This is a genomic window from Streptomyces poriticola, from assembly GCF_036689765.1.
GTDB classification, from domain to species: domain Bacteria; phylum Actinomycetota; class Actinomycetes; order Streptomycetales; family Streptomycetaceae; genus Streptomyces; species Streptomyces poriticola.
The window spans coordinates 287190-400438 of sequence record NZ_JBAGKH010000002.1 but is presented as its reverse complement, the minus strand read 5'-3'; the positions used below and the strand labels follow the sequence as shown (position 1 = coordinate 400438).

Sequence of the window (113249 nt, the reverse complement as noted above, 5' to 3'; positions counted from 1 at the left end):
GCGGGCGGCAGGTACCAGAAGCTGAACCCGGTCACGTTCCGGGAGTCGCCCGAGTACCTGCCCAACCGCGTGCTGCGCGGCGCCGACGACCCGCGTCCCGGCTTCGCCCGTCAGCGCATCGGACGGGTCGTCAACGACATCACCGACGCCCCGATCGGCGCCGACCACGAGGCGTTCGCAGGCCGTATCGCCGAGCAGGTCGACCACCCCCGGCGCCGCGGACCCGGCCTCGGGCTGGATCAGCCGCACCACCCGCAAACTCACGGCGACCGAACTGGCGCGCCGCGCACTCGGCGACGGCCATGGTGCCCACGCGTCCGCGACGCCATCGCCGCCACCATCTCCACCCTGCCGGACCAGTTGCGGCTCACCCTGACCTGGGACCAGGGCGCGGAGATGGCCCCGCACGCCCAACTACGTTTCGACAGCGGGTTGGAGATCTACCTTGCCGATCCGCACAGACCCTGGCAGCGAGGCACCAACGAGAACACCGACGGACTGCTGCGGCAGTACCTCCGACTTGTATGGGGGCTAGCGGTGTTCGTGATCGGGTTGGCCGCCGTAGCGTGCCGCAGGACGCCGGGCAGGCTGACTCGAGTACTTCCTGCCGCCCTCGCGGGCCGGCTCTCTTTGGGTGTGACGACCTGCCCGGTGTCCGTTCGCGGCTTGACTCGACAGAGGCATGAGCATCGGCCACCCCGCGCCTCTTGAAGTCGGGATGTCAACTGCGGATCCCAGTGACCCGACGACCGAGAACGGGAGACGCCGATGAACGCTACGAGCGCTTCGACGGCCGGTCGAGCTCGGCCACGGAGAAAGCCGAGGCCGCCTTGAGAACCTCGTTGGCCCGCCGCAGTTCAGCATTCTCGGCCTTGAGGCGCTCGATCTCCGCAGACTCCTCCGACGACCGCCTTCATCGCAGCCCACTCCGTTGGGTGGTTGGGGCGGATCTCGGCGACCGTGCGCACCGCGCGCTCACGAAGCTCGGGCGGGTAGGGGGACGGACGTGCCATGACTCGATCCCCTCAGGGAATCGAGCCTCCATCAGATCCGGAGCGGTTCGGGAGGCTGAGGAGCATCCAGGTCAGATCGTGCGCCAACCCCTCGGCGGCCCCAGTCAGCTCTGTGCGCATCGTCGGACAGTGCCCCACGCCGCACGGCGTGGGGCACTGCGTCATCTACTGCCGGTCCGCGGCCGGTGGCTCGCCCCGGCCGATGGTCATGGACCAGTGCACCCCGGACGGGGCGGTCACGCTCACCGTGCCCCGCTTCTCCACTCCGGAGACGCCGACCTGGTTATAGGTGGTCGTCGTCTCACCTGCCAGGCACTCCAACGGGAACGACACATTGACCGCCTTCACCGCGACCTTCATCGTCCCGGCCCCTCGGCAGCGCACCGCCACGATCAGCACATCGCCGGCCGCGCCCTTGGCGTAGGAGAAGCTGGCATTGCCCCTGGTCTCGGGCTGCCGGCCCGCCATGCGCTCGCTGCCGTCCAGCTCCGGCGGCTCAGCCACCGGTACCTGGCCCTCCTCCGGCTGCCCGGACGACGCCGGTGCAGAAGACGACGGGGCCGGCTTCCCGCTCGACGCATCGCCAGGCGCCGAGGAATCCGTACACCCGGCCACCACCAGCGTCACCGCGACGCCAGCGACCGGCAACAGGCGGCGCACCTCAGTTCTCCCAGATGTACCAGCCGACACGACGCGGCGTGTAGATCGTCACGTTGTTCTTCACACCGTTCGTGCAGTTCGCGTACTTGTACTGGCTGTAGCCGTAGCTCTTCAGCCGGTACACCCCGTACTTGGCGTTGGTGGTCTTCTTCGGCGGCGTGTCCACCGCGATCCTGTTGCCTGTCGACACGCTCATCTCAGCGGAGACGTTGACGTCGAACTCCGACTCGATGTCGATGATCGCCACCGACACCTTCACACCCAGCTTCCCGCTGTAGGAGACGCCGACCTTCCCCGCCACCTCGGACGTGAACGTCGACCTCGCCGTACGCGACGTGCCGTTGTAGTTGGACTGTGTGACCCCGACCCCCTTGTGGTAGTCCTTGCTCTTCGACGTCGCGAAGTACCGGTAGCCCGGCTCACAGGCCCGGCCGTCCGGCTGGTCAACCGGCGGCTTGACGGGCACCGACGGCAGATCATCCACCTGCTCCGGCTCAGCATGGACCAGATTGCTCTCCTCCGGCTCAGCCGGCGGTGCAGTCTGAACCGGTTCGGTCGGCTCCGGTCCGGCCGCGAACGTGGGAGAGGCGCTCCCCAGGGCCAGCAGCAGCGCGGTCACAGCGATGATCGGTCGTGTTCTGCGCATCACAGAGTTCCCCCTCTGTCAGGTCCCCATCAGCAGAGACCAAGGGTGGAAATCAACCATGATCACGACACGCCGGCCCAGAAAACGATCAAAAACTGAGGAAGATCTGAGCTATGCGTCGCCCGCCGAGGTTCACTCGTGGTCGGCCTCGTCCAGGAAGAAGTCCCGATCCAGATCCGTCCGCGAAGGCACCCCGTCGGAGGCCCCATACCCGGGCCGCCTGATCATCCGTAAGGAACACGACCGCTACCACAACACTCCGAAGGTCGACAACAGCGACCCGCGAAGGCTCTGACGAGCAATCGCCTCAGGGGTAGCGCCTCGCAGGAGCACGAACAGCCCTGTCAGCGATCCGACCGGGGGTGCACGGTGAACAGGCCCACGAGTGACGCGGACGGCATGCGGCCCGGGAAACTGTACGACGCGGCAACGGGGCTGGCCGGCCCCTCGCCTACTTCCCTGGACCACCCCGGACGGGAACCCCTGCTGTCTCAGCAGCGACGGCAGGGGCTGCCGGTCGATGCTCGCCGACGGCATCGAAGCCGTCCAACTCGACATGGGCGAAGAGTTGCTGGAACACGCCCGCGAAGTCCTGGCGCCCGGTGCGCGATCGCTGTCGGCCACCGAGTACCGCTGGCTCGCCTCACGGCTGGCCGAGGCCCTTACCGACGCTCTCCGGGCGGCCGAATCGCGCGGACAGCGCATTCCGGGGACCCGCAGGAAGAGGCGGCCGAGCACGCGTGAAACCGGCACGCCGGTCCGGAAGCGCTACCGCTTCCGCGAGTACCACGTGCCGCCGTCGTGGACCCGATGACCCTGCCCACCTTCGAGGCCGTCTGCGCCATCGGCGAAGACCACGACTGCGGTGCCACCTCCGGCGAAGTGCACACCGAGGACGAACTGACCCGCTGGATCGCCGAACACTGCGCCCAGACCGGCCTCGACTTCTACCACCGCACCACCCGCGCCACCCTCCGCGCCGAACCCGGAGCATGGCAGCAGCAGGGCCTCCCGCCGCGCCCGCTGCCCGCGCCCTCTGACGGCAGTAGCGACGGCAACAACCACGGATTTCCCCGCACAGTCACGGACACCAGCGGAACGCAAAACTCGCTCTGGAGCGCCGCCGGGGATGCACGTCGCCGTGCCCCACCCGGACGCCCCCGCCGCTCTGCCGACCGAGGCGACAGTAGACGGTTTGCCGCCGGCCCGCCCGGCCGGATAGGAAGCTTGCATGCTCAGAGGCGGCAAGGTCGGGCTCAGGGCCCGGCACGAGGACGACATCCCGGTCCTGCGGACCGAGCTCTACGACGACGTGGTCAACGCATCGCGGGCCGAGGGCGGGCCGTGGCGGCCGATCACGCCCGGCTCGAAGGATCCGCGGCTCGTGGTGGACGACAAGGAACAGGGAAGCGTCCAGTTCTCCGTGGTGGAGCTGGACGGCGGCTCGCTGATCGGCACCGCGACGCTGTGGGGCATCGACAACCACAACCGGTCCGCGCACATCGGCCTCGGCCTGCTGCCGTCCACCCGCGGCAAGGGCTACGGCACCGATGTGGTCGCGGTGCTGTGTCACTACGGTTTCGTCGTGCGCGGCCTGCAGCGGCTGCAGATCGAGACGCTGGCGGACAACGCCGCGATGCTGCGCTCCGCCGAGCGCAACGGCTTCGTCCGCGAGGGCGTGCTGCGCTCCTCGGCCTGGGTCATGGGCGAGTTCCTGGACGAGGTGCTGCTCGGGCTCCTCGTCCAGGACTGGAGGCAGGGCTCGACGGTCTAGGTCCCCGTGGCCGTCCGACCCGTCGAGGGCGGCGGCCCCTCGAGCAGGGGCCCGGCGGGGGCACATGTCCGGTCGCCCGCCTGCCGCGACCGCGAGAAGACGCAGTGGGCACAGTCGAGGTGCACGGGGGTACCCGTGCTCACAGGACCTTCCGCTGTACCAGCGCCGACAGCACCAGGGCCCCCGGCAGCAGGGGCACCCACACCGTGAGCACGCGGTAGCCGATGACGGCGGCCGTGGCCAGGTGCAGCGGGGCGCCGTAGGCGGCCATCGCGAACACCACGGCCGCGTCGACCGGACCGATGCCGCCGGGGGCGGGCACCGCGCCCACCGCCGCACCGGCGGCCAGGAAGGCGAACACCACCTGGGTCCAGGTCAGCGGCAGTCCGAGCGCGGCGCCGACCGAGTAGAGCACGCTCGCCTGGAACACCGGGGCGACGGCCGACCCGCCCCACAGGGCGAGCACCCGGCCGGGGCGGGCGTGCACGGCCCGTACGTCGGTCAGCGCGGTGCGCAGCAACTCCCGGGCGGGCCGGCGCAGCGGGCGGATCAACGCCATGGCCAGGGCCGCGAGGGCAGGGAGCAGCAGTACGCACGTGACGGCCACCAGCAGGGTGCGCCGGTCCGGCACCAGGTCACCGATCGCCAGCACGCCCGGGAAGGCCAGCAGGAAGAAGAGCAGCACCGGCATCTTCGCCAGCGGTTTCACCAGGGAGTAGAGCGCGATCGAGGCGGTGGCCCGGGGCAGCGGCACGCCCTGGCCCTGCAGGAAGCGCACGGTCACGGCGTGGGCGCCGATGCTCGCCGGAAGCACATGGTTCGCGGCACCCGCGGCGAACTGCGAGGCCAGCAGCAGGCCCGGGGGCAGCCGTTCCGGCAGAGCGCCCTGCCGGATGCAGGCGGCCACCACCCAGCCCAGGCAGGTGAAGAACAGCCCGGCCAGCAGCCACCACGGGTCGGCGGCGGCGAGCCGGGCGGCTCCGTCGCGCACGGAACGCCAGTCGACCGCCGCCCAGACGGCGATCAGCAGCAGCGGCAGCAGGCTGAGCGCATGCCGGGCGAGCCGCCCCGCGATGGGGGACCGGAGGCGGGCGGAGAGCGGCGGAGAGGCGGCGTCGAGCGGCAGCAGGGACACGGGGCACGTCGTCCTTCCGCGTCGCGCCCCCGGGGACCGGGGCGGACGGATACCAGGCGCGTCAGGGGTCAGTGGTAACCTTCCCGCCCGGCGTGACGTCATGGTGTCCGGCAGCCGACGCAGCGCGGGCCGGGTGACGACGACGTCGCCGGGACTCCGCCGCCCGGCACCGGGAGCACGTGGCCGCCGGGGTTCCGAGCGGCCGCCGGGCCACCGCACCGCTCAGCACATCGGTCCCCGCACCGGTCAGCGCACCGGCCACCGCACCGGTCAGCGCACCGGCCACCGCACCGGCCACCGACGGCTCACCAGCCGGTGACCACCAGGTGGTTGACCAGCAGCGCCGGCACGGCCTGGGCGGTGAGCCAGGCCCGCGGCCCGGGCAGCCACGCGCAGGCCGCCAGCAGCCAGACCGCGAACGGCAGCCAGATCCGCTCCGTCTCCGCCTTGCTCATACCGGACAGGTCGGCGATCAGCAGCGCGAGGAACGCGGCGGCGATCAGCAGGGCGAGCCGCTGGTCGGGGATCCGCGGAGGTCCGAACGGCCCCATGGCCCGGCCGGGCCGTCCGGTGGGCGGGCCGGGGCGCCACCGCAGCCGGCCCAGCCGCACGGCGCACCGGCGCAGCCCGGCGACCGTCGCCGGCCCCACCACCAGCACCGTGCAGGCCAGATTGGCCCACACCCAGTACTGGTACGGGCGGATGCCGCCCGCCCCCTGGTAGTAGCGGGTGACCAGGGTGCGGTACGCCTCCCACCAGTCGAAGCCGAGCGACGTGAACACCACCGGCAGTACCGCGAACCCGGCCAGCAGCCAGGGCAGCGGGCGCAGCCGCTCCCGGCCCAGGAACAGCACGGCCGCGGCGATCACCGCGAACAGCGTCAGGCCGTACGACAGATACAGCGTCAGGCCGAACAGCAGTCCCGAGGCCAGTCCCGTCCAGCGGGGCCGGTGGCCGGTCACCGCCAGCGCCAGGAACGCGACCGCCCACGCGGTGACCGCCGCGAAGTACCCGTCGGCCGACGCGCCCACCCACACCGCCGCCGGGGCCAGCACCAGGAACGGGGCGGCCCGGCGGGCGAGGCTCTCGTCGGCGAGGGTGCGGACGGTGACCAGGATCGCCGCTGCGGCCGTCGTACCCACGGTGATGCAGAACGCGCCCGCCCAGCCCCCACCGCCCAGCCCGACCCGGTCCAGCAGCACGAAGGTGAGGGTGGCCGCCGGAGGATGCCCGGCGACATGCGCGGGCCAGTTGTCCGGCGACTGAAGCAGGATGTGCCCGGTGAAGCCGGCAAGCGCGGCCGGGATGTCCGCGAACCGGTCGATGACCTGGAGGTACTCGTGCCGGGTGGTGAGCCGCCCGACGACGCCCCGCTCCCAGCCGTCGATCAGCGCCAGCGACCAGGTCCAGGCCTGTCCCACCACCCAGGTCGCCAGCAGCAGCGGACGCCAGCGCAGCCGGGCCGCGAGCACCGGGCCGTACGCCACCACCGCGACCGCGACGGCGAGTGCCGCCGGGGTGCCGGGGCCGACATGCGGGATCCAGTGGCCCACCAGCGGCGGCGCGTCGACACGGAGGGTGCCGTCCCGGCGCTGGACGGCACTGCCGATCAGCACGGCGGCCAGTACGAGCAGGGCGGCGCCGGCTACGGCGTACAGGTCACGGAGGAGTGCGCGGTTCACACCGGCACGCTAGGGCGCGGGAACCCGCACGGGGCCCCGACGTGCACGGACGTCAGCGTTTCGTCATCGTTCGCTGCCCCGAACCGGGCCGTCGCCCGCCTACCGTCGGTACATGGCACGGTCTCCCTTCTCGCCCGCCTTCTGGCGCAGCCCGCTGCGCGGCCCCCGGTTCACGGGGGTCCTCGGAGTGGTTCTGCTCGGCGGGATCACTCTGCTCTTCGTCACGGGTCTGCTGTCGTACGCGGCCTACAACCCCGACCTGTCGCCGGTGAACGACCAGACGCCGGACAAGGGCCTCCTCGGCTTCTACCTGTTCTCCTGGCCGACGAATCCGTCCTGGCTGTACCGGCTCACCCAGGGCGTCCATGTGACGCTCGGCGTCACGCTCGTCCCGGTGCTGCTGGCCAAGCTGTGGTCGGTGGTGCCACGGCTGTTCACCCTTCCGCCGGCCCGCTCGCTCGCCCACGCCCTGGAGCGGCTGTCGCTCGTCCTCCTGGTCGGCGGCGCGCTGTTCCAGTTCACGACGGGGATCCTCAACATCCAGCTCGACTACGTCTTCCCCGGCTCCTTCTACCCCCTGCACTTCTACGGCGCCTGGGTGTTCTTCGCCGCCTTCGTGGCCCACGCCGTGCTGAAGACCCCGACGGCGCTGCGCAATCTGCGCCGGATGCGGGCGGGGGAGGAGCGGGAGCGGCCCGAGGAGCGCACCGACCTGGTCGCCCCCGAGCCCGACCCGCCCACCGTCTCCAGGCGCGGCGCGTTCGGGCTGGTCGGGGGCGCCTCGCTGCTGCTGTTCGGCACCACCGTGGGGCGCAGCTTCGACGGTCCGCTGCGGCGCACCGCGCTGCTCGCCCCGCACGGCTGGACCGATCCGGGCGGCGGACCCGGCGGCTTCCAGATCAACAAGACCGCCGCGTATGCCGGGATCGACCGCGGCGAGACGACCGCGGACGCCTGGCGGCTGGTCGTCACCGGCCCCGCCGGGACCGTCCGCCTCAGCCGCGCCCGGCTGATGGAACTGCCGCAGCACAGCGCGGCGCTGCCCATCGCCTGTGTGGAGGGCTGGTCGACCGGGGACCAGTGGTGGCGGGGCGTACGGCTGCGCGATCTCGCGGCGCTGGTCGGGTACGAGGAGGACCCGCCCGATGTGTTCGTGGAGTCGCTGCAGCGCCGTGGCGCGTTCCGGCGGGCGGCGCTGCGCGCCAACCAGGTCGCCGACCCGCGCTCGCTGCTCGCCCTGGCCGTCAACGGCGAGGATCTGACGCTGGACCACGGCTACCCGGCACGGACCATCGTGCCGGCGGCGCCCGGTGTGCTGAACACCAAGTGGGTGACCCGGATGGAGTTCGGAGACCTGTGATGCGCGACCTGCGATGCGGAGACCTGTGATGCGCCGACCCGTGCTGCGCCGACCCGCGCTGCGACTGCCCGCTCCCCGGTGGCCGGCCGGGCGGCCGGGGTTCGTCCTGGGCAGCCCCCTGCAACTGCTTCTGCTCGCCTGTTCCTTCGCCCTCGCCGGCTATGCGGGCGTGCGGCTGCTCGCCGGGGACTGGTTCGGAGTGCTGCTGTGGTTCGTGGGCGCTGCCCTGGTGCACGACCTGGTACTGGTTCCGCTGTACGGCGCGGCCGACCGGGCCCTGGTGCGGGGCGCGGGGCGACGCCGGGACCTGGTCGCGTACGTCCGGGTCCCGGCGGTGCTGTCGGGGCTGCTGCTCCTGGTGTGGTTCCCGCTGATCAGCGGGCGGGTGGCGGAGCGCTACGAGGGAGCCGCGGGACTGTCCACCGACGGGTTCCTGGCCCGCTGGCTGCTGGTCAGCGCCGCGCTGTTCGGCGGCTCGGCGCTGCTGCTGGTGCTGCGGCTGCGCAGGGCGACGAAACAGCGCCCCCCGGCGGACCACTGACCCTCCGCCAGCCAGCCTGCGCGGTCCGCGTACCGCAGCAGGGCGGGGGTGCCCAGCCGCGCCCACGGGAACGGGCTGCCGACCGTGCCGTGCGCGTCGGTGACATGCACCAGCACCCGCTCGTCCACGTCCCGCTGCGGGACCGTCTCGGCGATCAGGAGCCCGCCGGAGGTCAGCAGCAGTGCCATCCGGGCGAACAGGGCGTCCGGGTCGCCGCCGATGCCCACGTTGCCGTCCATCAGCAGCGCGGTGTCCCACGTCCCCTCACCGGGCAGCCGCTCGAACACCGAGCGCCGCAGGGCCCGGCCGCCGAGCCGTACGGTGCGGGCCACCGCCTCCTCGCTCACATCGATGCCGAGCGCCCGCCGACCCCGTGTGCACAGGGCCGCCACCAGCCGTCCCGGCCCGCAGCCGACGTCCAGCACGGATCCTTCGCAGCGCCGCAGCACCGTCAGGTCGGCCGGGTCGGCGTCCGCGCACCAGCGCTCCACGTCCAGCGGCAGCAGCCAGCCGTCCGTCCGGCGCAGGAACAGCGGACCGCGCCCGGCGCGCACGGCCCGGTCGTAGGGCCCGGCGGCCCAGGCACGCTCCACGCCGACCGGCCGCAGTTTCCCGGGCCACCCGAACTCCGGCGCCCACCGGCCGAGCCCTGCCGAGCTTCCTGATGCCCGCTCGCCGGGTCCGGGTGCGGTCTCGGGTGCCCGCTCGCCGAGTCCGGGTGCGGGTCCTGACGCCTGCTCGCCGAGTTCTGTGGCGCTCACGGGCGCCCGCGAACCGAGCGCTGCGGTGGTCCGTGGTGCCTGATCACCGAAGTCGGCCGCGCTTCCTGGCGGCTGCGGACCGAAGTCCGCCGCGCTTCCCGATGCCCCCGGAGCGAGCGCTGCTGTGGTTCCTGAGGCGTGCTCGCCGAGTCCGGCCGCGGACTCCGGGGCTCGGGGACCGAGCGCTGCAGTGGTTCCCGGCGCTCGCTCGCCGGGCCCCACCGTGGTCCCCGGTGCCCGCTCGCCGAACACTGCCGCGCCTCCCTGGGGCTGCTCGCCGGGCCCTTCAGTGGTTCCTTGGACCCGCTCGCCGAAGCCCGTCGCGTTCCCTGGCGCTTGCGAACCGCGCGCTGCCGTGGCCCCTGGTGCCCGCTCTCCGGGCTCTGCCGGGCTCCCCGGTGTCCGGTCGCCGGGCTCTGCCGCGCCGCCCGGTGCGTGCAGCGCCGGATGCCGCGTCTCCGACCGCTCCTCCGGTCCCGGAGAGCCCGGTGCCGGGTTCCGGGTATCGGTCCGGGGCTCCTGGAGCCGTGCGGTCTCGTCCCCGCCCCCGGTCCGGGGTTGCCGGCGGTGTGCTGTCCGGTCCCGGTCCCGGTCCCGGTTCGGGTTCGGGTTCGGGTTCGGGTCCTGGGCCCCGGTCCCGGACCCGGACCCGGACTGCCGGAGTCGTTCGGTCCCGTCCCTGGGCCCGGACCGGGACTCCGGGGGACGGGTTGCCGACTGCGGTCGCCCGGACCGGGCGTCCTGGACACGAGGGCCCGCCGTCTGCCGTATCCAGGCCGTCGTCCGGTCCCCCGGGCCGCTCATCGGCGCACCGCCGTGATGCCGGCCAGGCGACCGGCGAAGCGGCCGTCGGGGGTCTGCGCGGCGACCAGGCGGGCATCGGCCGCCGTGTCCACGTCCCGCAGCCGGGGCAGGTCGCGGACGCGCAGGCCCGCGAGACGGGCCCGCTGCACGGCGCCGGTGTGCGGGACCGACATCGGCACCCCTCGCACCCGCGCGGGGTCCGGCTCGGCCAGCCCCAGGGCCCAGAAGCCGCCGTCCTCGGCCGGCCCGAAGTACGCGTCGCAGTCCGTGAAGTCCACGGTCAGCAGCTCGGGTGTGACCTGCGGGGTGTCCATGCCGATGAGCAGCGCCGGGCCGTCACACCCGGCGAAGGCCGCGGCCAGCCGCTCGTCCAGGCCACCCGGGCACTGCGGTACGACGTCGAAGCCCGGCGGCAGCCAGGGACCTGGCGTCCCCTCCAGGACCAGCACCCGGCGCCGCGCCGGCGCGCCGGCGACGGCGGCCAGCGTGTCGGCGAGCGCCGCCTCCGCCAGCGCGGCTGCCTCCTCGGGCGTGAACGGCGGCGTCAGCCGGGTCTTCACCCGGCCCGGTAGCGGCTCCTTGGCGATCACGAGGAGCGTCGGCCGCACCGGGCTCACTGGCCGGCCCCTTCCCGTACCGCCGCGGCGGGCGGCTCGGCCAGCACCCGGCGCATGTCCCGCACCGCGTGCCAGGTCCCGCGCCAGGTCCCGGTCACCTTGGAGGTCCCGGCCCGCGGCAGATACGGCACCTCGTGCTCGGCGACGCGCCAGCCCGCGTCAGCGGCGCGCACCACCATCTGCAGCGGGTAGCCGCTGCGCCGGTCGGTCAGCTCCAGGGCGAGCAGCGCCTCGCGCCGGGCGGCGCGCAGCGGGCCGAGGTCGTGCAGCCGGAACCCGGTGCGGCGGCGCAGCATGCGGGCCAGCACCAGGTTGCCGGCCCGCGCATGCGCGGGCCATGCTCCCCTGGCCGTGGGCCGGCGCCGGCCGAGCACCAGGTCGGCGGTGCCCGAGTCCACCTCGCGGACGAAGGGCACCAGGTCGGCCGGGTCCAGCGAGGCGTCGCAGTCGCAGAAGCAGACGATGTCGGCCGTGGCGGCGGTCAGCCCCGCGTGGCAGGCGGCGCCGAAGCCGCGCCGCTCCTCGCGCACCACCGTCGCACCGAGCGAGCGGGCCAGCTCCGCCGAGCCGTCCGTGGAGCCGTTGTCCACGACGACGGCCCGCCAGCCGTCCGGAATGCGCTCCAGCACCCAGGGCAGCGCCTCGGCCTCGTCGAGACAGGGGAGTACGACGTCCACGGACGGTGCACCGGGGAGCCGGCCGGCTCTGGTGGGTCCGGAGGGTTCGGGGGAAGAGGTGGTCACGGTCTCACCCTACGAACATGAAACGGACATTTCAGTCATCGGCTCCTTACGAAACACGGACGTCCCGCCCCGGCCGCGCCACAACCGCGCGCGTGGTGCGAGGCTTGCGGCATGGAGCAGCAGCAGTCGCCGCCGCAGGCCGGCGCACGGGTCCTCGTCGTCGACGACGACCCCACCGTCGCCGAGATCGTCACCGGCTATCTGGACCGGGCCGGATACGTCGTGGACCGGGCCGGCGACGGGCCCGCCGCCCTGGCCCGGGCCGCCGCCAACCGGCCCGACCTCGTCGTCCTGGACCTGATGCTGCCCGGCATGGACGGGCTGGAGGTCTGCCGCCGGATGCGCGGCGCCGGACCCGTGCCGGTGATCATGCTCACCGCCCGCGGCGACGAGGACGACCGCATCCTCGGCCTGGAGGTCGGTGCGGACGATTACGTCACCAAGCCCTTCAGCCCCCGGGAGCTGGTGCTGCGCGTCGAGTCCGTGCTGCGCCGCACCCGCCCGCCCGGCGCCGCCGCACCCACTCTGCGTGCGGCCGGGCTCCGGCTCGACACCGCGGCCCGCCGCGCCACCAAGAACGGCACCGAACTGGCCCTCACCATCCGCGAGTTCGACCTGCTCGCCTTCTTCCTGCGGCACCCCGGCCGGGCATTCAGCCGCGAGGAGCTGATGCGCGAGGTGTGGGGCTGGGACTTCGGCGACCTGTCCACCGTCACCGTCCATGTCCGCCGGCTGCGCGGCAAGGTCGAGGACGACCCGGCCCGGCCCCGCCTCATCCAGACGGTGTGGGGCGTGGGCTACCGCTTCGAGCCCTCCCACGACGGGGAGTGACCGTGCGCGACACCCTGCTCATCGCCCTGTTCGCCTTCCTCGGCGCAGCAGCTGCCGGGCTGCTCGGCGCCGGAGTGCTGCTGCTGATCAGGCGGCGCTCGCTGACCGCGCACCTCACCGTGGTCGCCGCCGTCGCCGTCACCGCGATGCTGGCCGGCACCCTCGCGGTCGCCCAGGCGATGTTCCTGTCCCCGCACGACCTCACCGTGGTCACCACCGTGGTCGCCATGGCCGCCGTCGTCTCCCTGGTCACCGCCCTGCTGCTGGGCCGCTGGGTCGTCGCCCGCAGCCGCGCCCTGACACTGGCCGCCCGTTCCTTCGGCGACGGCGGCGACTTCGCCGCCCCGGACGGCCCCGCCACCGCCGAGCTCGCCGCGCTCAGCCGCGAGCTGGAGGCGACCAGCGCCCGGCTCGCCGAGTCCCGCGACCGGGAACGCGCCCTGGAGACCTCCCGGCGCGAACTCGTCGCCTGGATCTCGCACGACCTGCGCACCCCGCTGGCCGGGCTGCGCGCCATGGCCGAGGCACTGGAGGACGGGGTCGCCGCCGACCCGGACCGGTATCTGAAGCAGATCCGCACCGAGGTGGAGCGCCTCAACGACATGGTCGGCGACCTGTTCGAACTCTCCCGCATCCACGCCGGCACCCTCAGCCTCTCGCTGACCCGGATGTCCCTGTACGACCTGGTCGGCGACGCCCTCGCGGGCGCCGACCCGCTCGCGCGCGAACTGGGCGTACGGCTGGTCGGGGACGGGGTGGACGCGGTGCCGGTGGAGGTGGACGGCAAGGAGATGAGCCGGGTGCTGGGCAATCTGCTGGTCAACGCCATCCGGCGGACACCCGCGGACGGCACGGTCGCCATCGCCGCCGAGCAGTCCGCCGACGGTGTGGTGCTGTCCGTCACCGACGGTTGCGGCGGCATCCCCGACGAGGACCTGCCCCGTGTGTTCGACACCGGCTGGCGCGGCACCCACGCCCGCACCCCTCCCGCCGGCGCCGGGCTGGGCCTGGCCATCGTCCGCGGCATCGTCGAGGCCCACCGGGGCAGCGCCTCCGTGCGCAACGTCTCCGGCGGCTGCCGCTTCGAGGTCACCCTGCCCACCGCCCGCGGCTGATCCCGGCCCACGGCAGCGCACCGGCGCGCCCCCCGGTCTCCGGGCCCACCGCCCCCACCGCCGGCCCGGGGCCCGGCTCGGCGACCGCCGGGAACCCCCCGGGGCGAGTGCCGGGCGAGCCCCGCCGTCCCCGGGGCGGACGTGCACCGGTGGTGGGTCCTCCGGCGGGGCCGGTGCCGGGTGGCCGGCGGTGGTGCCTGCAGATCGGGTACCGGGCGGCCGGGTGCTGTCCGGCCGGACGCGCGCCGGGTCGATGGCTGCCGCTTCTGGCGGTCGGGGACGAAGGCGTGGGCCGCCGCTGGTGCCGGTCGGGTGTGGGGCGTGGGTGCTTCTGCGGGGCCGGTGCCGGGTGGCCGGCGGTGGTGCCTGCTGGTCCGGTGGCGGGCGGCGGGGGTTGCCGGGCGGGGTGTGCGCGGGGTGGCCGGCCGTTGCTCCTGGCGGTGAGGAGCGGGCCGCCCGCCGTCCCCCGAGGAGCGGGCCGCCCGCCGTCCCCCCGGACGGTGCTCCCGCCACCGGCGCGCGTCGTACGGCGCTCGCCGGGCCGGGCGCGTCCTCCGGCCGCCCCTCCCGCGCCGCCGCTCACGAGCGTGCGAACTCCGCCATGCCCTGCGCGAAGCCCACCTCCGGCCGCCAGCCCAACTCCTCGCGCAGCCGGGCCGAGTCGGCGGTGATGTGCCGTACGTCGCCGAGCCGGTACTCGCCGGTCACCACCGGCTCGGGCCCGCCGTGGGCGGCGGCGAGCGCCCGTGCCATCTCGCCGACGGTGTGCGGCTCACCGCTGCCGGTGTTGTACGCCGTCAGCGCCCCCGCCGCCGGATCCGCCTCCAGGGCCGCCGCGTTGGCCGCCGCGACATCCCGTACGTGGACGAAGTCCCGCCGCTGCCGCCCGTCCTCGAACACCCGCGGCGCCTCGCCCCGGGCCAGCGCTGAGCGGAAGAAGGAGGCGACGCCCGCGTACGGGGTGTCGCGGGGCATCCGCGGGCCGTACACGTTGTGATAGCGCAGGGACACCGCCGAGGAACCGGTCGCGCGGGCCCAGGCCGCCGTCAGATGCTCCTGGGTCAGTTTGGTCGTCGCATAGACGTTCCGCGGATCGGCCGGCGCGTCCTCGGACACCAGCTCCGGCGACAGATCCGCCCCGCACACCGGGCACGCCGGTTCGAAGCGCCCCGCCGCCAGTTCAGCGACCGCGCGCGGCCCCGGCCGTACCGCGCCGTGCCGGGCGCAGGCGTACCGGCCCTCCCCGTACACCACCATCGACCCGGCCAGCACCAGGTGCCGCACCCCCGTCTCCGCCATGGCGGTCAGCAGTACCGCCGTGCCCAGGTCGTTGCGGGAGACGTACTCCGCCGCGTCCGCGAAGCCGGTGCCCAGGCCGACCATCGCCGCCTGGTGGCTCACCGCGTCCACACCGGCCAGCGCACGGCGCACCGCGGCCGGGTCCCGCACATCCGCCGCCGGGTCGGCGCGGACGTCGTACACCACGGCCTCGTGGCCGCGCGCCCGCAGCGCCTCGACGACATGGGACCCGATGAACCCGGCACCGCCGGTGACCAGTACGCGCATGCGCTCACGCTAGAACCGGGAGGCCCTCCGGGCGGCGGGCCGCGCCCGGGACGTCACCGCTCCGTAAGAGACCCGGCGACGGAACCCGCACGGGCGTCCGCACCGCGCCGTGCGTCCGCACCGGGGAACGGGCCTCCGCCGGCCCGAACGCGACCACCTGCACGCCGAGCCGCGTCGGGGCGCCCGGCCCGTGCGAGGAGCACCAGGCCGTGGACCGCACCTGTGCGCGGTGGTGAAGGGCCGGTCGGTGCGGCGCGCGGCCGGACTGCGGCGTGCGGCCGGGGCACGGCGGTTCTGCCTCGACAGGGCGGCTACGTGGTCGCCGCCGGTGGACCGTGGTGGGCGAGGGCACGGCACCCCGAGCGTGGCGACCACGTCGGTGACGGGCGTACCGGGCGTCCGGCGGCCAGGTCGGTGTCGGCGTCACCGTCGTCGCCCCATTCCTGGCCGCGCCACCCCTGGCCGCCCCTCACCGCGGCGGGCCCGGTGGCCACAGCCGCCTTCGCGCCCGGTCCGGAGGGCGTCGCCCGGGTCGCCGCCCGCGAGGGCTGCTCGGTGTCCGCCGGGACGCGTGGGCGCCGCGGACACGGCGGGCACGGCGGGCACGGCGGACACCGAGCGCCGCGTGCTGCGCACCGCCAGTCCTCCCGCCAGGCCTCCGCCGGCCGCCTGGACGTCGGTGCCGCAGGACCCGGCGTCTAGACTCTCCCGGCAAACTGCCCGTACGCACCTGGCCAGTACGACCGGTACGTACACAGATGTCCGCCCACCCGGAGGGTATTCGGCGCCTTGATACGGATGGAATCAGTCACCAAGCGGTACCCGGACGGCACCGTGGCGGTCGACCGGCTGTCGCTGGAGATGCCCGACCGCTCGATCACGGTCCTCGTCGGACCCTCGGGCTGCGGCAAGACCACGACCCTGCGGATGATCAACCGGATGGTCGAGCCCAGCGAGGGCACCATCCTCCTGGACGGCGCGGACATCCAGCAGCAGCCGGTCACCGCCCTGCGCCGGTCCATGGGATACGTGATCCAGAACGCCGGGCTGTTCCAGCACCGGACGATCATCGACAACATCGCCACCGTGCCCCGCATGCTCGGCTGGGGCAAGCACAAGGCGCGCGCCCGGGCGGCCGAACTGATGGAGCGCGTCGGCCTGGACACCGCCCTCGGCAAGCGGTACCCGTACCAGCTCTCCGGCGGTCAGCAGCAGCGGGTCGGCGTCGCCCGGGCACTTGCCGCGGACCCGCCGGTGCTGCTCATGGACGAGCCGTTCTCGGCCGTCGACCCCGTGGTCCGCAAGGGCCTGCAGGACGAACTGCTGCGCCTGCAGGAGGAACTGGGCAAGACCATCGTCTTCGTCACCCACGACATCGACGAGGCAGTCAAGATCGGCACCATGGTCGCCGTGCTGCGCGAGGGCGGCCGGCTCGCCCAGTGCGCGCCGCCCGCCGAACTGCTCTCCGACCCCGCCGACGCCTTCGTCGAGGACTTCCTGGGCGCCGACCGCGGCATCCGCCGACTGTCCTTCTTCCCGTCCGCCGCCCTGGAGCCGACGACCGGTCCGGTGGTCCCGGCCGACGCCACCGCCGAACGCATCGCCGCCGCCGACGCCGTCCCCCACCTGCTGGTCACCGACCCGGACGGCAGGCCGCTCGGCTGGAGCGAGCCCCGGCACCTCACCGCCGGCGACATCCGCACCGAGCGGCTGCTGCCCTACGGGCGCCCGTTCACGCCCGGCACCGACTCACTGCGCGCCGCCCTGGACTGCGCCGTGCTGTCGCCCACCGGCTGGGCCGTCGCGGTGGACGCCGACGGCCGGGTCACCGGCGTGGTCTCGCAGGCCGCCATCGGCGAGGCCATCCGCACCGCCCACACCGGGGACCGCCCGGACGCGAAGGTCGCCGGATGAGCGGCTACTTCGACATCCCCAGTGATCTGCAGAACACCTGGCTCGGGCTGATCGGACTGCACCTGCGCGAGGCGCTGCTCCCGGTGCTGGCCGGGCTGCTGCTCGCACTGCCGCTGGCGCAGCTGTGCGTGCGGCTGCGCTGGCTGTACCCGCCCGTGCTCGGGGTGACCACCGTGCTGTACGCCATCCCGTCGTTGGCGTTCTTCGTCGTACTGATCGACTACACCGGCCAGACCGAGCTGACCGTGATGATCCCGCTGGCCGTGTACAGCCTGGTGGTGCTGGTGCCGGCGATCGTCGACGGCGTCCGCTCGGTGCCCGAGGAGACCCTGGCCGCGGCCACGGCCATGGGCTTCGGACCGGTACGCCGCTACGCCCAGGTGCAGTTGCCGATCGCCGCGCCCGCGATCATCGCCGGCCTGCGGGTGGCCACCGTGTCCAGCATCTCCCTGGTCAGCGTCGGCGCCCTGATCGGCAACCAGGGCGCCCTGGGCAACCTGCTCGCCGCCGCGCAGAAGTACGACCGGCCCGAACTGGCGGTCAACTCGGTGGTCACCACCGCGGTGCTGGCGATCCTCTGCGACGCCCTGCTGGTGGGCGCCCGCATCCTGCTGACCCCGTGGATGCCGCGCGGCACCTACAGGCGCGCGCGGCCCGAGGGGCAGGCGCTGCCCGAACCGGAGGACCTGAGCCGGTGAACGTACTGAACTTCGTCGCCGCCTTCTTCGGCGACGCCGCCCACTGGCAGGGCTACGACGGCATCCCGCACCGGATCCTGGAACACGTCCAGTACTCGCTGCTCGCCCTCGCCCTCGCCGCCGCGATCGGCCTGCCCGCCGGGCTGCTGACCGGCCACACCGGGCGCGGCGGCAACGCGCTGGCGTTCGTCGCCACCGCCGCCCGCGCCCTGCCCAGCTTCGGCCTGCTGGTCCTGATGGCCGTGCTGCTCGGCATCGGCCTGCTGCCCGTGATGATCCCGCTGGTGGTGCTCGCCGTGCCGCCGATCCTGGTCACCACCTACGAGGCGGTGCGCTCGGTCGACCCCTCCCCGGTCGACGCCGCCCGGGGCATGGGCATGACCGAGACGCGCATCCTGTTCCAGGTGGAGATGCCCGTCGCCCTGCCGCTGATCCTGAGCGGGCTGCGCTCGGCGGCCATCCAGATCGTCTCCACGGCCACCATCGCCGCCTACGTCAGCCTCGGCGGCATCGGCCGGTACATCATCGACGGCCTGTACCAGCGGGACTACGAGAAGGTGGTCGGCGGCGCCACCCTGGTCGCCGCCCTGGCGCTGGCCACCCTGGCGGCGTTCTGGGCGGCTGGCCGGCTGGCCGTGTCCCCGGGCGTGCGCAGACGCTGACCACACCCGGTCCGGCCGCCGCTCCTGTCCGGTGCCGGCCGGTCCTGTCCGGCAGGAAAACGTAACCAGGCCGTTGTTGACTGACCGACAAGCGGCTGGATTGGATCGACGAATGACTTCAACGGCGCAGAGCAGCAGGTCCAGGACGAGGCACACCGGCGCGGCGGCCGTCGCGCTCACCGCCGCCGCGGCCCTGCTCGCGGGCTGCTCGTCCGGCGACACCTCCGACAACCCGCTCGCCGGGGAGAAGGCCGGGGCCGGCACCGTCGTCGTCGGATCCAACAACTTCGCCGAGAGCACCCTGCTCGCGGACATCTACGGCGAGGCCCTGCGGGCCAAGGGTCTCAAGGTCGCCTACAAGCACAACATCGGCAGCCGTGAGACCACCTACGGCCTGATGAAGAACGGCTCCGTCACCGTGCTCCCGGAGTACAACGGCGCCCTGCTCGCCTACCTCGACTCCGAGGCCACCCCCGCCACCGTCGAGGAGACCACGGCCGCGATCGAGAAGAAGCTGGACGGAAAGCTGACGCTGCTTCAGCCCTCCGCCGCGCAGAACAAGGACTCGATCAGCGTCAACGCCGAAACCGCGAAGAAGTACGGGCTCACCGCCGAGTCCTCGATAGCCGACCTGGAGGACATCGCGGACGAGCTGGTCATCGGCGGCTCCCCGGAGTTCCAGACCCGGCACCAGGGCCTGGCGGGCCTGAAGTCCGTCTACGGCGTGGAGTTCAAATCCTTCAAGGCGCTGGACGCGGGCGGCCCGCTGACCCAGACCGCGCTGAAGGACAACACCGTCCAGGCGGCCGACATCTTCACCACGGACCCGACCATCACCCGGGAGAAGTTCGTCGTCCTGAGGGACCCGGAGAACCTCTTCGGCTTCCAGAACGTGCAGCCGCTGGTCCGTGAGGGCGACCTCTCCCAGGAGGGCGCCGACGCGCTCGACGCCGTGTCCGCCGCGCTCGACACCGAGACGCTGATGGACCTGGACGCCCAGGTCCAGTTGGACAAGAAGGACCCGCTGGACGTGGCCAAGGCCTGGCTGAAGTCGGTGGGGCTGGACTGACGCACGAGCCCGGGGCCAGGTGAGATATCGTGAAGGCGGGGCTGCCGGGGGGGTGAGACGGGGGGCCTGCCCTGTTCCTTCCAGCGCAGGAGTGTTCCGCCAATGGCGAGGCAGCTACGCGCCGAGCAGACGCGCGCGACGATCATCAGGGCCGCCGCCGACCTGTTCGACCGTCACGGCTACGAATCGACCAGCCTGAGCGACATCGTGGCGCACGCGCGCGTCACGAAGGGCGCCCTCTACTTCCACTTCGCGGCGAAGGACGACCTCGCCCACGCCATCATGGAGCTGCAGTCCAGAACTTCCCGCCGGCTGGCGGCGGAGCTGGACAGCAGGGGCTACTCCTCGCTGGAGTCGCTGATGCGGCTGACGTTCGGCATCGCCCGGCTCTCCGTCGAGGGGCCGATACTCCGCGCCGGACTGCGGCTCGCCACCGAGGGCCACCAGGTGCGGCCCCCGCTGCGGCATCCGTACACGGAGTGGATGGAGCTCGCCTCCACCCGGCTCGCCGGCGCCGTCGAGGCCGCCGACGTGCACCCGGACGTCGACGTCGACGCCGTCGCACACGCCCTGGTCGCCTCCTTCGTCGGCAGCGACGTCGTCGGCCGCACCCTGGACCCCGCCTCCCGCCGGCCCCGCAGGGTCGCCGAGATGTGGCGCCTGATGATCCGGGCCCTGGTCCCGGTGACCCGCCGCGCCCGCTACGTCACCCTTGCCGCCCGGCTGGAACGGGAGGTGGGCAGGACCTGACACCCGCGGGCGCCGGCAGACCGGCAGACCGGTTGACCGACAGCCGGGCGGACGGGCGGACGGGCGGACCATCAGGGCGGAAGCGGGCGGCGCCGCGGGCGGACGAATTCCCGCTGATTCACGCGATGGTGTGATCATGTGCCGCCCCGCGGATGCCGGCTCGGGGCCTTGGGTAGGGCCCCGGCCATGACGCAGCAGCCCTTCGAACTCCCCCACTTCTACATGCCGTACCCCGCGCGGCTCAATCCCCATCTCGACGAGGCCCGGGCCCACTCGACGGTGTGGGCGCGCGACATGGGCATGCTGGAGGGCTCCGGAGTCTGGGAGCAGGCCGACCTGGAAGCGCACGACTACGGCCTGCTCTGCGCCTATACCCACCCCGACTGCGACGGGCCCGCCCTGTCCCTGATCACCGACTGGTACGTGTGGGTCTTCTTCTTCGACGACCACTTCCTGGAGAAGTACAAGCGTACCCAGGACCGTGACGCGGGCAAGGCCCACCTGGACCGGCTGTCCCTGTTCATGCCGCTCGACCTCACCGCCGAGGTCCCCGAGCCGGAGAACCCGGTGGAGGCCGGCCTCGCCGACCTGTGGGCGCGCACCGTCCCGGCGATGACGGCCGAATGGCGCCACCGCTTCGCCGTCGCCACCGAGCACCTGCTCAACGAGTCCCTGTGGGAGCTGTCCAACATCAACGAGGGGCGGATCGCCAACCCCGTCGAGTACATCGAGATGCGCCGCAAGGTGGGCGGCGCCCCCTGGTCGGCCGGACTCGTCGAGTACGCCACCGCCGAAGTGCCCACCGCCGTCGCCGGGGCCAGGCCGCTGCGGGTGCTGATGGAGACCTTCTCCGACGCCGTCCACCTGCGCAACGACCTGTTCTCCTACCAGCGCGAGGTCCAGGACGAGGGCGAACTCAGCAACGGCGTCCTGGTGCTGGAGACCTTCTTCGGCTGCACCACCCAGCAGGCCGCCGAGACCGTCAACGACGTCCTCACCTCCCGACTGCACCAGTTCGAGCACACCGCGTTCACCGAAGTCCCCGCCCTCGCCGTGGAGAAGGGGCTCACCCCCGCCGAGGCCGCCGCCGTCGGCGCCTATGCGAAGGGGCTGCAGGACTGGCAGTCCGGTGGCCACGAATGGCACATGCGCTCCAGCCGGTACATGAACGAACGGGCCCGTCCCGTCGCCCCCTGGCAGTTCCCGTCCGGCCCCGGCACGTCCGCCGCCGACATCGGCGCGCTGCTCGCCTCCGCCGGTGCGGAGCGGCTGCGCGCCTACACGCATGTGCCGTTCCAGAAGGTCGGCCCGGCCCGGATCCCCGAGATCTACATGCCGTTCCCGCTCGAGCTGAGCCCCGCCCTCGACGGCTCCCGCAGGCATCTGTCCCGGTGGGCGGCACAGATGGGCATCCTCAGCGAGGGCGTGTGGGACCAGGACAAGCTCGAGAGCTGCGACCTGGCCCTGTGCGCGGCCGGACTGGACCCGGACGCCACCCAGGAGCAGCTCGACCTGGCCTCCGACTGGCTGGCCTTCGGCACCTACGGCGACGACTACTACCCGCTCGTCTACGGCCACCGCCGAGATCTCGCCGCCGCCCGGCTGACCACCGCCCGGCTGACGGCGTGCATGCCGCTGAACGGCGAGCCGGTGCCGCCGCCGGCCAACGCCATGGAGCGTTCCCTGATCGACCTGTGGGCCCGCACCACCGCGGACATGACGCCGGAGGAGCGGCGCCCGCTGAAGACGGCCGTGGACGCGATGACCGAGTCCTGGGTGTGGGAGGTGTCCAACCAGCTCCAGAACCGCGTCCCCGACCCCGTCGACTACCTGGAGATGCGCCGCGCCACCTTCGGCTCCGACCTCACCCTCGGCCTGTGCCGCGCCGGCCACGGCCCCGCCGTCCCGCCCGAGGTCTACCGCAGCGGACCCGTCCGCTCCCTGGAGAACGCGGCGATCGACTACGCCTGCCTCCTCAACGACGTGTTCTCGTACCAGAAGGAGATCGAGTACGAGGGGGAGATCCACAACGCCATCCTCGTCGTGCAGAACTTCTTCGGCATCGACTACCCGACCGCCCTGCACATCGTGCACGACCTGATGACCCAGCGCATGCACCAGTTCGAGCATGTCGTCGCCCACGAACTCCCCGTCGTCTACGACGACTTCCAGCTGTCCGACGAGGCCCGCGCCGTGATGCGCGGCTATGTCGAGGACCTGCAGAACTGGATGGCGGGCATCCTCAACTGGCACCGTGAGGTCCCCCGCTACCGGGCGGAGTACCTGGCCGGCCGCACCCACGGCTTCCTCCCCGACCGCGCCCCCGCCGTGCCCGTCCCCCGCGCGGCCCAGCCCGCACTCGGCTGACCCGCACCCACGGCCCGCGCGCCGGCACCCCGACCAGGGAGTGCCGGCGCGTACTCCTGCCGGTCGCCGCCGGGTCAGTCTCACTCGTTCGTGGCTCGTCGGCCGCCGGTGCGCCGGGTAGAGCTCCTGCCGGAGGCGAACCATGGAACAGACCGCGCTGCGTCCCAAGCCGATGCCCGGCCGGGAACGCGCCCAGGGCACCGCGCCCGGCCCGGCCCGGCGGACGCACGGCGGGCGCCGGCGCCGGCGCCGGCTCACCACCGTGCTGTCCGGACTGTTCGTCGGCACGGTCCTGGTCCTGACCGGCGTCGGGCTGGGGACGGTGGGCGCCGGAGTGATCGGCATGAGCAAGCTGGCCGAGCTGCGGCACCAGACGCAGGAGCCCGGCGCCGGGAAGCCGCCCGCCGCCCTTGCCGCCCCGTCCGGCGCCCCGCCCGCCCCGCCGTCCCCGGCGCCCGCCCGCGCCACGCTCGGTGTGGAGGCCGTGGACGACGAGCGGCCCGGCGCCCTGGTGGTCGGTATCCACGTGCCCGGCCCCGGCCACTCGGCGGGTCTGGTCCGCGGTGACGTCCTGCTGGCGTTCGGCAGCGCCCGTGTCGACTCCGCCGCCGACCTGGCCCGGGCCGTCGCCCGGGCCCGCCCCGGGGAGCGGGTCGAGCTGACGGTGCGCCACGAGAGCGGCGGATACCAGCAGCTCACAGTGGTCCCCGGGGTCGTCACCTGACGGCGGTACCGTCGCTTCCCCGCATGCCACCTCGCATTCCGTCCCGCACGGCGACCGGACGAAGATCCCCCCGCCGGGAACCGATCACGGCGCCACGCCTGCGATCGGCTCGCGTCGGCCCTGGGGTCCGGGCAGGATGCTGCCGTGGCCCCTTCACCCGCACCGGAGGTCCGATGACCGGCCCTGCGCCCGCCCCGTTCACCGCCGACGACCACCGGGCCCGCATGACGCGCGCAGCGGGAGCCGCGGCGGACGCCGGGCTGGCCGGACTGCTCGTGGCTCCGGGACCGGACCTGGTCTGGCTCACCGGCTACGCACCCCCGGCCACCGAGCGGCTCACCCTCCTGGTGCTCGCCCCGGGCCGGGACCCCGTCCTCGTCGTCCCCGCCCTGGAGGCCCCCGACGCCGCGAAGGCCGCCGGCGGGCCCGTCCTGGACCTGCGCGACTGGCGGGACGGCACCGACCCCTACGCCGCCACCGCCGGCCTGCTCGACGGCACCGGGCGGTTCGGCGTCAGCGACAACGCCTGGGCCATGCACCTGCTGGGCCTGCAGCGCGCCCTGCCCGGCACCGCGTACGCCTCGCTCACCGAGGCGCTGCCGATGCTGCGCGCGGTCAAGGACACCGCCGAGCTGGAGCTGCTGGCGGCGGCGGGCGCCGCGGCCGACGCCACCTTCGAGGAGATCCGCAGGACCCCCTTCGGCGGGCGCCGCGAGTCCGATGTCGCCGCCGGCCTGGCCGAGCTGCTGCGCGGCTTCGGGCACTCCCAGGTCGACTTCACCATCGTCGCCTCCGGTCCCAACGGAGCCAACCCGCACCACGAGGCCGGCGACCGCGTCATCCGGCGCGGCGACATGGTCGTCCTCGACTTCGGCGGCCTCCGCGACGGCTACGGCTCCGACACCTCCCGCACCGTCCACGTCGGCGAGCCCACCGACGAGGAGCGCCGGGTGCACGACCTGGTCCGCGAGGCGCAGGAGGCGGGATTCCGGGCGGTGCGGCCCGGCGCCGCCTGCCAGGACGTCGACCGGGCCGCCCGCGCCGTCATCGCCGACGCCGGATACGGCGAGTACTTCATCCACCGCACCGGCCACGGTATCGGCGTCACCACCCACGAGCCGCCCTACATGATCGAGGGCGAGGAACAGCCCCTGGTGCCCGGCATGTGTTTCTCCGTGGAGCCCGGGGTCTATCTCCCCGGGCGGTTCGGGGTACGCATCGAGGACATCGTCACCGTCACCGAGGACGGCGGCCGGCGCCTCAACGACACCACCCGGGAGCTGGTCCTCGTGGACTGACCGGCTGCCCCGCCCCCGCCCCGCACGCCTCCGGAAGACGGCGCGACCATGACCCAGGCACCGACACCGACCGCGGACACCGTCCGCCGACTGGTCCGATCCCTGCTCAAGGAGGGCCCGGCCGACGCCGGGGGGCCCGATGTGCGGCCCGTGGCCGAGGGCGCCGTGCCCGCGGGTGCCGTACCCGCCACCTGGTGGGTCGGTACCCGCCATGTGCTGCGGCTGGCCCCGGACCGGGACGGCACCCTGCGGCAGCGCCGCGAACTGCGGCTGCGCGACCTGGTCCGCCCGCACCTGCCCGTCGCCGTGCCGGCCAGTGCGGCGCACGGCGAGTGGGCGCCCGGACTAACCTACACGCTCGACGCCAAGGTGCCCGGCGGCTCGGGCGAGGTGCACGACGTGTCCGCCGTCGGGGAGGCCGATCTGGCCGGAGTGCTCACGGGTCTGCGGGAGGTGCCGCTGCGTCAGGCCGAGGCGCTCGGCGTGCCGCGGACCGGTCCGCGTTCCCTGGAGGAGCTGCGCAGGGCCGCCGAGCGCGCCGCCCGGGCCCTGGCCGCCGCCGACGAGTTCGACCGGGCCAGGCTGGCGCAGCTCACCCCGGCGGCCACCGGCCAGCTCGCCGCGCAGCCCGGCGCGCCGGTCCTGGTCCACCACGGGCTCGCCGCGGAACACCTCGTCGTCAGCGCCGACGGCCGGGTGCGCGGCGTCCTCGGCTGGGCCGACGCCGTGGTCGGCGACCCCGCCGAGGACATCGCCGGGCTCGCCACCGCCGTCGGGTCCCCGGCCGCGGTCCGGGCCGCCACCCTCGCCGGGTACGGCGCCCGGCCCTGCCTGCGCGGCCTGTGGCTGGCCCGCTGCGACACCGTGACCGGACTCGCCGAGGCGCTGGCCGGCCGGCCCGCCGGGGCCGCGGCACCGGTGCTGCGCACCCGGCTGCGGCACGCCTGGGAACCGATCCTGCTGGAGCGGGTGACCGAACTGCGTGAGGACGGCGAGGACGGCGACGACGACCTCCTCTGAGCGGCCCGGCGTCGGGCCGCCGCGCACCCCGGATCACTCCTGGAGGAGCACCACCCCGGTCTGACCGGGCACCCGCAGCACCCCGTCCGCGCCCGGCGCCTCGACCGGCTCCCACGCGGCCAGTACGCGCGCGGGGCGGCTGCCCAGCGGGATCCCGGTCGGCTCCGTGCCCAGGTTGACGGCCACCTTCAGGTCGCCGCGCCGGAGCGCGAGCCAGCGGTGCCCGTCGCGGTCGTGGGCCACCTTGGTGTCGGCGAGGTCGGGGTCGGTGAGATCGGGCCACGCGTGCCGCAGGGCGATCAGGGTGCGGTACCAGGCCAGCACGCGCGCGTGGGGCTCGCGTTCCGGTTCGGACCAGTCCAGGCAGGAGCGCTCACGGGTGGCCGGGTCCTGGGGGTCGGGCACGTCCTCCTCCCGCCAGCCGTGCGCAGCGAACTCCCGCCGTCTGCCCCGCCGTACCGCCTCGGCCAGCTCCGGATCGGTGTGGTCGGTGAAGAACTGCCACGGCGTGGAAGCCGCCCACTCCTCTCCCATGAACAGCATCGGGGTGAACGGGGAGGTGAGCACCAGCGTCGCCGCGCAGGCCAGCAGCCCCGGGGGGACCAGCGCGGAGAGCCGGTCGCCCTGGGCGCGGTTGCCGACCTGGTCGTGCGTCTGCGTGTAGCCCAGCAGCCGGTGCCCGGCCACCCGGCTGCGGTCCAGCGGACGGCCGTGACTGCGGCCCCGGAAACCGGAGTACCCGCCGTCGTGGAACCAGCCCCGGGTCAGCGTCCTGGCGAGCGCCGCGAGGGGATCGCGCGCGAAGTCGGCGTAGTAGCCCTGCGACTCCCCGGTCAGCGCGGTGTGCAGGGCGTGGTGGAAGTCGTCGTTCCACTGCGCGTGCACGCCCAGGCCGCCCTGTCCGCGCGGGGTGACGATCCGCGGGTCGTTCAGATCGGACTCGGCGATCAGGAACAGCGGCCGTCCGGCCTCGGCGGCCAGCTCGTCCACCGCCGCCGACAGCTCCTCCAGGAAGTGCCGCGCCCGGGTGTCGGCCAGGGCGTGCACGGCGTCAAGGCGCAGCCCGTCGATCCGGTAGTCGCGCAGCCACGCCAGCGCGCTGCCGACGAGGAAGGCCCGCACCTCGTCCGAGCCGGGCGCGTCCAGGTTGACGGCCGAGCCCCAGGGCGTGTGGTGGGTCTCGGTGAAGTACGGTCCGAACTCGGGCAGACAGTTGCCGGACGGGCCGAGGTGGTTGTGCACCACGTCCAGGACCACGCCCAGGCCGAGGGCGTGCGCCCGGTCGACGAACCGTTTCAGCGCCTCGGGTCCGCCGTACGGCTCGTGCACCGCCCACAGCGACACCCCCTCGTACCCCCAGCCGTGCCGCCCGGGGAAGGGGCACACCGGCATCAGCTCCACGTGCGTCACGCCCAGCCCGGCCAGATGCTCCAGCCGCCCGGCCGCCGCGTCCAGGGTGCCCTCACGGGTGAACGTGCCCACGTGCAGCTCGTACAGCACCGCCCCGTACAGCGGGCGCCCGGCCCACCGGGCGCGCCAGACGTACCGGCCCTGGTCGACGACGGCGCTCAGGCCGTCCGGGCCGTCCGGCTGCCGGCGCGAGCGCGGATCTGGCCGGACCGGCCCGTCGTCCACGGCGAACCCGTAGCGTGAGCCCTCCCGCGCCTCGGCCTCCCCCGTCCACCAGCCCGCCCGCTCGGGATCGCGTCGCAAGGGGCCGGCGGCCCCGTCGCAGTGGAGCGTGACTCGGTCGGCCTCGGGTGCCCACACCTCGAACTGCACGGACGGTTCCCCTTCGTCTGCTCACGGTGACGTAGCCCGTCCATGGTCCAGCAAAAGAGATCGGTCCGCCGGTGAACACCGCCATTCCCGGCGGGTCCCGCCGGGCACGCGGGACGGCCCCGCACCCGTTTTCTGGACACCCCGGCCGCGCTGACCGACAATCACCAGCGTGACGTCGTCCTTCGAGTTCCCCACACACCCCGCGCGGCTGTCCGACGCGGAGCGCGACAAGGCGCTGAAGGTGCTCCGGGACGGGGTCGCCCTGGGCCGGCTGTCGCACGACACCTTCATCCGCCGGATGGAGCTGGCGCTCGCCGCCCGCCGCCGCGACGAACTGGCCGCGCTCACCGCCGACCTGCCCCGCGAGAGCCGGATGTCCCGGCTGGTGTTCGGCACCGTCGGGGCGGTCTCCGGCTTCGGGGTACGGCTGCGCACCGCCTGGCGGGCCGAGCGGCTGCCCAAGCTGCTGCTGCCGCATCCCGGCTCCGGGTACCCGCTGCGCATCGGCCGCGACCCGGCGTGCGGGCTGCGGCTGCACCACGAGACGGTCTCCCGGGTGCACGCCGAACTGGTCCGCCAGGGCGGCCTGTGGATCCTGCGGGACCTGGGCTCGACCAACGGCACCACCGTGAACGGACGGCGGGTCATCGGCGCGGTCGTCGTCCAGGAGGGCGACCAGATCGGCTTCGGCCGGATGGCGTTCCGGCTCGCCGCGGGCTGAGCCCGACCCACCTCTGGTTATTGCCTCACAGGCCGTGGGCGCCCGGTGTGCGCCCACCGGCCCTTTGCCGAAAGCGGTGTTGACGCGCCCCCGAACTCGTGACTGACTGTGCGTACACCGAGCACCGCAGGTGAACCGACGGCGCCGCATCGTGGAGGTGTGCCCTGACGCCCCTCCTGCGCTATCCGACCGTCGACGAACTGGGCGCCCGGGCCGCCGCCCTCGCCGCCCGCCACCCCGACCGGGCCCGGCTGCGCCGCGTCGGCACCTCCCGCGCCGGCACCCCGCTGCTGCTGCTCTCCGTCGGGCACGGCAGCCGCCCCGCCCTCGTCGTCGCCGGGCCGCACCCCAACGAACCCGTCGGCGGTGCCACCGCCCTGCGCCTGGCCGAGCGCGCGCTCGCCGATCCCCGGCTGACCGACGGTGCCGACACCAGCTGGCACCTGCTGCTCTGCCTCGACCCCGACGGCCTGCGGCACAACGAGGGCTGGCTGTCCGGCCCGTACAGCCTCGGCCGCTACGTCCGCAACTTCTTCCGGCCCGGCTTCCTGGAACAGCCCGAGTGGCTGCCCGACGGCGCGGGCCGGGCCGCCCTGCCCGAGACCCGCGCGCTGCTCGACCTCCACCGGGAGCTGCGGCCCTTTCTGCAGTTCTCGCTGCACGGCGTCGATGTCGGCGGCGGCTTCGTCGAGCTCACCCACGATCTGCCCGGACTCGCCCAGCGGCTCGCCCAGACCGCGGCCCGCCTCGGCATCCCCCGCGAACTCGGCGCCTACGACGCCCTGTACTGGCCCGGACTCGGTCCCGCCGTCTACCGCATACCGCCGCCGCGCCGGGGTGATCTGACCGCCGCCATCACCGAGGCCGCCGTGGAGTCCACCTGGTGCCACCCGCAGCGCTACGGCACCGTCACGGCCGTCGTCGAGGCACCCATGTGGGGCGTGGCCGCCGTCGCCGACGGTTCCCCGCCCACCGACCCCGAGGGGGTGCTGCGCAGGGTCAGCCGCATCCTGCGCGACGACACCCGGCTGCTGCACCGGCTCCTCGCGCGGCTGCGGCCCCATCTGCCCGCCACCGAGCACACCGCGCGTCTGCTCGCCCCCGTCGACGACTATCTGCTGGTGTGCCCACGGCTCGCCGACACCTGGGACCCCGACACCGACGACGGCTCCGGCCGTCCCCTCCCCGCGCTCAGCACCGCCCACCTGGTCGCCCTGCGCATCGCCGGCCGCCGCCTCGCGCTGCGCACCGCCGGGCTGCTGCACCAGCTGGTGACCCGGGCCGGCCGCGACCCGGCCGAGGTGCTGCCGGAGCTGGACCGGCTGGTCGACCAGTGGTGCGCCGACTACCGCGACGGCTGCGCGGCCCGCTGGATCCCGGTCGCCCGCCAGGTCGAGTACCAGGCGCGGGCCGTCCTCGCCGCGTTCGAACTGTCCGTTCGGCACACCCCCGGGGGCTCCCGCTGGGGCGACCCGGGCCGGGGCTGCGGCGCCGCGGTGCCGATGCACCGGGACTGACGTACGGGCCCGACGTACGGGCCCGACGTGCGGGCCGGACGTGCGGGCCCGACGAGGTACGGGCCGAGGTACAGGGCAGGCCTCCCGGGTGTCGGACGCCCCGGGTGCCGGATGCTGCCGATGTCAGGAGTCCCGGGCGGGCCGGACGCCCCGGTCGCCCGTGGCGTCCACCCGTTCCAGCAGGGCCACGGGCAGCGGCTCGAACAGCTCCGCCACGCGCGCGTGCCCGGTGAACTTCCGTCCCGGGTCGAGCACGTCCGCCCACCGGCCCGGCGGCAGCGTCAGCCGTGTCCCGCGCCAGCCGCCCGCCTCCGCCAGCCGCAGCGACAGCCGGGTCACCGCGGTCAGCACCTCACCGGAGCGCACGAACGCGGTGCAGTGGTCCGCCGCCGGACCCTCGGCGGGCAGCGGTGCGTAGGCCGCCCCGGCGCCGAACGCGTCCGGGCGGCGCGCCCGCAGCGCCAGTGCCGCCCGGGTCACCGCGGCCTTGCCGCCGGGCTCCGGGGAACCCCCCGGCCCGCCGGGAGGGAACGGGACCGGGCGGCGGTTGTCCGGGTCCACCAGCGCGCGGTACTCGTCCTCGGTGCCCTGGTAGAGGTCGGGCACTCCCGGCATGGTCAGGTGGACCAGGGCCGTGCCGAGCACATTGGCCCGGATGTGCGGCTCCAGCGCCGTACGCAGAGCGGCCACGTGCTCGCCGGGCGGCCCGCAGGGGCCCGCCGCCACGAACCGGTCCACCGCCTCCTCGTACGATGGTTCCTGCTCCGTCCAGCTGGTGTACATCCCGGCCTCGCGCACATGCTTGAGCATCGCCCGCCGCACCCGCCCGCCGTCCGCCGGGCCGAGCCCGAACACGGTCTGCCAGGCCGCCCACGCCAGCTGTGCGTCGGGCCCGCCGTCGCCGGCGCGGGTCACCTCCGCGAGGGTGTCCGCCCACCGCGCCGGGCACTCGGTGAGCACCGCCAGTGCCGCCCGCACATCGGCGCTGCGCTTGGTGTCGTGGGTGGAGACCACGGTGCCGGTCAGCGGCCAGTCGTGCTGCACGCGCGCGCAGTACGCGTGGAACTCCTCCGGGGACACGGCCGGCCGTCCCGGATCGCCGCCCACCTCGGTCGCCGACAGCAGCGGCACGTACCGGTAGAACGCCGTGTCCTCGACCGACTTCGCGCGCAGCGCCGACGCCGTCTGCGCGAACCGGGCCCGGAACTCCGCGTGCTCCGGCCCGTCGCCGTCCCGGCCGCCCAGCAGCAGGTCCCGGACCACGTCGACCGCGCCGGCCTCCTCCGGCACCACGAACGCGTGCCGTGCCGCGGCCGCCGCCTCCTCGGTCACCACGTCCGCCGCGTCCGCCGCGGTGTACGGCCGGTAGACCTCCAGCCGCACCAGCAGCTCCTGCAGCGCCGTGCGCAGCGCCCACGGCGCCCGGTCGCGCAGTACGGGGTCAGGGGACGCGACGCACAGCCGGTGGGCCACCCGGGTGAGCCGGTCGCACTCGGCGGCCAGCTCATGGGTGAGCACCTTGTACGCCGCCCGCCGCGCCGTCGCCGCCCAGTCCCCGCCCCGGTCGGTCTGCGGCGCCGCGAACCGGTGGTAGAGCCCCAGGAGTTCCGTGTGCCCCGCCGGGTCCGTGAACAGGCCGTCGATCCGGCGCAGCGCGTCGTAGCCGGTGGTGCCGGCGACCGGCCAGGAGGCCGGCAGCCGCTCGTCGTCCGCGAGGATCTTCTCCACGACCGTCCACCGCCCGCCGGTCGCCTCGTGCAGCCGCGTCAGATAGCCGGCCGGGTCGGCGAGGCCGTCGGGGTGGTCGACGCGCAGACCCTCGATCACGCCCTCGTGCAGCAGCCGCAGGAGCGTGGCGTGCGTGGCCTCGAACACCTCCGGATCCTCCACCCGCACCCCGATCAGCTCCGAGATGCTGAAGAACCGCCGGTAGTTCAGCTCCGTACGGGCCAGCCGCCACCACACCGGGCGGTACCACTGGGCGTCCAGCAGCTGCGGCAGCGGCAGCTGAGCGGTGCCCTCGCGCAGCGGGAACGCATGGTCGTGGTAACGCAGTGCGTCCCCGTCGACCCGCAGGTCCCCGATCACCTCGCCCAGCGGCCCGCCGAGCACCGGCAGCAGCAGCTGCCCGTCCTGGGCCTCCCAGTCGACGTCGAACCACCGGGCGCGGGGTGACGCGGGCCCGTCCCGCAGCACCTCCCAGAGTGCGGGGTTGTGCCGGGGCGCCAGCGCCATGTGGTTCGGCACGATGTCCACTACCAGCCCCAGACCGTGCTCCCGCGCGGTGGCCGCCAGGGCCCGCAGTCCCTCCTCCCCGCCCAGTTCGGCACGCACGCGCGTGTGGTCCACGACGTCGTAGCCGTGCAGCGAGCCCGGCACGGCCTCCAGCACGGGCGACAGATGCAGGTGCGAGACGCCCAGCGAGGCCAGGTACGGCACGGCCGCCGCCGCGGCGGCGAACGGGAAGCCGGGCTGCAGCTGCAGCCGGTAGGTCGCCTGGGGAGGCCGGGCGCCCGGCGGAGCAGGTCCGGCCGGGTACGCCGGGGGAGCGGCCGGGGCGGGGCGCACAGATGTCATGGAAACCTACGTACCCGCCCCGCCGCCTTTCGTGTCATCGGCCCCTCAACGGGGGGATGCGCACTCACCCAGCTTCGAGCGACGGGGAGCACCGGGCGGCGCGGCGCGCCGGCGAGATACCGAGAGGTGATCGGCCTGACCGGGCCGCTGCTGCCGGCCGTGTCGTTCCTGGGCCGGCTGCCGACGGCCACCGTCCAGTTCGGCAGCGTGCTGCTGGTGGCCCGGACGAGCGGCTCGCCGGCGGCGGCAGGGCTGACCGGCGGTGCGCTCGCGGTAGGCCAGGTCGCCTGCGGGCCGCTGGTGGGGCGACTCGCGGACCGGCACGGTCAGCGCACCGTCGTCCTCGCCCTCAGCCTCGCCAACGCCCTCGCGATCGCCGCGCTGGTGGCCGGCGCGCTCGCGGAGCTGCCGACGCCGCTGCTCGCGCTGCTCGGCGCGGCGGCGGGCGCCGGTGTGCCGCTGGTCGGCCCGCTGGCCCGGACCCGGTTGGTGTTCGCGCTCACCGAGCGGTGCGTGCCGCGGGACCGGCTCGCCGAGGCGATGGCGTTCGCGACCAGCGCGATCGTGGCGGCCAGGCACTCGCCGTCGCGGTGACCGGCCGGCCGGCCGAGTCCCACGGCCCCGCCGCGGCCTTCGCGGTGGCGAGCCTGGCGGCGGCTCTCGCGTGCGCCCTGGCCCTCTCGGGCCGCCCGGCGTCCCGCACCGCACCGTCCGGCACCGGCCTCCGGGCACCCGCACCGTGACAGTGCGCGCACCGGTCCCCAGCGGGTCGGGCGAAGTCCGCTGCGGTTCGGCAGCGCTCCGAGGGGGCGCGGGGAACTGCGCGACCAGCGACGGTGCGGCAGACGGGCGACGGCCTATCGGGGCACTTCCCGCGGGGCGCTCAGATCCTGGACCGGCCGCTGCAGCACCGTCAGGCTCCGGTCCACCAGGGGCAGTGTGGCGCCCGCCTGCACCTTCGGACCCGCGCCCGGCGGCAGGCCCTCCGGGCGGGCGGTGTCGACCATCACCTGCCACTGCCGGCCGTGGTTCACCGGTACGACGAAGTCCAGCGGCCTCGGCGCGGCGTTGAACATCAGCAGGAAGGAGTCGTCGGCGATGCGCTCTCCGCGCGCGCCGGGCTCCGAGATCGCGTTGCCGTTGAGGAACACCGTCAGGGCCGAGGCCGGTGCCGAGTGCCAGTCCCGCTGGGTCATCTCCCGGCCCTCGGGGGTGAACCAGGCGATGTCCGACAGCTCGTCGTGGGTGCCCTCCACCGGCCGGCCGTGGAAGAAACGCCGTCTGCGGAAGACCGGATGGTCCTTGCGCAGCCACACCATCGCGCGCGTGAACTGCAGCAGCTGCCGCTCGCCCTCCGCGTCGGCGTCCGGCCAGCGCACCCACGCCAGCTCGTTGTCCTGGCAGTAGGCGTTGTTGTTGCCCCGCTGGGTGCGGGCGAACTCGTCACCGTGGCTGATCATCGGCACGCCCTGGGAGAGCAGCAGCGTGGCGACGAAGTTCCGCATCTGCCGGGCGCGCAGCTCCAGGACCGCCGGGTCGTCGGTGTCGCCCTCGGTCCCGCAGTTCCAGGAGCGGTTGTGGCTCTCGCCGTCCCGGTTGTCCTCGCCGTTGGCCTCGTTGTGCTTGCCGTCGTAGGAGACCAGGTCGTGCAGGGTGAAACCGTCGTGGCAGGTGACGAAGTTGATGGAGGCCAGCGGGCGGCGGCCGTCGTCCTGGTACAGGTCGGAGGACCCGGTCAGCCGGGACGCGAACTCCGCCAGCGTGCGCGGCTCGCCGCGCCACAGGTCCCGTACCGTGTCCCGGTACTTGCCGTTCCACTCGGTCCACAGCGGCGGGAAGTTGCCCACCTGGTAGCCGCCCTCGCCCAGGTCCCACGGCTCGGCGATCAGCTTCACCTGTGACACCACCGGGTCCTGCTGCACCAGGTCGAAGAACGACGACAGCCGGTCCACCTCGTGGAACTGCCGGGCCAGGGTGGCCGCCAGGTCGAAGCGGAAACCGTCGACGTGCATCTCGGTCACCCAGTAGCGCAGCGAATCCATGATCATCTGCAGGACGTGCGGGGAGCGCATCAGCAGGGAGTTCCCGGTCCCCGTGGTGTCCGTGTAGTAGCGCGGATCGTCGGCCAGCCGGTAGTACGAGGGGTTGTCGATGCCCTTGAAGGACAGCGTCGGACCCAGGTGGTTGCCCTCGGCGGTGTGGTTGTAGACCACGTCCAGGATCACCTCGATCCCGGCCTCGTGCAGTGCCTTCACCGCGGACTTGAACTCCAGCACCTGCTGGCCGCGGTCGCCCCAGGAGGCGTAGGCGTTGTGCGGGGCGAAGAAGCCGATGGTGTTGTAGCCCCAGTAGTTGCTCAGGCCCAGGTCCACCAGACGATGGTCGTTGACGAACTGGTGTACGGGCATCAGCTCCAGCGCCGTCACCCCGAGTTCGGTGAGATGCCCGATCACCGCCGGGTGGGCGAGGGCCGCATAGGTGCCGCGCAGCTCCTCGGGGAGCCCGGGGTGGCGCATCGTGAGGCCCTTGACGTGGGCCTCGTAGATCACCGTGTGGTGGTAATCCGTCCTGGGCCGCCGGTCGTCGCCCCAGTCGAAGTACGGGTTGACCACCACCGAGGTCATCGTGTGCGGGGCCGAGTCCAGGTCGTTGCGCCGTTCGGGGGCGCCGAAGTGGTAGCCGTACACCTCCTCGCCCCAGCCGATCGCGCCGCTGATGGCCCGCGCATAGGGGTCCAGGAGCAGCTTCGCCGAGTTGCAGCGCAGGCCGCGCTCGGGTGCGTAGGGCCCGTGCACGCGGTAGCCGTACCGCTGCCCCGGCATCACGCCCGGCAGATACGCGTGCCGCACGAAGGCGTCGCTCTCCCGCAGCTCGACCGCCGTCTCCGACCCGTCGTCGTGCAGCAGACACAGCTCTACTCGGTCGGCGGCCTCGGTGAAGACCGCGAAGTTGGTGCCGGCGCCGTCGTACGTGGCACCGAGGGGATATGCCTCTCCAGGCCAGACCTGCATGGACACGACTCTTTCAGGTGGGGAGCGCCGTTGGGGTCGCCTTGGCCCCGAGTCTCCCCGGAAAGTACCGGACCGGCTACGAGGTCTCCCGCCCCGTGCCGGAACCGGCCCGCCCCGCGCCCGATATGACTCCGCTCACGACGGTGCGCGGGCCATGATCGGAACGGGCAGGGGGAAAGCGGTAGTTGAGCAACGAGCCTGCGCATCAGGCTGCGTCGTGGACCGCTCCCGGAGTACTCTTCCTTGATCGTTGAGCCGGGGAGTGCCCGGGGGAGTGGAAGGCGGTGCGCGGGTGGGCTCGGGAGGGCTGGAGCTGCCCCCCGGTGACGAGGGTCACCAGGGGGACTCCGCGGACGTCCCGCCCGGTGCGGTGTCCCTGGCGCGGCCCGTGCACGCGGGCGCGATCGGCCCTGAGCTGGACTGGGACGCCGGTGCCTGGCACGAGGTGCGTACCCGCGCCCAGCGGGCCGGCCGCGCCTACATCTGGCTGAACCTGGTCGAACAGCGGCTGCGCGCCGTGGTGGCCGCCGTGCTGCGCCCGGTGTACGAACCGGTGCACGGCGACGACTGGGTGGTCGCCGCCGCCGGCCCGGCCGGGCAGGAGTGGGTGCAGCGCGCGGTCGCCGTACGCGAGGTCAGCCGCCGCAAGGGCTATCTGCTCGACCCGGCCGACGACAATGTGCTGAGCTTCCTCACCTTGCCCCAGCTGCGCGAGCTGATGGTGCAGCACTGGCCCTGCTTCGCGCCGTACGTCGACGAACGCCGCGATGTGGAGCTGGCCCTCGACGAGCTGGAGGTCACCCGGAACGTCGTCTCCCGCAACCGGGCGCTGTCCGAGGCGGTGCTGAACCAGGCCGAGCGGGCCTCGGCCAGGCTGCTGGAGCTGCTCGGCGCCGGCAGCGACGTGCCCTCCGCCCGCCGGCTGCCCGTCGACGCCGTGGAGGACCTGGTCGGCGACCGCTACGCGGACGTCGTCGCCGTCCACCCCGACCGGGTCCGGCTGCTGCGGCAGTTCCCCGCCGAGGACATCTTCGGCGGCGCCCGCCGCCTCGACGCCGTCGGCATCGGACTCAACCTGCTGGTGCAGAACTTCTCCGGGCGGCGGATGGTGCGGCTGGCGGAGGCCGGGACCCGGGTGCGGCTGCTGTTCCTCAACCCCGCCTCCAGCGCGGTCAAGCGGCGCGAGCGCGAACTCGGCCTCAAACGGGGCGAGCTGAGCCGGGCGGTGGAGACCAACATCCTGCACATGCGCCGGGTGCGGTCCCGGCTGCGCGACCCGGGCGCCTTCGAGATCCAGGTCTTCGACGAGACGCCCCGCTTCACCGCCTACCTCGTCGACGGGGACGGCTCCGACGGCGTCGCGGTCGTGCAGTCCTATCTGCGGCGGACCCGGGGCATGGAGGCGCCGGTCCTCGTCCTGCGGAACGGGCGGAACGCCGGAAAGGTCGTCAAGTCGGACCAGGCCGATGAAGCCGGGCTCTTTCCGACCTATCGCGAGGAGTTCGAGCTGATGTGGGCGGACGCCCGGCCGGTTTCGTGACGGCCCCGCGGCGTCCGCGGCCCGGCCCGGAACGGAACGCGGCCGGCTGATTGTCAGTGGTGCGTGCGAGGGTGGAGGTCACTGGGGGAACGCACCACCAAGAAGGGGGGCCGCCCATGGGCTGGCACCGGGAGCTGCTGATCGGCTTCGATCTGGAGACGACGGGCACGGATCCGCGCGAGGCGCGCATCGTCACGGGTGCCGTGATCGAGGTCAGGGGAGGGGAGTCGCTGGGGCGCCGGGAATGGCTGGCCGATCCGGGCGTGGAGATCCCCGCGGACGCGGTGGCGGTCCACGGCATCAGCACCGAGCGCGCGGCCGCCGAGGGCCGCCCGGCCGACCGGGTCGCCGACGCCATCGCCGCGGCGCTGGTGGGGTACTGGCAGGCGGGCGTGCCGGTGGTCGCCTACAACGCCGCGTTCGACCTCACCCTGCTCTCCGCAGAGCTGCGGCGGTACGGACTGCCGTCGCTGCGGGACCGGCTGGGCGGCCAGGACCCCGCCCCCGTCATCGACCCGTACGTCATCGACCGCTCCGTCGACCGCTACCGCCGGGGCAAGCGCAATCTGGAGGCGGTCTGCGCGGAGTACGGCGTGCCGCTGGACTCCGCCCACGACGCCTCGGCCGACGCCCTCGCCGCGGCGCGGCTGGCCTGCGCGATAGCCGGCCGGCACACCAAGGCCGCCGCCCTCGGCCCGGCGGAGCTGCACCGCCGGCAGATCCGGTGGTGCGCCGCCCAGGCCGCCGACTTCCAGGCCTTCCTGCGCCGCAAGGGCGACCCCGCAGCCGTGATCGACGGCACCTGGCCGCTGCGCGAACCGTCCGGGGAGCCTGCCGGGGCCCATGCCGGGCACCCGGCCGACGAGCCGGTGTGACCGGAGCCGTCGCACAAGCAGGGGCTCAGAACGGATGCCAGCGCACCGTCGGGTCGCCGTCCCGCAGGGACGCCACCCTGCGCGTGAACTCGGCCAGGGCCTTCGGGTTGCTCGGGGCGTGCTGGGCGACCCAGGCGCAGCTGGCCGTCTCGCGGGCGCCGCGCAGCACCGCGCAGCCGTCCCAGTCGCGCACGTCCCAGCCGTAGGTCTCGGTGAAGGCCGCGTAGGCCTCGGCCGGGAGTCCGTAGCGGTCCCGGGACAGCGCCATGACGACCAGGTCGTGCTCGCGCAGGTCCGCGGCGAAGGTCTCCAGGTCCACCAGGACCGGGCCGCCGGGGCCGACATGCACGTTGCGGGGCAGTGCGTCGCCGTGGATCGGACCCGGCGGCAGCCGCGGCGTCAGGGCCGCGGCGGCCGTCGCGAAGCCGTCGCGGCGCTCGCGCAGATAGGCCGCGTCCGCCGGGTCGATCGCGTCGCCCGCGAGCCGCAGCCAGCGCTCCACCCCGCCCAGCAGCCCGCGGGGCGGCAGCGGGAAGGAGGGCGGCGGAAGTGCGTGCACCAGCCGCAGCAGTGCGGCCAGGTCCCGCGGTCCGGGGGGCCGCACCGGATCGGGCATCCGGTGCCACACGGTCACCGGATGCCCGTCGACGAGCAGTGGTTCCGGCTCGGCCGCCCGGACCGCCGGCACCCCGGCCCCGGCCAGCCACACCGCGACGGCCAGCTCGCGGCGCGCCCGGTCCAGCAGCTCCGACTCGCGGCCCACCTTGACCACGAGATCACCGGCGGCGAACACGGCGTTCTCGCCCAGGGAGAGCAGCCGCGCATCCCGGGCCGGCCCCGGCAGCACCCGTGCCGCGGCCAGCACCGCGCGTGCCCCGGCCTCGTCCATGCTCCGCCTCCGCAGCTGTGTCGTGTCATGTCGCGGCCGAGGCCGGCGACGTCGGTCGGTTGTCCTGGTGAGTGTCGCATTCCCGCTGGTGGGGCCGTGCGCGGGAGGTGCCCCGCCCGCGGTGGCGGCGGCGCTCGGAAGGACCCGGAAGGGGTGGCAGGAAAACCGGTTGCCCGCGCCGCCGGCCCCCGCCCGGCGTGCCTCACGTGGGACTCGACATCGCGATCTGCATCACCGGCCAAGGCCGGGGGTGCACGTATTCCGTCCGGATGCGTCGCAGCCCCGGAGCCCTGACCGGTCCGGGGAGTCACGCCCGCTGATTCCACGCGGCGTCGCGCGCCCCCTTGTCCTCTCCCGTCTCGGTCTTCCGGTCAGGGCCTCTCGCTGCCCTCTTCTGCCTTCACGGAAGACAAGGACCGCAGGCCATGGCCCGACCCACCACGCGCACCACCCGTGTGCTCTCGCAGAACTTCCTCACCGACCGCGCCACCGCCGAACGCCTCGCCCGGCTCGCCGTGCCGGAGGACCGGACCGCCGCCCCGCTGCTGCTCGAAGTCGGCGCGGGCAGGGGCGCGTCGACCGCTCCGCCGGCCCTCCGCTGCCGGGAGCTGCGCGCCTACGGGATCGGCCCCGGCCCGGTGCCGGGACTGTGCGCCCGGTTCGCCGACACGGAGCAGGTCAGGGTGGTCGAAGGGGGACTTCCTCGCCGTCCGGCCGCCGCACGCCCCCTTCTCGGTCGCCGGCAACGTGCCGTTCTCCCGCACCGCCGACGTCGTGGCCCGGTGCCTGGCCGCCCCCGCGCTCACCGATGCCACCCTCCTCACCCGGCTCGAGTACGCCCGCGGACGCACCGGCGGCCACGGCCGCTGGACCCGGCCGACGGTCATCACCTGGCCGCGTCACGGGTGGCGGCCGGCGGGCCGGGTCGGCCGGTACGCCTTCCGCCCCGTGCCCCGCGTGGACGCCGGGATCCTGCGCCTCGAACGGCGCCGCACCCCGCTGCTCGGCCCCGCCGTGCAGCACGGCCGGCAAGACCTGGTCGAGCCGGGCTTCTCCGGCGTCGGAGGCTCGCTGCACGCCTCGCTGCGGCGCGCCCGTCCGCGGCAACCGGGTGGACGCCGGGTTCCGGGCCGCGCGCCTGGATCCGGGCGTGCTGGTCGGCGAGGTGGCGCGGTGGCTGCGTCTGCACGAGGTGCCGGCGCCGTGACGCAGCCGAGGGCGACGGAAAACAAGTTGCACGAGACGTCTCGTCTCGCATATTGTCGCGGCATGAGTACTCCCGCGCACATCGCCATGTTCTCCATCGCCGCCCACGGTCATGTGAACCCCAGCCTGGAGGTCATCCGTGAGCTCGTCGCGCGGGGCCACCGGGTGACCTACGCGATCCCGCCCGCCCTCGCCGAGAAGGTCGCCGCCACCGGCGCCGAGCCCAGGCTGTGGCATTCCACGCTGCCCGGTCCGGACGCCGACCCCGAAGCCTGGGGGACCACGCTCCTGGACCACGTCGAGCCCTTCCTCGACGACGCGGTCCAGGCACTCCCGCAGCTGATCGAGGCCTACGAGGGCGACGAGCCCGACCTCGTCCTGCACGACATCGGCTCCTACCCGGCCCGCGTCCTCGCCCACCGCTGGGGCGTGCCCGCCGTCTCCCTCTCACCCACCTACGTCGCCTGGGACGGGTACGAGAAGGAGGTCGGCGAGCCGGTCTGGGAGGAGCCGAGGAAGACCGAGCGCGGCCGGGCCTACTACGCCCGCTTCCACTCCTGGCTGGAGGGGAACGGCATCACGCTGGACCCCGACCCGTTCGTCGGCCGCCCCGACCGCTCCATCGTCCTGATCCCCAGGGCGCTCCAGCCCAACGCCGACCGCGTCGACGAGACCGTGTACTCCTTCGTCGGCGCCTGCCAGGGCGACCGCGGCGCCGAGGGCGACTGGCAGCGGCCCGCCGGGGCCGAGAAGGTGGCGCTGGTCTCCCTCGGCTCGGCCTTCACCAAGCAGCCCGCTTTCTACCGGGAGTGCGTGGAGGCATTCGGCGACCTGCCGGGCTGGCATCTGGTCCTGCAGATCGGCCGCCATGTCGACCCCGCCGAGCTGGGCGACGTACCGGACACCGTGGAAGTCCGCTCCTGGGTGCCGCAGTTGGCGATCCTGCAGCAGGCGGACCTGTTCGTCACCCACGCCGGTGCGGGCGGCAGCCAGGAGGGACTGGCCACCGCCACACCGATGATCGCCGTACCGCAGGCCGTGGACCAGTTCGGCAACGCCGATCTGCTCCAGGCCCTCGGCGTGGCCCGGCGGCTGGACACCGAGGAGGCGACCGGCGAGGCACTGCGCGCTGCCGCCCTGGAACTGGTCGGCGACCCGGAGGTGGCCGGCCGGCTGGAGGGCATCCAGGCGCAGATGGCCGAGGAGGGCGGCACCCGCCGCGCCGCCGACCTCATCGAGGCGGAACTGCCCGGCCGCTCCTGACACATGTCGGAGGGTCCGCCGGCCACGGCCGGAGGGCCCTCCGACACAGGTCCGCAGTGTTGTTGAATAAGTCACAGCCGCGTGGCGCAGTTGCTCCGCGCACCCCGGATCGACCAGAGTTTCGAGCGGTTCCGCAGGTGCGGACGACCGGCCGTCGTGCCCACCCCCACGGGGCACGACGGCCGCCTATCGTGAGCGCATGACGACGACGTACGCGGCGCTGCTGCGGGGGATCAACGTGGGCGGCGGCCGGAAGGTCCCGATGGCCGACCTGCGCGGACTGCTGGAGGAACGCGGGTTCGGCGGAGTACGCACGTATCTGCAGAGCGGGCAGGCGGTGTTCACCTCCGGCCACGGTGACGAGGAGTCGCTGCAGGCCGAGCTCACGGCGGCGGTCGAGCAGCGGTTCGGCTTCGCCGTGGACGTGATCGTCCGCGACCACGCCTATCTGAGGGCCGTCGCGGAGGGCTCCCCGTTCCCGGCCGACGCCCTGCAGCCCAAGCAGCTCCACGTCACCTACTTCTCCGCCCCGGCCGACGAGGCGCGGTTCGCGGAGGTCGACCGGGCCGCCTTCCTCCCCGAGGAGTTCCGCCTCGGCGACCGGGCACTGTATCTGTACACCCCCGACGGCCTGGGCCGCTCCAAGCTCGCCGAGCAGCTGGCCAGACCTCGTATCACCAAGGGCCTGATCGCCACCACCCGCAACTGGAACACCGTACGCAAGCTCGTGGAGATGACCGCGCCCTGATGCGGCCTCAGGCCCCCACGGCCGCCAGGACCGGCACCCGGGCCGCGTCGTAGCGCTCCAGCAGCAGCCGCGCCACCTCGGGAGCCGGACCGAGGACGTCCGCCAGCACATCGGCCTCGGCCGCGCCCCGGGCGATACGGTCCGGCAGGAACCCGGGAGCCAGCACGTAGGGCGCGACGGCGACCCGCTCGCAGCCCAGGGCCCGCAGCGCCCGCACCGCGTCCTCGGTGCGGGGCAGGGATGCGGAGGCGAACGCAGGCCGCACGGCGCACCAACCGGTGTGCCGCCACTCCCGCGCGATATCTGCGATCACTGCGATCGCCTCCGGGTCGGTGGACCCCGCCGAGGCCAGCACGACCCCGGTCGAGGACCTGTCGGCGGGGGCCAGACCCGCCTCGTACAGCCGCCGCTCCAGCGCCGACAGCAGCAGCGGGGAAGGGCCGAGCACCTCCGTCTGCCGGATCCGCAGCCGGGCCGGGGCATCCGCGAGGACCGCGGGGATGTCCGCCTTGGCGTGGAAGGCGCGGGTCAGCAGCAGCGGCAGCGCCACCACGTCGCGCACGCCCTCGGCCGCCAGGGACTCCAGCATTCCGGGCACCGACGGCACGTTGAAGTCGAGGAAGCCGGTCTCCACCCGCAGACCGGGGCGCAGCGAGCGGACCCGGCGCACCAGGGCGTGCACGGTCGCGGCGTGCCGCGGGTCGCGGCTGCCGTGCGCGATGACCAGCAGGACCGGAGGGCTCATGGCACTCAGCTCCGCACCAGCAGCCCGCGGCTGCGCAGCACCCAGCGCTCCAGCGGGCTGAAGATCAGCAGGTCGATGGCGATGCCGACGAACAGGATCAGCAGGATGGCCTCGAACACCATCGCCATGTCACTGGCGTTGCGGCCGTTCTCCAGCAGCTGGCCGAGCCCGATGCCGAGGTCGGGGAAGGACGCGATGATCTCGGCGGCCATCAGCGAGCGCCAGGAGAACGCCCAGCCCTGCTTGAGTCCGGCCACATAGCCGGGCAGTGCGGCCGGGAGGGTGATGTGCCAGGTGCCCTTGAGCCCCGTGGCGCCCAGTGTGCGGCCCGCCCGCAGGAACAGCGGCGGCACCTGGTCGACGCCGGAGACCAGCCCGTTGGCGATGGACGGCACCGCGCCGAGCAGGATCACCGCGTACATCATCTGGTTGTTCAGGCCCAGCCAGATCACCGCGGGCGGCACCCACGCCACCGACGGCAGCGACTGCAGCCCGGACAGGATCGGTCCGATGGCCGCCCGCACGAACTTCACCCGCGCCACCAGCAGCCCCAGCGGGGTGCCGATCAGCAGCGCGAGGCAGAAGCCGAGGAGGCCGCGCGAGACGCTGGTCCAGATGTAGCCGAGCAGCTCGCCCTGGAGCCAGGCGTCCCGCAGCACGTTCCACACGTCGGAGGGCGCGGGCAGCTTGGTCGGGTCGTCGACGATCCCGAAGGAGACCAGCGCCTGCCAGACCGCCAGCACCAGGGCGACGGCGATGACCGGCGGCAGGATCTTCTCGGTGAACGTCTGCCGGAACGGCTTGCGGACCCGCTGCACCGTCTCCAGCGCGTCGAGGCCCGCCTCCAGCCCGGCGAGATCGTTGCCGCGGTCCTTGACGGTGCTGTCAGTGCTGGCCATGGCGGCGGATCTCCCCACGCAGTTCTTCGGTGATCTCGACGGACAGCTCCGCCACCGCGGAGTCCTCGATCCGCCGCGGGTGCGGGATGCCGACCGTCCACTCGCGGGCGATCCGCCCGGGGCGGGAGGACAGCAGCACCACCCGCTCGGCGAGCCGCACCGCCTCGCGCACGTTGTGCGTGACGAACAGGACGGAAAGCTGCGTCTCGCGCCAGATCCGGGTCAGCTCGTCGTGCAGCACGTCGCGGGTGATCGCGTCCAGCGCCGCGAACGGCTCGTCCATCAGCAGCAGCCGGGACTCCTGCGCGAGCGCCCGGGCCATCGCCACGCGCTGGCGCATACCGCCGCTCAGCTCGTGCACCCGCTTGCCGTGCGCACCCTTCAGCCGGACCAGCTCCAGCAGCTCCTCGGCCCGGCCGCGCCGCTCGGACCTGGGCACACCGCGCAGCTTCAGGGCGAGTTCCACGTTCTTCCCGGCGGACAGCCACGGGAACAGGGCGTGCTCCTGGAACATCAGCGCCGGGCGCCCGTCCGTCTCGATCGTGCCGGCACTGGGCCGGTCCAGGCCCGCCACCAGGTTCAGCAGCGTGGACTTGCCGCACCCGGACGCGCCGAGGAGGGTGACGAACTCGCCGGGCGCGACGTCGAGGCTGATGTCGTCCAGCACGAGCTGTGTCCCGCCGGGGCCCGAGAACGACTTGGAGACATGCTCGATCCGGGCGGCCCGGACGGCCGATCCGGTGGTCTCGTCGGCCTTGGCGAGGGTCGTGGTCGTGGCCATGGTCGTCACCTCCTGGTCAGTGGTCGTCATCCGGGCCTACTCGGGGACGCCGAGACCGGCGTCGTCGACGGCGGGCTCGCCCTCGGCCGCGAGGACCTTGTTGAGCAGCGTGAGGTCGTAGATGCCGGTCAGGTCGGGCTCGTCCAGCAGTCCGGCCTCGACGGCGTGTCCGGCCTGGGTGGCGAGGGTGGCGGCCAGCGGGTCGTCGGTGACCCGGACCGACTCCCACGCCGGGCCCAGGACCTCGTCCGGCAGGGCCTTGCCGGTGTCGCGTTCGATCTGCTCGTTGGCGGCGGCCCTGGCCCGGTCCGGGTGGGCCTCGATCCAGGCGTTGGTCCGCACGGAGGCCTTCAGCACCGCCTCGACGGCCTTCGGATGCTCCTCGAGGAACTCCTGGGACACGACGATGTTGGTGGTGACGAACTCCTCGTCGGGCCACAGCGACGTCTCGTCGAGCAGCACCTCGCCGCCCGCGGCGACCAGCTGGGACGCGGTCGGCTCCGGCACCCATGCGCCGTCGACGGAACCGGACCGGAAGGCGTCGGGGGTGACCTTGTTGTCGCTGCGGACCACCGTGACATCGCCCTTGCCGCTGAGCGGGTCGATCTTCCAGCCCTGCTCCGCGGCCCAGTCGAGGAAGGCCACGTCCTGGGTGTTGCCGAGCTGCGGGGTCGCGATCCGCTTGCCCTCGACGTCCTTCGGCGACGCGATCCGGTCCGGGTTCACCACCAGCTTCACCCCGCCGGACGCCGAACCGCCGATGATCCGCAGGTTCCTGCCCTCGGCCTTGGTGTAGCCGTTGACCGCGGGGGACGGGCCGAGCCAGGCGATGTCGAGGGAACCGGAGTTCAGGGCCTCGATCACGGACGGTCCCGCGTTGAACACCGCGTACTTCGCCTCGGTGGCGCCCAGCTCCTTCTGGAAGAAGCCCTGCCGGTTGCCCACCAGCGCCGTGGCGTGGGTGACGTTGCCGAGGTAGCCGATCCGGACCGAGTCCAGGCCGTCGGTCTTCTTCGCCCCGGCGGCGATCTGCACCGTGTCGTCGTCCTTGGCCTGCGACCCGTATCCGCAGCCGGCGAGGACCAGCAGCGGCAGGGCGGTCAGGGCCGCGAGCACACGGCGCAGGGCGGTGGTGGCAGGCACGGGAGGTGTTCCTCTCGTTGGCCCGGCGGTCACGGTCTGCCAGGTCGGTCTGGTACGTCGGTCAGGTCGTGGCCGGGAGGTCGGCGGGTTTTCGGCGGTGCGGGTGACGGCGCGAGCGGCGGAGCCGGCGGGGTGCGCCGTGCCCGCGGCTCAGCCCGCACATCGCGACACTCCGCCCTGCCCGCTTCCGACGGCGCCGCTGCCGATGCGGCCGCCCTCCTTGGCGAACGTGGAGTAGACGTCGGGGGAGTCCATGTCAGAAGTCCCACCCGTCGTCGTCGGCCTGATCCTTGACCGGCTCCGGGGAGGCGAAGGACTCGCCGACCATGCCGGCGGTCAGCGTGGTGCCGTCGCCGGGGTCGATCAGGATGAACGAGCCGGTGCGCCGCGAGTCGGCGTAGGAGTCGACGGGCAGCGGCTCCGCGGTGCGGATCTTGACCCGGCCGATGTCGTTGGCGGTGAGCTGACCCGGGTGCGGGTGCAGCGACAGGTCGTCGAGCGTGAGCCGGGACGGGATGTCCCTGACGATCGCCTTCACCGTGCGGGTGCCGTGCTTGAGCAGTACCCGGTGGCCGACGGTCAGCGGCTGGTCGGCGACGTGGCAGACGGTGGCCTCGAGGTCCTGCGTGGTGGCCGGCGCGTCCTGGCTGGGCACGATCAGATCGCCGCGCGAGACGTCGATGTCGTCCTCCAGCCGCAGTGTCACCGACTGCGGCGTCCAGGCCACGTCCACCGGCTCGCCCAGCAGATCGATCCCGGCCACCTTCGTGCTCCGGCCGGACGGCAGCACGGTGACCGGGTCGCCGACCCGGAACGAACCGGCGGCGATCTGGCCGGCGTAGCCCCGGTAGTCGGGGTGCTCGGCGGTCTGCGGCCGGATCACGTACTGCACGGGCAGCCGGGCGTGGCAGTGCGCCAGGTCGTGGGAGACCGGGACGGTCTCCAGGTGTTCCAGGACGGTCGGGCCGCCGTACCAGTCCATGTGCGCGGACGGCTCCACCACGTTGTCGCCGACCAGCGCCGAGATCGGGATCGCGGTGACCTCCGGGACGCCCAGTTCGGTGGCGTACGCCGTGAACTCCTCGGCGATCCGGGCGAACACCTGCTCGTCGTAGCCGACGAGGTCCATCTTGTTGACGGCGAGGACCGCGTGCGGCACCCGCAGCAGTGCCGCTATGGCGGCGTGCCGCCGGGTCTGCTCGACGACTCCGTTGCGGGCGTCGACCAGGATGACCGTCAGCTCGGCGGTGGAGGCGCCGGTGACCATGTTGCGGGTGTACTGCACGTGCCCCGGGGTGTCGGCGAGGATGAACCTGCGCCGGGGCGTGGCGAAGTAGCGGTAGGCCACGTCGATGGTGATGCCCTGCTCCCGCTCGGCGCGCAGGCCGTCGGTGAGCAGCGCCAGGTCCGGGGCGTCCTGGCCACGGCCGGCCGAGGCGCGCTCCACGGCCTCCAGCTGGTCGGCGAGGACCGACTTGGAGTCGTGCAGCAGCCGGCCCACCAGGGTGGACTTGCCGTCGTCGACCGAGCCGGCGGTGGCGAACCGCAGCAGGGTGGTCGCCGACAGCTGTTCGACCGACAGCGGCTCGGTGGGTTCGGTGGTGCTGGTCATCGCTAGAAGTACCCCTCGCGCTTGCGGTCTTCCATCGCGGCCTCGGAGAGCTTGTCGTCGGCCCGGGTGGCGCCGCGCTCGGTGAGACGCGAGGCGGCGATCTCGGCGATCACCTTCTCGATGGTGTCGGCGTCGGAGTCGACCGCGCCGGTGCAGGACATGTCGCCGACGGTGCGGTAGCGGACCTGCCGCTTCTCCACGGACTCGTCGTCCTTCGGCCCGCCCCAGTCGCCGGCGGTCAGCCACATGCCGCTGCGGGCGAACACCTCGCGCTCGTGTGCGTAGTAGATCGCGGGCAGCTCGATGCCCTCGCGGGCGATGTACTGCCAGACGTCCAGCTCGGTCCAGTTGGACAGCGGGAAGACCCGGACGTGCTCGCCGGGGGAGTGGCGGCCGTTGTACAGGTTCCACAGCTCGGGGCGCTGGCGGCGCGGGTCCCACTGGGAGAACTCGTCGCGCAGGGAGAACACCCGCTCCTTGGCGCGGGCCTTCTCCTCGTCGCGGCGCCCGCCGCCGAAGACCGCGTCGAACCGCTCCGCCTGGATCTTCTCGGTCAGCGGCAGCGTCTGCAGCGGGTTGCGGGTGCCGTCCGGGCGCTCCTTGAGCACGCCCCGGTCGATGTAGTCCTGCACGGAGGCGACATGCAGCCGCAGCCCGTGCTTCTCGACGGTGCGGTCACGGTAGTCGAGGACCTCGGGGAAGTTGTGCCCGGTGTCCACGTGCAGCAGCGCGAACGGGACCGGCGCCGGGGCGAACGCCTTCAGCGCCAGATGCAGCATGACGATGGAGTCCTTGCCGCCGGAGAAAAGGATCACCGGCCGCTCGAACTCGCCCGCCACCTCGCGGAAGATGTGCACCGCCTCGGACTCCAGCGCGTCCAGGTGGGACAGCGTGTACGGACTGTCGGTCTCCTCGTCGGTGACGGTCGCGACGGAGGTCGTCATGCCAGTCCCCTTTCAGTGAGCAGGGCGTACACCGCCGCGGCGGACTCCTGGACGGTCTGGTTCTGCGACTCGATGCGCAGGTCGGGCGTCTCGGGCTGCTCGTACGGGTCGTCGACGCCGGTGAGCCCGGTCAGCTCGCCCGCGGCCTGCTTGGCGTACAGGCCCTTGACGTCCCGTACCGAGCACACCTCCACCGGCGTGGCCACATGCACCTCGACGTACGCGGTGCCGTTCGCCTCGTGCCGCTTGCGGACCGCGTCGCGGCTGTCGGTGTACGGCGCGATCACCGGGACCAGCGCCGTGACGCCGTGGCGGGCGAGCAGCTCGGCGACGAAGCCGATGCGCTGCACGTTGGTGTGCCGGTCCTCGCGGGAGAAGCCGAGGCCCGCGGAGAGGAACTCGCGGATCTCGTCGCCGTCGAGGACCTCCACGCGCCGGTCCTCGGCGCGCAGCCGCCCGGCCAGCTCGTGGGCGATCGTGGTCTTGCCGGCGCTGGGCAGGCCCGTGAGCCAGACGGTGGCTCCGCTCGTCACGTGGTTCTCCTGGGTCCGATGATGGGTCGTCGTCATCCGTGCAGCCCGCACTCGGTCTTGCTCAGGCCCGACCAGCGGCCCGCCCGGGCGTCCTCGCCCTCCAGCACACGCCGGGTGCAGGGAGCACAGCCGACGGAGGCGTAGCCGTCCATCAGCAACGGGTTGGTGAGGACTCCGTGCTCGGCGACGTAGGCTGCCACATCTTCCTGTGACCATCGCGCGATCGGGGAAATCTTCACTTTCTGCCGCTTCTCGTCCCATCCGACGACCGGGGTGTCCGCCCGGGTCGGGGACTCGTCGCGGCGCAGTCCGGTCGCCCAGGCCACATAGTTCTTCAGCCCCTCCTCCAAAGGCCGCACCTTGCGCAACGCGCAGCACAGGTCGGGGTCACGGTCGTGGAGCCGCGGCCCGTACTCCGCGTCCTGCTCGGCGACCGTCTGCCGGGGGGTGAGGGTGATGAGATTGACGTCCATCACGGCTTCGACCGCGTCCCGGGTGCCGATGGTCTCCGGGAAGTGGTAGCCGGTGTCGAGGAACACCACGTCCACGCCGGGCAGGGCACGGGAGGCGAGATGGGCGACGACCGCGTCCTCCATGGACGAGGTCACGCAGAACCGCCTGCCGAAGGTGTCCGCGGCCCACCGGAGTATCTCCGGTGCGGTGGCGTTCTCCAGTTCACGGCCCGCCTGCTCGGCGAGCGCCTTGAGATCCTCGGTGGTGCGCTCTTCCTGTACCGCGGTCATATGGGTTCCCCTCCCGTGGAATCGGCCTGCAGCCCCCGGGCGAGCAGCCCGAGGAACTTCAGCCGGAAGGCGCGGTTGCACGCCGCGCACTCCCAGGCGCCGTGGCCCTGCTCGTTCGGCCGCAGGTCCTCGTCGCCGCAGTAGGGGCAGTAGAAGGGGGCAGCGCGCTCACTCATGAGAGGGACTCCTCGCTCGCCCGGGCGGCCCAGGCGGCGAACCGCTCGCCGTCCTCGCGCTCCTCCTGGAAGCGCTTCAGCACCCGCTCGACGTAGTCCGGCAGTTCCTCGGAGGTCACCTTCAGACCGCGCACCTTGCGGCCGAAGCCCGCCTCGAGGCCGAGGGCGCCGCCGAGGTGCACCTGGTAGCCCTCGACCTGCTCGCCCCGGTCGTTCATGACCAGCTGGCCCTTGAGACCGATGTCCGCCACCTGGATACGGGCACAGGCGTTCGGGCAGCCGTTGATGTTGATGGTGATGGGCTCTTCGAACTCCGGGATCCGGCGCTCCAGCTCGTCGATCAGCGAGGCGCCGCGCGCCTTGGTCTCGACGATGGCGAGCTTGCAGTACTCGATGCCGGTGCAGGCCATGGTGCCGCGCCGGAACGGGGAGGGCCGGGCGGTGAGGTCCAGCGCCTCCAGGGACTCGACCAGCGAGTCGACCTGGTCCTCCGCGACATCGAGGATGATCATCTTCTGTTCGACGGTGGTCCGCACCCGGCCGGAGCCGTGCGCCTCCGCCAGGTCGGCGATCTTCGTCAGGGTGGTGCCGTCCACCCGGCCGACACGCGGGGCGAAGCCGACGTAGTGGCGGCCGTCCTGCTGCCGGTGCACCCCGACGTGGTCGCGCCAGCGCTCCACGGGCTGGGCCGGGGCCGGTCCGTCGAGCAGCCTGCGCTTCAGGTACTCGTCCTGCAGCACCTGGCGGAACTTCTCCGCGCCCCAGTCGGCGACCAGGAACTTCAGGCGGGCCCGCGTGCGGAGCCGGCGGTAGCCGTAGTCGCGGAAGATGGAGATGACGCCCTCGTAGACGTCCGGGACCTCCTCCAGCGGGACCCAGGCGCCGAGCCGGACGCCGATCTTGGGGTTGGTGGAGAGGCCGCCGCCGACCCACAGGTCGAAACCGGGGCCGTGCTCGGGGTGGTCGACACCGACGAAGGCGATGTCGTTGATCTCGTGCGCCACGTCCAGCAGTGGCGAGCCGGAGACCGCCGACTTGAACTTGCGGGGCAGGTTGGAGAAGTCCTTGTTGCCCACGATGCGGCGCTGGATCTCCTCGATGGCGGGGGTGCCGTCGATGATCTCGTCCGCGGCGATTCCGGCCACGGGCGAGCCCAGGACCACGCGGGGGGTGTCGCCGCAGGCCTCGGTGGTGGACAGGCCGACGGCCTCCAGGCGGTTCCAGATCTCGGGCACGTCCTCGATCCGGATCCAGTGGTACTGCACGTTCTGCCGGTCGGTGATGTCGGCGGTGCCGCGCGCGAACTCCTGCGAGATCTCGCCGATGACGCGCAGCTGCCGGGTGGTCAGCCGGCCGCCGTCGATGCGGACGCGCAGCATGAAGTAGCTGTCCTCGAGCTCCTCCGGCTCCAGCACCGCGGTCTTGCCGCCGTCGATGCCGGGCTTGCGCTGGGTGTACAGGCCCCACCAGCGCATCCGGCCGCGCAGGTCGTTGGGGTCGATCGAGTCGAATCCGCGCTTGGAGTAGACCGTCTCAATACGTGTCCGCACATTGAGACCGTCGTCGTCCTTCTTGAACTGTTCGTTGCCGTTGAGCGGGGTGAAGTGACCCGCGGCCCACTGACCCTCGCCGCGGTGACGGCTCACCTTGCGGCGGGGAGTCGCGGCGGCGGGGTTCTGCGGGGTGGCGGCCATGGATGACACGTCCTTCGGGACCGGTGGAGAGAAGCGCTGACCTGCGCGGCGCAGGCGCAGGTGCAGTCCTGCGCGGCGCTGCGCGGGGATGCGAACGAGGCGGGGGATTTCCGGGCTGCTGGGGCTGCTGGGAGTGCTCTCAGCGCGCCGGACAGATGGCGCTGGACATGCGGCCGAGGTCGACGTGGCGCCGACTCACCAAGGCAATTCCAGTTCCAGGCATGACGGAAGCCTGGCACGGCGATCTGGACACAGTCCAGCTTTGTCCAAAATGCGGACACCCTTGTCCCGTACTACGAGACAAGAGTGTCGTCGGTCACACCAGGTCAGGCGGGGAAGGCTCCGGGCCAGGGGCCGGGCGTCGGCACCTCGGGCTCCTCCTCCAGCTTGGTGTCGAACAGCCGGAAACCGCGGCGCTGGTAGTTGTCCATCGCGTACTCGCCGTCCTTGCTGCAGGTGTGCAGCCACACCCGCTTGGTCGGGGACAGCTCCGGCCAGCGGTCGGCGAGGTCCCATGCGCGGGCGGTGCCGGACGACAGCAGATGGCCGCCGATACGCCGGCCCCGGAAGGCCGGGATCAGCCCGAAATACTCGATCTCCACGACGCTGTCCTCGCCCGGGGACAGCTCCACGTACCCGGCGGGCGTGCCGCGGTCGTAGGCGACCCAGGTCTCCACGCCCGGCCGCCGGAGATGCTGCTGCCACTGTGCGTACGTCCAGCTCAGCCGGTCGGTCCAGCGGATGTCACCGCCGACGGAGGCGTACAGGAAACGGCTGAACTCGGGCGAGGGCACCTCGGCGCGGACGATCCGCACGTCCCCCTCCGGCCGGGCCGCCGGCAGCAGGTCGCTCGGCGCGGTCTGCTCCAGCGACCAGGTGGTCACGGCGATGTTGGTCATACCGGTCAGGGAACCATCCGGCGGCCCGCGCTGTCGACCGTCCGGGTGAGCGGCCGGTCGGCTCCGTGGGTGAAGTGTCCGGCGGCTATCCGAGGGACCCGTCGACCGAGGTCAGCGGCATCGCGAAGAGGACCCGGCCGGCCTGGGACCAGACCTCGCCGGTCCCCGGCCGGTACGACAGCGGCCCCGCCCCCGGACTCCAGCAGCGCTGTGAGCGGTCGGCGCCGCACTCCGCGGCCCGGGTGCCGCCGGTGTCCTGGCGCACCAGGGTCCCGCGGCCGTCCGGTCCGTCCCCGGCCGCCCGGCCCAGATACCACTCGGCCCGCGCCTGGCCGGGCGGGCGGTGGGCCAGCACGCCCCGGACGCCGTCCGCTCCGGTCTCGTACGCCTCCCGCGCGTCCACCCGGCCGTCCGCCTCGGCGGCCGGCAGCCCCGCGCGAGACGGGTCCGTGCTGAAGGCGTACCGCCACAGCCGGGTGGGGCGCTCGCCGTCCGGCGGCACCCACTCGCCGGCGACCAGGCCCGGCGGAGTGCTGCCGCGGTCCAGGGCGAGCGTGTACGGCCGCGCCGCGCCGACGCCCTCGGACAGCCGGTACGCGGCGACCGCCGGCAGTACGTAGGGTTGGCCGAGCGCCGCCCAGCCGCCGGGCACCCGGCCCACCGCGTCGGCGTCGGCCGTGGTGCGCAGGATGCGGTCCAGGTCGTACACGTACAGTGCGTTGCGGTCCCCGGTACCCCCGGTGACCAGGAGTTTGTCCTGGTGGCGGACCATCCCGGTGACGGGGGAGGCAAGCCCCCGGTAGTCGTCGCCGCCGTCGACCGGGACGACGAGGAGGGCGGAAGTCCGGCGCGGACGGTCCTCCTCGCCCGCGTCCCCGGCAGCGTCCGGGGCGCCCGCGGCGACCAGGTCGACCCGGGCCAGGCCCCGGCCCGCCGGACCGCCCGTCTCCCGGGACCACGCCGAGACGATCACCGGGTCCGGCCCGGGGGAGCCGTCGCTGTCACCGGAGGCGGCCACCGCCCCCGGGCGCCAGCCCCGGGTGTCGGCCTCGTCCCAGCAGTAGGCCCGGGTGGCGGCGGGTGCGACCGGCAGCGCACGGCGCTCCCCGGCGGTGCACTCCGCGGTGCCGCGCAGCGTGCGGTCCGCGGTGCCGAGCACCGTGGCGACGTCCAGGGGTGATCCCATCGCGGAGGAGAGCCGGTCCAGCCAGCGCTGCGGCACCCGGTGCTCGGTCAGCCGCATCGGCGCCCGCTCCGAGTGGGACAGCAGCGGCTTGAGCCGGCCGGGGTCGTCGGCGACCGTGGCCTGCGAGGCGCTGATCATCGTGGCGGCGCCGGTCAGCGCCAGGGCAGCGCCGGCCAGCGCTGCCCGCAGCGCTCTGCCCCGCCTGCGCCGGCGGTGTCTGCCGCGATGCTTCATCCCACCTCCACGGGCACCGGGGTCAACTGCGTCCGACGGTCCGCGTGTTGACCGAGAAGCGGTGTGGCGGTCCGAAGGGCGATGTTACGGCAGGGGAGTGCGTCCGCGGACGCGGACGGTGCAAATACGCGGAAGAAACCGCGTTCCGGTGCCATCCGCACCGGAACGAGGCCGCCGTCCGGATGTCGGCTGCGGCGACGGTGTAGGTCGCAACCGAGCCCCGGCCGGACGACTGGCCGCAGCCGCCCGGCTGCCGCGCCCGGACCCTCCACCGCGCCACCCGCGCCGGAACCGGGGTGCGTGTCGGGTGTCCGGCCGTCACCGGGGCGGTGGGTTGCGACTGGTGCGGCGAGCTGCGGTGACGCTGGCGTCGGGGTGCGCCGGAGCCGCAGCCGGGTGACCGTGGCTGAGGCGGGTGGCCGCCGGGGATCCGGTCGTCGCACCGGGCGGCCCGGGTGCTGCCGAGGTGGCGGGCTGAAGTCGGGTCGCGGCCGGGTCGGTCCGGGTGGTGCCGGGTCGTCACCGGGTGGGTGAGGGTCCTCGGCGGCCGGCCACCACCGGAGACGTCGACTGGGGGAGCAGGTCGTGGGGATCCTCCGGGAGCAGCAGTTCGACCTCGGCGTCCTCGCAGAAACGATACGGTCGGTGCTCCAGGAACGCCCCGAGGTACCGCCGTACCCGCGACATCTCCGCCCGCACCGTCACGGTGCGGCCCGGGTCGCCGAACAGGTCCGCCGCCAGCCCCGCCGCGCTGCGGCCGGTGCGCTGCACCGCCAGCAGATACAGCAACTCGGCGTGCCGCGGACTGAGTTCATGCACCCAGGACCCCGCCCCGGCCCGCACCTCCATCGACCAGCGCCGCGGCTGCCGCAGATCCAGCACGATCCGCGCGGCCCCGCACGGGCCCGCCTCCTCCGGCGCCGCGCGCACCAGCCAGCCGTCGGCCAGCGGCTCCACGGTGCACGCACCGAGCGTCGGGAGCCACCGCGGCCCGGCCGCAGACCCCCTGGGCAGCGCCACCCGGTTGGTGTACGGCATCCCCGTCACCGCCGCGGTCCAGCCGTCCCGGTCCACCACCACGGCCCGCCCGCCGATCCGGGCCAGCACCGGTGCGGCCACCGCCCGGAGCCGCTCCAGCGACCGCACATGCAGCTCCCGCAGCCGCGCCTCGGCGAGTTTGGCCACCGAATCGACCCAGGCGAGCGTCGCCGGATGCATCGTCTCCAGCGGCCCGCTCACATCGACCACGCCGATCAGCCGGCCGTCACGCGGATCGGTGATGGGCGCGCCCGCGCACGTCCAGGTGGCGTGCGACTGCACGAAGTGCTCGGAGGCGAACACCTGCACCGGCCGCCGGGTGACCGCCGGGGTGCCCACGCCGTTGGTGCCCACGACCTCCTCCCGCCAGTCCGCGCCCGGTTCGCACCCGAACCCGTCGGCCTTGCGCAGCACCGGCGAGCTGCCCTCCCGCCACAGCACCCGGCCCTCGGCGTCGGCGACCACCATGATGTGGTGGGCGACGTCCGCCACCGACAGCAGACCCTCCCGCAGCACCGGCAGCACCTGCCGCAGCCCCGAGGCCTCCCGCCGCCGCTCGACCTCCTCGCGCGGCAGCAGCCCGGACCGGAAGTCGTGGTCCGGGTCGACGCCGCTGCGCAGCATCCGCGCCCAGGACTGCTCGATCACCGGGCGCGGCGCCACCGGCGCCTGTCCGCCGGACAGTCTGGCCGAGCGCACCTCTCTGAGCACCCGGGCCGCACGCGTGGCGTCCGCGGCGGCGAACTGCGTCATGTCCATCGGCGAGAGCGCCACTGGTCCTCGTCCCCCTGCGGAGTCCGTACCCGTCGTCCGTCTCATGCTGAGTCCGTGAGTGAGTCCGTCCCATAGTGACCGCTTGCCACTGTGCCATGTGCGCAGTCCACCCGTAGTCACCGGCAAGTTGCAACCCCTTGCAACTCTGGTGACCGGGCACGTGGTTGGCCGAAACTTGAGCAGCGCCGTCCCGAGCGGCGCGCACGCGGCCTCGAAGGCCCAGTGAGGCGGGGGTGGTGCCGTGTCGGCGCAGCACCACCCTCGTTTACGCCCCCCGCGCGCGACGAGCGGAACGCGCCCCCGCCGTGCGCGGCTTCCGGGCGGTCAGGACACCGGCCGCGCCCGCTCCACCACCGACGCCAGATCCAGCGACGTCGGCAGCGCGCCGAACGCCGCGCCACCGTCGCCGCCGAGGCGCGAGGCGCAGAACACGTCGGCGACCTCCGGCGGCGCATACCGCACCAGCAGCGCCCCCTGCAACACCAGCGCCAGCCGTTCCACCAGCCGCCGTGCCCGGCCCTCGGCGTCCGCCAGATCCGCCAGCTCGGTCAGCAGATCCTTGATCGCCGCGTCCAGCCGGTGATCGGCGCCGCGCGCCCGCCCCACCTCGCTCAGATACGCGTCGAGCGCCGCCGGCTCCCGCCGAAGAGCCCGCAGCACATCCAGCGCCTGGACGTTGCCCGCGCCCTCCCAGACCGAGTTCAGCGGCGACTCCCGCACCAGCCGGGGCAGGCCCGACTCCTCCACGTACCCGTTGCCGCCCAGGCACTCGGCGGCCTCCACCGCCACCGGCGCACAGCGCTTGGTCACCCAGTACTTCGCCGCCGGCACCGCCAGCCGCAGCAGCGCACGCTCCCGCTCGCCGCCGTCGTCGCAGGCCGCGGCGAGCCGCAGCGCCAGCGTCGTGGCCGCCTCGGACTCGATCGCCAGGTCGGCCAGCACATTGCGCATCAGCGGCTTGTCGATCAGCCGGCCGCCGAACGCCTCCCGGTACGTGCAGTGGTGCACCGCCTGCGCCACCGCTTGCCGCATCAGCCCCGCCGACCCCAGCACACAGTCCAGCCGCGTCGCCGCCACCATCCCGATGATGGCGGCCACCCCGCGCCCCTCCTCGCCCACCCGGCGCGCCCAGGTCCCGGCGAACTCGACCTCGGCGGAGGCGTTGGACCGGTTGCCCAGTTTGTCCTTCAGCCGCTGGATCAGGAACGGGTTGCGGGTGCCGTCGGCGAGCACCCGCGGCACCAGGAAGCAGCTCAGCCCGCCAGGCGCCCGGGCCAGTACCAGGAAGCCGTCCGACATCGGCGCCGAGCAGAACCACTTGTGCCCGGTCAGCTCGTAGCCGCCGTCCTCGGCCAGCGGCCGGGCGGCAGTGGTGTTCGCCCGGACGTCGCTCCCGCCCTGCTTCTCCGTCATCCCCATCCCCAGCAGCGCACCCGCCTTCGACCGGGCGGGCCTGAGCTCACGCTCGTACACCGTGGAGGTCAGCAGGGGCTCCCACTCCGCGGCGAGCGCGGGCTCCGCACGCAGGGCGGGCACGGCGGCGTGGGTCATCGACAGCGGGCAGCCGACGCCCGCCTCGGCCTGCGTCCACATCAGGAAGGCGGCGGCGCGCCGCACGTGGCCGCCGGGCCGGTGCCAGGCCGCGGTCAGCCCCGCGGCGACACCCTTGCCGAGCAGCCGGTGCCAGGCCGGATGGAAGTCGACCTCGTCGATGCGATGGCCGTAGCGGTCGTGGGTGCGCAGCCGGGGCGGGTTCTCGTTCGCCTCGGCGCCCCACCGCTGCACCTGCGCCGATCCGCAGCTGCGGCCCAGCCCCGACAGCTCCTCGCGGGCCGTGTCGTGCAGCTCGGGCGGCAGATGCCGGTGGACCGCGGCGGACAGGGCCCGGTCGGCGGTGAAGACGTCGTACCCGACGAGCGGCGGGGGCTGGTTCGACCCGGTGCGGGTGCTGCTGCCTGCCATGATGCGAACCTACCGCTCGGCCTCCGGGGTGGGTGGCGCCCCGCGCGGCGGATATACCTTTAGGACGTGCAGCAGCCAGCAAGTGAACCCCCCGAGCGGCCCTCCGGCCGGCTCCACCGGGCCCGCGCCCTCTACCGGAACGTCTCCAAGCGCAGGACGGCCTGGCTGCTGCTGAAGGACACCGTCAACTCCTGCATGGAGTACCGCATCCTGGGCCTGGCCGCGGAGGCCGCGTTCTTCACGCTGCTGTCGGTACCGCCCCTGCTGCTCAGCGTCATCGGACTGCTCGGTTACGTCGACCTGTGGACCGGCGCCGACACCACGCAGAGCGTGCGCGCCAACATCCTGGACGCCTCCCGCGCGGTGCTGTCCGAGCGCGGTGTGGAGCAGATCGCCGAGCCGATCCTGGACGACGTGATGAAGGGCGGCCGGCCCGACGTCATCTCCCTCGGATTCCTGTTCGCCCTGTGGTCCGGCTCCCGCGCGGTGAACGTCTTCATCGACACCATCACCGTGATGTACGGCCTCGACGGGGTCCGGGGCATCGTCAAGACCCGCCTGCTGGCCTTTCTGCTGTTCCTGGTGGCCCTGCTGATCGGCTCGGTGGCGCTGCCCCTGATGGTCGCCGGGCCGGACGCGGTGGTGCGGGTCGTTCCGTGGTCCGCGACCGTCGTCCAGGTGCTGTACTGGCCGGTCGTCATCGTCCTGTCGATCGCCTTCCTGACCACGCTGTACCACGTATCCGTGCCCGTGCGCTCGCCGTGGATCGAGGACGTCCCCGGCGCCCTGGTCGCCCTGGGCATGTGGGTGCTCGGCAGCTTCCTGCTGCGCATCTACCTCACCAGTACCGTCGAGGGCCCCACCATCTACGGCTCACTGGCCGCGCCCGTAGCCGTACTGCTGTGGATCGGTGTGTCCGCGTTCGCCGTGCTCGTCGGCGCCGCCGTCAATGCCGCCATCGACCGGGTCTGGCCGGCCGCCGCCACAGCCGCCGCCCGCGAGGCCAACGAGCGGCAGCGCCGGGCGCAGGTCGCCGAGTACGTGGCCCGCACCGCCGAGAACGGCGACGCGGACCCGGACATGCCGTCCGAGTTCCCCGAGCGCTGGTCCCGCTTCCTGCCCCCGGAGGACGTCACCTCCCGGCTGCGCACCCACGCCCGGCACCACCCGCACCACGACAAGCGCGACCCCTCGTAGCCGAGCCGAGCGGCGCCGAGCCGAGCCGAGCCGTGTCGCGCCGTGTCGCGTCGAGCCGTGCCGTGCCGTGTCGCGCCGCGTCCCCCCTGGCCCGGGGCCCGGGCTCACCCCGCCCAGGTCCCCGCCGCGGCGGCCTCCCGCACGAACGCGCCGAAGTCCCGCGGCGCCCGCCCCAGCACGCTGCCCACCCCGTCCGAGACATGGGCGTTGCGCCCGTCCAGCAGCGACGCGAACAGCTCCACCAGGAACTCCGCCTCCCCGGCCGGCACCCCGAAGGCCGCCAGCTGCCCGCCGTACTCCCGGGCCGGCACCGCCCGGTACGCCAGGGCCCGCCCCGTCTCCCGCGCGATCTCCGAAACCGCCTCCCCGAACGACAGCAGCCGCGGCCCCGACACCTCCAGCACCTCACCCGCGTACCGCTCCCCGCCGGTCAGCGCCGCCACCACCACCTCCGCCACGTCCCGCAGATCCACGAACGGCTCCCGCACGTCCCCGGCCGGGAACACCAGCTCCCCGCGCTCCCGCAGCTGCGCCGCCAGCGGCCCCTCGCTGAAGTTCTGTGCGAACCACGAGGACCGTACGACCGTCCAGTCCGCCCCCGCGTCCCGCACCGCGTCCTCGGTGGGCCGTGCCTGCTCCTCGCCGCGCGCCGACAGCAGCACCAGCCGCCGTACGCCGAGCCGCGCGGCCTCCCGCGCCAGCGCGCCGACCTCCTCGGCGGCGCCGGGGGCACCGACGTCCGCGGGGTGGACGAGGAAGGCGGCGCCGGCGCCGCGCAGCACATCCGCCCAGGTCGCCCGGTCCCGCCAGTCGAAACCGCCGGCGCGGGACGCGGGCCGGACCGCAAGCCCGGCCGCCCGCGCCGCCTCGGCGACGCGGCTCCCGGCCCGCCCGGAGGCGCCGGTGACGACGACGGTCGTCGGTGTTTCCCGGGTGTCTCGGGTGTCCCGGTTGTCCCGGCTGTCCTCGATGGTTCCCGTGATGTCGCCCGTGTTCCGTGTCATGCCTCCAGCCAACCGCCGGGCGGCCCCCGCGCCCATCGCCGAACGGCTCGTCCCCATGCGCGCACGTCTCCGTACACGTCCCTTGCACGCACGTCTACGCTGACGCCATGGACGCACTCGCCGGCCTGCTGGAGGGCCCCCGCGCCCGGGGCGCGTTCATGATCCGCGCCTGTTTCGACCCGCCGTGGGCCGTGCGCGTCGAGGACCGGGCGCCGCTGACGGTGATGCTGGTGGTGCGCGGCGAGGCCCGGGTCGTCCCGGACGAGGGGGAGCCGCTCCTGCTGCGCGCCGGCGACCTCGCCATCGCCCGCGGTCCCGCCCCCTACACCTGCGCCGACGACCCCCGCACCGCACCGCAGGCGCTGATCCTGCCGGGCGGCGAGTGCCGCTACCCCGACGGCCGCTCCCTGGGCGGCTCCATGGACCTGGGGGTACGCACCTGGGGCGACCGCCCCGAGGCCGGCACGGTGCTGCTGATCGGCAGCTATCTGGTGCGCGGCGAGATCGGCGGCCGGCTGCTGGACGCGCTGCCGCCGCTGCTGTCCCTCACCTCCGACGTGTGGGACTGCCCGCTGACCCCGCTGCTGACGACCGAGGTCACCCGGGACGAGCCCGGGCAGGAGGTCGTCCTGGACCGGCTCCTCGACCTGCTGGTGATCGCCGCGCTGCGCGCCTGGTTCGCTCGCCCCGAGGCCGAGGCGCCCGCCTGGTACCGGGCTCTGGGCGACCCGGTCGTGGGCCGCGCCCTGCGCCTGCTCCAGGACGACCCCGCGCACCCGTGGACCGTGGCGTCCCTCGCCGCCGGGGCGGGCGTCTCCCGGGCCGCCCTCGCCCGTCGCTTCACCGCACTGGTGGGCGAATCCCCGATGGCGTACCTGACCGGCTGGCGGCTCGCGCTCGCCGCCGACCGGCTGCGCGACACCGACGACACCCTGGCCGCCATCGCCCGCCAGGTCGGCTACGGCAGTGCGTTCGCCCTGTCCACCGCCTTCAAACGGGCCTACGGCGTCAGCCCCCAGGAGCACCGCACGGCCGCGGCGTAACCTGGCCGTCGTGTACACCGAACGGGGCTCCCGGCTGGCCGGAGCGGTGGTGTGGACGGTGACACCGGAGCCGCCGGCGTCCGGGCCGGGCCGTGTCCTGCCCGACGGCTGCATGGACCTGCTGTGGCACGAGGGCCGGCTGCTGGTCGCGGGCCCCGACACCCGCGCCCACGTCACCGACGGCGATCGCAGCCCCTGGGCAGGCGTCCGCTTCTTCCCCGGCACCGCGCCCACCCTCCTCGGCGTCCCCGCGCACGAGCTGCGCGACCGGCGCGTGCCGCTCACCGATCTGTGGCCGGCGGCGGAGGTACGGCGCCTCACGGCCCGGGTGAACGCGGCGGCCGACCCGGCGGACGGCCTGGAACAGGCGGCGCTGGGCCGGGCCGCCGACGCCGGCCCGCCCGACCCTCTGCTGAGCGGCGTCGTGGCCGCCCTCGAAGCGGGCGGCCCCGTCGCCGAGACCGCCGACGCCCTCGGCATCGGCGCCCGCAGGCTGCACCGCCGCTCGCTGGCCGCCTTCGGCTACGGCCCGAAGACCCTGGCCCGCGTACTGCGCCTGCAGCGCGCGCTCGCCCTGGCCCGCGGCGGTATCCCCCTCGCGGAGACCGCCGCCCGGGCCGGATACGCCGACCAGGCACATCTGACCCGCGAGGTCCGGGAACTGGCGGGCGTACCGCCGACGGAACTGCCGGGCGTCGGCCCCCGGTGACGGCACGCGGCTGCTTCGGGCAGCGGGCCCGGCTACGGGGTCCGGGCGTCCGGCAGCCGGGCGAACAGGTCGACGCCGTTGCCGTCCGGGTCGGCGACGACGGCGTACCGCTGCCCCCAGAAGGCGTCCCACGGCTCGAGCTCGCCGTGGTATCCGGCCCCGACGAGCTCCTCGTACAGCGCGTCCACCTCCTCCGGCGTATCGCACAGCAGGGCGAGCGACGCCCGCCCACCGGGAGCGGACGGCGGCTGCCACCCGGCGTGGAAGGAACGGACCGTCTCCTCGGTGTCGAGCAGCAGCCGGATCCCGCCCGGCAGCTCCGCCTCGGCGTGCGGCTGCTCCTCGGCGCCCTCCGGGAAGGCGAAACCGAGACGGCGGTAGAAGGTCACTGAGGCGGCCATGTCGGAGACGACGAGGCCGATGGCGTTGAATCGTGCGGTCATGGGACCACCGTAGGCCGGGCTCGGCGGAGGCGTCTTGAAGGAATCGGACACCGCGTCCGCAGCTCCCGCCTGACAGGATGGAGCCCATGATTCGTCATGTACGCGCCCATATCGGTACCCGTGCCCGCATGCGCACCCGTGCCCGCGCCCGCGCCCGAGTCCTGCCGGCCCTGCTGCTGGCACCACTGGTCCTCACCGCCTGCGGCACGGAGAAGGCCGCAGAGGGCGACGGCGTCGCTCCGGGCTCCGCCACCGCGGCGGATGCGTCCGCGTCCGCCGAACTGGCCAAGCGCGCCCGGGCCCTGGGCGTGGCCCCGGAACTCGTCTACGTCACCGAGGCCTCCGGCTACACCCTCGCCGAGCAGTCCGTCGGCGTGTCCGGCGACGACGGCTTCTCCGCGGCCTACGTACTGCGCGACAGCGGCGCCCACTTCACGCTCTACGCCGAACGCGGCGAGTTCGACACCGGTACCTGCGAGCAGCAGTGGACGAGCTGCGAACGGGACGGCGACGTCTGGTACCTGACGGGGAAGCAGGAGCACGGGTACGCCCGCCCGGAGAACGGCCACGTCATCAGGGTCAGGGCAGAGAAGGACGCGGTACCGCGCGACGTCCTGCGCAGCGCCGCCGAGGCCGCCCACCGCCCCGACCCCGCCGAGGCGGAATCCGCCCTCCCGCCCGCCGACCCGGCGGCCACCGAACCCCCGGTGGAACGCGGCGACCTGCCCCGCTACGGCGACGGGGCTCCGAACAACGACGTGGGGGTGGGTGGCTGACGGGGCCACGTGATGGCTGTGCCAGCGATCAGTGGCAGTAGCCCTGCTGTCCTTCGTGGAGCGCCTGAATGCCGCTTGCCGGGCCCACTGCCAGAATCTCCCGAAGAAGCGGGACAGCGTTCTCCACAGGAGCGGAGGCGTTGGCCTGCACCGGTACTCCTGCGGCAGCGCGTCGACCGGGTGACGGTCGATCGGGTTTCAGCCCGTTCCCGGATCGTCTCCGTCTGCGGGGCGGCGTCCTCGGGCACGATCGTGCTACGAGGAGGAGGAACCCCATGACTCCACATACGGGCAGGGTGACCTGTGACATCACCGTCTCGGCCGACGGGTACTCGGCCGGGCCCAACGGCTGGTGGGGTGACGACCCGCCGTTCCACGCCCCGGTCTTCGTGCTCGCCCATCACCCCCGCGAGCCGCAGCGGATGGACGGCGGCACCACGTTCCACTTCGTCACCGACGGATGTCCGCGGACCGGCCGTGACCGCCCGTGGAGCATGCACGGGAATTACAGTGCAGGCGGAGGTCGGCTGTGATGTGTGCAGGGCGTGTGCACGTCGGTTGGTGAAGGGCTGGTGGGCGTATGGCGGCGGCGGACCCGAACATGACGGCCGGGCCTGTGGTCGGCACGCCGTACGGGGCGGTACACGGTCGGTACGAGAGCGGGGTCGCCGTGTTCCGGGGGGTTCCGTATGCGGCTCCGCCGTTCGGGGCGCTGCGGTTCCGGCCGCCCGTTCCGCCCGAGCCCTGGCACGGCGTGCGCGATGCCGGTGCCTTCGGGGCGACCGCGCCCAAGCCGCCGTACTCCGAGGCCTTCGCCCAGTATCTGTCCGATCCGTCCGTACCCGGGGACGACTGTCTCAACCTGAACGTCTGGACCCCCGAGCCGGGTCCCGGTGCGCGTCTGCCCGTTCTGGTGTGGCTGCACGGCGGGGCCCTGACCAGGGGATCCTCCGCCGTGCCCGTGTACGACGGGCGCGCCTTCGCCCGGGACGGCGTCGTCTGTGTCTCGGTCAACTACCGGCTCGGGGTCGAGGGCTACGGACTGTTCCCCGACGCCCCGGCCAATCCCGGCCTGCGGGACCAGCTCGCTGCCCTGGAGTGGGTCCGCGCGTCCATCGCCGCGTTCGGCGGTGACCCCGACCGGGTGACCGTCGCGGGGCAGTCGGCCGGGGCCATCAGCGTCGGAGCTCTCCTCGCCGCCCCGGCAGCCCAGGGTCTGTTCCGGCGGGCCGTGCTGCAGAGCGGGCCGCCGGAGGCCGCCGACCGGGACAAGGTGCGGCGCATGGTGCGTCGAATGGCCGGGCGGTTGAAGGTCCCCGCCACCGCCGAGGCCTTCGCCGCCGTCGACCCGGACCTGCTGCTGCGCACCCAGGCCGAGGTCGGCAAGCTCAGCAGTCCCGTCCTCGGCGGGCCCGCCTTCGGTGTCGTCGTCGACGGGGACCTCGTACCTGGTGATCCGCTGGCCGCCGTCGTGGAGGGAGACGCGGGCGCCGGTGTCGATCTGATGATGGGGTGGACCCGCGACGAGTACCGGCTCTGGCTCGTCCCCGGCGGGCTCCTCGAGCGCGTCGACCGGCTCGGCTCCCTCGCCCTGACCGCTGTCCGCGCCCGCTGCCGCTGCGGCCCCGAGGTGACCCGTGGCTACCGTGCCCTGCATCCCGACGCCGGCACCGCCGAGATCGTCGGCCAGCTCGTCACCGACCACCTGCTGCGGATCCCGCTGCACCGCCTGGCCGACGCCCGGCCGGGGTCGTCGTACGTCTACGAGTTCGCCTGGCCGTCGAACAGGCCCGGCCTCGGTGCCTGCCACGCCCTCGAGCTCGGGTTCGTCTTCGACACCGGCGAGGCGCCGGAGTCGCGGATGCTGGCGGGGGAGGGGGCGCCGAAGGAACTGGCCGACGCCATGCACGGCGCATGGGTGCGGTTCGTCTCCGACGGTGATCCCGGGTGGGAGGCGTGGGACGCCACCCATCCGGTGCGCCTCTTCGATGCGGGGGCGCCGCGTACGGTGCGCGGGCCGCGGGACCGGGAGTTGGCCCTGTGGGGGACCGGCTTCAGCCCTTCAGGAACGCGGTCCAGGCTTCCGGTCCGACGGTGATGTGCGGCGCGGTCGGGGTCTTGGAGTCGCGGACGTGGACGGCGGTGGGTTCGGTGGCTACTTCGATGCAGTTGCCGCCCTCGTCGCCGCTGTAGCTCGACCTGAACCACTCAAGCGCGGTGCTGCTCATTGCTCTCCTAGCAGACGGTCCAGCAGATCCCTCGTGTCCTCCGGAGTGAGGGCCTGTGACCGCAGCATCGCACACTTCTGCGCAAGGATCGCCACCTCGTCCGGGTCGGCGATCAGTTGGCTGCCCCGCTGGTTCTCGGTGTAGGCGAGCCGCTGGTGCTCGGGTGTCTCCAACAGGACGAACGGTCCGTTGAGCCCTGCGTGCGTGGCCCTGCCCAGTGGTAGCGCCTGAAGCATGAGGCCGGGCAGTTCGGAGCACTCGCGCAGATGCTGCAACTGCTCTTCCCAAACGCCTTCTCCGCCGATGGGCGCTCGGAGCACTGGTTCCCAGACCACGAAAGAGGTGATCGGCGGCTCCTTGCGATGAAGGATCACCTGCCGTTCGATGCGTGCCGCCACCAACTGCGCAACCCTGTTCTCGTCGTAGACGGGAACCCGACTGCGGAACACCGCCTCCGCATACGCCTCCGTCTGCAACAACCCAGGCAGTACCTGATTCTCGTAGGAGGAGATCACGAGGGCCTCTTGCTCCCGGTCCAGGAACTCCTCCGCCCACAGCGGAACCAGATCCACCTCCGGCATCCGGCTCAACGCCGTCGACAACGCCCCCTTGGTCTCGAGGAGTTCGTCGAGCTGCTGGGCCAGGTCCGGCTTCAGTGGGCGCCTGCCCTGTTCGATGGAGGCGATCTGCTGCTCGCCGACGACGAAGATCTCGCCGAGGGACCTCTGTGTGTGACCGGCGGCCTCGCGGTAGAGGGCGAGCAGCGCGCCCACCATCTTCATAGCCGAGGCGTTCCGGTGCGACCGTGACCGTCGTGACCGTGTCGTGGTGCTCATGCGGTCCAACTCCCCACCCGCGCGCGTACGTTCACTGTCGCGCACCCGTACAGTCCAGGTGTACGGGTGCGCGGACTGTTTCATCATGGCCACGGAGCGTGACTCTCGTCACGTGAACGCGGAAACTCCACCCCGGCCCCGGTGTCCCGTCTCCCGTGAGCGGCTCTTTCGCCGTGAGCGCCGGTCCGTGCCCGCCGCGCGTGCGTTCGCGTGGGTGACGCTGGCGGACTGGGAAGCGTGCGGGCGTGCGGACGACGTCCTGCTGTGTGTCAGCGAGCTGGCGACCAACGCCCTCGTACACGGTGTGCCACCCGGACGCGGGTTCCTGCTGAAGGTGATCGGGTATGGCGACGGTTGCGTACGGATCGAGGTGCACGACAGCGGTGGCGGGGTGCCTGCCGTGCCGTCATCCGCCCCTGGTTCGGAGCCCGGTGAGGGCGGGCGCGGGCTGGTTCTGGTGTCGGAGCTCTCGGACAAGTGGGGAGTGGGGGAGCGGTCTCCCGGCAAGGTGGTGTGGTGCGAGTTCGAAGGCAGGCGGTGGGAAGGCGCCGTGTAGGGTGCTCTCCCCTTGACCGTCCCTTTGCCCCCGTCCCTCTGGTCCTCATGCTGCTCATCTCCGACCTGACCGACGGCCCCGACCCGGTGCTGTGCATCCCGGATCCGTCCGCCGACGCGGCGGCGCGGGCGAGGCACGTGGACGAGGCGGTGCTGTGCGACGCGCGCTGGCGGCTGCCGGAGGACGCCCCCCGGATGCGTGCGGGGCTGGCGGTGCTGCCCGTCGGCCCGTCCGACGCCGGGCCGGTGGGTGTGCGGGCGGCGCTGGGGGAACTGGTCCGCGCGGGCGTGACCGCGGTGGTGGCGTCGGCGCCCAACGGCGGGGTGCACCCGGGGGACACGGCGCACCCGGGGGACCCGGGGGAGGAGCCGGTCCGTGAGCTGTGCGAGGAGGCCGGGCGGGCCGGGGTGCCGGTGCTGCTGCCGACCGGCGATCGGGATCCCGGAGAGACTCTGCACCGGCTGCTGCGGCGGCAGTTGGCGGTCGAGCGGGAGAAGGCGCAGGCCACCGCGCGGGTGCTGACGCTGTCCGCGACATCGCTGGAGCAGGCGGAGGGGCCGGAGCGGCTGCTGCGGGAGGTGGCGGCGCTCACCGGCGGCACGCTGACGCTGGTCGAACCGGGCGATGCCGGGTGGCAGCGGCTGGCGACCGAGCAGCCGCGGGCGCTGGAACAGCTGCGGTGCGGGCGGGTGCGTACGGCCGTGGTGCCCTGCGACGGCCGGGAACTGGTGCTGCACGCGGTCGGCCAGGACCGGCCGCACCGGGTGCTGGCGGCGCTGCGGACCGGCGGCTGGCCGCCGCACCTGCGGCGACTGCTGGCGCAGACGGCCGGTCAGGCCGCGCTGCTGGACCGCTCGGTACGGCACCGTCAGGACCGGGAGGTGCTGCGCGCCGCGCTGTGGGGCGTACGGGTGTCGGTGCTGCAGTACCTGATGCTCGGCAGCTGGGAGGGGGCGGTGCGGCTCGCCGAACCGCTGGCCCGGCTGGGCGGCGCCGCCGAGTCCGGCGGCGGCGGCGAGGTGCTGGGCGCTCGTCGGGCGGTGGTGGCCGTCCTGCAGTGCGCGCCCGGGGAGGACCGTGACGGGGCCACCGCCGCGTGCGAGGCGGCGACCGGTGGCGGGGCGCTGGTGGTGCCGTGCCCGGCCGAGCCACGGCACGTCATAGTCGTGCTCCCGCAGGAGCGGGGCAGCGGCGGGGGAGCCGTGACGCTGCTGCGTCCGCTGGTCGGTCAGGTGCCCGGGCGTCTCGCCGGCGTCTCCGGGCCGCGGCCCTGGTCGCAGACCTCCTCCGCCTACGAGGCCGCCGTACGGGGGCTGACGGCCGCCGGGCACGGTGCGGAGCGGATCGTCCGGGACTTCGGCAGTGCCCCGCTCGTGGCGTCCCTGTCCCCGGGTGCGCGCGGGTGGGCCCGCCGGGTCTGCGCCGGGCTGCGGAAGCTGACGGAGGAGCAGCGGGCGCAGGCCGTACCGACGGCCCGGCGGGCGCTGTCGTACGGCGCGCTGCGCGCCGGGCGGCTGCTCGGGGTCGACCGCACCACCGCGAACAAGCGGCTGCGGCTGGTCCTGGAGGCGATGGGACTCGACCACCGGCAGGTCACGCACCGGGCCGTGGCGGACCTCGCCTTCCAGCTCGCCGACCTGCCGGAGCCGGAACCGGCGGACCACGCTCCGGACACGGCGCCGCGCGGCCTGCGTGCGCTGCTGCGGGAGAGGCCGGTGGTGGAGTGGGCCGCGCGCGAGCTGAGCGCCCTGGACGCCCCCGAGGGCCCCGCGCCGGACGGCGACCCGCTCGGCGACTCGGCGCGTCGGCTCGCGCGCCCCCGGTCCACGGCACTGATGGAACTGGAGGGTGGGAACGTTCCGGCAGAACCCCATGCGGGCGGGGCCGGGGCGGAACTCTCCCACCCATCGGCGTCCGGGGGCGGGGAAGAAGGAGGCGGGGTGGGGGGCCGGCGGATGCTGGCGGTGTGGCTCGGGCACAACTGCCGTGCGGGTGCTACGGCTGCGGCGCTGGGCATCCATCGCAACACCCTGGCGGCTCGGCTGCCCGCGGTCGGCGCTCGGCTGCGGCTGCCGCTGGGGGATCCGGGGGCCGCGCCGTACCAGGTGCTGTGGCTGCTGGTGGCGGCCGGGGAGATCCCGGTCACGGCCGTGCCGGACCCCGTGGCGGCGAGCCGCTGAAACCTCGGGGACGGCGGACAGCGGGCGGCGGGCGGCTGGGTGCAGTGGTGTGGGGCTGCTGAGGTCTTGCGGCGGCGTGCTGGAGAGTCCCATGGCGACGGGCGGTCGAATCCCCCGTCCGGCTGGTGGCTCGGTGGCTGATCTCAGCTGCGTAGGCGCCGCAGTCCCCGGCGGCGGCCCGCTGCCACTTGACGGCGATGGTGATGTGGATGCCGAGGGTGCGGGCGATGTCTGCGGCGGGCAGCTCGGTGGCGAGCTGGAACAGAGCTGTGGAGCTCACCCCACCAGCGCGGCATGGGCGGTGGCCGACCGGTCACAGGCCAGCGCGCTCGGGACCCGGTCAGTTGCTCCTCACCGACATTACGACGCGGCGGCATTCGGCCGCGCGTGCCGGACGGTGGAGCGCTCATCCTTTCCCCACCGACGCCCGCCACCGGGCGTGCTCGGCTGCGAGATCCGGCGGGTTGAGCCGGTTCAGCCACCCGATATCCCGCCCCACGTCGTCGGTGTCGGACACCGCGAACACCACCGCCGCACCGTCTCCGAACGCACCCTCGGCGACCAGTGATTCCAGCGCGGCCACGCACGCCTCGTAGACCTCGGCACGCTGATCGACGCCGGCAAGGGCGCTGTGTCGCAGCCGGGCACACAGGGGCTTGAACAGATCGCCCGCCACGCCTTCCAGCGCCCACTCGCCCGGACTCCAGCGGTAGTACTCGGCATCCTCCGGATCGGCGCCCTGTACCCGGGCCAGATGTGCTCGGGTGTTCGCCGCGCAGCACACGGTCATCGCACTGTCGTCGGAGTAGAGCGCGTAGCCGCGGTAATCGTCGGCAGGCAGACCCGCGAACGCCGTCCGCGCCAGCTTCCGGATCTCCTCCACCAGCTCGTCGGCCATGCGCGGGACCGTAGCAGAACCGCGCCCGTCCACACGGTTCCGTCGGGGTCGGGAAGGTGCCCTACGGTGGCCGAGGGACTGAGCTTGTCATTTAGCGACCGGCGTCGAACGCGACTCGAGCTTGATCGGCGTTTTCGCAGTTCAGAGAGCGGCGGACGGTAGGCTCGTGCTGGCGGTGGATGTCTCGCCGTGGCTGCGACCGGACGCCAACACGCGTGCTGACCGGGCCTTTTGCCACACCTTCGGCCGTGGCGAGGGCAAGCATCAGATGGTGCCCGGCCGTACTCGGTGGTGGCCGCGCTGGAGTCCGGCCGCACGTCTTGGACGGCGGTGCTGGATACTGTCTGGAGCCCGGTGTCGACGTCGCTGCGGTGACCACCATGCAGATCCGTGAGGTCGTCGAGCGGCTTGTCGCGGCCGGCCAGTGGAAGCCGGGCGACCGGGAGATCCTGGTCGTGCTGGACGCCGGGTACGACGCCCCGCGCATCGCCCACCTGCTGGACGGCCTGCCCGTCGAGATCCTCGGCCGGCTCCGTTCAGACCGGGTCATGCGGCGTCCGACACCCTCCCGCGAAGAGTTCCATCTGGCCAACCCCAAGGGCGGCCGGCCGCCCAGGCGCGGCGGCGAGTTCGTTTTCGGCGACCCCACAACGACCCGCTGCCCATCATCGAGGGCACCGTCATCCGCCTGGTCGTGGAGAAGCTGCCCAGCGGCGGAGTCAACAAGCCGGTCTGGCTGTGGTGGTCGCGCACCGGCGCCACCAAAGTGCACGTCGACCGCTGTCGGCAGTCTTGCCTCCGCCGCTTCGACATCGAGCACGCATTCCGCCTGTTCAAGCAGACCCTTGGCTGGACCAAGCCCCGCCTCCGCAGCTTCGAAGCGGCCGACCGGTGGACCTGGCTCGTTATCGCCGCCTATGCCCAGTTCCGGCTCGCCCGACCGCTGGCCGCTGACCTCCGCAGGCCCTGGGAGCAGCCGACCGAGGCGAACAATCTCACGCCCTCCCGCGTCCGGCGGGGGTTCTGGAACCTGCGCACGAAGACCGGCTCCCCAGCCGGTGCACCGAAACCCTCTCGTCCCGGACCCGGACGACCTCCGGGCTCGAAAAGCCGTCAGCTGGCCACCCGCCATGAAGTGGGGAGAGTTCTCGCGACCGGCGAGGCACACACCCGTCTGGCCCATCACGAGCGATGCGGCGTGACAGCCAGAAGCAGGAGGGAAGGGATTTGTTCACGTTCCTTGTGCTGGGCCTTGTGCCGGTCGCCCTCGCCATCGTCCTGGCTGTCATCGGGGTGCACGCTCTGCTGCTCGGCCGTATGCCCGGTCGATGGCTCCAGCAGCGAGTACGGCAACCCAGATTCTGGAGAGCAGGAGCGATCCTGATACTGATCAGCTGGAACTTGCGCTCCCCATCGCGATCGGACATGCATTGAAGTCCCCGCGATGACGCAGGGCGACCCTTGAGGTTGAACGTCAAGCTGAGCGCCTGACTGTAAACCGGTGACCGTGTGGGCGATCAGCGTGCTGCCTGGCAGACGGGAGGTCTGGGAGTGCCGCTGGCGCTGGCCCGCTGTACGGTCGGGCGGATGCGCGGCCGTCGAGACGGGAGCCGAAGTGGAATCGGATCATGTTCCTGATTGGTTCTGGGAAGTCCTGGAGGCGACACGACCGCGTCTGTCTGCCCTGGAGTCGTGGCTGGTGTCACAGCGCCGGGAAGTTCTCGAGGACTTCGCGCTCGCCTACCTGAATGCGGCAGAGGCACTGGTCGACTTCTCGGAAGGCGTGAGCGTCGACGGAGACATCTGGTCCGAGGACAGCACCGAGGACTTGTGCATGTGGGTGGTCGGGCAGGGCCGCGGGCTCTGGCAACTGGTGACGGCAAGGGAACTCGGCCTGGAAGAGGTCGCGCAGGCGTATCTCGGCCGCACGCCTCTGCTCCCCGACGGGGCGGCTTCCTGGGACGGGGTCGTCACGGACTCCCGGCACAGGGGCTATCAGTCCCCCGGGACCATCGTCTACGGCGTCTACCGGGCACGTTTCGCCGAAGAGCTGTCGGAACGGCTTCCGGACGCCTGACGATGCCGTCAGCCGACTGCGGTAACGCAACAGGGCTCCCGGCGGATGCAGCGGTTGTCGAATCCAGCCCCGCCGCCGGGAGCCCTGCATGTCGTTCTACGCCGCCTGAGCATCGGATGCCGACTCCGCTACGGAAGCATGTTGTTGCGTGGCCCGCCGGTTCGGTCAGGGTGCCACCACCCGACGCCGCCGGCAGCGGGTCGTGTCCCGCGACGCGGTGTAGGGGATCAAGCGCTTCGCGTTCCGGTACGAGGCCCGTGGCGACCTCCGTGTAGGCGTCAGCCCGCGAAGCGTCCCGCTGAGGGGGGTTGAGCCCCCGACTCGACGGGGTCACCGCTCCCGACCTGCGGATTCCGGTGCCTTGATCCCCTACACCACGTGGCGGGACGCCATCCGGCAGCGGTACCCGTCGGACATGAATGCGCCGAGTGGGCACTCACCGAACCGCTGGTTCCGCTCGCGGCCTGGCGCTGGGGCAAGGGCGGCCGCCCGGAGAAGTACTGCCGCCGCGTGATCGTCGACGCCATCCGGTACGTCGTGGACAACGGATGTAAGCGGCGTGCCCTGCCTGCGGATTTTCCGCCGTATCGCACGGTGTACGCCTTCTTCGTCCGCTGGGAGCGCGGGCAGTTCCTCGACGACCTGCACAACGCACCCCGCGACCGACTGCGCGAACGCGCCGGGCGGGATGCCGAGCCGAGCGCGGCGATCGCCGACTCCCAGTCGCTGCGGGCCGCCGAGACGGTCGGCATGGCCGGCCGGGGCTGGGACGCGGGTAAGAAAGTGAACGCCCGTTGTCTTGAGCCTGCCCGATGACCGTTCGTCTGAGCTGGGGCGATGCGATGCGGACAGTGTCTTCGACGCAGCAGAGCACGCCCGTGGTCGGGGTCGTGAAGTTGAGCCTCTTGGCGTGTCGCCGGGTACGAGTGCGGGATGGCGGCAGTGGGCGACGATGCTGCCAGCTGCGTCCCTGTCAGTCCCGGATGCGAGGATCCTCGTATGGTGATGTGCGACTATTTCTCGGCCTCCGATGACGACACGGCTGTCGGTGTTCTTGACCAGCCGGGTGGTCCGGACACTGCGAGATTCGATGTGGTGTCGCTCAAGGGCATCGATCCGGTCGTTGTGATGGCTCAGCTCGAATCGATTTTGACCGGCTGCACGTATGACGAAGCATCCGAGCGTCCCCGCTCTGGACAACTGCTCTCCTCCCCCGAAGCCGAGAGCGCCTTCATCGTCAGTGTGTCCGACACCCTGCAGGAGACGCTGGCCTCGGCAACGCATGCCTCCCTGGCCAGGGCCGCCGGGCCGTGGTCCGAGAGCGATGAGCTTCGGCAGTACGGCATCACTGCCGAAGCCGCGGTCGGGGTGTTGGACCTTCTTTCGGGCCTGGCCAGTCGCGCACGCGCGGCAGGATGTCGCCTGTATTGCTGGTGGGCCCTTTGATGTGTGGTGGTGCGGGAACTCCTTGAGGTTCAGCAAGGGCCGGTCTCTGCGTTCGTCGCCGTCTCATGGACACCTCGGATAGTGGCAGTTCGGTGCTCGCCCAACGCCAGGGCCAGTTCCTCTCTCGAGCCGCGGAAAGAGGCCGGTGACGGGCGCGAAGTCTCTCGATCTCGGCCTTCAGGTCCGGCTGGTTGGAGAGCCAGGACCGGGAGACGCCCGCTTCGCGGGCGACGGTCGAAGGTGATCGCGGTGCCGGTGAGCTCCGGCAGAACTCGGGCCCAGTGAGGGAAGACCGGGCAGGTCAGGCAGGCGTTGGCGTGCGGGCAGGTCTTCTGAACGGGCAGCCCGCAGCAGCCGTTGGGCAGGGTCTGGGTAGCAATGCCGTAGCGGGTCAAGACCGCCACCGCCCCGTTCCGGGCCGGCGGTGGAAGCCGAAGCCAAGCCACGAAGGAGGCCCACCGCCTCCAGATCGACCGTTGTCCGCTCCAGGGCACGGCCGTCGAGGTAGTACCACCAGTCCTTCAGGTCGTGGGCGTACGCCTTGACGGTGTTCGGCGACCGCTCGATCGCCGCGAGGTAGGACAGGAACGACTCCACCGGATCGACCGGCCGCAGATCGTCCCCCAGCAGCGTCCACGACTCTGTCGTCGACCCGGGCGTCAGCATCCTCGGTACGCGCATCGCGCCTCCGGATCATCCGTGCCGGACGGCGGCAGACAACCGCATCCACCACGGGAGTCGGGGACATTCAGCGCACGTCACGCACATGAAGGACACGCCAGTGCAGGCTCAGGACAACGGCAGCAAGCGGCACATCGCGGTGGACACCCTCGGCCTGCTGCTGATCGTCCTGGTCACCGCCGCGAACGTGCAGGACCGCGACGGAGGACGTCCGCTCCTGAGGCGCCCGACAGTCCAGAGCGTCTGCCGTTGCGTGACCGGTTCACAACCAAACACAGAGTGCCGTGGCAGCCACTGTGTCGATCTCGGCCTGGTGGATCCGGTCGCGCACCGCCTGACCGCCTGTCACCTCGGTCTCGGGGAACCCGGGCCGCGCGTGACGGCCCCGGATCAGGACATCACGGGAAGACCGGCGCGCTCGGCGGCGAACTCCGCCCGGACCTGTTCCAGCAGGCGGCCCATCCGGTTGCGCGCGCCGAAGAACGCCGACCCGGCACCCCGGTAGACGATGCGGCCGTCGCCGGTGGCCAGCAGCGCTGCCAGCAGCTGAGGGTGCTGCCGGAACTTCGCCCGGTGCAGGGCCGCCATCACCGCTTCCCGGCCCACCGCCCAACCGTCCCGCAGCGAGGCCTTCACCGCGATCTGCCGGGCCTCGTACGGACTCGCCGCCGCCAGGACGGCGTCGTGGGTGGCGGGGTCGCGCACGGCCAGCGCCCAGTACGCGTGCTCGACGGTCGGATACCGCCGGCCGGCATACTCCACCGGCGCCGGATACTCGGCCCGCAACACGTGCCGGCTGGGCGGCTCGGGCCACCGCATCATCCTCATATCGAGCTCGACGGTCTGGTCCCCCGGCGTCTCCGGCCCGTCCGCGTGCGCCCGTTCCCGTGCCTGCGCAGCCCTCCGCTCCTGTTCGGCGAAGTACTGCAGCGCATCGTGGTGATCCTCGGCCGTGACCGGTTCGTCGTCATCGATCAGGGGCTCGCCGACCGCAGTCGCCAGTACCCGGTACGGCCAGTCCTTGACATCCATGTCACCGAGGTGGACCCGCTCATGCGACGGCACGGCGAGGTACGCCGCCCGCAGTGCGGCCCGGTTGGCCTCGGTCGGCTCCCGCCGCACCCTGTCCACCGCCTCGTGGCACTGGCGCGCAGCGGTCGGCCGGCCGGCGAGCCTCTCGATCTCGTTGGCGACCTCCGCGAGCAGGTCCTCACCGGAGAACCAGGTCCGGGCCTCTGCGAACCGCCACGAGGCCAGGCTGTGCGCCCAGCCGCGGGCACCGTCGCTCGGCGCGACGGTGATCCAGCCGGACTCGAGCTTCTCGCGCAGCTCGTCGAGGGTGAGCGCCTCCAAACCGCACTGGATCACCCCGTCCGCGTACACGACCAGGTCGGTGAGGTGGTAGGTTCCGCCGTTGTCGATGAACACGTGCCGCCACGTGCCGTCGATCCGTTCCTCGCCCACGATCCGGTATGCACGCCGCCCTGTCACGCGACCAGTATGGCCCACCCCACCCCACCGGGCCGGCCTCACCAGGAGCCGGGACGACGGAACAGCCCCGGCGCAAGGGAATGATCTCCAGACGTGGGTGCGGCCCGGGGAACGCAGTCCTGTGACGCTTCGACGAGTGGAAACGGAGTGGGAGTTCACGGTGGCAGAGGTCTGGGTGCGCAGCGGAATGGACCCGGACGACCCGGAAGCGGTCGTGGTCGCTGTTGTCGTGGATCCGGAGGGTTCACCGGAGGAACGCGCCGTCTTCGAGCTCGGCAACTACGGGCACGAGATGGCGAACTGTTTCGGTCTCCTCCGAACGGACGGCTGGGCCGAGCGGCGACTGGACGGTGAGGTGCTGACCGTCGACATCGTGGCCTACCCGTTCAAGGGGCTGGAGATTGACGCAGGCGCGTACTTCGAACGTTCGCTCGTCGATCCGGAGGCGGTCCGGCTGCTGCGGGTGAGTACCCGTGTCGCCCGGCGTCGGTACGAACGGGCACTCGACTGGACGGCCGTGGTGACGGCTCCCTCCGGCACGTCGGACAAGCAGATTGTGGCCGGCCTCCAGTCCGGGGAGCTGTGGCCGCTGATCCTGGACACGCCGCCTTCTGCGGTGCTTCTGTGCCTGTGGTCGGCCATGCCGGAGCGCGGCCCCGAAGGGCGTGGCTGTCGGCCCCGTCGCCTTGCGTACGGGCCGGGATGCCACCCGGCACCCGCCGTCCGGGGTACCGCGGACCGTGCGATGCTTCCTCGATGGACCACGAGCTTCGCACAGCCCTCGTCCGGATGCTGCTGGACGCGGACACCACGACGGACGCAGGGGAGCTCACCCGGGAGTTCATGCGCACGTTCCTGCTCGTCGGGTCCCACACCCCCGACAACCTCAACTGCGCCCGGAACATCGAGTACGCCGCGGAACTCCCCGGGAACGGCCTCGGTGACGGCCGGTCGCGGTCCGGCCTGACGATCAAGGGCACCGACGTTTCCCTGAGCGATGTGGCGTGGGAGATCGAGTCCACGCCGCTGCCGAGGGAGAGCTTCCCCGGGCTGACCGTGAAGCAGTGGGAGGCGGCGACCCGCCTGATCACCGTGCTGGTGTGCGCCCTGGAACGCGAAACAGAGCCCCCTGCCTCCTCCTGAGCGGGAGTGGGCCTGATGCCCGGCCCGAGCGCTGCGGCTGGTCCGTCGACAGCCCGGCGATCCGCACGCCCTGCCATGCCGGTCGATCGTCGGCTGCGGCAACGAGGAGACGTGCGGCCGACCGGGGCCGCAGAGGACTGTCGCATCCCGTCCGGTGAAGAGCTCTCGCCGTCAGCACCTGGGAGACGAGCGGGAGCCGGACCTTCTACGGCGTCGATGGTGCTGTGCAGGGCGGCGCGGGACCGGTCGTCGATGCGTCCGACGTCGTCCTCGGCACGGTTGGAGACGACGGTGTCGTCCTGGTCGGCGAGGCGGTGCGGAGCCGGAAGCGCCGCTGCGGCGGCGAGGCCCGATCCCGGACGCCGGTATCGCCGCAGAGCCCCAACCACCCCAGACCCGCCCGAGGGCGCCTTGACGAAAGTCGTAGAGGGCACCCCCCGGGCCGCAGTCCAGTCCCCCGCGCCTCACATGCACAGCCCTCCGCCTCGGATGCACGAGGCGCCGCCACCGTCGGCGTGCCTACTCTCCCCGTGTTCGACCGCGCCGCGGGGAACGGGCCGGTCCAACGGGGGAGCGGCCCGTCCCTGCCGGTCCGAGGCGCGCGGAAGCCCGGTGCCGAACGGTCACCGTTCACCGTCGACCGGCGTGCGCCGAGCCCGGACCGCGGTCAGCCCGACCCGAGTCACACCGCACCGTGGTGCCAGGACCACCGCACCCTCGTGCGGAGAAAGAGGAGTGATTCCGTGCGCACCTTCCTGCGCCGCACCGCCGTCACCGCCACCTGCCTGGGCACGGTGGTCGGCGGACTGGTCGCCACGGCCACCCCGGCCGCGGCGGCGTCCTGCAACAAGACCACCAAGTACGTCGACGACCGCGGCTACACCGGCCCGTGGCCGGACGACTGGAAGCTGACGGCGAAGATGTGCTCCTACCGGTCCGGCGGCTACCTCTACAGCTACGCCAAGCTGTCGTGGGACATGCCCGCCCACGGAGGCGCGCCCCACCTGTTCTTCGACGCGGCCAAGTTCCGCGTGTACCTCAAGAAGAGCGTCGCCGGTGCTCCGGACCCGATCCGCAAGCGCCGGGACTTCGGCATCGAGAGCCGGCTGGAGTCCGGGGACGGCTCCTACACCACCCCGACCATCCGGCACCGCATCTCCCGCTGGGCGCTCGGCGACGGTGCCTGGAAGCTCAACTGGAACAACGACGGCGACGGTTACGTGCACTACGGGGTCCGCGCGTCGCCCCGGGTGTGATCCCGCCCCGCCGGGGCCGGTCCGGGACCGGTTCAGGACCGGTTCAGGACCGGTTCTGGACCGGGCCGGTCCGGGCGAGGTCCCGGATCGTGTCCGGCCCCACCCGGCAGCAGCCGCCGACCAGCCGGGCCCCGGCCGACCGCCAGCCCCGTACACGCTCGGCGGTGAAGGCGGAACGTCCCCGCCAGGTCCGGCTCCCGGCGTCCCAGGTCTCGCCGCTGTTGGGGTAGACGACGAGCGGCTTGTCCGTCACCCGGGCCGCTGCGGACAGGGCGGCGTCCACGTCGTCCGGCGCGCAGCAGTTCACGCCGACGGCGATCACCTCGTCGGCCGCCGCGGCCAGGGCGAAGGCGTCCTCCAGGGGCTGTCCGGCGCGGGTGCGGTCCCCGGCGACCGTGTAGGTCAGCCACGCCGGGACGCCGAGCCCGCGGACCGCCCGGAGCAGGGCCGCCGCCTCGTCGGTGTCGGGGACCGTCTCCAGGGCCAGCACATCGGGGCGGGCCGCGGCCAGCACCTCCAGGCGGGGGCGGTGGAAGCGCTCCAGCTCGGCCACCGTGAGCCCGTACCGCCCCCGGTACTCGGAGCCGTCGGCGAGCATCGCCCCGTACGGGCCCGCCGACGCCGCCACCCACAGCGGACGTTCCGCCCGGGCCTGCCGGGCTGCCTCACGGGCCAGTTCCACACTGAGCGCCAGCAGTGCCGCCGTCCGGGCCCGGTCGACGCCGCGGTCGGCGAAGCCCTCGAACGTGGCCTGGTAGCTCGCCGTGATCGCCACGTCCGCGCCCGCCTCGTAGTAGGCGAGGTGGGCGGCGGTGATCGCCTCCGGGCGGTCGGCGAGCAGCCGCGCCGACCACAGCGTGTCCCCCAGGTCGTGACCGGCCGCCTCCAGCTGGTTGGACATGCCGCCGTCCAGGACGAGCGGCGGGCCTGCGGCCAGGGCGTCGGCGAAGTCGCTGGTCATGGACGGCACGCTAGTCCACCGCCGGCCCGCCGACCTTTCGGCGCTCACCGAACCGACCGCCGCCTACCGTGCCGTCCATGCCGTCCATGCCGTCCATGCCGTCCATGCCACCTGTGCCACCTGTGCCGTCCATGCCGGCCCCCGCGACCGTGACCGACTTCGCCGCCCTGCATCGCCCCGGGGAGCCCCTGCTGCTCCCCAACGCCTGGGACCACGCCTCAGCGGTCGCCCTCGCCGGGCAGGGGTTCCGGGCCGTCGGGACGACCAGCCTGGCCGTCGCGGCGGGCGCCGGGCTGCCCGACGGGGCGTCGGCGACCCGGGACCGGACGCTGGAGCTCGCACTCACGCTCCGCTCGGGGCCGTTCCTGCTCTCCGTCGACGCCGAGGACGGTTTCAGCGAAGACCCCGGTGAGGTGGCCGAATTCGCCCGGCGGCTCGGTTCGGCCGGGGCCGTCGGCATCAATCTGGAGGACGGGCTGCGGGACGCGGGCCTGCACGCCGCCAAGATCGCCGCCGTGAAGGAGACGGCTCCGGCGCTCTTCGTCAACGCCCGTACCGACACCTGCTGGCTCGGCGACGGAGACCCCCGGGAGACGCTGCGCCGTCTCGACGCCTACCGGGACGCCGGAGCCGACGGCGTCTTCGTGCCCGGGCTCACCGACCCCGGCGCCCTCGCCGCTCTCGTGCGTGACACGGACGTACCGGTCAATGTCCTGTACGCACCCGGCGGTCCCTCGCTCGCCCGGCTCGCCGACCTCGGGGCCGGCCGGGTCAGTCTCGGCTCGCTGCTCTACCGGCGGGCGCTCGGCGCCGCGCTGGAGGCGGCGGCGGACATCCGGGCCGGGCGGGTGCCGGGCGGGAGGACACCGTCGTACGGCGATGTGATGGCGCTCGGGCGGGTCCCGGGCCCGGGCGTCACTCCGTAGGGATCACGTGGGGAGCACGTAGGGGTCACTCTGCAGCGGGCTCTCGGGGCCAGTGCTCCAGCGCCGTGTGCAGCGCGTCCACCGCCATGTCCCAGGAGGCCCGGACATCGCGGGGCGCGCCGAAGGCGCCGGTGGCCTCGAGTGCGCAGAAACCGTGGAACGTGCTGCGCAGCAGGCGCACCGCGTCGGTGAGGCCGGGTTCGGCCAGGCCGTAGGAGCGCAGCACGCCGTAGGTGACCTCGGCGGTGCGCCGAAGCGCCGGGGAGTCGGCCACCAGGGCCGGATCGACGCGGGTCTGCGTCGCCGCGTACCGGCCCGGGTGGCGGAGCGCGTAACTCCGGTATGCAGCTGCGAACGCGATCAGCGCGGGCCTGCCGGTCCGCCCGGCGACCGCCTCGGCGATCTCCTCGACCAGCTCGCCGCCCGCGAACAGGGCCAGCCGGGTGCGCAGCTCCCGCAGGCTCCCGACGTGCGCGTAGAGACTGGCGTCCCGGACGCCGAAGCGGCGGGCCAGGGCCGACAGGGTGACGTTCTCGAAGCCGGACTCGTCGGCGAGCTCGGCGGCGGCCGCGACGAGGCGGTCGGTGGTGAGTCCGGCACGGGGCAAGGGCGTCTCCGGGGGAAGCGGGCCTGTCGGGGCGGTCGGACCGGCAGCCTAGTCGGCGCCCGTGTCCCGACAGAGGTCCGTGCCGGAAGCCACCCGTGCAGGCGTGTAGGGGGGACCCGGCGGGGAAGCGGCACGGGCGGGGGCATACCGTGAGAAGTGGAACGCCTGAGCTCGGGAGGAGACACGGGATGGGCAGCCGCACCGCGCTGGTCGAGGATCTGATGGACCGCTTCCCGCACGTACCGCGGGAAGCGGTCTTCAAGGAGGACCTGCTCCGTGGCGGGGTGGCCTTCGACGCATCCGCCCTCAGCGACACCGCCAACGAGGCAGCGGGCGAGGTCAAGCCGAAGTCGTACTTCATCTTCTCCTTCGACCACGGCACCCTGCCGGAGCTGGGCGAGGCCGCGCTGCGCCGTCCGCCCGAGGAGATCATCCTCACCGGCGGCCCCTACGACCTGCGGCGCACCGTGGTGTCGGTCCGGGTGAACCCGTCGTCGCCGTACCGCGTGGCCGCCGACGACAGCGGCATGCTCGGCCTCTACCTCGACGGCAGGCGGATCGCCGACGTCGGCGTGCCGCCGATGCCCGAGTACTACCGGCACACCCTGTCCAACGGGAAGTCGGTCATGGAGGTCGCCCCGACCATCCAGTGGGGCTACCTGATCTATCTGACCGTCTTCCGGGTCTGCCAGTACTTCGGCGCCAAGGAGGAGTGCCAGTACTGCGACATCAACCACAACTGGCGGCAGCACAAGGCCGCCGGCCGGCCCTACACCGGTGTGAAGGACGTCGAGGAGGTGCTCGAGGCCCTGGAGATCATCGACCGGTACGACACCGCCAAGGCCTCCACCGCCTACACCCTCACCGGTGGCGCGATCACCAAGACCGTCGGCGGGCGGGACGAGGCCGACTTCTACGGCCGCTACGCCAAGGCCATCGAGGAGCGCTTCCCGGGCCGCTGGATCGGCAAGGTGGTCGCCCAGGCACTGCCGCGCGACGACGTGCAGCGCTTCAAGGACTACGGCGTGCAGATCTACCACCCCAACTACGAGGTGTGGGACGAGTACCTGTTCAAGATGTACTGCCCCGGCAAGGAGCGGTACGTCGGCCGGGACGAGTGGCACCGGCGCATCCTCGACTCCGCCGACGTCTTCGGCGCCCGCAACGTCATCCCGAACTTCGTCGCGGGTGTCGAGATGGCCGAGCCGTTCGGTTTCACCTCCGTCGACGAGGCGATCGCCTCCACCACCGAGGGCCTGCGGTTCTTCATGGCGCACGGGATCACGCCCCGGTTCACCACCTGGTGCCCCGAGCCCACCACGCCGCTGGGCAAGGCCAACCCGCAGGGCGCGCCGCTGGAGTACCACATCCGGCTGCTGCAGGCCTACCGGCAGACGATGGAGGAGTTCGGGCTCTCCTCCCCGCCCGGATACGGCCCGCCCGGCGCCGGCCGGGCGGTCTTCTCGGTCAGCTCCTTCATGGACAGCCTGCCCGCGGACGACCCCGTCGAGGTGTGAGCAGCGGTCGGTCGGTCCCGCACGAAGCCGCGTTCCGGTCTCGAGCCGCGTTCCGGTCTCGAGCAAGTGTTCCGGCCTCGATTCGCCCTCCGGCTTCGAGGTGCCTTCCGCCCCTGACGCGTTGAGACGATCCCGCCCGGCCTCCGCGTGACTCTCCGGGGGCCGGGCCCCGGTCTGCCTGTGTCGCTTGTCAGGCGTGCCGACGGCGTGAAAGGCTCGGCGCCTGCCGCGAGGTTCCCCTGCAACTGCGTTGCTTTTGTGATGAGTTGGCCTCGCTCGTGGACGCAGGAGATCCCTTGCCCGACCTGCCGAGCATCCAGGACGCCGCCGAGGCCGCGCTGTACGCCGAGTGCTGGGACGCGGTGCTCTGCTATGCCGAGCTGTGCACCACCGGCTCCGAGGCGGCCACCCGGTTGGCCGAGGAGGCGTTCGGGCGCGGCATGCGTGAGGCGCGCGCCGGAGCCGACCCGGCCGGACGCGCCGGGCGCCGTCCGGCCCGGCTGCCGCGCATCCCGCTGCTGCTCACTGCGGTCCGCACCACGGCCGCCGACTGGGAGGCCGAGGGGCAGGGCGATGTGCTCGCCCCCGAGCTGCGCCGCTGGCTCGGCTCCGACCAGGCCGGCCGCCACACCGGTCCGCCCCCGCGCCGCCCGCTCGCGCTGCGCGGACTGCGCGACATGCCCGCACCGGACGCCGAGCTGCTGTGGCTCGCCGACGTGGAGGCGCTGCCCCTGGCCGTGACGGCCCGCAGGATCGGCCTCGACCCGGCCGCGCTCTCCGGCGAACTGACCGAGGTGCGCGCCCTGTTCCGGGACCGCTGCCGACAGGCCCACCGCGACGCCCAGCTGGACCCGGGGTGCCTCGGCTACGCCCGGCTGCTGGACGCGGTCACCCGGACCGCCGGTGCCGCGCCGCCGGAGGACCTCTCGCACCATCTCGTCGGCTGTGCCGACTGCGCCGAGGCCGCCGCCTGTCTGCGCGGGCCCGAGGAACTGCCCGCGGCCCTCGCCGACGGGGTGCTCGGCTGGGGCGGACCGGCCTATCTGCAGCGCCGCCGCAAGGCCGCGGACGCCCGCCTCGGCGCCGCCGGACATCCCGCCGACGACAGCGTCGTGCGGGCCGAGGAGGGCAGCTGCCGGGCCCGTGCGGTGCGCGGCGGCATACTCGTCACCGCCGCACTGGTGTCCCTGCTGGCGCTCGCCGTCACCCTGATGCCGTTCGGGGACGCCGGTGAGCCGACCAGTGCACCCGTGGACACCGTCGACCGGCGGCCGGTCACCTTGCCGGACCTCTCCCCGGTGCCCACGACGACGGCCCGCCCCTCGTCCGGCACAGCACGCCCGAGCCGCGACCCCGCCCAGGACCACAACGACCGCGAGGACCGGCCGGAGGCGCGGCTCCCCTCGGGCCCGCACGGCAAACCGGACCCGGAGCCCCAGGGCACCGCCTCGGCCACCGGGACCCCGCCGCCCACCGGGACCGGTCCGGGTCCGGGTCCCGGCAGCGGCACGGAGACCGGCGCCGGGCCGCCCGCCTGCCGCGTCGAGTACGACCTGGTGAACCAGTGGCCCGACGGCTTCCAGGCCGCCGTCACCGTCACCACCCGCCACGCCCTGGACTCCTGGAGCGTCGGCTGGCACTTCCCCGACGGCCAGCAGGTCGGCCACATGTGGGACGCGAACCACACCCAGCACGGCACACACGTCACCGCCCACGCCCAGGCATACAACGCCTCCGTCCCGGCCGACGGGCGCTTCGCCTTCGGCTTCGTCGCCTCCTGGGAGGGCAAGAACTCGCTGCCGTACGGCTTCACCCTGAACGGACGTGACTGCGCCCATGGCCCTCACGTCGGCGCCGAGTGAGGTCGCGGGCCGCTTCCGGCCACTTCGGGTACGTGAAGGTGAAGCCCGCCTCGGTCAGGCGGCCGGGGACGACTCGTCGGCTCTTCAGCAGCAGTTCCGTGTCCGAGCGCAACGCGAAGGCACCCACTTCGGCCATACACCGCGTCGCGGGCAGGCCCACCGGTCTACGCCACGCCGTCCGCAGGGCGCGCATGAACGCGCGCTGGGGGAGGGGCTCGGGGGCGGCCAGGTTCACCGGGCCGGTGAGGTCGTCCCGGCCCGCCAGGAACTCGACCGCTCGGACGAAGTCGTGGTCGTGGATCCACGACACGTACTGCCGGCCGCCCGCGACCGGGCCGCCGAGGCCCAGGCGAGTCATCCACGACAGGACGTCGAAGACGCCGCCCCGGTCGGAACTCATCACCATGGCGGAGCGCAGGGCCACCTTGCGGGTGTGGGGCGTGTCCGCCTGTTCCTGTTCCCGCTCCCAGGCCTTGGCGATGTCCACGCTGTAGGACCAGTAGCCGGGGACGGCGGGTTCCGCTCCGCCGATCACGCCGGTGGCCTCGTCGTTGGGCGCGTCGTAGCGGTGGGCGTAGATGGTGGCGGTGCTCATCTGGAGCCACACCCGCGGCGGGTGTGCCGCGGCGCCGATCGCTTCGCCCACGGCTCGGGTGGAGAACACCCGTGAATCCATCATGGCCTGGAGGTTGGCGGGGGTGTAGCGGCAGCTCACGCTGCGGCCGGCCAGGTTGATCACGACGTCGCTGCCGTCGATCTCCTCGGCCCACGGTCCACGGGTCACGCCGTTCCAGTGGACCTCACCCGGCTTCACCGGCCGTCTGGTCAGCACCACGACCTCATGCCCGGCCGCGCTCAGCGCGCGGTTCAGGACGGAGCCCACCTGCCCGGTTCCCCCCGGGGATCACGATCTTCATCCGGCCTTCTCCCTCAGTGTGACGAGAACTCTAACCCGGATTTGAACATGTTCAAATCCGGCTGGCGTTCTTCTGTCTGACAGGTCCGAAAACAGCGGCCACGGCTTGCGTCTACCGGCGAACCGGAATCGCGCCGGTGAGCGGGGTCGTACGACTCGCGGCGTGACGCCGGTTCGCCGACGCCGGGGTCGTGCAGGTGACGCCCCGGACCTAATCGGTGGCGCCGTGCCCTGGAGTGGGGCTAGGGTTCTCTTCGTTCCGAGGCGCGGCTGGGTGTCGTTGCCGAGGCACGCTGGTTGGTTCGTCGAGAAGAAGCAGGAGGTGAGGACATGACTGTCATGGTGACGGGCGCTGCCCGTGTTCAGGAGTTCATCGTTTCCACCCCTGTGGTCTCCGGCTGACACCCACTCGACCTACGCGCGCAGAGCGCGCCGCCGGGGCCACCCTTCGAAGGGTTCCCTTTGTTCAACGCTTCGCTCAACACGTCTCCCACTTCTGACGCTCAGCACGTCCTCGCCGCCTACGGTTGGCATGAGGGCTGGGCAGCGGAGTTCGCCCCGTACGCCGCGCAGGGTCTGGTCCCCGGCCGGGTCGTACGGGTCGACCGCGGTCAGTGTGACGTCGCCACCTCCACCGGCGTCGTCCGGGCCGACACCGAGTTCGTCGTTCCCCGTGACCCGATGAAAGTCGTGTGTACGGGGGACTGGGTCGCCGTCGATCCCGAGGGCGGTGATCCGCGGTACGCGCGCACGATCCTCCCGCGCCGTACGGCCTTCGTGCGGTCGACGTCGTCCAAGCGTTCCGAGGGCCAGGTGCTGGCCGCCAACATCGACCACATCGTCATCTGTGTGTCGCTCGCGGTCGAACTCGACCTGGGGCGGATCGAACGGTTCCTCGCGCTCGCGATGTCCGGTTCGACGGGTGAGGCACTGATGCGTACGTCGCCGGACTCCCGGGAGTCCGGCGCCCAGCCCGTCGTCGTCCTCACCAAGGCCGACCTGGTGCCGGACCCGGTCACCCGGGCGCACCTCGTGCAGGACGTGGAGACCAGTGCCCCCGGCGTGCCCGTGCTCACCGTCAGTGCGACGCAGAGCGACGGGCTGGACGTCCTCGCCGCGACCGTCGCAGGGGGCACCGCGGTGCTGCTCGGGCAGTCCGGCGCCGGCAAGTCCACCCTCGCCAACGCGCTCCTGGGCGCGGACATCATGGACGTACAGACCGTCCGTGACGTCGACGGCAAGGGGCGGCACACCACGACCACCCGCAATCTGCTGGTGATGCCCGGCGGGGGCGTACTCATCGACACGCCCGGACTGCGCGGCGTCGGCCTGTGGGACGCCGGCGCCGGCGTCGGCCAGGTCTTCGCCGAGATCGAGGAACTCGCCGCGGAGTGCCGCTTCCAGGACTGCGCCCACCGGAGCGAACCGGGCTGCGCGGTGCGGGCCGCCGTCGACAGCGGCGACCTGCCCGTGCGGCGGCTGGAGAGCTACCGCAAGCTGATGCGGGAGAACCAGCGCATCGTCGCCAAGAACGACGCCAGGCTGCGCGCCGAGATGCGCAAGGAGTGGAAGCGCCGGGACGCCGAGGGGAGGGCGGGAATGGCGGCGAAGCGCGGACGCCTCCCCTAGGGAGCCGTCGGCGAAGCGCGGACGCCTCCCCTAGGGAGCCGGTTCCTGGGCGCATACGCCCGCCGTGTCCGATTTCCGCCAGCCCCGGACCCGGGGCCGGCGGAGACTGGAACATGTGAAGCGACATGTGAAGGGCCCGGTGACCGGACGGGTGACGGGCGGCGGGATGCCGGCCGAGGACAGCAGGTACGAGGCGGTGCGCAGCCGCGACGCCCGGTTCGACGGGGTGTTCTTCTTCGCCGTCGAGACCACCGGCATCTACTGCCGGCCCAGCTGCCCGGCGGTGCCGCCGCGGCGGCACAACGTGCGGTTCTTCGCGACGGCCGCCGCCGCGCAGGGCGCGGGCTTCCGGGCCTGCCGGCGGTGCCGCCCGGACGCCGTGCCGGGCTCGCCGGACTGGAACGTCCGCGCGGACGTCGTCGGCCGGGCCATGCGGCTGATCGGCGACGGCGTGGTCGACCGGGAGGGCGTCGCCGGGCTCGCCACCCGCCTCGGCTACAGTGCCCGGCAGGTCCAGCGGCAGCTCACCGCCGAGCTGGGGGCCGGTCCGGTGGCACTCGCCCGAGCCCAGCGGGCCCACACCGCACGCGTTCTGCTGCAGACCACGGGTATGCCGGTCACCGAGATCGCGTTCGCCTCAGGATTCGCCAGCGTCCGTCAGTTCAACGACACGATCCGGGCGGTGTACGCGGCCACCCCCAGCGCCCTGCGCGCCACCGCTCCCGGCGGCACCCGCCCCGCCCACCAGGGCACCGGCACATCCGCCGGGATCCCGCTGCGGCTCGCCCACCGGGGCCCGTACCAGGCCGGACCCGTCTTCGACCTGCTCCGGCGGGAGGCCGTCGCCGGCATCGAGGAGGTGACCGGCCCGCCCGGCCGCCGCGTCTACCGGCGCACCCTGCGCCTGCCTTACGGCACCGGCATCGTCGCCGTCGGCGAACGCACCGGCGCCCCGAGGAACCGCACCGGCGGCTGGCTCGACGCCCGGCTGCACCTGACCGACCCCCGCGACCTGACCACCGCCGCGCAGCGGCTGCGCCGGCTGTTCGACCTGGATGCCGACCCCTACGCCGTCGACGCGCGACTCGGCGCCGACCCGCGGCTCGCTCCGCTGGTGACCGCCCGCCCCGGGCTGCGCGCCCCGGGCGCCGCCGACCCGGCCGAACTGGCGGTCCGGGCACTGGCCGGGAGGGCGGAGGCGGAGCGGCTGGTCCAGGCGTACGGCAAGACGCTGGACGCCCCCTGCGGCACCCTCACCCACCTGTTCCCCGAACCCGGCGCGCTGGCCGAGGCCGAACCGCGCAGCACCCCGGGTGCGCTCGCCGCCGCCCTGGCCGACGGCACCGTACGTCTCGACCCCGGCGCGGACCGGGACGACGCCGAGCAGGCGCTGCTCGCCGTGCCCGGCATCGACCTCCGCACCGCCGCCGAGATCCGGGCCCGCGCCCTCGGCGACCCGGACGTCGCCCCGCCCGGCACGGACACCCCCGACAGCTGGCGCCCCTGGCGCACCTACGCCGTCCACCACCTGCGCACCGCCGACGCCGCCCGGGCGCCCGGAGCGGACGGGTCGGCCGGCACTCGCCTGCCGTGAACCGTCGCCCGGGCGGTTCGGCGGGAGCCGCGCATGTAGGTGGGCCACGAAGACCGCCGTGCGGTGCGGTCCCAGGCCGACGGACCTGTGCCACGCTGTATCCCGGGGACGAAGGGGGGCACGTATGGCGGAGGGCGCGGCCGACGGCACGGAGCGGGAAGTCACCAGGAACGATCTGTCGGGTACCGTCTTCGGGCCGGTCGTCCAGGCCGGCACGGTCAAGGGCGGCGTGCACACGCACTTCCACGAGTCGGGGCTGCCGCTGGCATCGGACGTCCACGCGTTCACGCCCGCGGCGAACCCGCCACGGCTCCCGTCCGGTCGCCTGTGGGGGCGCGACGACGATCTGACCGAAGTCGTCCGGCTGCTCGAGGCGCCCACCGACGACGCCTTCGGCGTGGCACTCGTCGGCATGCCCGGCGTGGGCAAGACCGAACTCGCCCTGCACTCCGCCCGCGCGCTGCGAGAGCGGTATCCGATCACCTGGTGGGTCAGTGCGCAGGACGGCACGGCCCTGACCCGGAGCCTCGCGGCCCTGGCCCACCACCTGCTGCCCGGACACCGGCACTGGCGCACACCGGCGGACGCGGCCGCCTGGGCCATGGACTGGCTGCACCACCACGACGGCTGGCTGCTCGTCCTCGACAGCGTCGAGGCGCCCGGCGACGTGGCCGCCGTGCTGGCCCGGATCGATCGCGGGCCGGTGGTCGTGACCACGCGATGGGACGTGGACTGGACGGAGTACGGGCTGGTCGCGAGGACCGTGCAGCCCCTGCCTGCCCCCGTCGGCGCGGCATGGCTCTCCGGACACACGGGCCTGGACGCCGACGACGGGGCCCACCGGCTGGCGGCGGACCTGGGAGGGCTTCCGCTCGCCCTCCAGCAGGCCTCCGCCTACCTGCGCGAACAGGGCCTGTCCTACGAGAGCTACCAGCGGCTGCTCGACGCCGAGCCCGGCGAACTCCTCGACTCGCCGGCATGGACGGACGTGCACCGCCGCAACACGGCGCGAAGCCTTCGCCTGAGTGTCGACGCCGTCGCGGCACTGCGGCCGAGCGCCGTCCGTCTCCTCAAGACCGCCTGCTGCTATGCGCCCGAGACCATCCCGCTCGGCTTGCTGACGCCGGAACCTCGGACGTCGATACGCCAACGCTCCGACATCGAACTCCTGCGGGCCTATTCGCTGATCACGGCGGACCGCGGAAGCGTGAGCGTCCACCAGCTCCTGCGACGGCTGCTCCGGTCGGGCATGACGGCGGAGGGCGGGGAGGCGGCCACGGCCTGCGGACTGCTCAGGGCCGCCCTCCCCGAGGACCCGTTCTCGACGGTCGCCGACTGGCCGCACTGGCTCGGCCTGATCTCGCACACCGAGGCCCTGGACGCCTTCGTCGACTCGATCGGCGGTGTGCCGGGGCAGGTCGGCGGTGTGCCGGGACAAGCGGTCGCCGACCTCGCGGGAGCACTGCACGGAGTGGGGACGTTCATGCTGGCCCAGGGGTGGACCGGCCAGGCGCGTGCGGCTCTGGGGCGGGCCGCCGACCGGCGGACGACGGCACTGGGAGAGGGGCACGCCGACACCCTCGCCTCCCGCCATCGCCTCGGAGAGGCGCTCCGCGCCCTCGGCAGCCTCGAGGAGGCGCTCGACGTCCACTCCGCGACGCTGGACGCCCGGTTGAGGCTGCACGGCGCGGAGCACCGGCTCACCCTCCAGACGCGGGAGGCGATTGCCATCACCTGCAAGGCCATGGGGCGAACCGACGAGGCCATCCTCCAGCACGAGGCCGTCCTGCGCGACCGTGCAGCGGCCCTCGGCGACGATCACACGGACGTGCTGTGGTCGATGCACAACCTCGCACTCACCTACAAGCAGGCAGGCCGGCTCGATGAGGCACTGGATCTGCACCAGCAGGTCCTCGAGCGCCGCACGGAGGTGCTGGGACCGGACCACCCGGACACCTTGCGGTGCCTGCACAACATCGCGAACACGCACCACGATGCGCGGCGCTACGAGGAGGCCATCGCCGCGCAGGAGCAGAGCGTCGCGGACCGCGTGCGTGTCCTGGGGCCGGAGCACCGTGACACTCTCCGGTCCCAGTCCCATCTGGCCGATTCGTATCTCGCTGCGGGCCGGATGGCCGAAGCCGTTGCGCTGCACGAGCGCACGCTCGCCCAGCGGGAGCGGGAACTCGGGCCGGAGGAGCCGGACACCCGCTGGTCGCGTGAGCGACTCGAAGCCGCCCGGGAGCAGCAGCGCGCTGCGCCGGATCCCGACGGTCCCCCCTGAACGGTGCCGGCCCGGCATGCCTCCGCGGTCCCGCGCGGTGACCGCTTTCGGCGCGCGGGGCCGGAAGCGCACCCGCCCCGCGCGGGGCCGCCTCAGCGCCGCTCAGTCCCGCGCCGCAGGAGTTCCGCCCTCGGGGGCGGGGGGCGGCGGAGGCTGTGTGCTGAAGGAGATCCCGGAGAAGTCCCGGCCCTGCAGCACAGGCCCGTACTGGCTGCCCCCGCTGATGCTGTTCCGCACGTCCCCGACTTCCGTGGGGATCAGCCTCGCCCCCTCGTGCCACTGCCGCAGGCGGCTGTCGAAGCCGGGGTCCAGCGAGGCGCGAGCGGCGAGGGCGGCGCTGAGGGCCTGTGCGCGCGCCCGGTCGTCCGGCGCCTGCCCCAGGGCTGTCAACTCCGGTTCCCCGGTACTGACCCGAGGGGCATCTGCATCGGCCTGGCCACGCCGGAACGGCAGCCGTACCAGGGCACTCAGCCCCGCCCACGCCTGCCGGCCCAGCTCGCCGCCTACACCGCCCGCCAAGGCCGCGAGCAGACCTATCGATATCGGATCCATGCCGAGCCACCCTCCGTGAGTGGATGTTCACCAAGAGTGGAACGCCCCGGCGGGCGGCTCGGTTCCCGTCAGGGTCCGGCCTGTCGCTCCCTGAGGTGCAGGAGGCCGCCAGAGCGGGGCGGTGGAGGGTGGAGCGGGACGGAGCGGGATGGAGCAGAGCGGAGCAGAGCGGAACAGAGCGGGATGGAGCGGGATGGAGCGGTCCGGGCGGGCAGCTTCGACGCCTTCGTGGCCGCCCGGTGGTCGGCGCCGCTCCGCTCCGCGTCGCGCGGCCGGCTCACGGGCGCCGATCGGCGAGACCGCGCACCGGCAGCGGTTCGCGCGAGGGCATCCGGACCCGCCGACGGTCGCGGTTGCGGCGCAGGGCGGGCGCCCCGCCGTGGCGGTGGCCGGCCTCGGCCTCGCTCTGCTGCCGAGCGCTCGCCCGGGCCGAGCCGGCCGCACGACAGACGGCCGAGTCCTGTCGGCCTGCCGTCCCCCTCGGATCCCTGCAGCTGTGGGCGTGACTTCCGACGCGGACTCCGGCTAGCCCGCGAACACCGCCCCCAGCCACGCGCCCGCGATCAGCAGACAGGCGAACAGTTCCGTCAGCACGCTGGAGCCGCCCGAGCGCATCGTCGTCCGCAGGGCCGCACGCGCCTCCCCGTGGCGGCCGAGGCGGATCCGTTCGGCCAGGTAGATGCCGCCCATGAAGCCGGGGATCGCGCCGAGGACGGGGATCAGGACGAAGCCGAGGAGCGCGCCCGCACCGGCGTACACCATCAGGCGGCCGTCGGCGCCGCCCGCCTTCAGCCGACGGGGCGGCAGCGCCCAGCGCACCGCCCGGGAGAGCAGCAGGACCGCCGTGGCCGCCACCAGCACCGCCCACGACAGCGGCTGCGGATCCTTCAGCGCCCACCACATCACGGCGGCCCACACCAGCCACGACCCGGGCACGCCGGGCAGCAGCACACCGCACAGCCCGAGCAGCACGACCAGGCCGACCAGCAGGAGGTCCACCACTCCCATCCGCCCAGGGTGCCGGAGCCACTTCGCGCGCGCAGGTCCGCGGCCCCGTCCGGACCGGCTGCCGAGGGCCGCGCCGCACGCACGCGCGCCCGCCAGGCCGATCGTTCGCCCTGCCCGGGGCCGCCGTGCCCGCGCCCGCCGTGTCCGGGCCCGATCGGCGGTCGCCCGCCGTGTCCGTGCCCCGGTGTGTCCGTGCGGCGGCGTGCCGTCGCTTCGGGCAGCGTGCCATCGCTTGCGGCAGCCTGGGCGCGCACAGCGGCCGGCGCCGCGGGCCGGCCGCAGTATGCCCTCGCCGCCCGGCAGTGGCCGGCCGCCCGCGCACCGCCGGGCCTGCGGTGTTCGGCGTGCCCCGGGGCACCGCGTCCCCGGCCACCGCCTGCTGCGAACGGCCTCCGGCCGTGCCCGCCGTGTCCGTGCCCGCCCGGCCGGTCGCCCGGCGTGACCGCGCCCGGCGTGCGCGTGCCCGGCGTGCCCTGGCCCGCGCCCGCTCAGCGCCCGCGGGCCACCCAGCCGCGCTCGTATGCGTGCCAGCCCAGCTGCAGCCGGGTCGTCACACCCGTCAGCTCCATCAGCCGCTTCACCCGGCGCTGCACGGTCCGCAGGCCCAGGTCGAGCTGTTTGGCGACGCTGGCATCGGTCAGACCCGCCAGGAGCAGCGACAGGATCTCCAGGTCGGTGGCGTCGGGGCCGTCCGGGTCCTGCTCGGTGACACCGGATGCGCCGAGCCGCAGCGGCAGCGCGGCCCGCCACACCGACTCGAACAGCGCCGAGAGCAGTTCCAGCAGTCCGCTGGCGTGGACCACCAGCGCGGCGGGCTCCGCCGAGTGTGCGGTGAGCGGCACCAGGGCGAGCGTCCGGTCGGCGACCACCAGCTTGGTCGGCACCCGGTCCACCACCCGTACCTGCTCGTCCCGGTCGAGGGCCGCGGTCAGCTCGGTGATGCCCTGTGGCCGGTCCAGCACGGCGCGCTCCAGCACCGCCCGGTAGCGGACCCCACGCCCGGCCGCCTGCTCCTCGGCGTGGTTCTCCATCCCGGTGACGGCCACCGGGGTGCCGGTGACCAGCGCGCACACCTCGTCGCTGGCGCCGAGCTGCAGCTGCAGAAATCGCTGCGCCACCGCCGCCGCGCCGATCACCACCTCGACCAGGTCGTGCACGGCGGGCTCCGACATCGCCGCGCGGTACTCCTCCGCCAGCAGGGCTGTCGCCAGCTCCGCCTTCTCCAGCTCGTGCCGCTGTTGGGTGAGCAGCGCGCCCAGGGCCACGCCCGGCGGTGCGGCCACCCACCGGCCCGGCCGGGCCGACGACTGGGCCGCCAGGCCGTTCTGCTCCAGCCGGCGCAGCGCGCGCTCGGTGTCCTGTTCGCCGAGTGCCAGCCGCCGGGCGAGGTCGGGCACGTCGGCGGCGCCGACCGACACCAGCGCCCGGTACGCCGACTCCTGCGGCTCCTCCAGCCCCAGCACTCCCAGCATCAGGCGTCGCCCCTCCCGACTTCGCAGCTCTGCGGTGCCTCCGTGGCGGAAAGTGGCGGAAACCGGCCACGGCGCAAACCCGCCTCGGACCATCATCGTCCTGGTTGCGGTCAGTCTGCCAAGGTGACCCTGCCGGGCGGTTCTCCCGTGGGGGGTGGAACCGTCCGGCTTTCGAGTCGCACGTCCATTCGGCGAGTCACCCGACACGCCGCGCTCTGCGCCCCGGGGTGCCGGGATTTTCCGGATGCCCCGTTTTCCCCCGGCCCCCGCCGTGGACAATGACCGGCATGAGCCAGCAGGGGGGAAGGCCCACCGGCCACGAGGACGACTGGTGGGGCGAGTTGTACGATGCCGCCGCCGGCGACACGGGCCCAGCGCCCACCGGCGATTCCGTGGACGACCGGTTCGCCTCCGCATCCCGAGCGACCGCCCCGCGGAGCGGCGCCCCCGGCGACGTACCCGCCCCGGCGGACGCCCCGGGCGAGGGCTCCGGCTCTCCGCCCGCCCGAGCTCCGGACGAACCGCCCGCGTCACCCTCGAGCCGACTGCCCGGCGGACGCACCGAACCACCCGCCCGGACCGGACCTCCGGGGCCCCGTACCCGAGGGCCGTGGCTGCCACGGCCGAGCTCTGACGACCGGACACCGGCCCCGCCCCGCACCGGCCCCCCACCCCCCCGCGCCCCCTGGGAACCGCCGCCTGCCACCTCCACCGGCCCGGTGACCTTCCCACCCGGCCCCGAACCGCCGGGCCGCCCCGGCCAGCCGCTCCGCTCCGCGCCGCCCGATCGATCCGGCTCGTCCGGCCGACCGGGGCCGTCCGACGAGTCCGAGGCGTCTCGTCAGCCCGCGTCGCCCGGTGACTCCGGATCGCCCGGTGAAGGTGCGCTGCCCGGTGACTCCGGATCGCCCGGTGAAGCTGCGTCGCCCGGTCACCCGGCGTCGCTCGGAGATCCTGCGCCGCCTGGTCAGCCTGCGCCGCCTGGTCAGCCTGCGTCGGCCGGGCAACCCGGGCCGCCCGGCCGGTCCGCGCCGCCCGACCCCCGCGCCGGGACAGCGTCGCCGCGTCCCGCCGAGACTCCCGCCCCGACCGTCCCGGGCGCCCGCACACCGCCCGACCGCTTCCCCGCGCCGCCCGCGCAGACCCCCGGCCCCCGGGAGGACCGCCCGCCCGTGTCCGGCGGACCCGGCGGCGGGCCACCCTCGCCGGCACCGGGCGGTGCGCCGGACGCACCACCTCCCCCGCCCACGGCCGCACCGCCCACGGCCCCCGAACGCCGGGCCGGCGGCTCTCCGCGGGCCGGGAGGTCCGGGGCCTTGCCCGGGGAGGGCCGGGGCCCGCGGCCCGGGCCCGCAGACCCGGCCCCCGGCACGGGCGGACCCGACAGCGGCATGCCGCCGCCCGACGCACCCGCCGGGCGGCCCGTCCCTCCCGCGGCGGCCGAGGTGCCCACCGCGCGGGACCACGTGGGGTCCGGGCCGCCGACCTACGACGCCGAGCCCACCGCGCTGCCGCTCGCCGATCCCGACGGGCTCGCGGACCTGGTGGCGGACACCGTGCTGGACGGGGCCCGGTACGGTGCCTGCACACTGCGGGCCGTCTCGGTGCGCGGCGACTCCGCGAGGTACCGCGGCGACCCGCGCCGCGACGCGCTGCTGACCACCCGGTTCGGCGCGGGGGAGCAGGCCCTGGTCCTGGTGGCGACGGCGACCGGCGCCCGCGCCACGGCCGGGGCGCACCGCGCCGCCGCCGAGGTCTGCCGGTGGATCGGCCGGGCCGTGGGCCGCAGCCACGTCCGGCTGGCGGAGGACCTCCGGGCCGGCCGGCGCGGCGACCTGAAATCCGGCCTGCACCGCCTCACCGACCGCAGTCTCGGCAGACTCCGGGCCGCCGCCGCCGAACAGGGCCTGCCCCCGGAGGCGTACTCCGCCACCCTGCGCTGTCTTCTGCTGCCCGCGGACCCCCGGTGCCGTACCCGGGTGTTCTTCGGTGTCGGGGCGGGCGGGCTGACCCGGCTGAGGGACGGCAGCTGGCAGGACATGGAGCCGCATCCTTCCGACACCGTCGGCGAACCGGTCGTCGGCTTCGGGTCACGGCCCGCCGAGCCGCCCGACGGCGACCGGCTCACCATGGACCTCGGTATCCCGACACCCCCGAGCCCGTACGACGACCCGCGGCCCGGGCCGCCCCGGGAACCCTTCCGGTTCCGCGCCTCCGTCGCCCGCCCGGGTGATGTGCTGCTGATGTGCAGCGCGGGCCTGGCCGAGCCGTTGCACGGCGAGGCCGAACTCGCCGCCCACCTGGCCGCACGGTGGTCCGGCGGCACCCCGCCCGGCCTCACGGAGTTTCTGGCCGACTGCCGCACCCGGGTCAAGGGCTACGCCGACGACCGTACGGCCGTGGCCGTGTGGGAGGCGTGACGGCGTCCGTTGTGTCTCCATGGAGACCGAGGGACCGGAACGCGCGGGTCCGCCGGTGACCGAAGGGCTTACGGAACGCCATGGCCAGACAGAGCGTCGCGGAACAGTTCGTCGACATCCTCACCCGCGCCGGGGTCGAGCGCCTCTACGGTGTCGTGGGCGACAGCCTCAACCCGGTCGTGGACGCCGTACGCCGCCACCGGGACATCGACTGGGTGCACGTCCGGCACGAGGAGACCGCCGCCTTCGCGGCCGGCGCGGAGGCGCAGATCACCGGGAAGCTGACCGCGTGCGCCGGGTCCTGCGGCCCCGGCAACCTCCACCTCATCAACGGCCTGTACGACGCCCACCGCTCCATGGCCCCGGTGCTCGCCCTCGCCTCGCAGATCCCCTCCAGCGAGATCGGTCTCGGCTACTTCCAGGAGACCCACCCGGACCAGCTGTTCCGCGAGTGCAGCCACTACAGCGAACTGATCTCCAACCCGCGGCAGATGCCCCGGCTGCTGCACACCGCCATCCAGAACGCGATCGGCCGCTCCGGCGTCAGCGTCGTCTCCCTGCCCGGTGACATCGCCGCACAGCCCGCGCCGGTACGGGCCGCCGAGACGGCGCTGGTCACCTCCCGGCCCACCGTCCGCCCCGGTGACGACGAGATCGACCGGTTGGTGCGGCTGATCGACGACGCAGGCAAGGTCACCCTGTTCTGCGGCAGCGGTACGGCCGGCGCCCACGCCGAGGTGATGGAACTCGCCGGACGGATCAAGTCCCCGGTCGGGCACGCACTGCGCGGCAAGGAGTGGATCCAGTACGACAACCCGTACGACGTCGGCATGAGCGGACTCCTCGGCTACGGCGCCGCCTACGAGGCCACCCACGAGTGCGACCTGCTGATCCTGCTCGGCACCGACTTCCCGTACAACGCCTTCCTGCCCGACGACGTGCGGATCGCCCAGATCGACGTGCGCCCCGAGAACCTGGGCCGCCGCTCCACACTGGACCTCGCGGTGTGGGGCGACGCCCGCGAGACCCTGCGGTGTCTGATCCCACGGGTCCGGGAGAAGACCGACCGGCGGTTCCTGGACCGGATGCTGAAGAAGCACGCCGACGCGCTGGAGGGGGTGGTCAAGGCCTACACCCGCAAGGTCGGCAAGCATGTGCCGATCCACCCCGAGTACGTGGCGGCGGTGCTCGACGAGGCCGCCGCCGACGACGCGGTGTTCACCGTCGACACGGGGATGTGCAACGTCTGGGCCGCCCGCTATCTCTCGCCCAACGGGCGCCGCCGGATCATCGGCTCCTTCTCGCACGGCTCGATGGCGAACGCGCTGCCGATGGCGATCGGCGCCCAGTTCACCGACCGGCGGCGGCAGGTCGTGTCGCTGTCCGGCGACGGCGGCTTCACCATGCTGATGGGCGACTTCCTCACCCTCGTCCAGTACGACCTGCCGGTGAAGGTGGTGCTGTTCAACAACTCGTCCCTGGGGATGGTCGAGCTGGAGATGCTGGTCGCCGGGCTGCCGTCGTACGGCACGGCGAACAGGAACCCTGACTTCGCGGCCGTCGCCGAGGCCTGCGGCGCCTTCGGCGTCCGGGTCGAGAAGCCCAAGCAGCTGGCCGGGGCGCTCAAGGCCGCCTTCCGACACAAGGGCCCGGCCCTCGTCGACGTCGTCACGGATCCCAACGCCCTCTCCATCCCGCCGAAGATCAGCGCCGAGATGGTGACCGGCTTCGCGCTCTCCGCCTCCAAGATCGTCCTGGACGGCGGGGTAGGCCGCATGCTCCAGATGGCCCGCTCCAACCTGCGCAACGTCCCGCGGCCCTAGCGGTCACTTCCCGGTCAGGACTTCCTCTCCCGGAGCCGGGGCGAGTCGAACCGGTGGCCGAAGTCACCGCCGTGGATGCGGTCGTTGAGCATTCGACATGACTGCCCGGGGTCCGATCGGGCAAGGATCCCCGTGAACGTGTTCGAGAGGGAGAGAACGGACCATCCACACGGGGACGGGGGACAGGGTGAGTCAGGCACGAGGGGGCGGTCCCATGGCGGTCGGGACCTCCTCGGTGGGCCACGGCGCCGAGGAGCAGGACGACGGCACGGCGGTGCGGGGCGGCGAGCGGGCGGCGGGGGCGCCCCGGCTGCGCCGCAGACTCGGCCGGGGCGATCTGCGGGGGGTGCCCGACAGCCGCCGGGCACTGCGCGGGCTGCTGCGGCACTGGGGCCGTCCCGGTCAGTCGGACATCGCGGAGCTGCTGACCAGCGAACTGGTCACCAACGCACTCGTCCACACCGACCGGGACGCGGTGCTCACGGCCACCGTCGGGCCCCGCGCGCTGCGCGTGGAGGTGCGGGACTTCGTCGGGCGCTTTCCCCGGCCGCGCGTTCCCGCCTGCGACGACAGCACGCACGGCCGGGGGCTGATGCTGGTGCAGTCCCTCGCGGACGCGTGGGGAGTGCGGGCGCACGGAGTGGGCAAGGCGGTCTGGTTCGAACTGGAGGCCGGGGCCGAAGCCGGGGCCGAGGCCGCCTGAGCCGAGGAGAGGCTGCAGGGTGCGCCCGGTGGCCTGGCCGTAGTACGGGACCTAGCCGAACTGCTGCTCCAGATCCTTCAGTTTCTGCTCGAGGGAGTCCAGCCGCGGCAGGGCCTGGGTGTCGTCCTCCGCGGTGAGGTCGACGGTGACCGCGTCACCGCCGCCTCGTACCGGCTGGAGGGAGGGGCGCCGGCGTACGGGCAACTGCTCCGGTGCGGACGGCTGCGCCGGTATGGCAGGCTCCGCGGACACCCGGTCGGCGCCCCGGTCCACCGCCTGCACCTCGACCTCGACCTGGCGGCCGCCGCGGCCGACGAAGCCCCGGTGCCCCCTGCTGATCGCCTTCAGCCGGGCCCGCTCCAGACGCTCCTGGCCGCGTCGGCGCTGCCGCTCCTCGTCCTTGCGGCGCTTGTCGTCGCGGACCTCCTCGACCGCCTCGTCGAGGCTGCGCACCCCCTCCAGCAGCATCAGCGACCAGGCACGGTAGGTCTCTCGGGGTGCGCGCAGCCAGCGCACGATACGGATCTGCGGCAGCGGACGCGGCACCAGGCCCTGCTCCCGCAGCGCGGCCCGGCGGGTCTGCTTCAGTGCGCGGTCGAAGAGGACCGCCGCCGACAGGGACATGCCCGCGAAGAAGTGCGGAGCCCCCGCGTGCCCCGCGCCGCGGGGCGCATGCACCCAGTTGAACCACGCCGCGGCGAAGGCGAACGTCCACACGAGTATCCGGGAGCCGAGCGCCGCGTCGCCGTGGCTGGCCTCGCGCACCGCGAGCACGGAGCAGAACATCGCCGCCCCGTCGAGGCCGAACGGGACCAGGTACTGCCAGCCGCCGCTCAGGCCGAGATTCTGCTCGCCGAAGCCGACCAGACCGTGGAAGGAGAGTGCCGCGGCGACCGCGGCACAGCAGAAGAGGAGGACATAGGAGACGGTGCCGTAGACGGCTTCCTTGCGCCGTCGGCGTTCCTCGGCACGTTCCCAGGAGTCGTCGGCCCTGGCGTCCTTCCCCGCGGCGCGCCTGCCACGCGCCAGCACCGCTACCGCCGCCAGCATGCCCAGGAGCAGGACGGCGCCCGGCAGCAGCCAGTTCAGCGATATGTCGGTCAGTTTCATCTGGGGTCCCCTGCCTTGGGATAGGGCGTGACGCCCGCCATAGTGGCCCAAGCCCGACGGTGGTCAGGGGGTTTCGGGGAAGAGGCCGCCAAGTAGGTGTCAGTGGGGCCCCGGGGACACCGTTCTGCTCGAACTGTCGCTTGATGTCTGTGAGTTGAGTTCGAACAAGACAACCCCTGCGGGTGGTTCCGGGGTCGCTTCCCGCGCTGTCGGCCCGCCGCGTCGGCCCGTTGCTTCAGTCCGTCGGGTCAGCCCGCCGCGGCCAGCAGCTTCTCGACCCGGTCCGCGTCGCAGGTGCGTGGGCAGGTGGCGCAGGTGTCCTCGGGGCGCAGCGTGTAGAACATGCAGCAGCTCGCCCGGTCCCGGGTGTGCAGCGGCTCGCCGTTCGGGCCGGTCAGCTCGCGGAAGGCGGCCGTGCCCACGTACGGCCGGGTCGCGCCCGGCAGCAGCTGTTCCAGTTCGTGCCGGGCCCGCTCCTGCTCGCCGAGGAGATGGGCGACGTACCAGAGGCCTTCGACCACCTCGTCGGTCGCCATGCCCCACAGGGCGCGCCCGCGCCGCCGCATGCGCGGGGCGAAACCGGCCAGTACCGGTTCCAGGTGCTCGGCGACCGCGGACCGCACCTCGGCGCGCAGCGCCTCCTCGTCCGCGACGACGCGGGCGCCGGGGAGTGCGGCGGCCGGGTCGCCGGGCAGGCAGGCGAAGCCGGCCGGGCGGGCGGCCATCCGGCCCAGCGGCAGTCCCGCGGCGGTCCGGTCGTACGAGACATGCGTCACGGGGTAGCGCGGCACCCGACGGTGCAGGAACCAGGGCACGGTGATCAGCAGACAGGCCGGCCACGCGTACCGGTGCAGACCGAAGCCGGCCACCACGTCGGGCCGCGCCCGCTGTCCGTAGTCGCGCAGCACCTGCGCGTCGTCCCAGGCCAGGAAGGACTCCAGGTCGGCCCCGCCCTCCGCGAGCGATGCGGCACGGACCCAGCCGCCGCCCCGCGGGGCGGCCTCCCCGGCGCCCGGCTGGGTCACCGCCAGGCCCGGAAGGACCTCGGACAGACGCGCGTAGGAGTCCGCGACGGCCGAGCGGGACACAGACATGCGAGACCACCGATCCACGTCGGGTGCAACGGGCTGTTTCAGGTAAGCCTTACCTTACCTAAGCTTGGATGGTCTGTGATCCCCGGGATCCGGCCGGACGCCGATCGGGATGTGATCGGGACTTGATCGGGATGTGAACTGACGACCGGTGCGCCTATCGTGCTGACGGACGGGTAGCAACCCGCCGTCATGACCCTATGTACCGATACATGGACCGACACGCCTCTGGAGGAGCCGTGAAGCAGGGCGCTCGAGGCTACGCCGGGACGGAGGCCGCCCGACCCCGCACGTCCGGGGCCGCCCGCGTGCCGGCCCAGCCCCGGGCCGCGGCGGGCGGGCCACTGCCTGCGGCGCCCGCATCCTCCGGGGTGCGCGGCGAGCACACGCACGGCGAGGCCGGCCTGCCGGGGGCGCGCACCCGGCGCCCGGTGCAGCGGACCTCCGTGCGCGGGCAGATCCTCGACGCCCTGCGCACCGCCCTGGTCACCGGCGAACTGCGGCCCGGCGAGGTCTACTCCGGCCCCGCGCTCGGCGAACGCTTCGGCGTCTCCGCCACCCCGGTACGGGAGGCGATGCAGCAGCTCGCGCTGGAGGGCGCCGTCGAGGTCGTACCGAACCGAGGCTTCCGCGTGGTCGAGCGGGGCGCCCGGGAGCTCGCCGAACTGGCCGAGGTCCGCGCCCTGCTGGAGGTACCGGTGATGCTGCGGCTGGCCCGCACCGTGCCCGCCGGACGCTGGGCCGAACTGCGCCCGCTGGCCGAGGCGACCGTGCGGGCCGCGGCCGTCGGCTGCCGGGCGACGTACGCCGAGGCCGACCGGGCCTTCCACCGCGCGGTGCTCGCACTCGCCGGCAACGAGCAGCTCGTGCAGATCGCCGAGGAACTCCACCGCCGCGCCCAGTGGCCGCAGTCCGGCCCAACGGCCTCCCGGGGCCGCGCCGACCTGGTCGCCGACGCCCGCGAACACACCGCCCTGCTGGACGCCCTGATCGCCGGCGACGCGGACGCGGTACGAGCCCTGGTCACCGACCACTTCACCGGCCCGTCCTGATCCCGCCCGCCGCACGGCCCGCCCGCCCGCCGCACGGCCCGCGATCCCTGCCGCGGGCCTCGGCCCGCGGCCCGCGCCCCTCGGCCCGCGGACGGCTCCCCGGCATGGAACCCGGCCCCTCGTCTCGCGGACGGATCCCCCGTGGTTCCCGGCCTGCGGATCGATCCCTGGTCCTGGTTCCGGCTCGCGGGCGCATTTCCGGCCTCGTCCCCGGCCGTCGGCCTGCGGATCGGCCGTGTCGCGGGCTGTCGGCTTGGGGGCGGATGTCTGGCGTCGTCTCCGGCCCCCGGCCTGCGGATCGGTCCGCGTCCCCCGCCCTGGGCTCGCGGACGGCTCCCGGCGTGGTCCCCGGCCCCGGCCGCGGATCGGTCCCCGCACAGGCCCTCGGTCCCCGCACTGGCCCTCGGTCCCCGCATGGCCCCGGCCCCCGGACGGATTCCCAACCCGCGGCCCAGGACCTTCCGGACCTTCCTGACCCGGGTCGATCCCCACCCCCCGGACCGACCCCTGCCCCCGGTCCACGGGCTGATCCCGGGATCGGCCCCAGGCCCCCGGCCTGCGGACCGATGCGCGTCCCGCGGGGTGGGAGCGCCGCACGGCGCATGTCGTCCCCGGGTCCGTGCGGAGCGCCGGGGGCTGCCGATCCGCTCCGCTTGGGCGCCCGGTGCCCCTGGTGCGGTCCCCGCGCGTGGGTGGCCCGGGCGCCCGCGGCGCGTGCCGGTCCCGCGCCGGGTCTCCGCGGCCCGGCCGGCGTATCGGGTCACAGGACGCCGGCAGTGGCTGGTCGGGGTCCCTGCGACCGGGGCGCCCCATGGCCTGCACGCAGTCGGGGGAGTGCCTGCCGGGGCCGACCCCGCGTCTGCGGCCTGATCCGCCGGACAGGCGGCTGAGCGGCTGTCACGGCACCGCGGTGCCGGGCCGGTCGGTCCGTGGGCCGCGCGGCCCACGGCGTCAGGCGGTGGCGGCTCCCGGGGCCGGTGGGGTCAGCCGGCGGGACAGCCAGGTGGGGACACCGCCGAGGAGGCGGTACAGGCGGCGGGCCTCGTCGCGCAGGCGGGAGGCCTCGGGCTCGGTCTCGGTGTCCGCCAGGGAGCACAGCGCCGGAGCCGTACCGACGAGATAGCCGAGTTCCTCGCGGATCCGCAGGGACTCGGCGAACCCGTGCCGGGCCTCGGCCAACTCGCCGTCCCGGAAGGCCAGTCCGGCCAGATGCCGCCAGGTGAACGAGAGCAGCAGCGGGTCGGAGTGCGCCGTCGCCGAGGCGTGTGCGCGCCGGTACGCCGCTCGTGCCGCCTGTGGGGAGCCGGTGAGGTTCTCCGCCAGCAGCCCGCGCCGGAAGTCCAGCAGCGCCCGCCCCGGGGAGCCCGGCGGGATCAGCGCCGCCGCCCGGCCCAGCGCGGCCCGCGCCTCGTCGGCCCGGTCCCGCACGCCGTGCAGCGTGGCGGCGTAGGCGAGCCGGCCGCGTTCGCAGGCCGCGGCCCCGCGCTCCTCGTCGTCGTGGGCCAGCGCCTCGGCGCTGCGCAGCGCGTCCTCGGCCTCCTCCCAGCCCTGCTCGGTGTACAGACACCGCTCCACCAGCAGCGCGGCCCGCTGCAGCGCGGTGGCCGCGGTGGCCGGCTGCAGCAGCGCCGCCGCGTCGGCCCAGCATGCGCGCGAGCGCAGCCGCCATACCGCGGTCTGGAGCGGATCGTCACCTGGGGTCGTTCCCGTACCAGAACCAGACATGGCGGAATGCGCCACGTTGCCCTCCCCTAGTCCGTGTCGTGCGGATCATCCCGGGGCCGCGGAGCTCGGCACGCACATCCGAGCCCCGCTCAGCGGTGTGCCGGGCAGCCGCACTTCGGGTCGGGCTGACCCGGAGGACACGGATATCGGCACGCCATGGAGCCGTCGAGTGGTGGCGGCATCTCAGCACGGAACCACCGGCCCGGCCAAGAGGGTGGGTGAAGGAATTCACAAAGTCGTGGGACTGGGGGCCTCCCGGGGTTTGGCCGCCGTTTCGGCCCGTCTCAGCTCATCCGCAGCGCCAGGAAGAAGTCGAGCTTGTCCTCCAGCCGCGACAGATCACGCCCCGTCAACTGCTCGATCCGGCCCACCCGGTAGCGCAGCGTGTTGACGTGCAGGTGCAAGCGGGCGGCGCAGCGGGTCCAGGAGCCGTCGCAGTCCAGGAACGCCTCCAGGGTCGGGATCAGCTCGGCGCGGTGGCGGCGGTCGTAGTCCCGCAGCGGGTCGAGCAGCCGGGCCGTGAAGGCGCGTCGGACGTCGTCGGGGACGAACGGCAGCAGCAGTACGTGGGAGGCCAGCTCCTGGTGCCCGGCCGCGCACACCAGGCCCGGCCGGGCCGCGGCGACCCGGCGGGCGTGCCGGGCCTCCTCCAGCGCCCCGCGCAGCCCCTCCGCCGAGTGCACGGCCGCGCTCACGCCGAGCGTGACCCGCCCGTCGCCGTCCAGCCCGGCGGCCAACGGATCCCGTACGGACTGCAGCAGCGCGTCGGCGAGGATCCCCGCCTCCGCGTCGTCCGGCTCCCCGGACACCGCCGGGAGCGGCACCAGCGCGACGGCCTCCTCGCCGGCGTGCGCCACGGCGATCCGGTCGGAGTGCTCCGGGCCCGCCGCGACCGGGTCGACCAGGATCTCCTCCAGCAGCGTCTGCGCCACCCGCCCGCCGTCGATATCCCCGTCCTCCCACTCGACCCGGGCCACCACGACCTGCCAGTGCGGGGCCGCGCCCAGACCGGGCAGCAGCACCGGGGCCGCGACCCGCAACCGGGCGGCGATCTCCGCGGGCGCCGCGCCGGTCTGCACCAGCTCCAGGACCTCCTGCGCCAGCCGCCGGCGCACGGTGCGGGCCGCGTCCCGGCGGTCCCGTTCCACCGAGATCAGCTGAGTGACCCCGTACAGCAGGTCCAGGCGCTCCGCCGCCCAGTCCCCGGCGTCCGCCTCGACCGCCAGCAGCCAGTCGGAGAGCACCGTCTCGCGCACGTCCCGCGCGGGCTGTGCCGTCCGGCCGGTGCTGCGCACCGGGAACAGGCTGTACGACGTCGAGCCCAGCATGACCCGGTGCGGTGCCCGGCGGCCGGTGCGTGCCGCCGCCAGCGCCTCCGCCGCCAGCCGGGCGCACACGTCGGCGGGCAGCGCCGGGCCGGCCGTCTTCGAGCCCGCGATCAGCCGCCCGGTGGGCGACAGCACCCACGCCCGCAGATCCAGGTCGGAGCCCAGCAGGTCCAGGACGACGTCCGGGCCGCCGCCCGCCGGGCCGGAGGTCATCATCCGCCGGTGCCGGTCCACCACGGCCGCAAGATCCCCGGCGCGTTCCCCGGAGACCTGCCGCACCACATGCTCGGTGACCGTCGCGAACGCCACCGACTCGTGCACCGCGAACAGCGGCAGCCGGTGCCGGGCACACGCCGTCACCAGGTCGTCCGGCACGCTCCCCAGCTCCGCCTCGCCGGCCGCCAGCGCCGCCACCCCGGCCTGCGCCAGGATCCGTACGAACGGCTCGGAGTCGGCGGCGTCGCGGCGCCAGGCCAGGCCGGTGAGGACCAGTTCGCCGCCGGAGAGGTAGCGGCTGGGGTCCCGCAGGTCGGTGGTCATCACGCCCCGGACCGTGCGGTCCAGCTCGTCCTCGCCGCCGAGCAGCTTCAGGCCCAGCGCGTCGGTGTCCAGCAGTGCGCGCAGCCGCATTCTCGTCGCCGCCGTTCTTTGTCTCGAATCGTTCTGTTGATCTTGAAGGTGTCCGCGGTCGGGTGTCCGTTCGGGGAACCGGAGAGCAGAGCCCGTCCGTGTCGGGCTGTGGTGCAGGCCACGCGGCTGTGTCGCGCGTTTCCACAGGAAGACGGGGAGGTTACTGAGGGCCTCCGTTCATACGAATCTACAAGATGACCACCATGGCCAGCCAACTCCTTCAGTGTTTCTGCGACTGACCCCGGTGGAGCACCGAGCGGTGTACTGAGCCCACTCCACGTGAACAGCACATGAACGAGCCGGGCCCGCCGCACACGGATTGGCTCAATCTGCACCCCACGAGACCCACGAGACGAAGAAGAGAGCCGGTCATGGACTTCCTTCGCCCCGCCAGCTGGGAGGAGGCGCTCGCCGCCAAGGCAGAGCACCCCACCGCTGTGCCGATTGCGGGTGGCACCGATGTGATGGTCGAGATCAACTTCGACCACCGCCGGCCCGAGTACCTCATGGATCTGAACCGCATCGGCGACCTCACCGAGTGGGAGGTCGGCGAGGACACCGTCCGGGTCGGCGCCTCGGTGCCCTACACGCAGATCATGGAGAACCTCCGCTCCGAGCTCCCCGGTCTCGCCCTCGCCTCGCACACGGTCGCCTCCCCGCAGATCCGTAACCGCGGCGGCGTGGGCGGCAACCTCGGCACCGCCTCCCCGGCCGGCGACGCGCACCCCGCGCTGCTCGCCGCCGGGGCGGAGGTCGAGGCCCAGTCGGTGCGCGGCACCCGCATGATCCCGATCGACGCGTTCTACAAGGGCGTGAAGCGCAACGCGCTGGAGCCCGACGAGCTGATCCGCGCCGTGCATGTGAAGAAGGCGGACGGCCCGCAGCAGTTCTCCAAGGTCGGCACCCGCAACGCCATGGTCATCGCCGTGTGCGCCTTCGGCCTTGCCCTGCACCCGGAGACCCGGACGGTGCGCACCGGCATCGGCTCGGCCGCGCCGACGCCGATCCGGGCCACGGCCGCCGAGGAGTTCCTGAACGCGGCCCTGGAAGAGGGCGGCTTCTGGGACAACGGAAAGATCATCACCCCGTCGGTCGCCAAGCAGTTCGCGGACCTGTGCTCCGCCGCCTGCAACCCGATCGACGACGTCCGGGGCACCGCGAGCTACCGCCGCCACGCGGTCGGCGTGATGGCCCGCCGGACGCTCACCTGGACCTGGGAGTCGTACCGCGGCGCCCGCCGCATCACGGAGGGAGCTGCGTAATGCGCGTCAACTTCACTGTCAACGGACGCCCGCAGGAGGCCGACGACGTCTGGGAGGGCGAGTCCCTGCTGTACGTGCTGCGCGAGCGGCTCGGCCTGCCCGGCTCCAAGAACGCCTGCGAGCAGGGCGAGTGCGGCTCCTGCACGGTACGTCTGGACGGGGTGCCGGTCTGCTCCTGCCTGGTCGCCGCCGGACAGGCGCAGGGCCGCGAGGTGGTCACCGTCGAGGGCCTGGCGGACTACGCCAAGCAGCGTGCCGGGGGCGGCTGCGCCACCGGCGCCTGCGGCGGGACCTCGCTCGACGAGGCCAAGCAGTGGCAGGCCAAGGGCACCGACTCGCAGACCGGCGAGGGCGAGGAGCTCTCCCCGGTCCAGCAGGCCTTCATCGACGCCGGCGCCGTCCAGTGCGGGTTCTGCACACCGGGCCTGCTGGTCGCCGCCGACGAGATGCTGGAGCGCAACCCGAACCCGACCGACGCGGACATCCGCGAGGCGCTGTCGGGCAACCTGTGCCGCTGCACGGGCTACGAGAAGATCATGGACGCGGTCCGCCTGGCGGCGGCGCGGCAGTCCGAGGGGGTCTGAGCATGGCTGCCAACGGTGCACCCACCAAGATCACGCAGGGTTCCCGGACCAGGGGCGGGATCGGCGAGTCCACGCTCCGCCCGGACGGCACCCTCAAGGTCACCGGCGAGTTCGCGTACTCGTCCGACATGTGGCACGAGGACATGCTCTGGGGCCAGATCCTGCGCTCCACGGTCGCCCACGCCGAGATCGTCTCCATCGACACATCCGAGGCGCTCGCCACGGCCGGCGTCCACGCCGTCCTGACCTACGACGACCTGCCCACCGAGGTGAAGAACTACGGCCTGGAGATCCAGGACACCCCGGTCCTCGCCCACGGCAAGGTCCGCCACCACGGCGAGCCGGTCGCCATCGTCGCCGCAGACCACCCGGAGACGGCCCGCCGGGCCGCCGCGAAGATCAAGGTCGACTACCGGGAACTGCCCGTCATCACCGACGAGGCCTCCGCGACCGCACCGGACGCGATCCTCGTCCACGAGGGCCGCGACGACCACCACTCCGGGCACGTCCCGCACCCCAACATCGTGCACCGCCAGCCCATCGTCCGCGGCAACGCCGACGAGGCCGCCAGGAAGGCCGACGTCGTCGTCCGGGGCGAGTACACCTTCGGCATGCAGGACCAGGCCTTCCTCGGCCCCGAGTCCGGCCTCGCGGTGCCCGCCGAGGACGGCGGTGTCGACCTGTACATCGCCACCCAGTGGCTGCACTCCGACCTCAAGCAGATCGCCCCGGTCCTCGGACTGCCCGAGGACAAGGTGCGGATGACGCTCTCCGGCGTCGGCGGCGCCTTCGGCGGCCGCGAGGACCTGTCGATGCAGATCCACGCCTGTCTGCTGGCGCTGCGCACCGGCAAGCCGGTCAAGATCGTCTACAACCGGTTCGAGTCCTTCTTCGGGCACGTCCACCGCCACCCGGCCAAGCTCTACTACGAGCACGGCGCCACCAAGGACGGCAAGCTCACGCACATGAAGTGCCGGATCGTCCTGGACGGCGGCGCCTACGCCTCCGCCTCCCCGGCGGTCGTCGGCAACGCCTCGTCCCTGTCGGTCGGCCCGTACGTGATCGACGACGTGGACATCGAGGCCATCGCCCTCTACACCAACAACCCGCCCTGCGGCGCCATGCGCGGCTTCGGCGCGGTCCAGGCCTGCTTCGCCTACGAGGCGCAGATGGACAAGCTCGCCGCGAAGCTCGGCATGGACCCGGTGGAGCTGCGCCGGCTCAACGCCATGGAGCAGGGCACCATCATGCCGACCGGACAGCCGGTCGACTCCCCGGCGCCGGTCGCCGAACTGCTGCGCCGGGTCAAGGCGATGCCGATGCCGCCGGAGCGGCAGTGGGAGTCCAGCGAGGGCGCGGACGTACGCCAGCTGCCCGGCGGCCTGTCCAACACCACGCACGGCGAGGGCGTCGTCCGCGGCGTCGGCTACGCGGTCGGCATCAAGAACGTCGGCTTCTCCGAGGGCTTCGACGACTACTCCACCGCCAAGGTGCGGATGGAGGTCATCAACGGAGAGCCGGTGGCGACCGTGCACACCGCGATGGCGGAGGTCGGCCAGGGCGGCGTCACCGTCCACGCGCAGATCGCCCGCACCGAGCTGGGCGTCACCCAGGTGACCATCCACCCGGCCGACACCCAGGTGGGCAGCGCCGGTTCCACCTCGGCCTCCCGGCAGACGTACGTCACCGGCGGCGCCGTCAAGAACGCCTGCGAGCTGGTCCGGGAGAAGGTGCTGGAGATCGGGCGCCGCAAGTTCGGCTCCTACCACCCGGCCTGGGCGACCGCCGAGCTGCTGCTGGAGGGCGGCAAGGTCGTCACCGACGGCGGCGAGGTCCTCGGCGACCTGGTCGACGTCCTTCAGGGCGAGACCGTCGAGGTCGAGGAGGAGTGGCGGCACCGGCCGACCGAGGCCTTCGACCTGCGCACCGGCCAGGGCAACGGCCACGTCCAGTACTCCTTCGCCGCGCACCGAGCCGTCGTCGAGGTCGACACCGAGCTCGGCCTGGTCAAGGTGATCGAGCTGGCCTGCGCCCAGGACGTCGGCAAGGCGCTCAACCCGCTCTCCGTGGTCGGCCAGATCCAGGGCGGCACCACCCAGGGCCTGGGCGTGGCGGTGATGGAGGAGATCGTCGTCGACCCCAGGACCGCCAAGGTCAGGAACCCGTCCTTCACGGACTACCTGATCCCCACGATTCTCGACACGCCGACCATCCCCGTCGACGTGCTCGAACTCGCCGACGACCACGCGCCCTACGGACTGCGCGGCATCGGCGAGGCCCCCACCCTGTCGTCCACCCCGGCGGTCCTCGCGGCCATCCGGGACGCGACCGGGCTGGAACTGGACCGCACGCCGGTCCGTCCGGAGCACCTCACCGGCACGGCGTGATCCGACCCTCCGGGCGGCGCACGGAACGTCACACACTCCGCGCCGCCCGGAGCACCCCCCACCAAGTTCCGCACCGCTCGCGGTCCTTGAAGTACCAACCCCACATGCGTTCGTCTCGGGCCGTCCCCCGGGTCGTGCAATCCCAAATCCCGCAGCCGCCGCCGTGGCGGCCGTCGATGCGGGTGCCCCTTTGAACCTTGGGAGAAGGCACCATGGCCCAGCAGTCAGTGGAGCCGAGGACCACCGCCGAGGACGCGGGCGCGGGCAGCCGCGTCCCCGCCGGCCGGTCCTGGCTCGACCGGTACTTCCACATATCCCACAGAGGATCGACGGTCGCGCGTGAGGTGCGCGGCGGTATCACCACCTTCATGGCGATGGCCTACATCGTCCTGCTCAACCCCGTGATCCTCTCCGGTGAGGATGTCGCCGGGAACACCCTGGGCCCGAAGGCCCTGATCACCGCGACGGCGCTCGCCGCGGCGGTCACCACGCTTCTCATGGGCTTCGTCGGCAAGGTGCCGCTCGCCCTCGCCGCCGGACTCTCGGTGTCCGGCGTCCTCGCCGGCCAGGTCGTTCCCCAGATGACCTGGGGGCAGGCCATGGCCATGTGCGTGATGTACGGCGTGGTCATCATGCTGCTCGTGGTCACCGGGCTGCGCGAGATGATCATGAATGCGATCCCGCTGGCCCTCAAGCACGCCATCACGATCGGCATCGGCCTGTTCATCGCCATCATCGGCCTCGTCAAGGGCGGGTTCGTGCACCCGGGCGAGGCGACCCCGCTGTCGCTCGGCCCGGCCGGTGAACTCGCGGGCTGGCCCGTGCTGCTCTTCGCGGGCACGCTGCTCCTGATCTTCATGCTGCAGGCGCGCAACACCTCCGGCGCGATCCTGATCGGCATCATCGCCGGCACGGTCGTCGCGATGCTGCTCAACGCGTTCGGCGTGATCGATCCCAAGCAGTGGGCCAACGGCGCACCCGAGCTGCAGGGCAGCGCGGTCTCCATGCCCGACTTCTCGCTCTTCGGCGAGGTCGAGTTCGGCGGCTGGGGCGAGGTCGGCGCGATGACCGTCGGCATGATCGTCTTCACGCTGGTGCTGGCCGGCTTCTTCGACGCGATGGCCACGATCATCGGCGTCGGCACGGAAGCCAAGCTCGCCGACGACAAGGGCCGGATGCCGGGCCTGTCCAAGGCGCTGTTCGTCGACGGCGCCGGCGGTGCCATCGGCGGTGTGGCGGGCGGCTCCGGGCAGACCGTGTTCGTGGAGTCCGCGACCGGCGTCGGCGAGGGTGCCCGCACCGGGCTCGCCTCGGTGGTCACCGGCGGGTTCTTCGCCCTGTGCCTGTTCTTCACCCCGCTGACCGCGATCGTGCCGCAGGAGGTCGCCTCCGCCGCCCTGGTCGTCATCGGCGCCATGATGATGATGAACGCCCGGCACGTGGACTGGGCCGACCGGGCCACCGCGATCCCGGTGTTCCTGACGGTCGTCCTGATGCCGTTCACGTACACGATCACCACCGGTGTCGCCGCCGGTGTCATCTCCTACGCCGCCATCAAGGTCGCCCAGGGCAAGGCCCGGGAGGTCGGCGCGTTCATGTGGGTGCTGACCGGGGTCTTCCTCGTCTACTTCGCCCTCAACCCGATCGAGAGCTGGCTGGGCGTGCACTAGCCGCCCGCCGGGAACCCGTTCACACGAGCCCGAGGAGACCGACAGATGCTGGACATCGCCGCAGAGCTGAACCGGTGGGTCGAGCAGGGACGCGACTTCGCCGTCGCCACCGTGGTGGCCGTCGGCGGCAGCGCCCCGCGCCAGCCCGGCGCCGCCCTCGCGGTCGACGCCGACGGCACCGCGATCGGCTCGGTCTCCGGGGGCTGTGTGGAGGGGGCCGTGTACGAGCTGTGCCGGCAGGCGCTCGAGGACGGCGAGACCGTCCGGGAGCGCTTCGGCTACAGCGACGAGGACGCCTTCGCCGTCGGCCTGACCTGTGGCGGCGAGATCGACATCCTCGTCACGCCGGTACGGGCGGACGCCCCCGTCCGTGCCGTGCTCGCGTCCGCGATCGCCGCCGCCGCCCGAGGAGAGGCGGCGGCGGTGGCGCGGATCGTCGCCGGACCCGCCGGGCTGATGGGCCGCGCCCTGGTGGTCCGGCCCGACGGGTCCGTCGAGGGCGGCTTCGGCGCCCACCCCGAACTGGACCGGACGGTGGCCGCGGAGGCCGGCGCCTTCCTGGACACCGGGCGCACCGGTGCACTGGAGATCGGAGAGCAGGGCTCGCGGTGCGGTTCGCCGCTGGCACTCCTGGTGGAGTCCTCCGTCCCGGCGCCCCGCATGATCGTCTTCGGGGCGATCGACTTCGCCTCGGCGCTGGTCCGGGCCGGCAAGTTCCTCGGCTACCACGTCACGGTGTGCGACGCCCGGCCGGTGTTCGCCACGCCGGCCCGCTTCCCGGACGCCGACGAGGTCGTCGTCGAGTGGCCGCACGAGTATCTGGAGCGCACAGACGTCGACGGCCGCACCGTGCTGTGCGTCCTCACCCACGACGCCAAGTTCGACGTACCGCTGCTGAAGCTGGCGCTGCGGCTGCCGGTGGCCTATGTCGGCGCGATGGGCTCGCGCCGTACCCATCTGGACCGCAACGAGCGGCTGCGCAGGGTCGGCGTGACCGATCTGGAACTGGCCCGGCTGCGTTCCCCGATCGGGCTGGACCTCGGCGCCCGCACCCCGGAGGAGACGGCCCTGTCCATCGCCGCCGAGATCGTCGCCGCGCGCCGGGGCGGCACCGGTGCGCCCCTCACCGGCGCGCACACCCCGATCCACCACGACGGCCCGTCGGCCCCGGCCCGGCGGATCGGGTCGGTGGCCTGATCCGCCGGGCCGGGCGGTCCGCGGCGCACGGGCCCAGGCAACCCACCCGGGGCTGTGGTCAGGTGCGCCCGGGGACCGGGCCGGCATCGGACAGCACGAAGCACCGCAGGCCGCCCTGCAGGTCGTACCAGTGGCCCCGCGGCCAGCCGTCGGTGAGGGCGGCGACGTCGTCCGGCGCCAGTCCGATGCCCGTGCGCCCGGCGGGCAGGCGGCCGGTCAAGGGCGTCGTGACCACCCAGGCCCCGCCGGGGGACAGCAGGCCGCGCACCCGTGCCGCCACGGCTGGCAGATCCGGCAGGAACGCCACGACCAACCGCATCGTCACCAGGTCGAACGACGCCCGCGGCAACCGCGCGGACACGGCGGCGCCGTCATTGAAGTCCAGCAGGCCGACCGTCAGGGACGGCTCCAGGTCCGTGTACCGGTCGCGGACCGCCGCCACAGCGGACGCCGCCCGGTCGACCGCCCAGGTGCGGCAGCCGAGCCGGGCGAGTGCGGCCGCGTAGCCGCCCAGGCCGCAGCCGACATCCAGGGCGCGGGTGCCGGGGCCGGGGCGCACGGCCTCGGCGAGGAGGTCCGCCTCCTGGGCGTCGACGGGGCGGAAGCCACGGCCCGAGGCGAAGTGGGCCTCCCAGTGGGCCGGTTCGACGACCGTCACGGCTGCCTGAGCAGGTGATTGAGCTCCCTGCCGAAGACGAAGCGGCCCGAGCGGCCGACGACGCCGTCGAGGGGCGCGGGCAGCCCCCGCACGTCCAGTTCCTCCCGCCACAGCACGCGGGACCGGCCGCCGGGGCCGGGGCGCACCTCCAGCTCCGCCCAGCCTCTGATCACCCGGCCCCGCTTGGCCAGTCGGCACAGCCCGCGCTCGTCCTCCCGCGGGGGCTGCCAGAGCGTCACCTCCATCGGGTCGTCGAAGCCGAGCGGGCCGAGGCCCGTGCGGGCCACGATCACCGTCCCCGGGCCGGAGGGCGGGGGAGTGGTGACGGTGACCCGGGTCAGCGGCACGGTCGCGCCGTGGCGCTGCCACCGGGTGATCCGGCGCCAGGTCTCGTCCAGCGGGAGGGGCGCAGTGCGCTCCAGGGAGAAGGTGACCACGGGACGATCGTAGGGACTCACCCCGGTCCTCCACCGCCCCGGTCACCTCACCGGTAGACCCGGCCCGGTTCCGCCTTCCCCGGGGCCAGCAGCTGCGGCACCGTCACGAAGACGTATCCGCGCTCCTTGAGGGCGTCGATGATGCCGGGGACGGCCGGCACGGTGCCGTCGTAGATGTCGTGCAGCAGGATGATCCCGTCCCGGGAGGACTGGGCGAGCACCCGCTGGGTGATCAGCTCGGAGTCGGTGGTCCGGTAGTCCTTCGCGGTCACCGTCCACAGGACCTCCGCCAGGCCCAGCTCGCGGGATATCTCGTGCACCGTCTCGTCGGTGCGGCCCTGCGGCGGGCGCATCAGGGTCGGGCGCCGGCCGGTCAGGCGCTCTATCTCCCGGTTCGGGCGCTCCAGTTCCTCCCGTATCTGCTCCGGGGTGCTGCGGGTGAGGATGCGGTGCGTCCAGGTGTGGCTGGCCACCTCGTGACCCTCGTCGGCCATCCGTCGCACCAGTTCCGGGTACTTCTCGATGTGCCGCTTGCCGAGCAGGAAGAAGGTCGCCGGGACCTGCTTGTCCTTCAGGATGTCCAGCAGCCGGGCGGAGTGCTCGCTGGGGCCCGCGTCGAAGGTCAGCGCGATGCACTT

98 protein-coding genes and 7 pseudogenes (1 of these 105 only partly in view) are annotated in these 113249 nt (G+C 73.4%); 54 read left to right on the top strand and 51 right to left on the bottom strand.

What is annotated here, in order from left to right:
• Positions 1–298 precede the first annotated feature (298 nt).
• Positions 299–513: pseudogene (locus tag V5O46_RS04470) on the top strand (IS30 family transposase); the annotation flags it as partial.
• A gap of 254 nt (positions 514–767) precedes the next feature.
• Here V5O46_RS04470 and V5O46_RS04465 read toward each other — a convergent pair.
• The 3 genes and pseudogenes from V5O46_RS04465 to V5O46_RS04455 form a co-directional block, all read right to left on the bottom strand.
• Positions 768–1013: pseudogene (locus V5O46_RS04465) on the bottom strand (IS3-like element ISMyma3 family transposase); the annotation flags it as partial.
• Between the two features lie 165 nt (positions 1014–1178).
• On the bottom strand, positions 1179–1517 hold the full coding sequence (locus V5O46_RS04460) for a hypothetical protein (RefSeq protein ID WP_332883068.1): 339 nt from the start codon (positions 1515–1517) through the stop codon (positions 1179–1181).
• A gap of 157 nt (positions 1518–1674) precedes the next feature.
• Positions 1675–2292 (bottom strand): hypothetical protein, encoded by a 618-nt coding sequence (locus V5O46_RS04455; protein ID WP_332883067.1) that lies wholly within the window; start codon positions 2290–2292, stop codon positions 1675–1677.
• A gap of 547 nt (positions 2293–2839) precedes the next feature.
• Here V5O46_RS04455 and V5O46_RS04450 point away from each other — a divergent pair.
• Together V5O46_RS04450 and V5O46_RS04445 are read left to right on the top strand one after the other, a co-directional pair.
• Positions 2840–3133 (top strand): hypothetical protein, encoded by a 294-nt coding sequence (locus V5O46_RS04450; protein WP_332883066.1) that lies wholly within the window; start codon positions 2840–2842, stop codon positions 3131–3133.
• Positions 3134–3550: 417 nt separating this feature from the next.
• Complete coding sequence (locus V5O46_RS04445) at positions 3551–4093, top strand: GNAT family N-acetyltransferase (protein ID WP_332883065.1); 543 nt, start codon at positions 3551–3553, stop codon at positions 4091–4093.
• A gap of 139 nt (positions 4094–4232) precedes the next feature.
• Here the strand turns inward: V5O46_RS04445 and V5O46_RS04440 are convergent, their stop codons facing one another.
• Together V5O46_RS04440 and V5O46_RS04435 are read right to left on the bottom strand one after the other, a co-directional pair.
• On the bottom strand, positions 4233–5228 hold the full coding sequence (locus V5O46_RS04440) for a lysylphosphatidylglycerol synthase transmembrane domain-containing protein (RefSeq protein WP_408648888.1): 996 nt from the start codon (positions 5226–5228) through the stop codon (positions 4233–4235).
• A gap of 305 nt (positions 5229–5533) precedes the next feature.
• Positions 5534–6910, bottom strand: a complete 1377-nt coding sequence (locus V5O46_RS04435; protein WP_332883064.1) for a hypothetical protein — start codon at positions 6908–6910, stop codon at positions 5534–5536.
• A gap of 112 nt (positions 6911–7022) precedes the next feature.
• On the opposite strand from V5O46_RS04435, the gene V5O46_RS04430 reads away from it, so the two are divergent.
• Positions 7023–8270 carry a molybdopterin-dependent oxidoreductase gene (locus tag V5O46_RS04430; RefSeq protein ID WP_332883063.1) on the top strand — a complete coding sequence of 416 codons (1248 nt, stop codon included), beginning with the start codon at positions 7023–7025 and terminating at the stop codon, positions 8268–8270.
• Positions 8271–8298: 28 nt separating this feature from the next.
• The gene (locus tag V5O46_RS31815; protein ID WP_408648887.1) at positions 8299–8811 is read left to right on the top strand and encodes a hypothetical protein; all 513 of its coding nucleotides are present in this window, start codon (positions 8299–8301) and stop codon (positions 8809–8811) included.
• Between the two features lie 182 nt (positions 8812–8993).
• Here V5O46_RS31815 and V5O46_RS31810 read toward each other — a convergent pair.
• The 3 genes and pseudogenes from V5O46_RS31810 to V5O46_RS04415 form a co-directional block, all read right to left on the bottom strand.
• A pseudogene (locus V5O46_RS31810) lies at positions 8994–10376 on the bottom strand (methyltransferase domain-containing protein); the annotation flags it as partial.
• Positions 10373–10984, bottom strand: coding sequence for a TIGR04282 family arsenosugar biosynthesis glycosyltransferase (locus V5O46_RS04420; protein WP_408648903.1), 612 nt, complete (start codon positions 10982–10984; stop codon positions 10373–10375). The pseudogene V5O46_RS31810 and the gene V5O46_RS04420, both read right to left, overlap by 4 nt.
• A gap of 5 nt (positions 10985–10989) precedes the next feature.
• Positions 10990–11736, bottom strand: a complete 747-nt coding sequence (locus tag V5O46_RS04415; RefSeq protein ID WP_408648885.1) for a glycosyltransferase family 2 protein — start codon at positions 11734–11736, stop codon at positions 10990–10992.
• 111 nt (positions 11737–11847) lie between these two features.
• Here V5O46_RS04415 and V5O46_RS04410 point away from each other — a divergent pair, with 111 nt between their 5' ends.
• Together V5O46_RS04410 and V5O46_RS04405 are read left to right on the top strand one after the other, a co-directional pair.
• Positions 11848–12567, top strand: a complete 720-nt coding sequence (locus V5O46_RS04410) for a response regulator transcription factor (RefSeq protein WP_332883061.1) — start codon at positions 11848–11850, stop codon at positions 12565–12567.
• 2 nt (positions 12568–12569) lie between these two features.
• Complete coding sequence (locus V5O46_RS04405) at positions 12570–13682, top strand: sensor histidine kinase (protein ID WP_332883060.1); 1113 nt, start codon at positions 12570–12572, stop codon at positions 13680–13682.
• 579 nt (positions 13683–14261) lie between these two features.
• On the opposite strand, the gene V5O46_RS04400 is transcribed toward V5O46_RS04405, so the two are convergent.
• Positions 14262–15248: an NAD-dependent epimerase/dehydratase family protein gene (locus tag V5O46_RS04400; RefSeq protein ID WP_332883059.1), complete on the bottom strand. Its 987-nt coding sequence runs from the start codon at positions 15246–15248 to the stop codon at positions 14262–14264.
• Between the two features lie 789 nt (positions 15249–16037).
• Here V5O46_RS04400 and V5O46_RS04395 point away from each other — a divergent pair.
• The 9 genes from V5O46_RS04395 (at position 16038) to V5O46_RS04355 (ending at position 25750) form a co-directional block, all read left to right on the top strand.
• Positions 16038–17162, top strand: a complete 1125-nt coding sequence (locus V5O46_RS04395) for an ABC transporter ATP-binding protein (RefSeq protein ID WP_332883058.1) — start codon at positions 16038–16040, stop codon at positions 17160–17162.
• On the top strand, positions 17159–17860 hold the full coding sequence (locus V5O46_RS04390; protein WP_332883057.1) for an ABC transporter permease: 702 nt from the start codon (positions 17159–17161) through the stop codon (positions 17858–17860). Before V5O46_RS04395 ends, V5O46_RS04390 begins: the two co-directional genes overlap by 4 nt.
• Complete coding sequence (locus V5O46_RS04385) at positions 17857–18522, top strand: ABC transporter permease (RefSeq protein ID WP_332883056.1); 666 nt, start codon at positions 17857–17859, stop codon at positions 18520–18522. Before V5O46_RS04390 ends, V5O46_RS04385 begins: the two co-directional genes overlap by 4 nt.
• Positions 18523–18634: 112 nt before the next feature.
• Entirely contained in the window at positions 18635–19591 is a 957-nt protein-coding gene (locus V5O46_RS04380; RefSeq protein ID WP_332883055.1) for an ABC transporter substrate-binding protein, read from the top strand.
• Between the two features lie 102 nt (positions 19592–19693).
• Complete coding sequence (locus V5O46_RS04375) at positions 19694–20341, top strand: ScbR family autoregulator-binding transcription factor (protein WP_332883054.1); 648 nt, start codon at positions 19694–19696, stop codon at positions 20339–20341.
• 186 nt (positions 20342–20527) lie between these two features.
• A complete protein-coding gene (cyc2, locus tag V5O46_RS04370) occupies positions 20528–22708 on the top strand; it encodes a germacradienol/geosmin synthase Cyc2 (RefSeq protein ID WP_332883053.1) in 2181 nt (726 codons plus the stop codon).
• A 142-nt stretch (positions 22709–22850) separates the two neighbouring features.
• A complete protein-coding gene (locus V5O46_RS04365) occupies positions 22851–23432 on the top strand; it encodes a PDZ domain-containing protein (protein ID WP_332883052.1) in 582 nt (193 codons plus the stop codon).
• Positions 23433–23605: 173 nt separating this feature from the next.
• Positions 23606–24730, top strand: coding sequence for an aminopeptidase P family protein (locus V5O46_RS04360; protein WP_332883051.1), 1125 nt, complete (start codon positions 23606–23608; stop codon positions 24728–24730).
• A 48-nt stretch (positions 24731–24778) separates the two neighbouring features.
• On the top strand, positions 24779–25750 hold the full coding sequence (locus tag V5O46_RS04355) for an aminoglycoside phosphotransferase family protein (protein WP_332883050.1): 972 nt from the start codon (positions 24779–24781) through the stop codon (positions 25748–25750).
• Positions 25751–25783: 33 nt separating this feature from the next.
• Here V5O46_RS04355 and treZ read toward each other — a convergent pair whose 3' ends face one another.
• Positions 25784–27532, bottom strand: a complete 1749-nt coding sequence (gene treZ, locus V5O46_RS04350) for a malto-oligosyltrehalose trehalohydrolase (protein WP_332883049.1) — start codon at positions 27530–27532, stop codon at positions 25784–25786.
• A 169-nt stretch (positions 27533–27701) separates the two neighbouring features.
• On the opposite strand from treZ, the gene V5O46_RS04345 reads away from it, so the two are divergent.
• Positions 27702–28253 carry a DUF1707 and FHA domain-containing protein gene (locus V5O46_RS04345; RefSeq protein WP_332883048.1) on the top strand — a complete coding sequence of 184 codons (552 nt, stop codon included), beginning with the start codon at positions 27702–27704 and terminating at the stop codon, positions 28251–28253.
• Positions 28254–28417: 164 nt separating this feature from the next.
• A complete protein-coding gene (locus tag V5O46_RS04340; RefSeq protein WP_332883205.1) occupies positions 28418–29770 on the top strand; it encodes a M14 family zinc carboxypeptidase in 1353 nt (450 codons plus the stop codon).
• Positions 29771–29893: 123 nt separating this feature from the next.
• Here the strand turns inward: V5O46_RS04340 and treY are convergent, their stop codons facing one another.
• On the bottom strand, positions 29894–32347 hold the full coding sequence (gene treY / locus V5O46_RS04335; RefSeq protein WP_332883047.1) for a malto-oligosyltrehalose synthase: 2454 nt from the start codon (positions 32345–32347) through the stop codon (positions 29894–29896).
• A gap of 126 nt (positions 32348–32473) precedes the next feature.
• Here treY and V5O46_RS04330 point away from each other — a divergent pair, with 126 nt between their 5' ends.
• On the top strand, positions 32474–32941 hold the full coding sequence (locus V5O46_RS04330; protein WP_332883046.1) for an MFS transporter: 468 nt from the start codon (positions 32474–32476) through the stop codon (positions 32939–32941).
• Positions 32942–33204: 263 nt separating this feature from the next.
• Here V5O46_RS04330 and glgX read toward each other — a convergent pair whose 3' ends face one another.
• Positions 33205–35358 carry a glycogen debranching protein GlgX gene (glgX, locus tag V5O46_RS04325; RefSeq protein WP_332883045.1) on the bottom strand — a complete coding sequence of 718 codons (2154 nt, stop codon included), beginning with the start codon at positions 35356–35358 and terminating at the stop codon, positions 33205–33207.
• A 292-nt stretch (positions 35359–35650) separates the two neighbouring features.
• Between glgX and V5O46_RS04320 the strand changes: the two genes are divergently transcribed.
• Together V5O46_RS04320 and V5O46_RS04315 are read left to right on the top strand one after the other, a co-directional pair.
• Positions 35651–36898 (top strand): SAV2148 family HEPN domain-containing protein, encoded by a 1248-nt coding sequence (locus V5O46_RS04320; RefSeq protein ID WP_332883044.1) that lies wholly within the window; start codon positions 35651–35653, stop codon positions 36896–36898.
• Positions 36899–37014: 116 nt separating this feature from the next.
• Entirely contained in the window at positions 37015–37773 is a 759-nt protein-coding gene (locus V5O46_RS04315; protein ID WP_332883043.1) for a 3'-5' exonuclease, read from the top strand.
• A 25-nt stretch (positions 37774–37798) separates the two neighbouring features.
• Here the strand turns inward: V5O46_RS04315 and V5O46_RS04310 are convergent, their stop codons facing one another.
• Positions 37799–38662, bottom strand: coding sequence for a phosphotransferase enzyme family protein (locus tag V5O46_RS04310; protein ID WP_332883042.1), 864 nt, complete (start codon positions 38660–38662; stop codon positions 37799–37801).
• 425 nt (positions 38663–39087) lie between these two features.
• Here V5O46_RS04310 and erm point away from each other — a divergent pair.
• From erm to V5O46_RS04295, 3 genes and pseudogenes are all read left to right on the top strand, one after another.
• Positions 39088–39869 (top strand): annotated as a pseudogene (gene erm / locus V5O46_RS04305) (ErmE/ErmH/ErmO/ErmR family 23S rRNA (adenine(2058)-N(6))-methyltransferase).
• Between the two features lie 62 nt (positions 39870–39931).
• Positions 39932–41131 (top strand): macrolide-inactivating glycosyltransferase, encoded by a 1200-nt coding sequence (gene mgt, locus V5O46_RS04300; protein WP_332883041.1) that lies wholly within the window; start codon positions 39932–39934, stop codon positions 41129–41131.
• A gap of 199 nt (positions 41132–41330) precedes the next feature.
• Positions 41331–41879 carry a DUF1697 domain-containing protein gene (locus V5O46_RS04295; protein ID WP_332883040.1) on the top strand — a complete coding sequence of 183 codons (549 nt, stop codon included), beginning with the start codon at positions 41331–41333 and terminating at the stop codon, positions 41877–41879.
• A 7-nt stretch (positions 41880–41886) separates the two neighbouring features.
• On the opposite strand, the gene V5O46_RS04290 is transcribed toward V5O46_RS04295, so the two are convergent.
• From V5O46_RS04290 to V5O46_RS04225, 15 genes are all read right to left on the bottom strand, one after another.
• Positions 41887–42624, bottom strand: a complete 738-nt coding sequence (locus V5O46_RS04290) for a sirohydrochlorin chelatase (RefSeq protein ID WP_332883039.1) — start codon at positions 42622–42624, stop codon at positions 41887–41889.
• A 5-nt stretch (positions 42625–42629) separates the two neighbouring features.
• Positions 42630–43523: an ABC transporter permease gene (locus V5O46_RS04285; RefSeq protein WP_332883038.1), complete on the bottom strand. Its 894-nt coding sequence runs from the start codon at positions 43521–43523 to the stop codon at positions 42630–42632.
• Positions 43510–44304: an ABC transporter ATP-binding protein gene (locus V5O46_RS04280; RefSeq protein ID WP_332883204.1), complete on the bottom strand. Its 795-nt coding sequence runs from the start codon at positions 44302–44304 to the stop codon at positions 43510–43512. The genes V5O46_RS04285 and V5O46_RS04280 overlap by 14 nt, the downstream gene beginning before the upstream one ends.
• A 36-nt stretch (positions 44305–44340) precedes the next feature.
• Entirely contained in the window at positions 44341–45447 is a 1107-nt protein-coding gene (locus tag V5O46_RS04275; RefSeq protein ID WP_332883037.1) for an ABC transporter substrate-binding protein, read from the bottom strand.
• A gap of 256 nt (positions 45448–45703) precedes the next feature.
• On the bottom strand, positions 45704–47059 hold the full coding sequence (locus tag V5O46_RS04270; RefSeq protein WP_332883036.1) for a sulfate adenylyltransferase subunit 1: 1356 nt from the start codon (positions 47057–47059) through the stop codon (positions 45704–45706).
• Positions 47060–47061: 2 nt separating this feature from the next.
• Positions 47062–48003, bottom strand: a complete 942-nt coding sequence (gene cysD, locus V5O46_RS04265; RefSeq protein ID WP_332883035.1) for a sulfate adenylyltransferase subunit CysD — start codon at positions 48001–48003, stop codon at positions 47062–47064.
• Positions 48000–48572 carry an adenylyl-sulfate kinase gene (gene cysC, locus V5O46_RS04260; RefSeq protein ID WP_332883034.1) on the bottom strand — a complete coding sequence of 191 codons (573 nt, stop codon included), beginning with the start codon at positions 48570–48572 and terminating at the stop codon, positions 48000–48002. The genes cysD and cysC overlap by 4 nt, the downstream gene beginning before the upstream one ends.
• The gene (locus V5O46_RS04255; protein WP_332883033.1) at positions 48569–49279 is read right to left on the bottom strand and encodes a phosphoadenylyl-sulfate reductase; all 711 of its coding nucleotides are present in this window, start codon (positions 49277–49279) and stop codon (positions 48569–48571) included. Before V5O46_RS04255 ends, cysC begins: the two co-directional genes overlap by 4 nt.
• Positions 49276–49455: a hypothetical protein gene (locus V5O46_RS04250; protein ID WP_332883032.1), complete on the bottom strand. Its 180-nt coding sequence runs from the start codon at positions 49453–49455 to the stop codon at positions 49276–49278. Before V5O46_RS04250 ends, V5O46_RS04255 begins: the two co-directional genes overlap by 4 nt.
• The gene (locus V5O46_RS04245; protein WP_332883031.1) at positions 49452–51149 is read right to left on the bottom strand and encodes a nitrite/sulfite reductase; all 1698 of its coding nucleotides are present in this window, start codon (positions 51147–51149) and stop codon (positions 49452–49454) included. Before V5O46_RS04245 ends, V5O46_RS04250 begins: the two co-directional genes overlap by 4 nt.
• A 139-nt stretch (positions 51150–51288) precedes the next feature.
• Positions 51289–51372 carry a putative leader peptide gene (locus V5O46_RS31805; RefSeq protein ID WP_310887545.1) on the bottom strand — a complete coding sequence of 28 codons (84 nt, stop codon included), beginning with the start codon at positions 51370–51372 and terminating at the stop codon, positions 51289–51291.
• Positions 51373–51475: 103 nt separating this feature from the next.
• The gene (locus V5O46_RS04240; protein ID WP_332883030.1) at positions 51476–52048 is read right to left on the bottom strand and encodes a GNAT family N-acetyltransferase; all 573 of its coding nucleotides are present in this window, start codon (positions 52046–52048) and stop codon (positions 51476–51478) included.
• A gap of 85 nt (positions 52049–52133) precedes the next feature.
• On the bottom strand, positions 52134–53468 hold the full coding sequence (locus V5O46_RS04235) for a hypothetical protein (protein WP_332883029.1): 1335 nt from the start codon (positions 53466–53468) through the stop codon (positions 52134–52136).
• A gap of 519 nt (positions 53469–53987) precedes the next feature.
• Positions 53988–55265, bottom strand: a complete 1278-nt coding sequence (locus tag V5O46_RS04230) for a GAF domain-containing protein (protein ID WP_332883028.1) — start codon at positions 55263–55265, stop codon at positions 53988–53990.
• Positions 55266–55604: 339 nt separating this feature from the next.
• A complete protein-coding gene (locus V5O46_RS04225) occupies positions 55605–57242 on the bottom strand; it encodes an acyl-CoA dehydrogenase family protein (RefSeq protein ID WP_332883027.1) in 1638 nt (545 codons plus the stop codon).
• A gap of 66 nt (positions 57243–57308) precedes the next feature.
• Between V5O46_RS04225 and V5O46_RS04220 the strand changes: the two genes are divergently transcribed.
• Entirely contained in the window at positions 57309–58439 is a 1131-nt protein-coding gene (locus tag V5O46_RS04220) for a YihY/virulence factor BrkB family protein (protein WP_332883026.1), read from the top strand.
• Positions 58440–58543: 104 nt separating this feature from the next.
• Here V5O46_RS04220 and V5O46_RS04215 read toward each other — a convergent pair whose 3' ends face one another.
• Complete coding sequence (locus V5O46_RS04215) at positions 58544–59443, bottom strand: NmrA family NAD(P)-binding protein (RefSeq protein ID WP_332883025.1); 900 nt, start codon at positions 59441–59443, stop codon at positions 58544–58546.
• Positions 59444–59550: 107 nt separating this feature from the next.
• Between V5O46_RS04215 and V5O46_RS04210 the strand changes: the two genes are divergently transcribed.
• Both V5O46_RS04210 and V5O46_RS04205 read left to right on the top strand, forming a co-directional pair.
• A complete protein-coding gene (locus V5O46_RS04210; protein ID WP_332883024.1) occupies positions 59551–60486 on the top strand; it encodes an AraC family transcriptional regulator in 936 nt (311 codons plus the stop codon).
• 10 nt (positions 60487–60496) lie between these two features.
• Positions 60497–61195 carry a helix-turn-helix transcriptional regulator gene (locus V5O46_RS04205; protein ID WP_332883023.1) on the top strand — a complete coding sequence of 233 codons (699 nt, stop codon included), beginning with the start codon at positions 60497–60499 and terminating at the stop codon, positions 61193–61195.
• A gap of 32 nt (positions 61196–61227) precedes the next feature.
• Here the strand turns inward: V5O46_RS04205 and V5O46_RS04200 are convergent, their stop codons facing one another.
• Complete coding sequence (locus V5O46_RS04200; protein WP_332883022.1) at positions 61228–61638, bottom strand: VOC family protein; 411 nt, start codon at positions 61636–61638, stop codon at positions 61228–61230.
• 128 nt (positions 61639–61766) lie between these two features.
• Here V5O46_RS04200 and V5O46_RS04195 point away from each other — a divergent pair, with 128 nt between their 5' ends.
• From V5O46_RS04195 to V5O46_RS04185, 3 genes are all read left to right on the top strand, one after another.
• Positions 61767–62414 carry a hypothetical protein gene (locus V5O46_RS04195; RefSeq protein ID WP_332883203.1) on the top strand — a complete coding sequence of 216 codons (648 nt, stop codon included), beginning with the start codon at positions 61767–61769 and terminating at the stop codon, positions 62412–62414.
• A 275-nt stretch (positions 62415–62689) separates the two neighbouring features.
• Entirely contained in the window at positions 62690–62947 is a 258-nt protein-coding gene (locus V5O46_RS04190; protein ID WP_332883218.1) for a hypothetical protein, read from the top strand.
• 68 nt (positions 62948–63015) lie between these two features.
• Entirely contained in the window at positions 63016–64512 is a 1497-nt protein-coding gene (locus tag V5O46_RS04185; RefSeq protein ID WP_332883021.1) for a carboxylesterase/lipase family protein, read from the top strand.
• Here V5O46_RS04185 and V5O46_RS04180 read toward each other — a convergent pair.
• Together V5O46_RS04180 and V5O46_RS04175 are read right to left on the bottom strand one after the other, a co-directional pair.
• Positions 64469–64642 (bottom strand): DUF397 domain-containing protein, encoded by a 174-nt coding sequence (locus V5O46_RS04180; RefSeq protein WP_332883020.1) that lies wholly within the window; start codon positions 64640–64642, stop codon positions 64469–64471. The two genes, V5O46_RS04185 and V5O46_RS04180, sit on opposite strands and share 44 nt — an antisense overlap.
• On the bottom strand, positions 64639–65478 hold the full coding sequence (locus V5O46_RS04175; protein WP_408648881.1) for a helix-turn-helix domain-containing protein: 840 nt from the start codon (positions 65476–65478) through the stop codon (positions 64639–64641). Before V5O46_RS04175 ends, V5O46_RS04180 begins: the two co-directional genes overlap by 4 nt.
• Positions 65479–65563: 85 nt before the next feature.
• Here V5O46_RS04175 and V5O46_RS04170 point away from each other — a divergent pair, with 85 nt between their 5' ends.
• Both V5O46_RS04170 and V5O46_RS04165 read left to right on the top strand, forming a co-directional pair.
• Positions 65564–66034: an ATP-binding protein gene (locus tag V5O46_RS04170; RefSeq protein ID WP_332883018.1), complete on the top strand. Its 471-nt coding sequence runs from the start codon at positions 65564–65566 to the stop codon at positions 66032–66034.
• Positions 66035–66081: 47 nt separating this feature from the next.
• The gene (locus tag V5O46_RS04165) at positions 66082–68214 is read left to right on the top strand and encodes a helix-turn-helix domain-containing protein (protein ID WP_332883017.1); all 2133 of its coding nucleotides are present in this window, start codon (positions 66082–66084) and stop codon (positions 68212–68214) included.
• Here the strand turns inward: V5O46_RS04165 and V5O46_RS04160 are convergent.
• Positions 68177–68494, bottom strand: coding sequence for a hypothetical protein (locus V5O46_RS04160; RefSeq protein ID WP_332883016.1), 318 nt, complete (start codon positions 68492–68494; stop codon positions 68177–68179). The two genes, V5O46_RS04165 and V5O46_RS04160, sit on opposite strands and share 38 nt — an antisense overlap.
• Positions 68495–68620: 126 nt before the next feature.
• Positions 68621–69112: a DUF4303 domain-containing protein gene (locus V5O46_RS04155; protein WP_332883015.1), complete on the bottom strand. Its 492-nt coding sequence runs from the start codon at positions 69110–69112 to the stop codon at positions 68621–68623.
• Between the two features lie 166 nt (positions 69113–69278).
• Here V5O46_RS04155 and V5O46_RS04150 point away from each other — a divergent pair.
• Positions 69279–70314: pseudogene (locus V5O46_RS04150) on the top strand (transposase).
• Here V5O46_RS04150 and V5O46_RS04145 read toward each other — a convergent pair.
• On the bottom strand, positions 70295–70465 hold the full coding sequence (locus V5O46_RS04145) for a hypothetical protein (RefSeq protein WP_332883217.1): 171 nt from the start codon (positions 70463–70465) through the stop codon (positions 70295–70297). The pseudogene V5O46_RS04150 and the gene V5O46_RS04145 overlap by 20 nt on opposite strands.
• A 148-nt stretch (positions 70466–70613) precedes the next feature.
• Between V5O46_RS04145 and V5O46_RS04140 the strand changes: the two genes are divergently transcribed.
• The 3 genes from V5O46_RS04140 to V5O46_RS04130 all read left to right on the top strand — a co-directional run bounded on the left by V5O46_RS04140 (position 70614) and on the right by V5O46_RS04130 (position 72635).
• Complete coding sequence (locus tag V5O46_RS04140) at positions 70614–71189, top strand: hypothetical protein (protein ID WP_332883014.1); 576 nt, start codon at positions 70614–70616, stop codon at positions 71187–71189.
• 378 nt (positions 71190–71567) lie between these two features.
• Positions 71568–72005, top strand: coding sequence for a transposase (locus V5O46_RS04135; protein WP_332883013.1), 438 nt, complete (start codon positions 71568–71570; stop codon positions 72003–72005).
• Between the two features lie 183 nt (positions 72006–72188).
• On the top strand, positions 72189–72635 hold the full coding sequence (locus V5O46_RS04130) for a hypothetical protein (RefSeq protein ID WP_332883012.1): 447 nt from the start codon (positions 72189–72191) through the stop codon (positions 72633–72635).
• 177 nt (positions 72636–72812) lie between these two features.
• On the opposite strand, the gene V5O46_RS04125 is transcribed toward V5O46_RS04130, so the two are convergent.
• Positions 72813–73316 (bottom strand): site-specific integrase, encoded by a 504-nt coding sequence (locus V5O46_RS04125; RefSeq protein ID WP_332883011.1) that lies wholly within the window; start codon positions 73314–73316, stop codon positions 72813–72815.
• Between the two features lie 118 nt (positions 73317–73434).
• Here V5O46_RS04125 and V5O46_RS04120 point away from each other — a divergent pair.
• Positions 73435–73539 (top strand): annotated as a pseudogene (locus V5O46_RS04120) (transposase); the annotation flags it as partial.
• 167 nt (positions 73540–73706) lie between these two features.
• Here V5O46_RS04120 and V5O46_RS04115 read toward each other — a convergent pair.
• Positions 73707–74807 (bottom strand): NADAR family protein, encoded by a 1101-nt coding sequence (locus tag V5O46_RS04115; protein ID WP_332883010.1) that lies wholly within the window; start codon positions 74805–74807, stop codon positions 73707–73709.
• Positions 74808–75563: 756 nt separating this feature from the next.
• Between V5O46_RS04115 and V5O46_RS04110 the strand changes: the two genes are divergently transcribed.
• Together V5O46_RS04110 and V5O46_RS04105 are read left to right on the top strand one after the other, a co-directional pair.
• The gene (locus V5O46_RS04110) at positions 75564–75950 is read left to right on the top strand and encodes a hypothetical protein (protein WP_332883009.1); all 387 of its coding nucleotides are present in this window, start codon (positions 75564–75566) and stop codon (positions 75948–75950) included.
• A 743-nt stretch (positions 75951–76693) separates the two neighbouring features.
• The gene (locus V5O46_RS04105; RefSeq protein WP_332883008.1) at positions 76694–77206 is read left to right on the top strand and encodes a hypothetical protein; all 513 of its coding nucleotides are present in this window, start codon (positions 76694–76696) and stop codon (positions 77204–77206) included.
• Positions 77207–77249: 43 nt separating this feature from the next.
• Here the strand turns inward: V5O46_RS04105 and mmuM are convergent, their stop codons facing one another.
• Both mmuM and V5O46_RS04095 read right to left on the bottom strand, forming a co-directional pair.
• Positions 77250–78167 (bottom strand): homocysteine S-methyltransferase, encoded by a 918-nt coding sequence (mmuM, locus tag V5O46_RS04100; protein ID WP_332883007.1) that lies wholly within the window; start codon positions 78165–78167, stop codon positions 77250–77252.
• A gap of 10 nt (positions 78168–78177) precedes the next feature.
• Entirely contained in the window at positions 78178–78300 is a 123-nt protein-coding gene (locus tag V5O46_RS04095; protein ID WP_332883006.1) for a hypothetical protein, read from the bottom strand.
• Between V5O46_RS04095 and V5O46_RS04090 the strand changes: the two genes are divergently transcribed.
• The gene (locus V5O46_RS04090; RefSeq protein WP_332883005.1) at positions 78299–79093 is read left to right on the top strand and encodes an isocitrate lyase/PEP mutase family protein; all 795 of its coding nucleotides are present in this window, start codon (positions 78299–78301) and stop codon (positions 79091–79093) included. The genes V5O46_RS04095 and V5O46_RS04090 overlap by 2 nt on opposite strands.
• Before the next feature lie 25 nt (positions 79094–79118).
• Here the strand turns inward: V5O46_RS04090 and V5O46_RS04085 are convergent, their stop codons facing one another.
• The gene (locus tag V5O46_RS04085) at positions 79119–79700 is read right to left on the bottom strand and encodes a TetR/AcrR family transcriptional regulator (RefSeq protein WP_332883004.1); all 582 of its coding nucleotides are present in this window, start codon (positions 79698–79700) and stop codon (positions 79119–79121) included.
• A gap of 188 nt (positions 79701–79888) precedes the next feature.
• Between V5O46_RS04085 and V5O46_RS04080 the strand changes: the two genes are divergently transcribed.
• The gene (locus V5O46_RS04080; RefSeq protein ID WP_332883003.1) at positions 79889–81217 is read left to right on the top strand and encodes a radical SAM protein; all 1329 of its coding nucleotides are present in this window, start codon (positions 79889–79891) and stop codon (positions 81215–81217) included.
• Between the two features lie 296 nt (positions 81218–81513).
• Positions 81514–83079, top strand: coding sequence for a cellulose-binding domain-containing protein (locus tag V5O46_RS04075; protein WP_332883002.1), 1566 nt, complete (start codon positions 81514–81516; stop codon positions 83077–83079).
• On the opposite strand, the pseudogene V5O46_RS04070 reads toward V5O46_RS04075, so the two are convergent.
• Positions 83027–83996, bottom strand: a pseudogene (locus V5O46_RS04070) (TIGR01777 family oxidoreductase). The gene V5O46_RS04075 and the pseudogene V5O46_RS04070 overlap by 53 nt on opposite strands.
• A 461-nt stretch (positions 83997–84457) precedes the next feature.
• On the opposite strand from V5O46_RS04070, the gene rsgA reads away from it, so the two are divergent.
• The 3 genes from rsgA (at position 84458) to fxsT (ending at position 89502) form a co-directional block, all read left to right on the top strand.
• A complete protein-coding gene (rsgA, locus tag V5O46_RS04065) occupies positions 84458–85624 on the top strand; it encodes a ribosome small subunit-dependent GTPase A (protein WP_332883000.1) in 1167 nt (388 codons plus the stop codon).
• Positions 85625–85790: 166 nt separating this feature from the next.
• On the top strand, positions 85791–87218 hold the full coding sequence (locus tag V5O46_RS04060; RefSeq protein ID WP_332883202.1) for a DNA-3-methyladenine glycosylase 2 family protein: 1428 nt from the start codon (positions 85791–85793) through the stop codon (positions 87216–87218).
• 124 nt (positions 87219–87342) lie between these two features.
• Positions 87343–89502, top strand: a complete 2160-nt coding sequence (fxsT, locus tag V5O46_RS04055; protein WP_332882999.1) for an FxSxx-COOH system tetratricopeptide repeat protein — start codon at positions 87343–87345, stop codon at positions 89500–89502.
• A 102-nt stretch (positions 89503–89604) separates the two neighbouring features.
• Here fxsT and V5O46_RS04050 read toward each other — a convergent pair whose 3' ends face one another.
• From V5O46_RS04050 to V5O46_RS04040, 3 genes are all read right to left on the bottom strand, one after another.
• Entirely contained in the window at positions 89605–90054 is a 450-nt protein-coding gene (locus V5O46_RS04050) for a hypothetical protein (protein ID WP_332882998.1), read from the bottom strand.
• Positions 90055–90579: 525 nt separating this feature from the next.
• Entirely contained in the window at positions 90580–91062 is a 483-nt protein-coding gene (locus tag V5O46_RS04045; RefSeq protein ID WP_332882997.1) for a DUF456 domain-containing protein, read from the bottom strand.
• 488 nt (positions 91063–91550) lie between these two features.
• Positions 91551–92534, bottom strand: a complete 984-nt coding sequence (locus V5O46_RS04040) for a helix-turn-helix domain-containing protein (protein ID WP_332882996.1) — start codon at positions 92532–92534, stop codon at positions 91551–91553.
• Positions 92535–93079: 545 nt separating this feature from the next.
• On the opposite strand from V5O46_RS04040, the gene V5O46_RS04035 reads away from it, so the two are divergent.
• From V5O46_RS04035 to V5O46_RS04025, 3 genes are all read left to right on the top strand, one after another.
• On the top strand, positions 93080–94954 hold the full coding sequence (locus V5O46_RS04035; protein WP_408648902.1) for a protein phosphatase 2C domain-containing protein: 1875 nt from the start codon (positions 93080–93082) through the stop codon (positions 94952–94954).
• An 80-nt stretch (positions 94955–95034) separates the two neighbouring features.
• A complete protein-coding gene (locus tag V5O46_RS04030; protein WP_332882994.1) occupies positions 95035–96777 on the top strand; it encodes a pyruvate dehydrogenase in 1743 nt (580 codons plus the stop codon).
• 214 nt (positions 96778–96991) lie between these two features.
• The gene (locus V5O46_RS04025) at positions 96992–97480 is read left to right on the top strand and encodes an ATP-binding protein (RefSeq protein ID WP_332882993.1); all 489 of its coding nucleotides are present in this window, start codon (positions 96992–96994) and stop codon (positions 97478–97480) included.
• 51 nt (positions 97481–97531) lie between these two features.
• Here V5O46_RS04025 and V5O46_RS04020 read toward each other — a convergent pair whose 3' ends face one another.
• Positions 97532–98590 (bottom strand): DUF2637 domain-containing protein, encoded by a 1059-nt coding sequence (locus V5O46_RS04020; RefSeq protein ID WP_332882992.1) that lies wholly within the window; start codon positions 98588–98590, stop codon positions 97532–97534.
• A gap of 248 nt (positions 98591–98838) precedes the next feature.
• Complete coding sequence (locus V5O46_RS04015; RefSeq protein ID WP_332882991.1) at positions 98839–99684, bottom strand: (2Fe-2S)-binding protein; 846 nt, start codon at positions 99682–99684, stop codon at positions 98839–98841.
• A 236-nt stretch (positions 99685–99920) separates the two neighbouring features.
• On the opposite strand from V5O46_RS04015, the gene V5O46_RS04010 reads away from it, so the two are divergent.
• Positions 99921–100733 carry a GntR family transcriptional regulator gene (locus tag V5O46_RS04010; RefSeq protein WP_332882990.1) on the top strand — a complete coding sequence of 271 codons (813 nt, stop codon included), beginning with the start codon at positions 99921–99923 and terminating at the stop codon, positions 100731–100733.
• A 951-nt stretch (positions 100734–101684) separates the two neighbouring features.
• Here the strand turns inward: V5O46_RS04010 and V5O46_RS04005 are convergent.
• On the bottom strand, positions 101685–102458 hold the full coding sequence (locus tag V5O46_RS04005) for a hypothetical protein (protein ID WP_332882989.1): 774 nt from the start codon (positions 102456–102458) through the stop codon (positions 101685–101687).
• 284 nt (positions 102459–102742) lie between these two features.
• The gene (locus V5O46_RS04000; protein ID WP_332882988.1) at positions 102743–104416 is read right to left on the bottom strand and encodes a PucR family transcriptional regulator; all 1674 of its coding nucleotides are present in this window, start codon (positions 104414–104416) and stop codon (positions 102743–102745) included.
• A gap of 371 nt (positions 104417–104787) precedes the next feature.
• Between V5O46_RS04000 and V5O46_RS03995 the strand changes: the two genes are divergently transcribed.
• The 5 genes from V5O46_RS03995 to V5O46_RS03975 all read left to right on the top strand — a co-directional run bounded on the left by V5O46_RS03995 (position 104788) and on the right by V5O46_RS03975 (position 111516).
• On the top strand, positions 104788–105678 hold the full coding sequence (locus V5O46_RS03995) for an FAD binding domain-containing protein (RefSeq protein WP_332882987.1): 891 nt from the start codon (positions 104788–104790) through the stop codon (positions 105676–105678).
• The gene (locus V5O46_RS03990; RefSeq protein ID WP_332882986.1) at positions 105678–106262 is read left to right on the top strand and encodes a (2Fe-2S)-binding protein; all 585 of its coding nucleotides are present in this window, start codon (positions 105678–105680) and stop codon (positions 106260–106262) included. The genes V5O46_RS03995 and V5O46_RS03990 overlap by 1 nt, the downstream gene beginning before the upstream one ends.
• A 2-nt stretch (positions 106263–106264) precedes the next feature.
• Positions 106265–108649 carry a xanthine dehydrogenase family protein molybdopterin-binding subunit gene (locus V5O46_RS03985; protein ID WP_332882985.1) on the top strand — a complete coding sequence of 795 codons (2385 nt, stop codon included), beginning with the start codon at positions 106265–106267 and terminating at the stop codon, positions 108647–108649.
• A gap of 212 nt (positions 108650–108861) precedes the next feature.
• Positions 108862–110319 (top strand): NCS2 family permease, encoded by a 1458-nt coding sequence (locus V5O46_RS03980; protein ID WP_332882984.1) that lies wholly within the window; start codon positions 108862–108864, stop codon positions 110317–110319.
• Between the two features lie 45 nt (positions 110320–110364).
• Positions 110365–111516 (top strand): XdhC/CoxI family protein, encoded by a 1152-nt coding sequence (locus V5O46_RS03975; RefSeq protein ID WP_332882983.1) that lies wholly within the window; start codon positions 110365–110367, stop codon positions 111514–111516.
• Positions 111517–111574: 58 nt separating this feature from the next.
• On the opposite strand, the gene V5O46_RS03970 is transcribed toward V5O46_RS03975, so the two are convergent.
• The 3 genes in view from V5O46_RS03970 to V5O46_RS03960 are tightly spaced (at most 47 nt apart) and all read right to left on the bottom strand, a layout consistent with a single transcriptional unit that may run on beyond the window.
• Positions 111575–112174 carry a class I SAM-dependent methyltransferase gene (locus V5O46_RS03970; RefSeq protein WP_332882982.1) on the bottom strand — a complete coding sequence of 200 codons (600 nt, stop codon included), beginning with the start codon at positions 112172–112174 and terminating at the stop codon, positions 111575–111577.
• The gene (locus V5O46_RS03965; RefSeq protein WP_332882981.1) at positions 112171–112611 is read right to left on the bottom strand and encodes an SRPBCC family protein; all 441 of its coding nucleotides are present in this window, start codon (positions 112609–112611) and stop codon (positions 112171–112173) included. Before V5O46_RS03965 ends, V5O46_RS03970 begins: the two co-directional genes overlap by 4 nt.
• Before the next feature lie 47 nt (positions 112612–112658).
• Positions 112659–113249, bottom strand: the 3' portion of a protein-coding gene (locus V5O46_RS03960; protein ID WP_332882980.1) for a polysaccharide deacetylase family protein. It continues 204 nt past the right edge of the window; the window shows 591 of its 795 coding nt (coding positions 205–795); the start codon falls outside the window, past its right edge; the stop codon is at positions 112659–112661.

Bases quoted from the DNA above. Each gene is read 5' to 3' on its own strand.
- V5O46_RS04450 (WP_332883066.1), top strand. From the start codon at position 2,840: ATGCTCGCCGACGGCATCGAAGCCGTCCAACTCGACATGGGCGAAGAG.
- V5O46_RS04445 (WP_332883065.1), top strand. From the start codon at position 3,551: ATGCTCAGAGGCGGCAAGGTCGGGCTCAGGGCCCGGCACGAGGACGAC.
- V5O46_RS04430 (WP_332883063.1), top strand. From the start codon at position 7,023: ATGGCACGGTCTCCCTTCTCGCCCGCCTTCTGGCGCAGCCCGCTGCGC.
- V5O46_RS31815 (WP_408648887.1), top strand. From the start codon at position 8,299: ATGCGCCGACCCGTGCTGCGCCGACCCGCGCTGCGACTGCCCGCTCCC.
- V5O46_RS04410 (WP_332883061.1), top strand. From the start codon at position 11,848: ATGGAGCAGCAGCAGTCGCCGCCGCAGGCCGGCGCACGGGTCCTCGTC.
- V5O46_RS04400 (WP_332883059.1), bottom strand. From the start codon at position 15,248: ATGCGCGTACTGGTCACCGGCGGTGCCGGGTTCATCGGGTCCCATGTC.
- V5O46_RS04390 (WP_332883057.1), top strand. From the start codon at position 17,159: ATGAGCGGCTACTTCGACATCCCCAGTGATCTGCAGAACACCTGGCTC.
- V5O46_RS04380 (WP_332883055.1), top strand. From the start codon at position 18,635: ATGACTTCAACGGCGCAGAGCAGCAGGTCCAGGACGAGGCACACCGGC.
- V5O46_RS04375 (WP_332883054.1), top strand. From the start codon at position 19,694: ATGGCGAGGCAGCTACGCGCCGAGCAGACGCGCGCGACGATCATCAGG.
- cyc2 (WP_332883053.1), top strand. From the start codon at position 20,528: ATGACGCAGCAGCCCTTCGAACTCCCCCACTTCTACATGCCGTACCCC.
- V5O46_RS04365 (WP_332883052.1), top strand. From the start codon at position 22,851: ATGGAACAGACCGCGCTGCGTCCCAAGCCGATGCCCGGCCGGGAACGC.
- V5O46_RS04360 (WP_332883051.1), top strand. From the start codon at position 23,606: ATGACCGGCCCTGCGCCCGCCCCGTTCACCGCCGACGACCACCGGGCC.
- V5O46_RS04355 (WP_332883050.1), top strand. From the start codon at position 24,779: ATGACCCAGGCACCGACACCGACCGCGGACACCGTCCGCCGACTGGTC.
- treY (WP_332883047.1), bottom strand. From the start codon at position 32,347: ATGACATCTGTGCGCCCCGCCCCGGCCGCTCCCCCGGCGTACCCGGCC.
- glgX (WP_332883045.1), bottom strand. From the start codon at position 35,358: ATGCAGGTCTGGCCTGGAGAGGCATATCCCCTCGGTGCCACGTACGAC.
- V5O46_RS04315 (WP_332883043.1), top strand. From the start codon at position 37,015: ATGGGCTGGCACCGGGAGCTGCTGATCGGCTTCGATCTGGAGACGACG.
- V5O46_RS04310 (WP_332883042.1), bottom strand. From the start codon at position 38,662: ATGGACGAGGCCGGGGCACGCGCGGTGCTGGCCGCGGCACGGGTGCTG.
- mgt (WP_332883041.1), top strand. From the start codon at position 39,932: ATGAGTACTCCCGCGCACATCGCCATGTTCTCCATCGCCGCCCACGGT.
- V5O46_RS04295 (WP_332883040.1), top strand. From the start codon at position 41,331: ATGACGACGACGTACGCGGCGCTGCTGCGGGGGATCAACGTGGGCGGC.
- V5O46_RS04290 (WP_332883039.1), bottom strand. From the start codon at position 42,624: ATGAGCCCTCCGGTCCTGCTGGTCATCGCGCACGGCAGCCGCGACCCG.
- V5O46_RS04285 (WP_332883038.1), bottom strand. From the start codon at position 43,523: ATGGCCAGCACTGACAGCACCGTCAAGGACCGCGGCAACGATCTCGCC.
- V5O46_RS04280 (WP_332883204.1), bottom strand. From the start codon at position 44,304: ATGGCCACGACCACGACCCTCGCCAAGGCCGACGAGACCACCGGATCG.
- V5O46_RS04270 (WP_332883036.1), bottom strand. From the start codon at position 47,059: ATGACCAGCACCACCGAACCCACCGAGCCGCTGTCGGTCGAACAGCTG.
- cysD (WP_332883035.1), bottom strand. From the start codon at position 48,003: ATGACGACCTCCGTCGCGACCGTCACCGACGAGGAGACCGACAGTCCG.
- cysC (WP_332883034.1), bottom strand. From the start codon at position 48,572: ATGACGACGACCCATCATCGGACCCAGGAGAACCACGTGACGAGCGGA.
- V5O46_RS04255 (WP_332883033.1), bottom strand. From the start codon at position 49,279: ATGACCGCGGTACAGGAAGAGCGCACCACCGAGGATCTCAAGGCGCTC.
- V5O46_RS04250 (WP_332883032.1), bottom strand. From the start codon at position 49,455: ATGAGTGAGCGCGCTGCCCCCTTCTACTGCCCCTACTGCGGCGACGAG.
- V5O46_RS04245 (WP_332883031.1), bottom strand. From the start codon at position 51,149: ATGGCCGCCACCCCGCAGAACCCCGCCGCCGCGACTCCCCGCCGCAAG.
- V5O46_RS31805 (WP_310887545.1), bottom strand. From the start codon at position 51,372: ATGCCTGGAACTGGAATTGCCTTGGTGAGTCGGCGCCACGTCGACCTC.
- V5O46_RS04240 (WP_332883030.1), bottom strand. From the start codon at position 52,048: ATGACCAACATCGCCGTGACCACCTGGTCGCTGGAGCAGACCGCGCCG.
- V5O46_RS04235 (WP_332883029.1), bottom strand. From the start codon at position 53,468: ATGAAGCATCGCGGCAGACACCGCCGGCGCAGGCGGGGCAGAGCGCTG.
- V5O46_RS04230 (WP_332883028.1), bottom strand. From the start codon at position 55,265: ATGGACATGACGCAGTTCGCCGCCGCGGACGCCACGCGTGCGGCCCGG.
- V5O46_RS04225 (WP_332883027.1), bottom strand. From the start codon at position 57,242: ATGGCAGGCAGCAGCACCCGCACCGGGTCGAACCAGCCCCCGCCGCTC.
- V5O46_RS04215 (WP_332883025.1), bottom strand. From the start codon at position 59,443: ATGACACGGAACACGGGCGACATCACGGGAACCATCGAGGACAGCCGG.
- V5O46_RS04210 (WP_332883024.1), top strand. From the start codon at position 59,551: ATGGACGCACTCGCCGGCCTGCTGGAGGGCCCCCGCGCCCGGGGCGCG.
- V5O46_RS04200 (WP_332883022.1), bottom strand. From the start codon at position 61,638: ATGACCGCACGATTCAACGCCATCGGCCTCGTCGTCTCCGACATGGCC.
- V5O46_RS04195 (WP_332883203.1), top strand. From the start codon at position 61,767: ATGCGCACCCGTGCCCGCGCCCGCGCCCGAGTCCTGCCGGCCCTGCTG.
- V5O46_RS04190 (WP_332883218.1), top strand. From the start codon at position 62,690: ATGACTCCACATACGGGCAGGGTGACCTGTGACATCACCGTCTCGGCC.
- V5O46_RS04185 (WP_332883021.1), top strand. From the start codon at position 63,016: ATGACGGCCGGGCCTGTGGTCGGCACGCCGTACGGGGCGGTACACGGT.
- V5O46_RS04180 (WP_332883020.1), bottom strand. From the start codon at position 64,642: ATGAGCAGCACCGCGCTTGAGTGGTTCAGGTCGAGCTACAGCGGCGAC.
- V5O46_RS04175 (WP_408648881.1), bottom strand. From the start codon at position 65,478: ATGAGCACCACGACACGGTCACGACGGTCACGGTCGCACCGGAACGCC.
- V5O46_RS04170 (WP_332883018.1), top strand. From the start codon at position 65,564: ATGGCCACGGAGCGTGACTCTCGTCACGTGAACGCGGAAACTCCACCC.
- V5O46_RS04165 (WP_332883017.1), top strand. From the start codon at position 66,082: ATGCTGCTCATCTCCGACCTGACCGACGGCCCCGACCCGGTGCTGTGC.
- V5O46_RS04155 (WP_332883015.1), bottom strand. From the start codon at position 69,112: ATGGCCGACGAGCTGGTGGAGGAGATCCGGAAGCTGGCGCGGACGGCG.
- V5O46_RS04130 (WP_332883012.1), top strand. From the start codon at position 72,189: ATGGTGATGTGCGACTATTTCTCGGCCTCCGATGACGACACGGCTGTC.
- V5O46_RS04125 (WP_332883011.1), bottom strand. From the start codon at position 73,316: ATGCGCGTACCGAGGATGCTGACGCCCGGGTCGACGACAGAGTCGTGG.
- V5O46_RS04110 (WP_332883009.1), top strand. From the start codon at position 75,564: ATGGACCACGAGCTTCGCACAGCCCTCGTCCGGATGCTGCTGGACGCG.
- mmuM (WP_332883007.1), bottom strand. From the start codon at position 78,167: ATGACCAGCGACTTCGCCGACGCCCTGGCCGCAGGCCCGCCGCTCGTC.
- V5O46_RS04090 (WP_332883005.1), top strand. From the start codon at position 78,299: ATGCCGGCCCCCGCGACCGTGACCGACTTCGCCGCCCTGCATCGCCCC.
- V5O46_RS04095 (WP_332883006.1), bottom strand. From the start codon at position 78,300: ATGGACGGCACAGGTGGCACAGGTGGCATGGACGGCATGGACGGCATG.
- V5O46_RS04080 (WP_332883003.1), top strand. From the start codon at position 79,889: ATGGGCAGCCGCACCGCGCTGGTCGAGGATCTGATGGACCGCTTCCCG.
- V5O46_RS04060 (WP_332883202.1), top strand. From the start codon at position 85,791: ATGCCGGCCGAGGACAGCAGGTACGAGGCGGTGCGCAGCCGCGACGCC.
- fxsT (WP_332882999.1), top strand. From the start codon at position 87,343: ATGGCGGAGGGCGCGGCCGACGGCACGGAGCGGGAAGTCACCAGGAAC.
- V5O46_RS04050 (WP_332882998.1), bottom strand. From the start codon at position 90,054: ATGGATCCGATATCGATAGGTCTGCTCGCGGCCTTGGCGGGCGGTGTA.
- V5O46_RS04045 (WP_332882997.1), bottom strand. From the start codon at position 91,062: ATGGGAGTGGTGGACCTCCTGCTGGTCGGCCTGGTCGTGCTGCTCGGG.
- V5O46_RS04040 (WP_332882996.1), bottom strand. From the start codon at position 92,534: ATGCTGGGAGTGCTGGGGCTGGAGGAGCCGCAGGAGTCGGCGTACCGG.
- V5O46_RS04030 (WP_332882994.1), top strand. From the start codon at position 95,035: ATGGCCAGACAGAGCGTCGCGGAACAGTTCGTCGACATCCTCACCCGC.
- V5O46_RS04025 (WP_332882993.1), top strand. From the start codon at position 96,992: ATGGCGGTCGGGACCTCCTCGGTGGGCCACGGCGCCGAGGAGCAGGAC.
- V5O46_RS04020 (WP_332882992.1), bottom strand. From the start codon at position 98,590: ATGAAACTGACCGACATATCGCTGAACTGGCTGCTGCCGGGCGCCGTC.
- V5O46_RS04015 (WP_332882991.1), bottom strand. From the start codon at position 99,684: ATGTCTGTGTCCCGCTCGGCCGTCGCGGACTCCTACGCGCGTCTGTCC.
- V5O46_RS04005 (WP_332882989.1), bottom strand. From the start codon at position 102,458: ATGTCTGGTTCTGGTACGGGAACGACCCCAGGTGACGATCCGCTCCAG.
- V5O46_RS04000 (WP_332882988.1), bottom strand. From the start codon at position 104,416: ATGCGGCTGCGCGCACTGCTGGACACCGACGCGCTGGGCCTGAAGCTG.
- V5O46_RS03995 (WP_332882987.1), top strand. From the start codon at position 104,788: ATGGACTTCCTTCGCCCCGCCAGCTGGGAGGAGGCGCTCGCCGCCAAG.
- V5O46_RS03990 (WP_332882986.1), top strand. From the start codon at position 105,678: ATGCGCGTCAACTTCACTGTCAACGGACGCCCGCAGGAGGCCGACGAC.
- V5O46_RS03985 (WP_332882985.1), top strand. From the start codon at position 106,265: ATGGCTGCCAACGGTGCACCCACCAAGATCACGCAGGGTTCCCGGACC.
- V5O46_RS03980 (WP_332882984.1), top strand. From the start codon at position 108,862: ATGGCCCAGCAGTCAGTGGAGCCGAGGACCACCGCCGAGGACGCGGGC.
- V5O46_RS03975 (WP_332882983.1), top strand. From the start codon at position 110,365: ATGCTGGACATCGCCGCAGAGCTGAACCGGTGGGTCGAGCAGGGACGC.